The 111,524-nt window shown below is 71.2% G+C and carries 107 protein-coding genes, 1 pseudogene and 1 riboswitch (2 of these 109 cut by a window edge); of the genes and pseudogenes, 58 read left to right on the forward strand and 50 right to left on the reverse strand.

The genetic code is table 11. The features are described 5' to 3' along the window. Positions 1-52: the final stretch of a DUF190 domain-containing protein gene (locus ACGF4C_RS09375; RefSeq protein WP_393564684.1), read on the forward strand. Its footprint begins 302 nt before the window's first position; 52 of the gene's 354 nt are visible here — the last part of the coding sequence; the start codon falls outside the window, past its left edge; its stop codon occupies positions 50-52. Further along, positions 49-423 carry a fluoride efflux transporter CrcB gene (gene crcB, locus ACGF4C_RS09380; RefSeq protein ID WP_201801183.1) on the forward strand — a complete coding sequence of 125 codons (375 nt, stop codon included), beginning with the start codon at positions 49-51 and terminating at the stop codon, positions 421-423. The genes ACGF4C_RS09375 and crcB overlap by 4 nt, the downstream gene beginning before the upstream one ends. A gap of 42 nt (positions 424-465) precedes the next feature. On the opposite strand, the gene ACGF4C_RS09385 is transcribed toward crcB, so the two are convergent. The 4 genes from ACGF4C_RS09385 to ACGF4C_RS09400 all read right to left on the reverse strand — a co-directional run bounded on the left by ACGF4C_RS09385 (position 466) and on the right by ACGF4C_RS09400 (position 3,867). After that, a complete protein-coding gene (locus ACGF4C_RS09385; protein ID WP_393564686.1) occupies positions 466-978 on the reverse strand; it encodes a hypothetical protein in 513 nt (170 codons plus the stop codon). A 19-nt stretch (positions 979-997) separates the two neighbouring features. Further along, positions 998-1,555, reverse strand: coding sequence for a hypothetical protein (locus tag ACGF4C_RS09390; RefSeq protein WP_393564688.1), 558 nt, complete (start codon positions 1,553-1,555; stop codon positions 998-1,000). Positions 1,556-1,762: 207 nt separating this feature from the next. After that, on the reverse strand, positions 1,763-2,524 hold the full coding sequence (locus tag ACGF4C_RS09395) for a class I SAM-dependent methyltransferase (protein WP_393564690.1): 762 nt from the start codon (positions 2,522-2,524) through the stop codon (positions 1,763-1,765). Then, positions 2,521-3,867 carry an MFS transporter gene (locus ACGF4C_RS09400; RefSeq protein WP_393564692.1) on the reverse strand — a complete coding sequence of 449 codons (1,347 nt, stop codon included), beginning with the start codon at positions 3,865-3,867 and terminating at the stop codon, positions 2,521-2,523. Before ACGF4C_RS09400 ends, ACGF4C_RS09395 begins: the two co-directional genes overlap by 4 nt. A 54-nt stretch (positions 3,868-3,921) precedes the next feature. Here ACGF4C_RS09400 and ACGF4C_RS09405 point away from each other — a divergent pair, with 54 nt between their 5' ends. Beyond that, positions 3,922-4,668 (forward strand): AraC family transcriptional regulator, encoded by a 747-nt coding sequence (locus ACGF4C_RS09405; RefSeq protein WP_393564694.1) that lies wholly within the window; start codon positions 3,922-3,924, stop codon positions 4,666-4,668. A 188-nt stretch (positions 4,669-4,856) separates the two neighbouring features. Next, positions 4,857-6,023 (forward strand): PP2C family protein-serine/threonine phosphatase, encoded by a 1,167-nt coding sequence (locus tag ACGF4C_RS09410; RefSeq protein ID WP_393564696.1) that lies wholly within the window; start codon positions 4,857-4,859, stop codon positions 6,021-6,023. 33 nt (positions 6,024-6,056) lie between these two features. Here the strand turns inward: ACGF4C_RS09410 and ACGF4C_RS09415 are convergent, their stop codons facing one another. Then, positions 6,057-7,184 (reverse strand): hypothetical protein, encoded by a 1,128-nt coding sequence (locus ACGF4C_RS09415; RefSeq protein ID WP_393564698.1) that lies wholly within the window; start codon positions 7,182-7,184, stop codon positions 6,057-6,059. Positions 7,185-7,217: 33 nt separating this feature from the next. After that, positions 7,218-8,267, reverse strand: a complete 1,050-nt coding sequence (locus ACGF4C_RS09420) for an NUDIX domain-containing protein (RefSeq protein ID WP_393564700.1) — start codon at positions 8,265-8,267, stop codon at positions 7,218-7,220. A 258-nt stretch (positions 8,268-8,525) separates the two neighbouring features. On the opposite strand from ACGF4C_RS09420, the gene ACGF4C_RS09425 reads away from it, so the two are divergent. Beyond that, entirely contained in the window at positions 8,526-8,864 is a 339-nt protein-coding gene (locus ACGF4C_RS09425) for a chaplin (RefSeq protein WP_393564701.1), read from the forward strand. Between the two features lie 165 nt (positions 8,865-9,029). Here the strand turns inward: ACGF4C_RS09425 and ACGF4C_RS09430 are convergent, their stop codons facing one another. Both ACGF4C_RS09430 and ACGF4C_RS09435 read right to left on the reverse strand, forming a co-directional pair. Next, a complete protein-coding gene (locus ACGF4C_RS09430) occupies positions 9,030-9,857 on the reverse strand; it encodes an alpha/beta fold hydrolase (RefSeq protein WP_393564703.1) in 828 nt (275 codons plus the stop codon). Positions 9,858-9,921: 64 nt separating this feature from the next. Then, complete coding sequence (locus ACGF4C_RS09435) at positions 9,922-10,503, reverse strand: TetR/AcrR family transcriptional regulator (RefSeq protein WP_393564704.1); 582 nt, start codon at positions 10,501-10,503, stop codon at positions 9,922-9,924. Positions 10,504-10,794: 291 nt separating this feature from the next. Here ACGF4C_RS09435 and ACGF4C_RS09440 point away from each other — a divergent pair, with 291 nt between their 5' ends. The 3 genes from ACGF4C_RS09440 to ACGF4C_RS09450 all read left to right on the forward strand — a co-directional run bounded on the left by ACGF4C_RS09440 (position 10,795) and on the right by ACGF4C_RS09450 (position 13,965). After that, positions 10,795-11,256: a GNAT family N-acetyltransferase gene (locus ACGF4C_RS09440; RefSeq protein ID WP_393565010.1), complete on the forward strand. Its 462-nt coding sequence runs from the start codon at positions 10,795-10,797 to the stop codon at positions 11,254-11,256. Between the two features lie 218 nt (positions 11,257-11,474). Then, positions 11,475-12,545, forward strand: a complete 1,071-nt coding sequence (locus ACGF4C_RS09445) for a hypothetical protein (RefSeq protein WP_393564706.1) — start codon at positions 11,475-11,477, stop codon at positions 12,543-12,545. A gap of 28 nt (positions 12,546-12,573) precedes the next feature. After that, a complete protein-coding gene (locus ACGF4C_RS09450) occupies positions 12,574-13,965 on the forward strand; it encodes a WD40 repeat domain-containing protein (RefSeq protein ID WP_393564707.1) in 1,392 nt (463 codons plus the stop codon). 57 nt (positions 13,966-14,022) lie between these two features. On the opposite strand, the gene ACGF4C_RS09455 is transcribed toward ACGF4C_RS09450, so the two are convergent. The 5 genes from ACGF4C_RS09455 to ACGF4C_RS09475 form a co-directional block, all read right to left on the reverse strand. Then, on the reverse strand, positions 14,023-15,087 hold the full coding sequence (locus ACGF4C_RS09455) for an NAD(+)/NADH kinase (protein ID WP_393564709.1): 1,065 nt from the start codon (positions 15,085-15,087) through the stop codon (positions 14,023-14,025). Positions 15,088-15,297: 210 nt separating this feature from the next. After that, on the reverse strand, positions 15,298-15,459 hold the full coding sequence (locus ACGF4C_RS09460; protein ID WP_393564711.1) for an SDR family oxidoreductase: 162 nt from the start codon (positions 15,457-15,459) through the stop codon (positions 15,298-15,300). Between the two features lie 410 nt (positions 15,460-15,869). Continuing rightward, positions 15,870-16,367, reverse strand: coding sequence for a hypothetical protein (locus ACGF4C_RS09465; protein ID WP_393564712.1), 498 nt, complete (start codon positions 16,365-16,367; stop codon positions 15,870-15,872). A gap of 21 nt (positions 16,368-16,388) precedes the next feature. After that, positions 16,389-17,627 (reverse strand): cytochrome P450, encoded by a 1,239-nt coding sequence (locus ACGF4C_RS09470; RefSeq protein WP_393564714.1) that lies wholly within the window; start codon positions 17,625-17,627, stop codon positions 16,389-16,391. Beyond that, the gene (locus ACGF4C_RS09475) at positions 17,624-18,403 is read right to left on the reverse strand and encodes a TetR/AcrR family transcriptional regulator (RefSeq protein ID WP_393564716.1); all 780 of its coding nucleotides are present in this window, start codon (positions 18,401-18,403) and stop codon (positions 17,624-17,626) included. The genes ACGF4C_RS09470 and ACGF4C_RS09475 overlap by 4 nt, the downstream gene beginning before the upstream one ends. A 196-nt stretch (positions 18,404-18,599) precedes the next feature. On the opposite strand from ACGF4C_RS09475, the gene ACGF4C_RS09480 reads away from it, so the two are divergent. The 3 genes from ACGF4C_RS09480 (at position 18,600) to ACGF4C_RS09490 (ending at position 21,658) form a co-directional block, all read left to right on the forward strand. Beyond that, positions 18,600-19,016, forward strand: coding sequence for a hypothetical protein (locus ACGF4C_RS09480; protein WP_393564718.1), 417 nt, complete (start codon positions 18,600-18,602; stop codon positions 19,014-19,016). A gap of 135 nt (positions 19,017-19,151) precedes the next feature. Beyond that, a complete protein-coding gene (locus ACGF4C_RS09485; protein WP_393564719.1) occupies positions 19,152-20,534 on the forward strand; it encodes an AAA family ATPase in 1,383 nt (460 codons plus the stop codon). Then, the gene (locus tag ACGF4C_RS09490; protein ID WP_393564720.1) at positions 20,531-21,658 is read left to right on the forward strand and encodes a tetratricopeptide repeat protein; all 1,128 of its coding nucleotides are present in this window, start codon (positions 20,531-20,533) and stop codon (positions 21,656-21,658) included. Before ACGF4C_RS09485 ends, ACGF4C_RS09490 begins: the two co-directional genes overlap by 4 nt. 52 nt (positions 21,659-21,710) lie before the next feature. On the opposite strand, the pseudogene ACGF4C_RS09495 reads toward ACGF4C_RS09490, so the two are convergent. Further along, a pseudogene (locus ACGF4C_RS09495) lies at positions 21,711-21,806 on the reverse strand (DNA-binding response regulator); the annotation flags it as partial. A 145-nt stretch (positions 21,807-21,951) separates the two neighbouring features. Beyond that, the gene (locus ACGF4C_RS09500; RefSeq protein WP_393564722.1) at positions 21,952-22,938 is read right to left on the reverse strand and encodes an MsnO8 family LLM class oxidoreductase; all 987 of its coding nucleotides are present in this window, start codon (positions 22,936-22,938) and stop codon (positions 21,952-21,954) included. 424 nt (positions 22,939-23,362) lie between these two features. Between ACGF4C_RS09500 and ACGF4C_RS09505 the strand changes: the two genes are divergently transcribed. From ACGF4C_RS09505 to ACGF4C_RS09515, 3 genes are all read left to right on the forward strand, one after another. After that, positions 23,363-23,707, forward strand: coding sequence for a chaplin (locus ACGF4C_RS09505; RefSeq protein WP_393564723.1), 345 nt, complete (start codon positions 23,363-23,365; stop codon positions 23,705-23,707). 407 nt (positions 23,708-24,114) lie between these two features. Further along, positions 24,115-24,903 (forward strand): SDR family NAD(P)-dependent oxidoreductase, encoded by a 789-nt coding sequence (locus ACGF4C_RS09510; protein ID WP_393564724.1) that lies wholly within the window; start codon positions 24,115-24,117, stop codon positions 24,901-24,903. Between the two features lie 48 nt (positions 24,904-24,951). Next, positions 24,952-27,858, forward strand: coding sequence for a BTAD domain-containing putative transcriptional regulator (locus ACGF4C_RS09515; protein WP_393564726.1), 2,907 nt, complete (start codon positions 24,952-24,954; stop codon positions 27,856-27,858). A 6-nt stretch (positions 27,859-27,864) separates the two neighbouring features. On the opposite strand, the gene ACGF4C_RS09520 is transcribed toward ACGF4C_RS09515, so the two are convergent. Next, positions 27,865-28,602, reverse strand: coding sequence for a DUF6333 family protein (locus ACGF4C_RS09520; protein ID WP_393564728.1), 738 nt, complete (start codon positions 28,600-28,602; stop codon positions 27,865-27,867). Between the two features lie 233 nt (positions 28,603-28,835). Between ACGF4C_RS09520 and ACGF4C_RS09525 the strand changes: the two genes are divergently transcribed. From ACGF4C_RS09525 to ACGF4C_RS09540, 4 genes are all read left to right on the forward strand, one after another. Further along, entirely contained in the window at positions 28,836-29,738 is a 903-nt protein-coding gene (locus tag ACGF4C_RS09525; protein ID WP_393564730.1) for an RNA polymerase sigma-70 factor, read from the forward strand. Next, on the forward strand, positions 29,719-30,183 hold the full coding sequence (locus ACGF4C_RS09530; protein WP_393564732.1) for an SRPBCC family protein: 465 nt from the start codon (positions 29,719-29,721) through the stop codon (positions 30,181-30,183). Before ACGF4C_RS09525 ends, ACGF4C_RS09530 begins: the two co-directional genes overlap by 20 nt. A 66-nt stretch (positions 30,184-30,249) precedes the next feature. Next, a complete protein-coding gene (locus ACGF4C_RS09535; RefSeq protein ID WP_393564733.1) occupies positions 30,250-30,861 on the forward strand; it encodes a hypothetical protein in 612 nt (203 codons plus the stop codon). A 188-nt stretch (positions 30,862-31,049) separates the two neighbouring features. Beyond that, entirely contained in the window at positions 31,050-31,880 is an 831-nt protein-coding gene (locus ACGF4C_RS09540) for a DUF4231 domain-containing protein (RefSeq protein WP_393564735.1), read from the forward strand. A 36-nt stretch (positions 31,881-31,916) separates the two neighbouring features. Here ACGF4C_RS09540 and ACGF4C_RS09545 read toward each other — a convergent pair whose 3' ends face one another. Then, positions 31,917-32,318: an SHOCT domain-containing protein gene (locus tag ACGF4C_RS09545; RefSeq protein WP_393564737.1), complete on the reverse strand. Its 402-nt coding sequence runs from the start codon at positions 32,316-32,318 to the stop codon at positions 31,917-31,919. Positions 32,319-32,397: 79 nt separating this feature from the next. Then, positions 32,398-33,849 carry a hypothetical protein gene (locus ACGF4C_RS09550; RefSeq protein WP_393564739.1) on the reverse strand — a complete coding sequence of 484 codons (1,452 nt, stop codon included), beginning with the start codon at positions 33,847-33,849 and terminating at the stop codon, positions 32,398-32,400. 354 nt (positions 33,850-34,203) lie between these two features. Here ACGF4C_RS09550 and ACGF4C_RS09555 point away from each other — a divergent pair, with 354 nt between their 5' ends. Continuing rightward, a complete protein-coding gene (locus ACGF4C_RS09555; protein WP_393564741.1) occupies positions 34,204-35,514 on the forward strand; it encodes a cation:proton antiporter in 1,311 nt (436 codons plus the stop codon). A gap of 27 nt (positions 35,515-35,541) precedes the next feature. Here ACGF4C_RS09555 and ACGF4C_RS09560 read toward each other — a convergent pair whose 3' ends face one another. Both ACGF4C_RS09560 and ACGF4C_RS09565 read right to left on the reverse strand, forming a co-directional pair. Next, positions 35,542-36,942, reverse strand: a complete 1,401-nt coding sequence (locus tag ACGF4C_RS09560) for a DUF2252 domain-containing protein (protein ID WP_393564743.1) — start codon at positions 36,940-36,942, stop codon at positions 35,542-35,544. Beyond that, a complete protein-coding gene (locus ACGF4C_RS09565) occupies positions 36,939-37,931 on the reverse strand; it encodes a hypothetical protein (protein WP_393564745.1) in 993 nt (330 codons plus the stop codon). Before ACGF4C_RS09565 ends, ACGF4C_RS09560 begins: the two co-directional genes overlap by 4 nt. 275 nt (positions 37,932-38,206) lie before the next feature. Between ACGF4C_RS09565 and ACGF4C_RS09570 the strand changes: the two genes are divergently transcribed. Beyond that, positions 38,207-39,538, forward strand: a complete 1,332-nt coding sequence (locus ACGF4C_RS09570; protein ID WP_393564746.1) for a diacylglycerol/lipid kinase family protein — start codon at positions 38,207-38,209, stop codon at positions 39,536-39,538. On the opposite strand, the gene ACGF4C_RS09575 is transcribed toward ACGF4C_RS09570, so the two are convergent. After that, positions 39,524-41,122 (reverse strand): MFS transporter, encoded by a 1,599-nt coding sequence (locus ACGF4C_RS09575; protein ID WP_393564748.1) that lies wholly within the window; start codon positions 41,120-41,122, stop codon positions 39,524-39,526. The genes ACGF4C_RS09570 and ACGF4C_RS09575 overlap by 15 nt on opposite strands. 280 nt (positions 41,123-41,402) lie before the next feature. Between ACGF4C_RS09575 and ACGF4C_RS09580 the strand changes: the two genes are divergently transcribed. From ACGF4C_RS09580 to ACGF4C_RS09590, 3 genes are all read left to right on the forward strand, one after another. Beyond that, positions 41,403-44,219, forward strand: a complete 2,817-nt coding sequence (locus ACGF4C_RS09580) for a LuxR C-terminal-related transcriptional regulator (RefSeq protein ID WP_393564750.1) — start codon at positions 41,403-41,405, stop codon at positions 44,217-44,219. Positions 44,220-44,325: 106 nt separating this feature from the next. Continuing rightward, a complete protein-coding gene (locus tag ACGF4C_RS09585) occupies positions 44,326-44,523 on the forward strand; it encodes a hypothetical protein (RefSeq protein ID WP_393565012.1) in 198 nt (65 codons plus the stop codon). Positions 44,524-44,642: 119 nt separating this feature from the next. Next, the gene (locus ACGF4C_RS09590) at positions 44,643-45,725 is read left to right on the forward strand and encodes a PP2C family protein-serine/threonine phosphatase (protein ID WP_393565014.1); all 1,083 of its coding nucleotides are present in this window, start codon (positions 44,643-44,645) and stop codon (positions 45,723-45,725) included. A 50-nt stretch (positions 45,726-45,775) separates the two neighbouring features. Here the strand turns inward: ACGF4C_RS09590 and ACGF4C_RS09595 are convergent, their stop codons facing one another. The 3 genes from ACGF4C_RS09595 to ACGF4C_RS09605 form a co-directional block, all read right to left on the reverse strand. Next, positions 45,776-46,990 (reverse strand): beta-ketoacyl-[acyl-carrier-protein] synthase family protein, encoded by a 1,215-nt coding sequence (locus ACGF4C_RS09595; RefSeq protein ID WP_393564751.1) that lies wholly within the window; start codon positions 46,988-46,990, stop codon positions 45,776-45,778. Between the two features lie 182 nt (positions 46,991-47,172). After that, entirely contained in the window at positions 47,173-48,045 is an 873-nt protein-coding gene (locus tag ACGF4C_RS09600) for a serine hydrolase (protein ID WP_393564752.1), read from the reverse strand. Then, positions 48,042-49,022, reverse strand: coding sequence for a LysR family transcriptional regulator (locus ACGF4C_RS09605; protein WP_393564754.1), 981 nt, complete (start codon positions 49,020-49,022; stop codon positions 48,042-48,044). Before ACGF4C_RS09605 ends, ACGF4C_RS09600 begins: the two co-directional genes overlap by 4 nt. An 86-nt stretch (positions 49,023-49,108) precedes the next feature. Between ACGF4C_RS09605 and ACGF4C_RS09610 the strand changes: the two genes are divergently transcribed. Then, entirely contained in the window at positions 49,109-50,092 is a 984-nt protein-coding gene (locus ACGF4C_RS09610) for an alpha/beta hydrolase family esterase (RefSeq protein WP_393564756.1), read from the forward strand. Positions 50,093-50,162: 70 nt separating this feature from the next. Continuing rightward, positions 50,163-51,809, forward strand: coding sequence for a penicillin-binding transpeptidase domain-containing protein (locus tag ACGF4C_RS09615; RefSeq protein WP_393564758.1), 1,647 nt, complete (start codon positions 50,163-50,165; stop codon positions 51,807-51,809). Between the two features lie 18 nt (positions 51,810-51,827). Here the strand turns inward: ACGF4C_RS09615 and ACGF4C_RS09620 are convergent, their stop codons facing one another. Genes ACGF4C_RS09620 through ACGF4C_RS09630 form a run of 3 tightly spaced genes read right to left on the reverse strand, consistent with a single transcriptional unit; the run spans position 51,828 to position 54,649 of the window. Further along, positions 51,828-52,709: an STM4015 family protein gene (locus ACGF4C_RS09620; RefSeq protein WP_393564760.1), complete on the reverse strand. Its 882-nt coding sequence runs from the start codon at positions 52,707-52,709 to the stop codon at positions 51,828-51,830. A gap of 54 nt (positions 52,710-52,763) precedes the next feature. Continuing rightward, a complete protein-coding gene (locus ACGF4C_RS09625; RefSeq protein ID WP_393564762.1) occupies positions 52,764-53,411 on the reverse strand; it encodes a LuxR C-terminal-related transcriptional regulator in 648 nt (215 codons plus the stop codon). After that, positions 53,396-54,649: a sensor histidine kinase gene (locus tag ACGF4C_RS09630; protein ID WP_393564764.1), complete on the reverse strand. Its 1,254-nt coding sequence runs from the start codon at positions 54,647-54,649 to the stop codon at positions 53,396-53,398. Before ACGF4C_RS09630 ends, ACGF4C_RS09625 begins: the two co-directional genes overlap by 16 nt. A gap of 154 nt (positions 54,650-54,803) precedes the next feature. On the opposite strand from ACGF4C_RS09630, the gene ACGF4C_RS09635 reads away from it, so the two are divergent. After that, the gene (locus tag ACGF4C_RS09635) at positions 54,804-55,301 is read left to right on the forward strand and encodes a hypothetical protein (RefSeq protein ID WP_393564766.1); all 498 of its coding nucleotides are present in this window, start codon (positions 54,804-54,806) and stop codon (positions 55,299-55,301) included. Between the two features lie 45 nt (positions 55,302-55,346). Further along, complete coding sequence (locus ACGF4C_RS09640) at positions 55,347-55,748, forward strand: VOC family protein (protein WP_393564768.1); 402 nt, start codon at positions 55,347-55,349, stop codon at positions 55,746-55,748. A 67-nt stretch (positions 55,749-55,815) separates the two neighbouring features. Here ACGF4C_RS09640 and metE read toward each other — a convergent pair whose 3' ends face one another. The 4 genes from metE to ACGF4C_RS09660 all read right to left on the reverse strand — a co-directional run bounded on the left by metE (position 55,816) and on the right by ACGF4C_RS09660 (position 63,470). Further along, entirely contained in the window at positions 55,816-58,164 is a 2,349-nt protein-coding gene (gene metE, locus ACGF4C_RS09645; RefSeq protein ID WP_393564770.1) for a 5-methyltetrahydropteroyltriglutamate--homocysteine S-methyltransferase, read from the reverse strand. 185 nt (positions 58,165-58,349) lie between these two features. Then, a riboswitch (cobalamin riboswitch) is annotated at positions 58,350-58,525 on the reverse strand. Between the two features lie 50 nt (positions 58,526-58,575). Next, positions 58,576-61,143, reverse strand: a complete 2,568-nt coding sequence (locus tag ACGF4C_RS09650; protein ID WP_393564772.1) for a SpoIIE family protein phosphatase — start codon at positions 61,141-61,143, stop codon at positions 58,576-58,578. A 115-nt stretch (positions 61,144-61,258) separates the two neighbouring features. After that, on the reverse strand, positions 61,259-61,843 hold the full coding sequence (gene lspA, locus ACGF4C_RS09655) for a signal peptidase II (protein ID WP_393564774.1): 585 nt from the start codon (positions 61,841-61,843) through the stop codon (positions 61,259-61,261). Positions 61,844-62,021: 178 nt separating this feature from the next. Further along, positions 62,022-63,470: a glyceraldehyde-3-phosphate dehydrogenase gene (locus tag ACGF4C_RS09660; protein WP_393564775.1), complete on the reverse strand. Its 1,449-nt coding sequence runs from the start codon at positions 63,468-63,470 to the stop codon at positions 62,022-62,024. 465 nt (positions 63,471-63,935) lie between these two features. On the opposite strand from ACGF4C_RS09660, the gene ACGF4C_RS09665 reads away from it, so the two are divergent. After that, positions 63,936-64,367 (forward strand): VOC family protein, encoded by a 432-nt coding sequence (locus tag ACGF4C_RS09665; protein WP_393564777.1) that lies wholly within the window; start codon positions 63,936-63,938, stop codon positions 64,365-64,367. A 52-nt stretch (positions 64,368-64,419) separates the two neighbouring features. Here the strand turns inward: ACGF4C_RS09665 and ACGF4C_RS09670 are convergent, their stop codons facing one another. Together ACGF4C_RS09670 and ACGF4C_RS09675 are read right to left on the reverse strand one after the other, a co-directional pair. Next, positions 64,420-65,274, reverse strand: a complete 855-nt coding sequence (locus tag ACGF4C_RS09670; protein WP_393564779.1) for a dienelactone hydrolase family protein — start codon at positions 65,272-65,274, stop codon at positions 64,420-64,422. Positions 65,275-65,486: 212 nt separating this feature from the next. Then, complete coding sequence (locus ACGF4C_RS09675; RefSeq protein WP_393564781.1) at positions 65,487-67,049, reverse strand: PAS domain S-box protein; 1,563 nt, start codon at positions 67,047-67,049, stop codon at positions 65,487-65,489. Positions 67,050-67,391: 342 nt separating this feature from the next. Here ACGF4C_RS09675 and ACGF4C_RS09680 point away from each other — a divergent pair, with 342 nt between their 5' ends. From ACGF4C_RS09680 to ACGF4C_RS09700, 5 genes are all read left to right on the forward strand, one after another. Further along, positions 67,392-68,825 carry an acetyl-CoA carboxylase biotin carboxylase subunit family protein gene (locus ACGF4C_RS09680; protein WP_393564783.1) on the forward strand — a complete coding sequence of 478 codons (1,434 nt, stop codon included), beginning with the start codon at positions 67,392-67,394 and terminating at the stop codon, positions 68,823-68,825. Further along, the gene (locus ACGF4C_RS09685) at positions 68,822-71,194 is read left to right on the forward strand and encodes a PEP/pyruvate-binding domain-containing protein (RefSeq protein WP_393564785.1); all 2,373 of its coding nucleotides are present in this window, start codon (positions 68,822-68,824) and stop codon (positions 71,192-71,194) included. Before ACGF4C_RS09680 ends, ACGF4C_RS09685 begins: the two co-directional genes overlap by 4 nt. After that, entirely contained in the window at positions 71,191-72,675 is a 1,485-nt protein-coding gene (locus ACGF4C_RS09690) for an MFS transporter (protein WP_393564786.1), read from the forward strand. Before ACGF4C_RS09685 ends, ACGF4C_RS09690 begins: the two co-directional genes overlap by 4 nt. 238 nt (positions 72,676-72,913) lie before the next feature. Next, a complete protein-coding gene (locus tag ACGF4C_RS09695) occupies positions 72,914-73,681 on the forward strand; it encodes a class I SAM-dependent methyltransferase (RefSeq protein ID WP_393564788.1) in 768 nt (255 codons plus the stop codon). A 3-nt stretch (positions 73,682-73,684) separates the two neighbouring features. Beyond that, positions 73,685-74,272, forward strand: coding sequence for a GNAT family N-acetyltransferase (locus ACGF4C_RS09700; protein ID WP_393564790.1), 588 nt, complete (start codon positions 73,685-73,687; stop codon positions 74,270-74,272). A gap of 25 nt (positions 74,273-74,297) precedes the next feature. Here the strand turns inward: ACGF4C_RS09700 and ACGF4C_RS09705 are convergent, their stop codons facing one another. Next, positions 74,298-75,038: a hypothetical protein gene (locus ACGF4C_RS09705; protein ID WP_393564792.1), complete on the reverse strand. Its 741-nt coding sequence runs from the start codon at positions 75,036-75,038 to the stop codon at positions 74,298-74,300. Between the two features lie 219 nt (positions 75,039-75,257). Here ACGF4C_RS09705 and ACGF4C_RS09710 point away from each other — a divergent pair, with 219 nt between their 5' ends. Together ACGF4C_RS09710 and ACGF4C_RS09715 are read left to right on the forward strand one after the other, a co-directional pair. Then, a complete protein-coding gene (locus tag ACGF4C_RS09710; protein WP_393564794.1) occupies positions 75,258-75,707 on the forward strand; it encodes a helix-turn-helix domain-containing protein in 450 nt (149 codons plus the stop codon). Then, positions 75,704-76,594, forward strand: coding sequence for an alpha/beta fold hydrolase (locus ACGF4C_RS09715; RefSeq protein WP_393564796.1), 891 nt, complete (start codon positions 75,704-75,706; stop codon positions 76,592-76,594). Before ACGF4C_RS09710 ends, ACGF4C_RS09715 begins: the two co-directional genes overlap by 4 nt. Before the next feature lie 370 nt (positions 76,595-76,964). Here ACGF4C_RS09715 and ACGF4C_RS09720 read toward each other — a convergent pair whose 3' ends face one another. From ACGF4C_RS09720 to ACGF4C_RS09735, 4 genes are all read right to left on the reverse strand, one after another. Beyond that, positions 76,965-77,855: a DMT family transporter gene (locus ACGF4C_RS09720; RefSeq protein WP_393564798.1), complete on the reverse strand. Its 891-nt coding sequence runs from the start codon at positions 77,853-77,855 to the stop codon at positions 76,965-76,967. 417 nt (positions 77,856-78,272) lie between these two features. Beyond that, entirely contained in the window at positions 78,273-78,686 is a 414-nt protein-coding gene (locus ACGF4C_RS09725; protein ID WP_393564800.1) for a Clp protease N-terminal domain-containing protein, read from the reverse strand. A gap of 1,346 nt (positions 78,687-80,032) precedes the next feature. Then, a complete protein-coding gene (locus tag ACGF4C_RS09730) occupies positions 80,033-80,293 on the reverse strand; it encodes a hypothetical protein (RefSeq protein WP_393564802.1) in 261 nt (86 codons plus the stop codon). Between the two features lie 92 nt (positions 80,294-80,385). Further along, positions 80,386-81,030 carry a hypothetical protein gene (locus ACGF4C_RS09735; RefSeq protein WP_051823034.1) on the reverse strand — a complete coding sequence of 215 codons (645 nt, stop codon included), beginning with the start codon at positions 81,028-81,030 and terminating at the stop codon, positions 80,386-80,388. 368 nt (positions 81,031-81,398) lie between these two features. Between ACGF4C_RS09735 and ACGF4C_RS09740 the strand changes: the two genes are divergently transcribed. Continuing rightward, complete coding sequence (locus ACGF4C_RS09740) at positions 81,399-82,976, forward strand: DUF4419 domain-containing protein (RefSeq protein ID WP_393564804.1); 1,578 nt, start codon at positions 81,399-81,401, stop codon at positions 82,974-82,976. 123 nt (positions 82,977-83,099) lie between these two features. Here ACGF4C_RS09740 and ACGF4C_RS09745 read toward each other — a convergent pair whose 3' ends face one another. Both ACGF4C_RS09745 and ACGF4C_RS09750 read right to left on the reverse strand, forming a co-directional pair. Further along, on the reverse strand, positions 83,100-84,014 hold the full coding sequence (locus ACGF4C_RS09745) for an NAD(P)H-binding protein (RefSeq protein WP_393564806.1): 915 nt from the start codon (positions 84,012-84,014) through the stop codon (positions 83,100-83,102). A gap of 362 nt (positions 84,015-84,376) precedes the next feature. Further along, positions 84,377-85,453: a mechanosensitive ion channel family protein gene (locus ACGF4C_RS09750; RefSeq protein WP_393564808.1), complete on the reverse strand. Its 1,077-nt coding sequence runs from the start codon at positions 85,451-85,453 to the stop codon at positions 84,377-84,379. Between the two features lie 588 nt (positions 85,454-86,041). Between ACGF4C_RS09750 and ACGF4C_RS09755 the strand changes: the two genes are divergently transcribed. Beyond that, positions 86,042-86,323, forward strand: coding sequence for a DUF6355 family natural product biosynthesis protein (locus ACGF4C_RS09755; protein WP_393564810.1), 282 nt, complete (start codon positions 86,042-86,044; stop codon positions 86,321-86,323). A 90-nt stretch (positions 86,324-86,413) separates the two neighbouring features. Here ACGF4C_RS09755 and ACGF4C_RS09760 read toward each other — a convergent pair whose 3' ends face one another. From ACGF4C_RS09760 to ACGF4C_RS09785, 6 genes are all read right to left on the reverse strand, one after another. Further along, positions 86,414-86,674 carry a hypothetical protein gene (locus tag ACGF4C_RS09760; RefSeq protein ID WP_393564812.1) on the reverse strand — a complete coding sequence of 87 codons (261 nt, stop codon included), beginning with the start codon at positions 86,672-86,674 and terminating at the stop codon, positions 86,414-86,416. 85 nt (positions 86,675-86,759) lie between these two features. Continuing rightward, positions 86,760-87,134 (reverse strand): VOC family protein, encoded by a 375-nt coding sequence (locus ACGF4C_RS09765; protein WP_393564814.1) that lies wholly within the window; start codon positions 87,132-87,134, stop codon positions 86,760-86,762. Between the two features lie 278 nt (positions 87,135-87,412). Continuing rightward, positions 87,413-87,685 carry a hypothetical protein gene (locus ACGF4C_RS09770; RefSeq protein WP_393564816.1) on the reverse strand — a complete coding sequence of 91 codons (273 nt, stop codon included), beginning with the start codon at positions 87,683-87,685 and terminating at the stop codon, positions 87,413-87,415. Between the two features lie 76 nt (positions 87,686-87,761). Continuing rightward, positions 87,762-88,625 carry a DMT family transporter gene (locus tag ACGF4C_RS09775; RefSeq protein WP_393565016.1) on the reverse strand — a complete coding sequence of 288 codons (864 nt, stop codon included), beginning with the start codon at positions 88,623-88,625 and terminating at the stop codon, positions 87,762-87,764. 611 nt (positions 88,626-89,236) lie between these two features. Then, the gene (locus ACGF4C_RS09780; protein WP_393564818.1) at positions 89,237-89,968 is read right to left on the reverse strand and encodes a VC0807 family protein; all 732 of its coding nucleotides are present in this window, start codon (positions 89,966-89,968) and stop codon (positions 89,237-89,239) included. A 462-nt stretch (positions 89,969-90,430) separates the two neighbouring features. After that, positions 90,431-90,802 (reverse strand): hypothetical protein, encoded by a 372-nt coding sequence (locus ACGF4C_RS09785; protein ID WP_393564819.1) that lies wholly within the window; start codon positions 90,800-90,802, stop codon positions 90,431-90,433. Positions 90,803-91,036: 234 nt separating this feature from the next. On the opposite strand from ACGF4C_RS09785, the gene ACGF4C_RS09790 reads away from it, so the two are divergent. After that, entirely contained in the window at positions 91,037-91,624 is a 588-nt protein-coding gene (locus tag ACGF4C_RS09790; protein ID WP_393564820.1) for a SixA phosphatase family protein, read from the forward strand. Positions 91,625-91,771: 147 nt separating this feature from the next. Here ACGF4C_RS09790 and ACGF4C_RS09795 read toward each other — a convergent pair whose 3' ends face one another. Next, positions 91,772-92,845 (reverse strand): FAD-dependent monooxygenase, encoded by a 1,074-nt coding sequence (locus tag ACGF4C_RS09795; protein WP_393564822.1) that lies wholly within the window; start codon positions 92,843-92,845, stop codon positions 91,772-91,774. A 210-nt stretch (positions 92,846-93,055) separates the two neighbouring features. On the opposite strand from ACGF4C_RS09795, the gene ACGF4C_RS09800 reads away from it, so the two are divergent. The 16 genes from ACGF4C_RS09800 (at position 93,056) to ACGF4C_RS09875 (ending at position 105,739) form a co-directional block, all read left to right on the forward strand. Continuing rightward, positions 93,056-93,544 (forward strand): TetR/AcrR family transcriptional regulator, encoded by a 489-nt coding sequence (locus ACGF4C_RS09800; RefSeq protein WP_030417210.1) that lies wholly within the window; start codon positions 93,056-93,058, stop codon positions 93,542-93,544. 185 nt (positions 93,545-93,729) lie between these two features. Then, positions 93,730-94,779, forward strand: coding sequence for a hydrogenase expression protein HypE (locus ACGF4C_RS09805; RefSeq protein WP_030417211.1), 1,050 nt, complete (start codon positions 93,730-93,732; stop codon positions 94,777-94,779). Positions 94,780-94,923: 144 nt separating this feature from the next. Continuing rightward, positions 94,924-96,711, forward strand: coding sequence for a nickel-dependent hydrogenase large subunit (locus ACGF4C_RS09810; protein WP_393564824.1), 1,788 nt, complete (start codon positions 94,924-94,926; stop codon positions 96,709-96,711). An 8-nt stretch (positions 96,712-96,719) separates the two neighbouring features. Then, positions 96,720-97,253 carry a NifU family protein gene (locus ACGF4C_RS09815; protein ID WP_393564826.1) on the forward strand — a complete coding sequence of 178 codons (534 nt, stop codon included), beginning with the start codon at positions 96,720-96,722 and terminating at the stop codon, positions 97,251-97,253. Then, the gene (locus tag ACGF4C_RS09820) at positions 97,250-97,888 is read left to right on the forward strand and encodes a DUF5947 family protein (RefSeq protein WP_393564828.1); all 639 of its coding nucleotides are present in this window, start codon (positions 97,250-97,252) and stop codon (positions 97,886-97,888) included. Before ACGF4C_RS09815 ends, ACGF4C_RS09820 begins: the two co-directional genes overlap by 4 nt. Positions 97,889-97,906: 18 nt before the next feature. Further along, on the forward strand, positions 97,907-98,116 hold the full coding sequence (locus ACGF4C_RS09825) for a hypothetical protein (RefSeq protein WP_030801082.1): 210 nt from the start codon (positions 97,907-97,909) through the stop codon (positions 98,114-98,116). Next, the gene (locus ACGF4C_RS09830; RefSeq protein WP_393564830.1) at positions 98,113-98,847 is read left to right on the forward strand and encodes a DUF6084 family protein; all 735 of its coding nucleotides are present in this window, start codon (positions 98,113-98,115) and stop codon (positions 98,845-98,847) included. The genes ACGF4C_RS09825 and ACGF4C_RS09830 overlap by 4 nt, the downstream gene beginning before the upstream one ends. Then, complete coding sequence (locus ACGF4C_RS09835; RefSeq protein ID WP_393564832.1) at positions 98,835-99,896, forward strand: hypothetical protein; 1,062 nt, start codon at positions 98,835-98,837, stop codon at positions 99,894-99,896. Before ACGF4C_RS09830 ends, ACGF4C_RS09835 begins: the two co-directional genes overlap by 13 nt. After that, positions 99,893-100,678 carry a hypothetical protein gene (locus tag ACGF4C_RS09840; RefSeq protein WP_393564834.1) on the forward strand — a complete coding sequence of 262 codons (786 nt, stop codon included), beginning with the start codon at positions 99,893-99,895 and terminating at the stop codon, positions 100,676-100,678. The genes ACGF4C_RS09835 and ACGF4C_RS09840 overlap by 4 nt, the downstream gene beginning before the upstream one ends. Further along, positions 100,675-100,806, forward strand: coding sequence for a DUF6893 family small protein (locus ACGF4C_RS09845; RefSeq protein WP_267881503.1), 132 nt, complete (start codon positions 100,675-100,677; stop codon positions 100,804-100,806). The genes ACGF4C_RS09840 and ACGF4C_RS09845 overlap by 4 nt, the downstream gene beginning before the upstream one ends. Before the next feature lie 25 nt (positions 100,807-100,831). Beyond that, the gene (locus ACGF4C_RS09850; protein WP_393564836.1) at positions 100,832-101,371 is read left to right on the forward strand and encodes a ferritin-like domain-containing protein; all 540 of its coding nucleotides are present in this window, start codon (positions 100,832-100,834) and stop codon (positions 101,369-101,371) included. Positions 101,372-101,374: 3 nt separating this feature from the next. After that, positions 101,375-101,944, forward strand: coding sequence for a hemerythrin domain-containing protein (locus tag ACGF4C_RS09855; RefSeq protein WP_393564838.1), 570 nt, complete (start codon positions 101,375-101,377; stop codon positions 101,942-101,944). Next, positions 101,928-102,350, forward strand: a complete 423-nt coding sequence (locus tag ACGF4C_RS09860; protein WP_393564840.1) for a DUF4383 domain-containing protein — start codon at positions 101,928-101,930, stop codon at positions 102,348-102,350. Before ACGF4C_RS09855 ends, ACGF4C_RS09860 begins: the two co-directional genes overlap by 17 nt. A gap of 137 nt (positions 102,351-102,487) precedes the next feature. Continuing rightward, positions 102,488-102,904 (forward strand): phage holin family protein, encoded by a 417-nt coding sequence (locus ACGF4C_RS09865; protein WP_393564842.1) that lies wholly within the window; start codon positions 102,488-102,490, stop codon positions 102,902-102,904. A gap of 141 nt (positions 102,905-103,045) precedes the next feature. Continuing rightward, on the forward strand, positions 103,046-104,698 hold the full coding sequence (locus ACGF4C_RS09870) for a cytochrome bc complex cytochrome b subunit (RefSeq protein ID WP_393564844.1): 1,653 nt from the start codon (positions 103,046-103,048) through the stop codon (positions 104,696-104,698). A gap of 9 nt (positions 104,699-104,707) precedes the next feature. Beyond that, positions 104,708-105,739: an NAD-dependent epimerase/dehydratase family protein gene (locus ACGF4C_RS09875; protein ID WP_393564846.1), complete on the forward strand. Its 1,032-nt coding sequence runs from the start codon at positions 104,708-104,710 to the stop codon at positions 105,737-105,739. A gap of 25 nt (positions 105,740-105,764) precedes the next feature. Here the strand turns inward: ACGF4C_RS09875 and ACGF4C_RS09880 are convergent, their stop codons facing one another. Both ACGF4C_RS09880 and ctaD read right to left on the reverse strand, forming a co-directional pair. Further along, positions 105,765-106,154, reverse strand: a complete 390-nt coding sequence (locus ACGF4C_RS09880; protein ID WP_030415623.1) for a cytochrome c oxidase subunit 4 — start codon at positions 106,152-106,154, stop codon at positions 105,765-105,767. Further along, the gene (gene ctaD / locus ACGF4C_RS09885; protein WP_393564848.1) at positions 106,151-107,869 is read right to left on the reverse strand and encodes a cytochrome c oxidase subunit I; all 1,719 of its coding nucleotides are present in this window, start codon (positions 107,867-107,869) and stop codon (positions 106,151-106,153) included. The genes ACGF4C_RS09880 and ctaD overlap by 4 nt, the downstream gene beginning before the upstream one ends. 320 nt (positions 107,870-108,189) lie before the next feature. Between ctaD and ACGF4C_RS09890 the strand changes: the two genes are divergently transcribed. From ACGF4C_RS09890 to ACGF4C_RS09905, 4 genes are all read left to right on the forward strand, one after another. Further along, positions 108,190-108,945, forward strand: coding sequence for a 2OG-Fe(II) oxygenase (locus ACGF4C_RS09890; RefSeq protein WP_393564849.1), 756 nt, complete (start codon positions 108,190-108,192; stop codon positions 108,943-108,945). Beyond that, on the forward strand, positions 108,942-109,484 hold the full coding sequence (locus ACGF4C_RS09895) for an ABC transporter substrate-binding protein (RefSeq protein ID WP_393564851.1): 543 nt from the start codon (positions 108,942-108,944) through the stop codon (positions 109,482-109,484). The genes ACGF4C_RS09890 and ACGF4C_RS09895 overlap by 4 nt, the downstream gene beginning before the upstream one ends. Before the next feature lie 115 nt (positions 109,485-109,599). Next, positions 109,600-110,526, forward strand: a complete 927-nt coding sequence (locus tag ACGF4C_RS09900; protein WP_393564852.1) for a hypothetical protein — start codon at positions 109,600-109,602, stop codon at positions 110,524-110,526. 127 nt (positions 110,527-110,653) lie between these two features. Then, positions 110,654-111,406: a class I SAM-dependent DNA methyltransferase gene (locus ACGF4C_RS09905; protein WP_393564854.1), complete on the forward strand. Its 753-nt coding sequence runs from the start codon at positions 110,654-110,656 to the stop codon at positions 111,404-111,406. 42 nt (positions 111,407-111,448) lie between these two features. On the opposite strand, the gene ACGF4C_RS09910 is transcribed toward ACGF4C_RS09905, so the two are convergent. Continuing rightward, positions 111,449-111,524, reverse strand: partial view of an SRPBCC family protein gene (locus ACGF4C_RS09910; protein ID WP_393564856.1) — the 3' end only. The gene runs 404 nt beyond the window's last position; the window shows 76 of its 480 coding nt (coding positions 405-480); its start codon lies off the right edge, out of view — the gene reads right to left on this strand; the stop codon is at positions 111,449-111,451.

Here is a 111,524-nt window from a genome sequence, read left to right on the forward strand (position 1 = left end):
GTGCGAGGTCATCCGTTACACCGGCCGCAGCAAGGAGGGACGGGACCGGTGAACTGGCTGCTGGTGATAGCCGGAGCAGTGGTCGGGGCCCCGCTGCGCTACCTGACCGACCGTGCCGTGCAGGCCCGGCACGACACCCTGTTCCCCTGGGGCACGTTCACCGTGAACGTCGTCGGTTCGCTGATCCTGGGCCTGGTCACGGGAGCGACCGCCGCCGGGGCGGCCTCCTCCCAGCTGCAGTTGCTGCTCGCCACCGGCTTCTGCGGCGCCCTGACCACGTACTCCACGTTCTCGTACGAGACCCTGCGGCTGGCGGAGGACGGCGCCCGGTTCTTCGCCCTGGCCAACGTCGTGGCGAGCGTGGTGGTGGGCCTCGGCGCCGCCTTCGCCGGCGCCGCGCTGGCCCAGGCCGTCTGGGGTTAGGGCATCCGGGTCGGTCGTCCCGGCCTTCGAGAGTCGGAAAGACTATTCAGCGAGAAGGCGGTGGAAGAACGAGCGGTACTGGCGCAGGGCCACCCGCAAACCTTCGGTATCGACCTCCTCGCCCTGCTTCCACTGCTCTTCCAGTGTCTGTTTGTGTTCGGCGAACGTCGTGGCCAGCGTTTGCATGACCTCCGCCACCAACGCGTCTGCGGCGTGTACGGCCTCGCGCGGGTCGTCCACGAAGGTCGTCTGAATTGCCTGCCACCGGTCGCGGAAACCTTCCGCGTCGTCCGGTGCGAGCAGCTGCGGAGCGGCTTCCTCGTCCGGAGGCGCGCCCGATGCAGGCATTCCCCGCCCGTCCCCCTCCGTTTCCGCGGTCTCCCCCGGAATGGGGACGCTCTCGCCAGGAGCGGTGGGAACGCCGCTCGCCGGTACCGTCGAATCGTCCGGCACCGGCGGGGGCATGGACTCCGGCGCGGGCGGGGCGGCGGGAGGCCGGGCAGCAAGGTCTTCGGTGGACAGGCCCCTGGCCCTCGTGTCCTGATCGCGTTCCATTTTCTACTCCCTCACGGTCTCAGGCTCTGGCGTGGCGCGCTTGGCCACCGTCGGACAGCAAATCCTCGAAGAGGGCGCGATAATGCACCATCGCTCCTCTTAGTTGCTCAGTGGTCGCCCGGTGCTGGGTGCTGAGCGTTTCGACTTCATGAGCAGCCCGGTAGTGCTCCAATGTGCGGCCGTGTGCGACCGAGAGGTCCCTGAGGCGCTGCTCGAAGTTCTCCGTCGGATAGCCCCGTTCATGCATCAACGAGGTCACGAGGCGGTCGGCGTCGTGCACGGCGTCCTCGGGCCGATCGACGAATTCTTGCTGAACGCCGGTCCACTCACGGCTGTAGCGCTCGCGGGTGCTGCTCTGCAGGGGTTTGATCTCCAGCGAGTCATGCCGTCTCTCCCGGGACCTGAGCTCACGCTCACCGGCCATGCGACCGTCGGCACTCTCGACGGTTCGCTCATATTCGGGCCCGAAACGCTCGCGGAGCCGGCGACGCCTGACCAAGAGCGAGGCCGCCACTGCAAGGAGAGCAATGACCACCACGACGGGGATAATTATCGCGAGAAGGGTCCCTGTCGACATCGAACGCACCTCCGTTGAAAGCGTCCTCTTTCCACTCTAAGGCGCCGGTGCGCAGGTTGGTCAGGCGACGGATTTCCTCCACTCGCCCTCGTTGTCTTTTCCGTCCCTGGAGGAGAACTTTCTGCCCAGCTTTCCGCCCCGTTGATGAGCGTTATCGGCGTCGCAGGCGTGATGGGGCGAATGCGGAGCGTCCTGAAAAAGGGCGGTTCAGGGACGTCGGGCCAGCAGGAGGTCGACCACGTAGGTCTCCGTCACCAGCTCATCGGGGAAGAGGTCGCGCAGCCGCCCGCGTTCGGCCGTGAGAAAGGCCCGGTGGTGGGTTTCGTCGAGGACGAGGAATGCGGAACGACTGCTGATATTGGCGAGGTGGGTGTCGAGCGGGACGGTACGGCTCCACCGCAGTTGGCGGCGCGTGACCTGCAGCCCCGCGAGGCCCGCGAGCCGGGTGGCCTCGGCGTCACTCAGCCGCGTTCCGGCGGGGGACGTCACCTCGCAGTGGCGCGCGATCCGCTCGTGCTGCGCCGCGATCCACGGCACGTCGAGGGCGTGGGTGTTCCACCACACCGCGAGCGCGCCACCCGGGCACAGCACGCGCAGCGCCTCCGGTACGGAGCGGTCGGTATCGGTCCACTGCCAGGCCTGTGCGTACGTGATCAGATCGTGGGAGCCGTCGGCCAGCGGCAGCGCATTGCCGTCGCCCCGGACGATCGGCACGCCGGGGAGGGCACTGCGGAACTGAGCCGCCATCCCCTCACCGGGCTCCACACCGATCACCTCGGCGCCGCGCTCGGACAACAGCGCGGTGGCCATACCCGTCCCCGCCCCGACGTCGGCGACCCGGGCCCCTGCGAGGGGGCGTCCCAGGAGCTCCTCGATGACGTCGAAGAGGGCCGGCGGATACGAGGGGCGGCTCGTCGCGTACTCGGCGGCGGCCTTGTCGAATGCTCGGGCGCGCGAAACGGCAGTCATCCGCCCATCATGCCGTCACCGCTCCGAAGTCCGCTTTGCGCGGCCGTAGTTGGGGATGCCGTCCCGGAGGGTGACGCAGCAGCGATCCCCTCCGGCATCACGGGCTCGGGCAAGGTGCGGAGCAGGAGCCAGCCGAGGGCGGGCAGGGCGATGAGGGGGGTGAGGGCGGCCTGGAGGGAGGTCGCGTCGGCGAGGGCGCCGAGGAGGGGGCTGGCGATGCCGCCGATGCTGACGGTCAGGCCCAGGGTGACGCCGCTGGCCGTGCCCACGCGTCGGGGCAGGTAGTCCTGGCCGAGGGTGACGTGCAGGGAGAAGGGCACGTACAGGCCGGCCGAGGTGAGGGCGACCAGCACGTACAGGAGCGGGCCGGGGACGAGGACGACGCCGGCCACGGCGAGGACGGTCAGCGCGTAGGACCACTGGACGACCCGGATGCGTCCGTAGTGGCCGGCGAGTTTGCCGCCGGCCACCGTGCCGACCGCGCCGCCGAGGTAGAGCACGAACAGGGCAGCGGTACCGGAGACCTCGCCGCCGCCGGTGCGCTGGCGCACGTAGAGCGAGATGAAGGCGCTCAGGCCGACGAAGACGATCGAGCGGCAGACGATGGCCCCGGACAGTTTGACGAAGGACGCCCAGTCGTCACGGCTGCCGACCACGTCGTCCGGACCGCAGGCGGTGGCGTTCCGGTCGCCAACTACCGCCGGGGTCATGGCAGTTGCGGTCGACGCCGCAGGCTCCTGCGCACTGGCTGCCGTCGTCGCCCCCACCTCCCGGGCCCGCATGGCCCGGAGGGCGGCCGTGCACAGCGCGGCGCCGGCGACGGCGGGGACGGCCAGCAGCGGCGAGGCGTGCAGACCGCCCGTGGTGATGACGGCGGAGACCATCAACGGGGCGGCGGCGAAGCCGAGGTTGCCGCCGAGGGAGAACCAGCCCATCGCGGTGTGGCTGCCGCGACTGGCCCGGCGCGCGACGCGCGCCGCCTCGGGGTGGTAGGCGGCCACGCCGATACCGGAGAAGGCGACCACGGCCAGGGTGAGGGCGTAGGAGCCGGCGATGCCGCTCAGGGCGACGCCGACACCACCCACCACGGTGCTCACCGGCAGCAGCCACGGCAGCGCCCATCTGTCGGTGAGCGCGCCGAACAACGGCTGGATCACCGACGACAGCAGCGAGGCGGCCAGCACGATGCCGGAGGCCGCCGCGTAGGTGTAGGCCCGTTCGGAGACGAAGAACGGCACCAGTGCGGCGACCGCTCCCTGGTAGACGTCCACGCAGGCATGGCTCAAGGACAGGAGCGTGAGGGATCTGCTGCGCGGCGCGCTGGTGTGGTGGGTCGTGGTCACTCGTCGATCGTCGCGACACCCCCGCATGTCGCGCTTCCGATAAATTGCCAATCCATGCCGAACATCCGCCATCTGCCGGAAGCCCCCACCCGCGTCCAGTCGCTGGCCGCCGGAGAAGTCGTCGACGCGCACCGCCACGACGACCACCAGATCGTCTACGCGGGCTCCGGCGTCGTGGCCGTCACCACCGACGCCGGCACCTGGTTCGCGCCCGGGACCCGCGCCCTCTGGGTCCCCGCGGGAACCGTGCACGCCCACCGTGCGCACGGCCACCTCGACCTGCACCTGGTCGGTCTGCCCGCCACCGACAACCCGCTCGGCCTGGACGCCCCCACCGTACTGACCGTCAGCCCGCTGCTCCGCGAACTGATCCGCGCCTACACCGCTGCCCCCGACGACGACGGCCCCGAACGCCGCCGCCTGCGCGCCGTGCTGCGTGACCAGTTGCGGGCCTCGCCGCAGCAGCCCGTTCACCTGCCCTCCCCCACCGACCCGCGGCTGACGGCCGTCTGCGCGCTGCTCCACGACAACCCCGCGGAACCGCGCACCCTGGCCGCCCTCGCCACCGCGACGGGCACCGGCGAACGCACTCTCAGCCGCCTCTTCCGCACGGAACTCGGCATGACCTTTCCGCAGTGGCGCACCCAGTCCCGCCTCTACCACGCACTGCGGATGCTGGCCGACGACACCCCGGTCACCACCGTCGCGCACCGCTGCGGCTGGTCCTCCACCAGCGCCTTCATCGACGTCTTCCGCCGCTCCTTCGGGTACCCGCCGGGCACCCACAAGCGTCGCTCCTGAGCGCCGCCGCCTGCGACGGAGCGCCGTGCGCCACCCGGCCGGGCGCCGGCCGACGCCTTCGGGCCTGCTGCCCGGCATCACCGAGAGTGACGCCCGGCCCGCCGTCCTCGATGCGCCGCCGGGAAAGCGGAGGCGGCCGCCCCGCGGCGCACTCGTCCGTCGGGCGCTCAGGGTGCAGAGTGGAAGGCGTGGGCCTTCGGCGGCGCTTCGGCGATCTGCGGCAGCCGTGGCAAGCCAGTCATGCGCTGGTCCTGATTCCCCTTGTGCTCATCGCGGTGATCACCCTCGTCGACATCATGGTCCCGGCCGATGTCCATCTGGGGCCGCTGCTCGTCGTCGCTCCCGCGCTCACCGCCTCGTTCGCCGGCCCCCGGCTCACCGGGTTCGTCGGAGCCCTGGCCGTGCTGGCCCAGGCGTACATCGGGCTGCACTTCGGCGTGCTCTTCACGGAACGCAATGTGATGGTGCAGGTGCTCGCCCTGGCCGCGCTTTCGGCCCTGATCGTGTTCTTCTGCGTGGTGCGCGAGCGGCACCGGCAGGAGCTGGCGAAGGTACGGTCGGTGGCCGAGGCCGCCCAGAAGGCGCTGCTCCGTCCGCTCCCCCACCGCATCGGCCCGCTGCACATCGCCTCCTGCTACCTGGCCGCCGAGCAGGAGGCGGCGATCGGCGGCGATCTGTACACCGCGACCCGTACCACCAGCGGAACCCGGCTGATCATCGGTGACGTACGGGGAAAGGGCCTGGCCGCCATCGGGGAGTCCGCCCTGCTGCTCGGCGCCTTTCGCGAGATGGCCCACCAGGACCTGACGCTGCCCGCCCTCGCCGCCGCACTCGACCGCAGCGTCTGCCGCTATCTGACCGACTTCATCGAGTCGGACCGCGACATCCCCGAGCACTTCATCACCGCGCTGCTGTTGGAGATCCCCGACGAGGGCCCCGCGACCCGGATGACCGACTGCGGCCACCCGCCGCCCCTGCTACTGAGCCAGGGGCACGTCAGCCTCGTCCCGAGCCCGCACCCCGCTCCGCCACTGGGCATGGGCGGAATGGGGGCGGGCAGCTACCCCGTGGACGGGATCACCTTCGAGTTCGGTGACACGCTGCTGCTGTACACCGACGGCGTCACCGAGGCCCGGGACCGCCACGGCACCTTCTACCCCCTCACCCAGCGCGTCGCCCGCTGGCCCAGGTGCGACCCCGAGGCACTCCTGCACCACATCCACCGCGACCTCCTCGCCCACTGCAGCGGACACCTCGGCGACGACGCGGCCCTCATCGCCATCCAGCGCACGCCCGTCCCCCAGCCCCGCCACCGCCTGGGAATCTTCGGCCAGACCGACGTCCCGCGCTGGTGACGCGGTGAGGCGGTGAGCCGGGGCGCTGTGGGGTCAGACGGTGGCCAGCCCCAGGCCGTAGAACCGCACCGCGTACGGACCGATGTCCTCGCCCTCGCCGCCGATCAGCAGGTCGTGCGGGGACGTCACGCCTTCCGCACGTGCCGTCGCCACGACCATCTCCGCCAGTGCGCGGCCCCGCGGCTCCCCCGGGCCGCCCGCGTCGAAGCGCCACCTCGGGTCGTGGTCGTCGTGCCAGGTGTCCCGGCTCATGGGGTGCTCGGCAACGGTGCCCCAGCCGAACGACGCCGGGTCGATATCGCGTTCCGCATAGGAGGCCAGCATCAGGCGGCGGTCGGCGTCGATGTCGAACAGGATCGGTGCGGAGCCGCCGACCCGGCCGTAGACCGGGATGACCCGGGCGATGCCGAGGGCGGCGAACTCGGCGGGCAGGGTGGTGAAGAAGGCCGCCAGCGCGTCGGTCAGCGTCTCCCAACTCCGCACCGCCCAGCGGCCGGGAAGGCTCAGCCCGGCGTTGGCGGAGCCCGGCCGGCTGCCGAAGTAGCCGCTGATCGCGTGCTCTTCGCCGTGGCCGAGGCTCCACAGCCAGTTCTCGGCCGGGGCGGTGGGTGCGAGGACGAGTTCCGGCCCGCGGCTGCCCGCCCGCAATTCCAGGGTGTCCCGCCTTCCGCGCCAGCGCAGGAACGGCGCACCCCAGGCCGGCGTGGAGTCGCAATACGGGCCCGTGGAACCGTACGAGCCGATGGCCGACGGCTCGCCGAGCGCGTCGGCGAGTTCGTCCTTCGCGGTACGGAACATCTCCGCCTGCCGCACGGGGTCGGGCTCGGGCGCGGGGTCGGACGTGGGGTCGCATTGGGCCACGGGGTCGGCTTGGGGTGCGGTCGCCGTCAGGCTCGCCACGAGTTCGAGATATGTCTCCTTCTCGACATACCGCTCCTCAGCCGGCCCGACGGGCCGCAACCTCAGGTCACCCGCCTTCGCCGCGCGGCTCCCGGCGTCGTCCGCCGACGCCTGGTCCACGACCTCGTCCCACCGCCGTCCCAGACCCACGACGAGGGCACGGGCACCGTCCTCGGTCCAGTCTCCGGTCTCCGCCGCGCGGAGACGCAGGGCGAGTTCGGCCAGCGGTTCGCCGGCATGGGTGAGGTGTTGATCCGTCATGCGTCGATTTTGTCGTACGCCCGCAAGCGCTGACTAAACCACTGGGTGGCGGTGAACGGGCGGCAGGCCGGGCAGGAGACCGGGCCAGACCGTGTCCAGCACATGCGCACTCGGCGTGAACAGCCCGGACACCAGGGCCGGCAGGTCGTTGACCTCGTGCCACTCCCAGCGGCGGATGAGATGGGGCTCCCGTACGACCGGCTCGCCGGTGAAGGCGGTGACCCGCACGGCGGCGGTCAGGCGCGGGATGCCGTGGGTGGAGTCCATCAGGATCGCCAGCAGCCGGGCATCGCCGAGCTCGGCCCGCAGCCCGGTCTCTTCCGCCAACTCCCGGACGGCGGCCTCGGTGAACGACTCGTCCGCGTCGTTCTTCCCACCCGGAAGCTCCCAGCCCCCTCGGACGGAGTGCCCCAGGAGCACGCGGCCGGCCGGGTCCGTGACCACCACGCCGGCGCCCGACAGCGCGTGCGGGGACGGACGCCCCTTGTTGCCGTACACCACCGGCGAGGAGACCGGAGTGCGCAGCACGAGGACGGCGAGCCCTTCGGCGTCCCGGCGATCGACGGTGCGCCAGCCGGCGGTCAGCAGCGCGATCTCCGCCTCGTCGAGGGCGATTTCCCGCCTGTCGTCCGGCACGGAAGCGGCGAGGGGGGTGATGACGACAAGGGCTCCACCGGGACGCAGGCGTTCGCGCAGCCGATTCAGGACGCGGGTGCGGTCCCGGACGAACGCCAGGGACAGGCGCAGGGTGATGAGGTCGTACCCGCCGCGCAATTCGTCCAGCGCGTCGCTCTCGATGTCGCACCGGACGAAACGCAGGCGCGTCGCCGCCGGTGGGGACGGCTGGGCCGCGGCGAGCCGAAGGGCCGCCGGGGCCTGGTCGATCGCGTCAACCTCATAGCCGTCGGCCGCCAGATGGCGGGCCAGCTCACCCAGCCCGCACCCGACGTCCAGTACCCGACCGCCACCGTCCGGTGCCGGCACGAGTGCGTGCAGCAGGGCCCGTTCCACGTCGCCGAGCGGGCGCAAGGACTTTCCCTCGTCGTAGTGCGCGTCCCCTTCATGCTGTGCGGTGTATCCCACTACCCGTCCCACCTTCCGGCCGCCTTCGGGCCTTCCTCGTTCCGTCGTTCGCCAGTCTTCACCTCGGCACGTCCGAGTGAACGTCCCCTGGAGACATCGGGATCGCTCTCACCGCCCCGTGCGCATTCCCGCCACGAAAGGGTGAAAAGTGCTCCAGTGACCTCACTTTGAGCACGTGTATGCCGAAAGGGGAGAACAGGAAGCGGCAAAGGGTCGCTTGCATTAATCGGAAGGTTCGGTATGTCACGGATCACGCGGATGACCGCTCTGGCTGCTCTCGCGGCAGGCACCGCTGTGTGCGGTACATCGGCTGCATTCGCCGACAGCAACGCGGCCGGCGGTGCTGTTGGTTCACCGGGGGTGGTGTCGGGCAACCTCATCCAGGTCCCGATCCACATTCCGATCAACGTCTGTGGCAACACCGTCGACATCGTGGGCCTGTTGAACCCGGCCTTCGGCAACAACTGCCTCAACGGTTCGGAGCGGGGTGTGGTCATTCACCGCGTCGTCAAGCACTACCACCACGACTTCAAGGCGAAGCACAAGAAGGGCCACCACGGCAAGAGCGGCTCCAAGCACCACAGCCACAGCAAGTAACCGGCGCCGCCGCGACCGGGACCGGGCCGTTTTCCCTCCGACAGTCCTTCCACTTTCCACCGGCGGGATCGGCCCGCCTTCGGGCGGCGTTCCGTGGCCGCACCATGCAGAGCATGGTGCGGCCACGGTGCTTTTCCGGAGCGTCTCCGGGCGTTCTTCCAGAGCTCAGAGCACGGCCAGCAGTTGCCGGGCGAACTCCTTCGGGTGCTCGGTGCAGCCGACGTGCCCGCCGGGGAATTCCACGGCCTTTCCGCCGATCAGTTCGGCGAGCCGGGTGGCCGGACCGTACAGCGCCTCCTGCGTACGCGAGTCCCGGCCGACGGCCGGTACCAGGCGGTCCGCCGCGCGCTGAAGTGCGGCGACGTCGGGCACAGAGCCCGAGAACGGACACAGGATGTGCTCCAGGAAGACCGGCAGGTTGGCGTGCATCCGCGGCGCCATCTCCCGGATTTCCGGCGGCAGTTCGGTCACAGATTCCCTGTCCTCCGGCCGGCCTCCCAGCCCTTCGCTGAAACGCGCCATCGCGGCGGCGACGCCCTGGGTGCGGAACGTCTCGCGTACCTCGGCGAACAGCGCCCGGTGCGGGGCGGGGTCCGGGAGGAGCTCCAGCAGCGGCGGTTCGTGGACGACGACCCGGTGCAGCCGCTCCGGGTGCCGGGCGAGCAGGTCGAGGGCGACGATTGCGCCGGAACTGCTGCCGAGGACGGACGCCTCCTCGTTCGGTGAGAGCAGTTCCAGCAGCCGGTGGGCGTCGTCGCTCCAGACCTCGACCCGCTGGTCGGTGAGCGGACCGTGGAGGCGGCTGCGGGACAGACCGCGCGGGTCGTAGGAGACCACGGTGTAGCGGATAGCCAGATCGTCGGCCATGGCCGCGTACAGCCCGGCGTCCGCGGCGCCGCCGGGTATCAGCAGCAGCACCGGGCCGCGGCCGCGCCGTTCGTAATGGAGGGTGGCACCGGGCACGTCGAGGGTGCCGGTGGTGGGCTCGTTCATCGTCGTTCCCCTGGGGTGGGTCGGATCAGCTCGGATCGGGTCGGGCCGGATCAGGCAGGTCAGCTCAGGTCGGATCAGGCCGGGTCGGCCAGTTCTCCAGGAGCACATGCAGTGCGTCGAGGGAGCGGGACCAGGAATCCTGGACGGCGCGCGGGTGACCGAAGCCGCCGCTCAACTCCAGGTGGATATAGCCGTGGAAGGTGCTGCGCAGCAGGCGGCCGGCGTCGGTCAGGTCCGGCTCGGTGAGGTCGTAGGCGCGCAGCATGCCGTAGGTGAGCTCGACACTGCGGCGCAATCCTGTGGAGTCGCCGACCTCGTCGGGATCGAGCTGTATCTGCGTCGCCGCGTAACGGCCGGGGTGTTCCAGCGCATAGCTCCGGTAGGCGTCGGCGAAGGCGACGAGCGCGGCCTTGCCGGAGCGGCCCGCCACCGCCGCGGCGATCCGGTCCGTCATCTCCTCAGACGCCAGCAGGGCCACCCGGACGCACAGGTCGCGCCGGTTCTTGATGTGCGAGTACAGGCTGGCGTCCTTGACGCCGAAGTGCCGCGCGAGCGCGGACACCGTGACCTTGTCCATCCCTACCTCGTCGGCCAGCTCCGCGGCCGCCCGCGTCAGCCTGGCGGCATTGACCCCCGCGCGCACCATGCAGCCTCCCATTTCCCTTACAGGCCCAGGACTTGAAACCCGGTTGGTTTCCGTCAGGCCGTGATCCCGTCAGGCCGTGATCCGGTCAGGCCGTTCCCTTTCCTAGGGCCTCTAGGAAGAAAGCTAGCATGACTAGGGAGGAGACCGTCGACGATATTTCGCGCCGCCTCGGGGTGGTGGATTGACATACTCCGGATCATGGATACGAGTGCGAGGACGGACGGGATACGGCCAGGTCGGGCGGGGCGGCCGGTGCGGGTGCCGGTGCCGGTGCACGAGTCGGGCCGTCCGATGGAGTGGGCGCTGCGTTCCGCCGGGCCGGCGGACGTCGAGGCGATCGCGGAGCTGCGGGCAACGGTGATGCGCCCGGACCTGGAGCGGCTGGGGAGGTTCGACGAGTACCGGGTCCGGCAGCGACTGCGGGATTCCTTTTCCTCGCGGTACACGTCGGTCATCGTGGCCGATGACGCCTTCGCGGGCTGCGTCACCGTACGCCCGGCCGAGGACGGGCGGTGGCTGGAGCATTTCTATCTCGCTCCGGGCGTGCAGGGCCGGGGCCTCGGATCGGCCGTGCTGCGCACCGTGTTGGAGCGGACCGATGCCGACGGCGTGCCCGTCCGCCTGCACGTCCTGCAGGGCAGCGCCGCCCGGCGGCTGTACGAGCGTCACGGGTTCACCATGGAGGCCCAGGACCCGATCGACGTCCACATGGTGCGGCGACCGGGTCCGGGCGCGGACGCCCTCGGGACCTGAGACCTCGGGACGTGAAGAGAAGGGGTCGGTAACTGATGCTGCAGCCATGCCTGTTGAGCCGGATCCGGGCGTCGGCCGGCAGGGCGGTGGGCCGGCGGTCCCGGTCCGTTTCTGAGGGCCGGTCCGTTGCACCGTGGGATTCCGTGACCGCCTGAGATTGTCAGTGGTGGTCCCTATACTTTCGGCGACTTGTTGATCAACGGCCGAGGGGAGATGCCATGCCGGTCCGACGGCTCGCTGCTCCTGAAGACCTGGAGACGCCGCACCCCCTCCCCGCGCGTTCACCCGTCCCCCAGCAGATCACCGCGGTCGCGGTCACAGCGGACCTGAGCCGGACGGCGATCGCCACGGCCGCGCCGTGGTTCCGCGAGTTCACCGAGGTGCTGGTGGTGGCGGACGGGGCCGTGACCCGCCTGTCCGTGCCCGATCGCCGACGCGTCCACGATCTCCTCTTCGACCCCGATGGATCGGCGCTGACCGCCATGGTCAGTGGCAATGCCATCCACCGCTGGGCGCTCGACGGCAGCGGCGAGCGGTGGCCGCTGGGCATGCCCGGGAGCGGTGGCTCGCGCGACCTGCCGCTCGCCCAAGTCGCGGTCGGGGCCCGGTCGTTCGCCACCGCCAACGCGTTCACCCAGAACGTCGTCGTGTGGGACGCGCAGACCCGGAGCGTTCGCCAGGACATCCACGAAACGTTCAAGGACCTCGCGTACGACGACCGGGTGGTGGGCGAGGGGACCGTCGCCCTGAGTGCCGATGGAGCACGACTGGCCTTCAGCCGCCCCCGCCGCTCGTTCGTGGCGGAGGACGAGGGTGTCGTCGTCCAGGAGATCGGCGACGGGCAAGAAATCGGTGGCGCCAAGAAAACCGGGGGCGGCCAGGAAATCTGCGGCGGAGCGTACGCCGAGCACCGTACCGGCATCTCGTGGGTGAACGGCCTGGCGTTCCGTCCGGACGGTGCCGCGCTCGCCGTCGTGGGCGCCCGCCCGGATCAAACGGTGGCCACGGTCATCGACCTGAACGCCCCGGCCGACGCCCCTGAACCGGTCGTTCTGCCGACCGTTCAACGCGTCGACCGGATCAATCTGCGGCCCGTATGGTGCGGCGCCGAACCGCGCGTGCCGATCGTGGACCGGAACCGCGTCACCGTCTGGCACCTCACCAGCGGCTCCACCGTCCTCTCGGTGGACGTTCCCGGCCCGCGGATCGCCGCCACGCTCACGCCCGACGGCCGCACCCTGGTGGTTGCTTCGCCCGACGACGGTGTGCACGCCCACCCCCTCCCCTGACCTCCGCACCACGTAGGACGCCGTTGCGATGAGCTCCCTTGACGAACTGCTGAAGGCGCGCCCGACCAAGCAGGTCTGGCATCAAGTCTGCCTGCTCCTGGCCGAGTTGGACGAGGAGGAGCTGGCCGCTGTCGTACCACGGGTGCTGGCCTGGCCCGCGCAGCAGCGTCCGATGCCCGACGACTGGTGGGCCCAGTGGACGGCGGGCGACGTGCGCCCGTACCACTCCCTCGCCGGAGTGCGCCACCTCGGACGCCTTGGTGTTGCGGAGGGCGAGGGTGAGGTGGACGAGGACGCGGCGGAGGCAGCGGAGACGGGGCTCGACGAGGGGTACTTCTACCACGGGGCGACCGCGGTGGCGGCACCCTCCGACCTGTCCTGGGTGGCGTTGGGCGCGGCGGCCGAATGGCACCACAACGGCGGCGACATCGTCCGCTGGGACACCGTGGAGAAGGACCGGCTGACCTGGTTCCTCCACGGCGCCACCTATCACGACGAGCCCCACGACATGCAGGTCAGCCCGGACGGTCGGACAGTGGTGACCTCTGTCGAAGGCCACCTGCACGCCTGGTCCGCCGCGACCGGAGAGCAGTTGTGGACCCTTCCGGCGTCCTCCGGGCCCACCGGCTCCTCCGCGCCCTCCGACCGGGACGACGAGGACGAGGACACGGACGCGGATGCCTTCGACGACGAGGATGACTTCGACGACGACGAGGACGAGGACGACTTCGAGGGCGAGGTGAGCCTCGGCATGGATGACCCCGTCCGGGTCGGTTTCAGTGGCGACGGCCGTCGGGTGGCCACCGGCACCTGTGTGTCGGGCCGGGTCGCCGTTGTGGAGGCGGATACCGGCCGGGTGGTGCTCACCGTCCCGGCCGAGGAGAAGGCGTTCGGCCCCGTCGCGCTGGACACGAGCGGGCGGCTGCTGGCGCACACCTCGCCGGAAGGCCGGGTGGTGGTCCGCGAGGTCGACAGCGGTGCCGTACTGGCCACCGCTCCGACCCGGCTCGGCCAGGTGCACGCCCTCGCCATGTCGCCAGAGGGTACTGCCGTGTTCGTGGTGGGCGCTGTGGCCGAGGATGCCGCACCCGCCGCCCAGCTGTTGAGCCTCGATCCCGCGCCCACGGTCGGTGAGTTGATCCGGCCGACGGAGTACCCGGTCACGATCGGCAGACATTCGGCCCTCGCCGGTGCCGGCACCCGCGCCGTGTGGACCGGCCGCGGCCCGTACGCCTTCGTCCGGACCGGCAACGGCTCGGTGCTCTTCGACTCGACCGCACGGACGCTCTGGGCGGACCCGAACCAGCAGACCGTGTCCTTCACGCCCGATGGGCACGCGGTGGTGACCGTCAACGAGGCCATCGAGGCGTGGTTCCTCGACGGCCTGGCCGCCCCCGGGCCGTCCGCGGCCATCGGCTGACGCCGTGGATCCGCGGATCGGCAGCTCAGCGGCTGGGCAGCTGGGCGGCTCGGCGGCTCAGTCGATGTCCGCGGGCAGGGGCGGAAGGCGCAGGTGGGCGAGGTCATCGGGGGCCGGTGTGGTGTGCGGCCACATGGGGGTGACGTCGGCGTCGACGGCCGCGGGGGCATCGGTCAGGCGCATCCGCTCGCGCAGCCTCCCGTAGAAGTCGGTGGGCCCCAGCCGTACGACGCGCAGGCGCTGGGGAGCCGCGTAGACACCGATCCAGTCGCCCGGATCCAGCACACCGCGCAACTGGCCGTCGACACTCACCGCCGCGCGGCCGGAGTGTCTCAGGACGCGGAGGGCGACGGCCTCGTCGGGGGCGGCGACCACCGAGCGGTTGAAGGTCATGTGCGGGGCGACGGGGGTGAAGATGATCGCGTCGGCGCGGGGGGAGATGACGGGGCCGCCGGCGGCAAAACTGTAGGCGGTGGATCCGGTGGGGGTGGCGACCAGGACGGCGTCGGCGGAGTAGGAGGCGAGCAGTCGGCCCGCCAGGTACACGCCGAGGGCGACCTGCCGGTCGCGTGCCAGTTTCTCCAGGACGATGTCGTTGAGGGCCGTCACGTTCAGGGCCACCCCCCAGTCCAGGGCGACGGCACACTCAGGGCGCACGGGTGGCGGCGGCAGCGCAGGGCCCCGCCCGTAGCGCAGGAGCGTCTCCATTCCCTCGGGGAGTTCCAGCGGACAGGACGCCCGCATCGTCAGCATGAGGCGGGTCTCGACGTCCGCTCGGCCGCGGTGGATGGTGTCCAGCGCGCATTCGACGTCGTCGGCCGGGACCTCGGTCAGAAAGCCGAGGGTGCCCAGGTCCACGCCGAGGACGAGCGCGTCGTTCTGGGCGGCCAGGCGGGCTCCGCGCAGGAAGGTGCCGTCCCCGCCGAGCGTGACGATCAGATCGGGGCGGCCGGCCGCGGCGACCTCCTCACCCGCGTCCCGCCGTTGTTCGCCCTCCCCCCACACGTCGATGGCGACGCAGCCGACCTCCTGACGCTCACACCAACGTCGGACGACATCGGCGGCCGCCACAGCTCCCGGACGCCCCCCGTGGACGACGACGCCCACCCGTTGCACGCTCACTCAGCGTCCTTTCCCTCCGGGTGCCCTGTCCGGCCGCGCCTGCGCCTGCGCCTGCGCCTGGCCATGAAAGGCTGCCGAACACCGGCCGACACCATGGATCGATAAGACACCCATGGATCGATAACATCGCATATGGCGCCTTTTATTTACCTTCTCGGCATCCTAAGGGGCCCTCGGCCCGCCGCCGCCCATGGACCGCGGCGGCGCCGATTACCGGGTGATGCGGCCGCCGGCGACGTCGATGGTGAGTCCGGTCGGCCAGGCGGCGACGTCGGAGGCCAGGAACAGGGCCGTGTGGGCGACGTCTTGGGGGGTTCCCATGCGTTTCAGCGGATGCCGGGCGGCGACCTGCTCCTGCACCTCTGGAGGCATGCGGGCCAAGCATGCGGTTGCTGGCCGAGCTCCACCAGGCGGGCGCGGCTCACGAGCAGTACGTCTGCGCGGCGCTCTCCCCGGAGGAGCACCGGCAACTGAGCACGCTGCTCCGGGGGATGGCCGAGCAGCCAGCACGGACTCAGCCCGGGAGTGCACCCCGGCTACCGGCCGATCCGGCCGGACCGGTCCGCACGCAGAAGCGGCAGGGAGTAGGTCGTGGCCGTGGGCGAGGTGGGGCGGGCGGGTGCGTCAGCCGCCGGTGGCCTGCCTCACCAGCGGTTCACGGTCTGCAGCGCGATCGGTCGGAGCTCGTCCTGATCGAGGTGGAGCGTGCCGAATCCGAAGAACGGCACCGGGCGCCCGCAGAGGAGTGCGGACCCGAGGCGGGGCCGGGTTGCGGCCCGGCACTATGGGTGGGCGTCCGGCGCTCGTATCAGCAGGAAGCGGTGGAGGAGCGGTCCGAGGATGCTGACGACGGCGGCCAATCCGACTGCGACGGCACGGTCGGGGTGGGCGAGCGAGTCGTCCAGCAGCCAGCCGGCGGCGAACGCGAGGACGAGCAGGGCCACTTTGGCGACGGCCAGCCGGACGAACGACAGGTGGGGCCGGTGGTGCGGAGACCGGTGCGGCTGGGGCCGGTGATCGGTACGTCGGGCCGCACGGCATCGGCGGGCCAGGTGCAACAGCGGGGCGGCGACGAACAGGAGGACCAGCAGCTTCGCGGCGTGCTCCCATGGGGGCGTTCCCTCGTTCAGCGCCCAGGTGACGCCTATGACGAGTCCGGCGGTGAGGTAGGCCAGGGAGGGCTTGGTCGGATACCTCCTACGGGGGCCAGCCGCTGGCGACGGGGATGTCGGAGCGCTGCTGAGGGGGCCGGGCGGAGGGCGACGCGTGGGGGTGGGCATGGCTGCCTCCTGGAAGGGGCGTCAGCCGAGCGAGAGGGGAAGGCGGCGCAGGCCGCGGAGGGTGATGTGGTCCTTCCATTCGGGTTCGCCGGCCAGCCGGACCTGTGGGGCGCGCCGGAGCAGCATGCGCAGAGCGATCCGCGTTTCGAGGCGGGCGAGCGGAGCACCGAGGCAGAAGTGGATGCCCTGGCCGAACGAGAGGTGCCGTACGGGCGTGCGGCCGATGTCCAGCCGCTCGGGGTGTTCGTACGCCGCGGGGTCACGGTTCGCCGCGCCGATGAGCAGCAGCAGCGTGGTGCCCGCCGGGACCGGGACCCCGGCGACCTCGGCGTCCTGCAGGGCGAAGCGGACGGTGAGCTGGACCGGCGAGTCGTAGCGCAGCAGCTCCTCCACCGCGTTGTCGGTCAGGTCCGGGTTGCTGCGCAGCCGCTCCAGTTGGCCGGGGTGACGGAGCAGGGCGAGGGTGCCGTTGCCGATCAGGTTGACGGTGGTTTCATGACCGGCGATCAGCAGCAGCGTGCAGGTGGCCAGCAGCTCGTTCTCGGTGAGGGTGTCGCCGCCGTCGTGCACGCCGACCAGCGCCGAGAGGAGGTCGTCACCGGGTGTGTGACGACGTTCGACGACGAGTTCGCGCAGGTAGTCGGTGAACTCCCGGCGGGCCTGCGCCTCCTGTTCGGCGGCGCCGGGCGGGAGCAGGAAGTCGGGGACGAGGGCACGCGCCACCGCGTGCGACCACATCAGCATCCGGTGGCGGTCGGCATCGGGCACGCCGAGCAGTTCGCTGATCACCGCTACGGGCAGCGGCGTGGCCAGGCCCTCGATGAGGTCGACCGGTCCCGGCACGCTCTCCATGACGGTGAACAACTCGGCGGTGAGCTCCTCGATCCGTGGGGCCAGAAGCTCCACGCGCCGCCTGGTGAACGCCTGGGAGACCAGGGAGCGCAGCCGGGTGTGGCTGGGCGGATTCAGGCCCAGGAAGCCGCGCACGGGGCGGCCGTCGTCATCGACCAGGACTTCGAGGGCCGGGCGGGCCCGTCCGGTGAAGCGGGGGTCGTCGGTGTCCGCGTGCCCGAACCGCCCGTCGCGCAGGACCGCGGCGCAGTCCTCGTACCGGGTGAGCACCAGCAGCTGCTCGTCGAGGCGCGCGAGCGGCGCCTGCGTGCGCCAGCGGGTGTAGAGCGGGTAGGGATCGGCTTGGTTGCGCGGGTCGAGCAGATCCTGCAGCGACGGCAGTGCGGCCGTGGCGTCGACGTGGGTCATGGCTTCTCCTCGTCGTCCTCGGGCCGGTCAGCGGGTGGCGGGCCGGCGGCCGGTGTCGCGGCGGGCGCGGTGTCGTTCGTGGGGGCGGGCGCGGTGGCGTTCGTCGGGGCGGCCGCCGGGGCAGCCGGGGCGGCGCCCGGGGTGCTGGTGGCCGCGATGCCGGCGAACAGCCACCGCATCGCCTGGCCCAGCAGTTCGTCCGGCACGCTGGCGGCGTCGATCCGGCGCTGACGCAGCAGTCCCTGGAAAAGCGCCATGGCGATGGTGGCCACCGCATCGGCGGAGACGGTCTCGGGCGCCCCGATGTGGTTCAGCGCCTTGGCCATGAGGCTCGCCAACTCGGACCGGGGCCCGCGCAGCTCCTCCGCCAGGGTTTCCAGCAGCGGCGGATTGCGCACCGCGTAGAGCCAGAACTCGGCCTGGAGCGGCGCAAAGTCGGGGTCCTTGTCGGCGGCGTTCGCCAGCAGCCGGCCGAGTGCCGGGACCGGATCGTCGCCGTGCTGCGCCTCCGCCATGATCTCGGTCGCCCGGGACACCTGCTGGCTGGCCCGCTCCTTCAGCAGCTCGACGAAGAGCCGCTCCTTGCTGCCGAAATTGGAGTAGACCGCGCCGATGGAAAAGCCCGCCGCCTCGGCGATCTCCTCCACGGAGGCTGCGGCGAATCCCTTACGCGCGTACGTGCGCGCCGCCGCGTCGAGCAGCAGCCGCCTGGTGCGGGCCTTGGCCTCCGCCCTGGTCGGCCGGCGCTTCGGGGTGTGGTCGGCATCCGCGCTCATATCTCCACACTACGGATAGCGGTCGCTATGTCAATAGCTGGCAATATCCGAAGAGGGGGCCCGACCGAGGACTGGCGATATCCGAAGGGGGCCCGACCGAGGACCGGCCGGCGGTCCCCGGTCGGGCCGACTGGCGGACCGGAACCCTCGGGCGTTCCATGAAGGGGACTGTGCGGACCGGTCGAGGGAGAGAATCATGTTCGTACCGACCGACAAGGTGGGACTGTTCCCGGTGCACATGGAGATCGAGGACAACGACGGAAGTCCCCAAGTACGGTTCGAATTCCAGAAGTTCACAGATACGGGGGTCCCGGGCCTGGGCAGCACCTTCGCCGGGGCCTTCAATTTCTTCAGTTCGGATGTCACCGGCATCTCAACTTCCAACGGTAGCCAGCAGTTGGACGCCGGCATCCTGGAGAGTTCGGACTTCCCCATTCCCGGACAGGAGCCCGATGCCAACCTGAGGACATTCTCGGAGGCTGAGCCCACCTCGGCCCTGGAGGTCCAGAGCGTGAAACTGTTCCTGGGTGGGTTTCTGATGGGGACCTGGAGCGTGCAGTTCGAGACGCCGATCCATGTGTTCAACCTGGACGGCAGATGGGCCAAGGTGTGATTCCGTTGGGCCACGGTGTGACTCGGTAGCCCACGTCACTCGATTCGCACGACAATCCACGTCACCCGGTCCGCATCACGTCGGTGGGCTCACCCCCACGGTCGCCGCCGTGACCGGCTCCGTAAAGTGTGCGTCATGTCGGCGGAATCCCCCCTCATACAGAGCATGCGTTCGGCCGTTGCCGCGGCGCCCGATGACGTTCCCCTGCGGCTGCACCTCGCCGAGTTGCTGCTGACCGCGGGCCTCGGCGATGCCGCGGTGAGCGAGGTGGCGGTGGCACTGCAGCACGCTCCCGGTGACGGCCAGGCACGGGAGTTGATGGTCCGTGCCCTGGCGGGTACTTCGGCACCCGAGCCCGGTGAGGCAGCGCTTCCGTCGGCACCGCAGACCCCGGCGCCCGGCCACCCCGCCGGCCCGCCGGCCCCTACAGCGCAGAGCCCCGCACCCGCACCGCAGCAGAGCCCCGCACCTGCGCCGGAGCAGGGTTCCGCACCCACGCCCGCGCCCGCGCCCGTGCAACCTCCCAAGTTCGACTGGAAGGCCGCCGAGGACCAGGTCGGCGATGCCGTGCCGCCCAGGTTCGTGGAGGCGCCGCTCGCCGTCGACGGCAGCGGTGATCCCGGGGACGCCGCCGCCTGGGAGGTGGAGCGGCCGGGAGCCGTCCGGCTCGCCGATGTGGGCGGCATGCAGGAGGTCAAGGAGCGGCTGGAGGCGGCCTTCCTGGCGCCGTTGCGCAATCCGGAGCTGCGCCGCCTGTACGGCAAGAGTCTGCGCGGCGGGCTTCTGCTGTACGGGCCGCCCGGCTGCGGCAAGACCTTCATCGCGCGGGCCGTCGCCGGGGAGCTCGGGGCGAGCTTCCTGTCCGTATCGGTCAACGATGTGCTCGACATGTGGATCGGCAACTCCGAGCGCAATATGCACGAGCTCTTCCAGACGGCGCGCCGCCAGGCCCCGTGCGTGGTCTTCCTGGACGAACTCGACGCGCTCGGCGGCAAGCGCAGCCGCACCCAGAGCGCCGGTATGCGCAACACCGTCAACCAGTTGCTGACCGAGCTGGACGGTGTCGAGGCGGAGGCGAACGAGGGCGTTTTCGTGCTCGCCGCCACCAACGTGCCCTGGGACGTGGACATCGCCCTGCGCCGGCCCGGCCGGCTGGACCGGACCTTGCTGGTGCTGCCGCCCGACGCGCCGGCCCGGGAGGCGATCCTCCGCTACCACCTCCGGGAGCGGCCGATCGAGAACGTCGACCTCGGCAAGCTCGTGAAGGCCACGGACGGGCTGTCCGGGGCCGATCTGGCCCATGTGTGCGAGGCGGCGGCCGAGCATGCGCTGCTGGACTCCGCGCGTACCGGGACCGTACGCATGATCGGGATGACGGACCTGCTGGCCGCGGCGGGGCAGGTCGCGCCTTCGACGGAGCCGTGGTTCGCGGCCGCCCGCAATGTGGCGATGTACGCGAACGACGGCGGGATGTACGACGACCTCGTGGCCTATCTGAAGAAGAGGCGCAAGCTGTGACCACCGTGCATCCGGCCGTCGAAAAGGCCCAGGCACTCATCGATTTCGACCGCTACGACCAGGCCCTGGCCCTGCTCGCGCAGCACCTCGCCGAAAACCCCGACGACACCGGCGCCTGGATCAAGATCGGCTACTGCCAGCTGAACACCGACCAGCCGGAACGAGCCCTCGAAGCGGCTGACGAGGCGCTCAAACTGGCTCCCGGGGACTTCGGCGGGCTCATCCTGCGCGCCCGGGCACTGACCCGGATACCCGACCGGGCATGGCGCGAGGCGGAGCCCGTACTGCGTGAGGCGGTCCGGGTTGCCCCGCACCACTGGTTCGGTTACGCGATGCTCGCCGACGCCGTGTGCCGGATGTCCATGGTCCGCCACGCCCGGGCGACCGGCGCCAAGGAACTCCGGCACGAGGACATGGCCGAGGTACTGCGCGAGGCGGCCGACCTGGCCAGGGAGGCGCTGCGACTGGGCCCGGAGGAGGTCTACGCCCACGAAGTCGCCCAGCAGATCGCCGACTTCTCGGGCAACCGGACGCTCGCCGAGCAGCTCAACCGCGCCATCCTCCGGATCGACCCCACCCACGCCGAGGCCCTGGCCCGGCAGACCCGGCAGGCCGCCGAGGCCCCGGGCGTCCCGGCAGCCCAGGCCGCCGATCTGTACGCCGGCGGGCTGGCCGCCGTACCGGACTCCGCCGAGCTGCAACGCGGTTTGGACCGGGCGACGTACCGCATGCTGCGGGGGGTGCGGTGGCTCGCCCTGCTCTGCGTCGGCCTCGCCGGGGCGATGGTGGACCTGTTCGCCGTCGACGGCGAGGTGCAGCGGGCGTTGCCGCTCCCGCTGGGCCAGCGCGTGTGGTATCTCGTGCCGATGACCGCCATCTGGCTGGTCGGCGGACTGCTGCGCTACCGGCGTCGGCGCGCCGGCGTCCAGCTCAACGTGCGCTCCCTGATCCGCCGCCACGGCTGGTCCCGCGTCGTGGTGGCCCAGGCGGCCTGGGCCATGCTGTGCGCCCTGCTGATCGCCGAAGTCCCCTGGGCCGAACGGCCGTTGCCGCAGGTGCTGTTCTGGGCGGGGCTCGTGCCGACGCTCGCCACGGTCTGGTTCGACCGGCCCAGGAGCCGCTGACGCAACCGCGTACTTCGCCCTCGGGCGGGCAAAGCTCTCCGGTCGCTGCGGCTCAATAGCCCGCCGGCCGCACCAGCCCCGTCTCGTAGGCGAAGACCGCGGCCTGTGTCCGGTCACGCAGGCCGAGTTTGGCCAGGATGCGGCCCAGAAGCTATGGATCAGCCCTTTTGCCCCGCGTCCCGCGGGGGAGCGCAGTCACCGACCAGCTCTCAGGTATGAGCGGTACGGGGGCCCGGGGGGAGGGAGTGGCTGCCGGCGATCGGCGATCCCGCCTCATAGGCGGCTGATGGTTCTTACGGTGCTGTCGTGGCCCCGGTGTACTTCTTGATGAGTTCGTAGGAACGGATGCGGTCCCGGAGGTCGTAGACCGGTGTGGTCAGCATCAGTTCGTCCGCTCCGGTCTCCTCGGCCAGTTGGGCAAGCCGGTGCAGGACGGTCTCGGGTGTTCCGACGGCCTGCTGGGCGCGGAAGCCGGCCAGCGCCTGCTGCTCCTGCGCCGTGAAGGGGTGGGTGGCCGCTTCCTCGGGCGCGGGGAAGGGGATCTCGCTCAGGCCCTTCAGGAGGCCGGCCTTGACGACGTTCATCGGCCCGATGCGCCACGCGGCTTCTTCTTCCGTTTCGGCGCAGACCGTCTCCACGCACACCAGCACCCGGGGGCGCTCGCTCCAGCGGGAGGGGATGAACTCCGCCCGGTAACGTTCCACCGCCGCCCGGGTGTTGTCCGGCCGGATGTGGTGGGCGAGGGCGATCGGCAGGCCGAGGCTCGCGGCGAGGGCGGCACCCGCGGTGCTGGACGCCAGCAGCCAGGGTTCCGGCAGCGGGTCGAGGGCGACCTCGTCGACGAGGAAGGACAGGATCGCGGCCACGTCGTCCTGATACTCGGCGTCCGTCGTCGGCCCGGCTCCGCGGCGTAGCGCCCGGGCGATGCCCTCGTCGAAGGTGCCGGGGCCGCGGCCGATGCCCAGGTCGATGCGGTCCGGGTGGAGGGCGGCCAGCGCCCCGAACTGCTCGGCCAGCATGAGGGGTGCGTGGTTGGGCGCCAGCACGCCGCCCGAGCCGAGATGGATGGTCGAGGTCGAGGCGGCGGCGTGCGCGGTCAGCACGACGGGTGGGAACGCGCCGATGGCCGGGGAGTGGTGGTGCTCGGCGTACCAGATCCGGTGGTAGCCCAGCCGTTCCATTTCCCGTGCGAAGGCGGCGGTGTCGCGCAGGGTCGCCTCGGCCCGGGTACCCGTTTGGACCATCGCGACTTCCAGCGCTGAAAGCGGTACATCGATCATGGCGTCAGCATAGGGACGAACGTTCGACGAGGTGCCTCGATCTGCTGGTTCGGCGTCAATGAGTGCCGCGGAGGCTTGGGGCAGCAAAAGCGGAAGCCACGTGCGGGCCGACGATCCCCCTGGAGGAGCCGGTGCTGCTCGCCCCGCACGCCGGCCAGGCGCCGTCAACCGTACGGATACCGGCAAGCGCCCCGATCTACGGCGGGCGCGGTAACTGCTGGCCGGCCGCGTCCAGGCAGAGCACCCAGAGTGAATCGAAAGAGTGAAAAGATCTCAAACCCTTCACCAGAAGCTCACGGCTGCCGAAGAGAAGTGACAGGAGGCGGCAGCGTGCCGCCGCGATCGATCGGGAGATTTGCTTATGTCACGCTTCACGCGAGTGACGGCTGTTGCCGCTCTGGCGGCAAGCACTGCGCTGGGCGGCATGTCGGCAGCGTTCGCAGACAGTGACGCATCCGGCGGCGCGGTCGGGTCCCCGGGAGTGGTGTCGGGCAACGTCATTCAGGTCCCGATCCATATTCCGATCAACCTGTGCGGCAACACCGTCAACATCGTTGCTCTGCTGAACCCGGCCTTCGGCAACACCTGCGTCAACGAGTCCCGGCACGTGGTGCTCCTCCGCCACGACGTCGAGCACCGTCACTTCGAGCGCCACCACGTCAAGCACGTCGAGAAGAAGCACCACAAGAAGAAGAAGCACCACAAGAAGAAGCACCACCACCAGCCGTCCGGTGGCATTCACACCGGTGGCGGCGGCTTGGCCGGCTAGGACGGGAGCCGTCCCGGGTGTGGCCCCACGGCCACGGACCACCCGGGAGGTCACTGAAGCCCGTACCACAACACCCGGACCGGGTCGCTTCCTCCGACAGCCCTTCCACTTTCACCGGAGGAGACGGCCCGGCCCGGGCATTTTTGTGTGCCCGGGCAGTTTTGTGTGCCCGGGCAGTTTTGTGCGCTCGGGCGGATATGTGTGCCCGGGCACTTTTGCGTGTCCGGGCACTTTTCGGGTCCGGGCACTCTTTCGGGTCCCGGCAGATGCGTTTCCCCTTGCCTTGCCTCGCCTTGCCTTGCCGGAGCCCGGTGAGCGGGCGGTGAGTGTGCAGTGAGGCGGCGTCGGCAGTGTGGGGGCATCGCCGGTTCCACGGAGCGGACCGGCCGCCGAGTGAGGGGCTGACGATGGCTGCGACGATGACTGCGACGACGGGTGCGTTGACGGGGAAGACGGCGTTGGTGACGGGCGGGTCCCGGGGCATCGGCCGGGCGGTGGCGCTGCGGCTGGCTGCCGAGGGCGCGTGGGTCGCGGTCCACTACGGGGACAACGAGGAGGCGGCCCGGGAGACGGTGGCCCGGATCGAGGAGGCGGGCGGACGGGCCGTCGCCGTGCGGGCCCGCTTCGGTGACGACGGCGCGGTGGACCGGCTGTTCGAGGAGTTGACGGCCGGGCTCGCGGGGCGGGGGCTGGACATCCTGGTCAACAACGCGGGCATCTCTTCGGGGAGTTCGGTGGCGCAGGTGACCCGTGCGGAATGGGACCGGCTGCTCGCGGTCAACGTCACCGCACCGTTCTTCGTCGTCCAGCGGGCCCTGCCGCTGCTCAACGACGGCGGCCGCGTCATCAACATGGGCTCCACGGCCAGCCGGTTCGCCGTCTCCACGCAGATCGGCTACACCGTCACCAAGGCGGCGCTGGAGTCCCTGGCCCCGTCGCTGGCCAATGAGCTCGGCCGGCGCGGGATCACGGTGAACACGGTCGCGCCGGGTGCGGTGCGGACCGACCTGACCGCCGCCTACACGTCCGTGCCCGAGGTGGTCGCCGGGCTTGAGGCGGTCACCGCGCTGGGGCGGCTCGGTGAGCCCGAGGACGTGGCCGATGTCGTCGGATTCCTGGCGGGACCGCAGGGCCGGTGGATCACCGGCCGGACCCTCGACGTCTCCGGCGGTACGTACCTCGGCCCGATCGTCTGACCGGTGCGGGTGGCTCACCACCCGCAGGCGCTGTGGATAATCACCCACATGCGCTTCGGAATCCTCGGCGGGACGCTGATGTGGGGCGACGACGGGGCGGAGGTCTCCCTGGGCGGACCCGCGCGGCGCGCGCTGCTCACCCTGCTGCTCGTGCGGCCCGGGGAGGTCGTCCCGGCCGACCGGCTGGCCGACGGCACCGGGCCGCAGGGCACCCCGTCGCCGCACGCGTTGCAGTCCCAGATCTCCCGGCTGCGCTCGGCCCTGGGCGGGGCGGCGGCGATCGAGCGGACCGGAGCGGGCTACCGGCTCGTCGTCCCCGCCGACGACGTCGACGCCGGGCGGTTCGAACGGCTGGCGGAGCAGGGCCGGACGGCGCTGCGGGAGGGCGAGGCACAGCGGGCGGCCTCCCTGCTGTGCGAGGCGTTGGAGCTGTGGCGGGGACCGGCGCTCGCCGACGCCGCCGACAGCGAGCCGGCCCGGGCCGCCGCCGCACGGCTGGAGGAGCTACGGCTCTGCGCGCACGAGGACCGGATCGAGGCCGCGCTGCGACTGGGCGAACACCGCGCCGTAGTACCGGAGTTGCGGGAACTCCACGACCGTCATCCGCTCCGGGAACGGCTGGCCGGGCTGCTGATGCGGGCGCTGTTCGCCGACGGCGGGCAGGCCGAGGCGCTGGTGGTGTTCGAGGAGACCAGGCGGCACCTCGCCGACGAGCTGGGCACCGATCCGTCGGCGGAACTCGTCGGACTGCATCACGAACTGCTCAGTGCCGACCCGTCCCCCTCCCCCACCGCGCCGCCCGCCCCGCTGACGGCCTTCGTCGGCCGGGCCGGCGAGGTGGCCGCGATCGCCGGACTCCTCGGCGTGGCACGGCTGGTGACGCTGACCGGGCCGGGTGGCGTCGGCAAGACCCGGCTGGCGGTGGAGGTCTGCGCGACGGAGACCGAGCAGGTCTGCTTCGTGGAGCTGGGCGCGCTGCGCGACGGCGCGCTCGTACCGCCGGCGCTGCTGCGCGCCCTCGGCCTGCGGGAGCGGGGACTGCATGTGGCGGCCGGTGACCGGGATCCGTTGGAGCGTCTGGTCGCGGCACTGTCGGGGCGGGCGCTCCTGCTCGTCCTGGACAACTGTGAGCATCTGGTCGAGGAGGTCGCCGCGTTGGCGGCGCGGCTGCTGGCGGCGTCTCCTCGGCTGAAGGTGCTGGCGACCAGCCGGGAGGCGCTGGGCGTGATCGGTGAGCACCTGCATCCCGTACGGCCGCTCGACGACGGGGCGGCCGTGGAGCTGTTCACCGCCCGGGGACGCGCGGTGCGACGCGGGTTCGTGCCCGATCCGCAGGCCGTACGGCGCGTGTGCCTGGCGCTGGACAACCTTCCGCTGGCCATCGAGCTCGCGGCGGCCCGGCTGCGCACGGTCAGCCTCGACGAGCTGGCGGCGCGGCTGCCCGACCGGCTCGCCGTGGCCGCGCGCGGCACCCGGACGGTGGACGAGCGGCACCGGACGTTGCGCTCGGTGATCGCCTGGAGCTGGGACCTGCTGTCCGAGCCGGAGAGGCGGGCCGCGCGGCGCTTCGCGGTGTTCGCGGAGGGGGCGAGCGTCGGGTCCGCGCTGCGGGTGTGTGACACCGACGAGGAAACGCTGGAGTCGTTGGCCGACAAGTCGCTGCTGGAGTGGGCGGGCGGCCGCTACCGCATGCTGTCGACGATCCGTGCCTACGCCACCGAACGGCTGGCCGCCGCGGGCGAAACGGCGGCGGTGCGGCGGGCACACGCCCGGACGCTGCTGAGGCTGGCCCGCGACGCCGAGCCGTGGCTGCGCCGGCAGGAGCAGCTCCAGTGGCTGGCGGTCCTCGCGGCCGAGCACTCCGATCTGCTCGCGGCCGTGCAGTGGGCGGTGGCGGCCGGGGAGGCCGGGACCGCTGCTGAGCTGCTCGCCTCGGCCTCGACGTACGGGTGGATCCGGGGTGTCTCCGGTGCGCTGGCGCCACCGGCGGTCGCACTGCTCGACACCGTGGGCGACGCTCCTCCGGCCGGGCACGGCGAGGCGTACGCGATCTGTGTGCTGCTCGCGGCGTCCGGCCCGGCGGGCCGCGAGGTGTGGCGCCGGCACCGGATCGCGGCCGAAAAGGCCCTGGCAGCGGCGTGGTCGGGCCCCGAGGCGGGTCGCTACCCGGCCGCTCTGCTGCTCTGGATGATGCACAACGCCGGTGACGGCGACGGGCCCGCGGCCCTTGCTCTCGTCTCCGCCCAATGTGACCGCCCCGAGCCGTGGGTGCGCGCGGCCGCGCACTACGTCTTGGCCTTCGGCTTCCTCGGCGACGGGCAGCGGGCGAAGGCCGAGTCGGCGCTCCGTACCGCGGTGGCAGGATTCCGTGCGCTGGGTGAGCGGTGGGGTGCCGCGCTGGCCCTGGACGCGCTGGCGGGACTCGCGGGCGCGGGCGGCGCCCGCGCGGAGGCGCGCGCGCTCACCGAAGAAGCCCTCACCCTCGCCGAGCAGTTGGGCGCATGGGAAGACTGTGCCGACCTGCTGGTCAACCGGGGCGACCACCGCATCGACGCCGACCCGACCGCGGCGCGCGCCGATTACGCCCAGGCCGCCGAGTTCGCCCGACGGGCCGGCAGCGCCTCGGCCACGGCGGCCACCCGGCGCGCATTCGGCGACCTCGCCCTCCTGGCCGGGGATCCGACCGCGGCGGAGGAGCTGTACGCACAGGCCCTGGCGCAGCTCGATCCGCACTGGATCAAGGGGCTCGGCCACCGGGTCCGTGCGCTGGCCGGACTCGGCCGCGCAGCAGAGTCCCGCGGCGACCGGACCGGGGCCCGGGCCCGCTACCAGCAGGCCGCCCGGTCCGCCGCCGTCCCCGGAGCGACCCTGCCCGACGCGCTGCGCTTCCTGGGACTGCCCGAGGCGTTGGTCGAGGCGGTGGTCGAGGCGGTGGGCGGAGAAGGAATGGGCTGACCGGCGTTACTCTTCGAGCCAGATCTCTGCCATGTTTCCGGTGGCGTCCTCGGTGTGCCGCACGCGGAAGAGGGACTCGGTGCGGCCGGTGTGGTCGAGGGGTGCGACCTTTCTGAGGGCGAGGCGGCACAGGCTGCCCCAGGAGAAGACGTTGACGGCGGCGTGCAGGTCGATGCCCGCGTCGGACAGTTCGGGTGCGGTGATGCCGAAGGCGGCGGCCACGTCGGCCGGGGAGCCCTCGATGTCCCAGTGGTCTACGTCCTCTCCGTGCCAGCCGGCGGCGAACAGCCGCGTCCCGTCGGGGTGGATGATCTTCCAGGCCCCGTAGGCCATGTGGTAGTCGATGGTGCACGAGGCGATGATCACGGCGTTGGGGAAGCGCTTGGCGAGGGACTCCGCTTCCTCCTCGACCGGGTAGCTGCCGTTGCAGTGCACGAGTCCGGGGTCGGTGATCTCGGTGACACCGCCCCAGCATCCGACCCGTACGCGTTCCAGGTCCGCGCGGGTGCCGGCGGAGGCGTCAGCCGTCGCGGGGACGGTGCCCAGGTCTTCGAGGACCGTGTCGATGGTGCCGAAGGACGCGGCGAAGCGGCGGGCTGCGGCCGGATCGTGCGCCGGGAGGCCGGCCGGGTCGGTGCCGGTTCCGGGCCGGACGAGGGTCAGACCGTATTCGCCGTACCGGACGACGTCCGTGTCCGGGGGGACGTCCCAGAAGGAGGTTTCGGGGAGTGCGGAGTCCGTCATGGGCCTCACCTTAGCTTTGCCATGAACTGGCGCTTCCGGGTGGGGAGTTCAGGTGCGTGGAGCGCTGAGGGGACGGGGGCGGCGGGGACTCCGCGTGCTGTGAAGCGAATCACAGCAGGGGGCTGTCACGGTTTGCCGGTGCGGAGTGTCTCGATGGGCAGCCGAAGAGAGGAGCAGGGTGATGCCGGGCGTGATGCCGGGGAGCCGACGCGTACGCGGGGTGGGGGCGGGCCGTGACTGAGGACGCCTTCACCGCCCACCGTCCGCTGCTGTTCACCATCGCCTACGAGATGCTGGGCAGCGCGGCCGACGCCGAGGACGTGCTGCAGGAGAGCTATCTGCGGTGGCGCACGGTCGATCCCGCCGCGGTCGAGCATCCGCGCGCCTACCTGGTCCGAACGGTGACCCGGCAGGCCCTGAACCATCTGCGCGCGGTCAAGGCACGGCGGGAGGAGTACGTCGGCACATGGCTGCCCGAGCCCATCCGCACCGCACCGGAGGTGGGCGACGACGCGATCCTGGCCGAGTCGGTGTCGATGGCCATGATGCTCGTCCTGGAGACGCTGAACCCGACCGAGCGCGCGGTGTTCGTACTGCACGACGTGTTCGGCTACACCCATGGCGAGATCGCCGCCTCGATCGGCAAGACCGAGGTCACCGTCCGGCAGATCGCCCACCGCGCACGCGGGCACGTCCACGCCCGGCGCCGCCGCTTCGCACCCGATTCCGCCGCCGGCCAGGAGATCGCCCAGCGGTTCCTGCTCGCCGCGACGACCGGCGAGGTCCAGGTGCTGATGGACCTGTTGGCGCCCGATGTCGTGGTGGTCTCCGATGGTGGCGGGAAGGTGTCCGCCGCCCGCCGCCCGATCGTCGGCCCCGCCGACGTCGCCCGGTTCGTCCTCGGTGTGGTCCGCACCGGCGCCGCCACGTCCCGCGCCGAGCCCGCCACGTACAACGGCATGCCCGCGGCCCGGTTCGTCACCGGCGACGCACTCGACTGGCTGGTCGCGTTCGAGATCCACGACGGACGGATCACCGGCCTCTACGGCATGCGCAACCCGGACAAGCTGCACCGCGCGGATGCGGTGTGCCCACTCGACAGAGGAGTACCCAGCCGTGGAAACCGTGACCGTTGAACGCGTCATCGACGCCCCGATCGACGAGGTCTTCGCCTGGCTCACCACGACGACCCACTACACGAGTTCGCCCTTGGTGGTGCGTTGCCGACTGACCCGGCACGGCGAGGGCGCGCCCTACGGGGTCGGCGCGGTGCGCAGTCACCTCTGGTTGGTGGGCTGGTTCCGGGAGCGCATCACGCACTACGACCCCCCGTACGCCACCGAGTACGTCGTCGAACGCAGCCTGCCGCCGTCGAGGCACGAACTCGGCCGCATGACGTTCACCGAGGTCGACGGCGGCACCGAGGTGCGCTGGACCACCCGTGCCGAGATCCGCCTCCCGTTGCTCGGTCGTCCGCTCACCGGGCTCCTCCTCCGGCCGATCCTCACCCGTACCTTCGGCAACATCCTCAACGCCGCCCACACCGCACTGACCCCACAGCCCCAACGCCGCGAGGTGTGACCACTGTTGGGGCCGCGACCGAGGCCACGACCGCCGGAACGTCGGCGGTCGTGGCAGAGTGAGCGCATGTCCCTCTCCACGCCGCAACGGCGAAGACGCCTCACCGCCGCACTTCTCCTCCTGGGCGCCGCGATACCCCTGACGGCCTGTGGTCAGCAGCGCGTCGCAGCCGGTGCGCCGAACACGTCCGCCGGTGCGAGTCCCAGCACCCGCCCCACCCCGCCCGGCCCCGGCGCCTCCCCCTATGTCGAGCCAGGGGCCCATGACGGAGCCCCGCACCACAACGAGAACAACGCCGGCCGGCAACCCCGCGAGATGTCCGCGACCAGCGAGAAGGACGCGCAGCGGGAGGCCCACCGCATCGAGCCGGTCCTCAAACGCCTCTGGAAGCAGGGGAAATGGGACCCCAAGAGCGTCCGCTCGGCGCTGCTCGCGCTCGGGTACGAGGAGCAGCAGACCGGTTCCAAGGGCGAGCAGCTCGGCGGGACGCTCGATGTGCGGGGCATGGAACCCCGATTCAGCGGCGACCACTACGTCACGGCCGAAGGCGCCCGTATCGGTCTCCGCGTCCACAAGGACGCCTGCGTCACCGCGTTCGTGCAGAAGACCAACTACCAGGTGCAGGTCAACGGGCCGTACCTGGAGTCGGGTTGCTTCGAACCGCCCTTTGCGCACTGACGGATGAGGCCCCGCCCCGGCGCGCAGCGGGTTGCGCCACCGCGGGCCACGATCCGCGTTCCCTCCCGGGCGCCGCCGATCGCCTCTAGACTTCACCTTCCTCTGGTAAGTGGGACTCACTCTGCGGGGCGGGGGCGGGGCTGCGGATGGGCGAGGTGCGCACACTCGGGGACGAGGATTTCCCAGCGGTGTTCCGGTCGGCCGACGCCGCTTCCCTGTCGGGGCAGCGGCGTTACCTGACCGGCACGAAATGGCGGCTGCTGCTGGCGATCGCCGCCGCGGGCTGCGCGGTGTCGAACGCGGTCGCCGCGGTGGCGATGGTGCTCCTGGCGTTCCTGGCGACCGTCTACGTAGAGGTCTGGATGCTGACCGAGCGGCCGGAGCGGGCCTGGTACGACGGGCGGGCCCTGGCCGAGTCGGCGAAGACGCTGTCCTGGCGGTACGCGGTGGCCGGCGATCCCTTCCCCATCGACCTGCCCGCGGATACCGCGGAGCGCAGGTTTCACCAGCGCCTGGCTCTGCTGCTGCGGGAGGCCCCCAGCGACAGCATGGTCCCGGTCGGTTCGATGGCCGCCACCGAGGTCATGGCCGAGCTGCGCCGGGGCCCGTTCGCGGACCGCAAACAGGCCTACCTCACCGGGCGCATCGCCGATCAACAACAGTGGTACGGGACCAAGGCCACCATGAACATCACCCGTGCCCGCCGCTGGCGGCTCGGCCTGATCACCATCGAGGGGCTGGGCGTACTCGCCGCCGTACTGCGCCTCTTGAACATCATCCCTTTCGACCTGCCCGGCGTACTGGCGGCGGTGCTGGGCGCCGGGGCCGCGTGGTTCGCGGTCCGGCAGTACGAGTCGCTCGGCCGGGCCTACACCTTCGCGGCGACCGAACTGAGCATCGTGCACCAGCGGCTGACCGCGGTGCACGACGAGTCACGGTGGGCGCAAGAGGTGGCCGATGCGGAGGAGGCCATCAGCCGGGAGCACACCATGTGGCGGGCGTCCCGCGGCGCGGGGTAGGGCCGGCGGCCGCGGCGGCGGCCCGCCGGCGGCCTGCTAGTGCAGGATCTTTTCCTTCGCCCGTTGGAATTCCGCTTCGGTGATGTCGCCCCTGCTCTTGAGCTCGGAGAGTTTGGCCAGCCGGTCCACGTCTTCGGCGGGGCCTCCCGCCACGTCCCGGATGTAGGCGTTCATGGCCTCCTGCTGTGCCCGCGCGTGGTGGATCTCGCGCTCACCCATGTCACGGCCGCGCACGATCACGTAGACCAGTACGCCGAGGAACGGGACGAGCATCACGAAGATGAGCCAGCCGGCCTTCGCCCAGCCGTTCATCTTCCGGTCGCGGAAGATGTCGACGATGATGCGGAACAGCAGGACCAGCCACCATATCCAGAGGAAGATCCACATCACGGTCCAGAAGGCACCGAGGACCGGATAGTCGTACGCCAAGTACTCCATCGCTCTCTCCTGATCACCAGCCGAACAGCAGTGGTACGCCCTCACCGTCGCGCGCACCGGCCGCCGACGGCATCACCCGCTACGGGCGAACCGGCGGTTCGGGTGGCTCCGGCGGTTCGGGCGGGGAAGCGTCCGTGCGGGAGCCGGGTTCGGGTGGGGAGTCGTCCGCACGGGGGCCGGCCGGCGCCGGCGTCGGTGGGGCGGCGGACGGCGGAGTGCCGGTCGCGGCGAGCACGCCCAGCAGCACCAGCACGACGAGGACGATGCCGAGGACGAGGGCGACCGAGGCCGGGGTCGGGTAGTTCCACAGCACCAGGACCAGCGCACCGATCGCGATGACGATCCCGGTCGTCCAGGCCCGGTGGGCATCCAGCCACCGGCCCACTCCCCCGGTGCGCACGCCGATGCGGGCGAGCCGTCTGCCGGCCGCGCCCGTGGTGCGGGCGGTGCCGGAGCGTACGGCGCGGGCAGGGCGGCCGGGTCCGTAGAGGTAGGCGGCGATCGCGGTGATCACGGCGACGACGAACACCGTCCAGGTGCTGTTCCGCAGGAAGCGCACCAGCGTGTCGAAGATGGCTGCCGCGGCCTGCTGGGTCTGGGTGCTCGGGGGCACCGAATCCAGGTACTGGCGGCGCGCGAACGCGAGCCCGACCAGGAGCAGCAGCATCATCACGGCGAGCCCGACGCCCGCGGTCAGCAGCGTGGCCCGGTGGGCCGGCGCCGTCCACACCGCCAGCACGACCAGCACCAGAACCGTCACGGGCAGCCAGACACCGACGATGTCGAGCACCATCATGGCGTTCTGCGCCTGCTGGAGCTTGTCCGTCTTCAGCAGGACGATCTGCCGGTCGACGTCGGGGATGTACTTGGCCTTCTCGAAGCCGCGGTCGATGAGGCGTTGCTGGACCTTGTCCACGACGGTCCCGATGTTCAGGACGACGGTGTCGCCGCGGGCCTGGATCGCGCTGGTGCCCTCGCCCGTGAGGACCTTGACCACGGCCGCATGGGCGCGCAGGTTGGCGGCGTCCCAGACCTTCGCGAACTCTTCGCTGGTGACCACCTTGTACACCACTTTGTGGACCACGTCGGTCACCGCGTTCTCCAGCGGGCCGCCCAGTCGCCTGGTCTGCTTGACGACCACCGGCGGCGCGTTGCGCTGGGCGAGCTCCTTGGCGAGGGCGTCGGTGACCCGTTTGACGTCGAGCTCCTTGACCACGTCGTTGGTCAGCCTCGTGGTCACCGCGCTCTGGATCGCCGGCTCGCGGGCCAGCGGGGCGACGGTCTGTACATAACGGTCGGCGTCGGAGACCTGGGACTGCGCCCAGGCGGCGACGGCTCCCAGCGGGGCCAGCAGGAAGGCCAGGACGAGGAGGACGGCCGCACAGGCGGTGCGCAGCTTCCGGTGTTGTACGTGGGAAGCGCGCCGGAGCCGCTCGTACTCGTGGCGCTCGGTTGAGCTGAGGTCGTCCGGGCCGTCGGGACCGTTCGGGCGGTCGGGGCCGTTCGGGCCGGGGGTGGCGGACGTGGACATGCGCGGCTCCTCCCTGGCCGGCCTTTGCCCTGCGGCGCCCGCGTGGCTGTTCCGCCCGGGCGCGGCCCGCAGCTCGGGGGCGCGGGCCAGCAGAATTCCCTCGTAGGCTGCCGCGTCCGGGGAGGGCGGCCATCACCCGTTCCAGGTGGCCTTGGCGCGCTGCCCGCGGGATGCCGGCGGGGCGGCGGCCGCCTCCACTCAGGGGACTCGGCCGCCGGGCGCCGCCCGTGCTGCGGCACCGCGCGGGCTCCCGGGGTTACGCTCCGTGCGACCGCGAAACCCCCGAGCGAACAGGCGGGCCGGAGCCCAGGATGTCCGAGGCCCGGCACCCGCCGCCCGGCCGAAGGAGCGCAGGTGAGCGGAAACGGCGGGTGGGCCGTCGCTGCGGTAGCCGCCGTCACCGGCGGATACGCTCTGGTCTCCCGGCGACTGACCGCACGCTCGGTATCGGCCCCGATGGTGTTCACCGCGGCCGGCGTGCTCATCGGTCCGGTCGGGCTCGGGCTGCTCGATCTGAAGCACGACGCCGGACCGGTGCTCACCCTCGTCGAGGCGGCCCTGGCGCTGGTGCTGTTCTCCGACGCCGCCACCGTCCGTTCCGAGGAGTTCCGCAGCGGCTGGTTCTTCCCCGCCCGTCTGCTCGCCGTCGGACTGCCGTTGACGATCGCGGGCGGCGCCCTGCTGGCGTGGCCGCTGCTGCCGGGGCTGAGCGGCTGGGAAGTGCTGCTGGTCGCCGTGATCCTCGCGCCCACCGACGCGTCCGTGAGCAAGAGCGCGGTGTTCGCCCCGCGCATCCCCGCGGTCGTGCGGCACGGGCTCAACGCCGAGTGCGGCCTGAACGAGTGCCTGGTCCTGCCGCTCTTCGCCGTCCTCCTCGCCGGGCAGCCGGGCACGGCGGCCGCACACCAGGGAGTGCTGGGGACCCTCCAGCGGGTGCTGCTGCTCAGTCCCGCGCTGGGGCTGGCGGTCGGCGGCGTCGGCGGGTGGCTGCTGCGCCGGTCGCGTGCCGCGGACCGGATCACCCATGACTGGCGGCGCATCCTCCCGATGGCCCTCGCCGCCGGAGCGGGCGCGCTCGCGGCGGTCACGGAGGGCAGTCCGTTCGTCGCGGCCTGGGTGGCGGGCTTCGTCTTCTCGGTGGCGCTGCGTCCGGCGGCCCGGACCGGCACCGATCGGGACGGCGCGGACGACACCCTCGATGCGGTCGAGCACCTGGCCGCGCTGCTGGCCGCGCTGAGCTTCCTGGTGTTCGGGGCGGTGCTGCTCGGACCCGCGCTCACGCGTCTGAGCTGGCATGCCGTCGGCTACGCGGTGTTGAGCCTGACCGTCGTCCGGCTGCTGCCCACCGCCCTCGCGTTCGTGGGCAGCGGGCTGCGGGCGCCCACCGTGCTCTACACCGCCTGGTTCGGTTCCCGCGGTCTGCCGTCCCTCGTGCTCGGTCTGCTCGTGGCGACCGAAGCGGCCCCCGGGGCCCTGCCGACCGGCACGGTGGTCGCCCTCACCATCGGGCTCAGCATCCTGCTGCACGGGCTCTCGTCCGTCGTCCTGGCGGACCGGTACGGGCGGTGGTACGAGGGAGCCGCGGCGCGCCGGCCGTCGCTGCGCGAGAGCGTGACGGACCGGCTGCTCGACGAGCGCCGGCCGGCCGAGTGGAAGAGCGAGTGACCACGGCGCGGCGGCGGACCCCGGTGGTCAGTCCCCTCGGGCGGTGATCCGGCCGCGGTGCACGGCCTCGGCGAGTGCCCGGAAGTCGCGCTCGTTCTGGTCGGCGTAGGTTTCGGCGAACTCGGCCAGGGCCCGGTCGAAGACGTCCTTGCCGCCCAGGTAGGCCGCGATGGCGATCCGGTCGCCGGACCGGGCATGGGCGCGGGCCAGTGTCGCGCCGCACAGCTCGCCGTAGAGCCGCATCCGGCCGGGCGACATCCGTTCGGTGCGGGCGCTACCCTTCCAGTCGTGCAACTGGCGTACGTAGAAGTCGCGTTGACGCCCGTCGAGGCCGATGACGCGTTCCCAGCCGAGGAAGATGTCACTGACGGCCTGCATCAACTGCTGCCCGCACACCACGCGTTGGCCTTCATTGGCGTACGCCGACGGGTCCGTCCAGGGCGCCAGGATCGACGGGCCGGCCTCCTTGGCCTGCAGGAACAGGGGGTCGTCGGCGTCCCTGCCGAGCAGCAGCACGATCCAGCAGCGGGTGCCCACACTGCCGACACCCACGACCTTGCGGGCCGCGTCGACCATCCGGAACTGCCCGAGGAGGTGCCGGCGGTCGGCGGGGAGGCTCTGGCCGTAGCGTGCGACGAGGAGACGGAGGTGTCCTTCGAGTGCGGCGCGGTCGGTGCCGGTCATCAGGTCGCCCAGCGGGACGATCAGGGGCGGGTCGGCGGCTATCCGCCGGGTGCCGTCGACGACCTCGGTGAGCCGCTCGAAGGACTGCAGGTGATCCCGGCTGCGCGCGGTCTCCAGCGTCCGGGCGAGCCGGCGGCGTCCTCGCTTGCCGAGCCGGTCGGCGAACAGCACCCGCAGGTCATCGGTGCCGGACCGGGCGTACCACACGTCGAGGTTGCGCATACCGGCGAAGCCGCGCATCGTCCGCCGGTAGGAGCGGACGGTGGCCCGGACGACGTCCCGGCGCTGTTCGGCCGCGAAGCCGTTGGCACGGCCGGCGATCGCCATGCTGGCGGCCAGGCGTTTGACGTCCCACTCCCACGGGCCGGGGAGGGTCTCGTCGAAGTCGTTGACGTCGAAGACCAGTTGCCGCTCGGGCGAGGCGTAGAGCCCGAAGTTCAGCAGGTGGGCGTCACCGCACAGTTGGGTCACGATCCCGGTGCCCGGGAGGGTGCCGAGGTCCGCGGCCATGAGGGCGGCGGCGCCGCGGTAGAAGGCGAACGGCGACTCCAGCATCCGCCCGTAGCGGAGCGGCACGAGGTCCGGCACGCGTCCGGCGCTCTGCCGGTCGAGGAGCTCGACCGGGTCGGGCCGGTCCGGCGCGGGCTGGAACTCGGCGTGGGACGAGCGCGGTAGGCGTTCGCGGACGGCCTTGCCGCAGCCGGCGCGTTCTGCCGGTGTCAGGAGGGATGCGTCCGTCCTCACGGCCCGTCCCTCCCTGCGTCGGCCGGCCGTGACCGGTGCCGTACGAACCAGGCGCCCGCCGCCAGGAAGGACACCACGACGAGGACGAGGAGGGCGGTCCCCCAGAATCCGCCGACGACCCGTACGCCGGCCAGCACGACCGCGGCGGCTGCGAGGAAGGGCACCACGGTGAGGGCGAGGAAGCGCAGGATGGCGGCGATGCCGGCCACCCGGGGCACGCGGGTGATTCCGCGCCGGTGCCGGACCCGGTCCCCGGCGGCCCCCGGGGTGTAGTACTGCACGGCTTTCGCGCCGAGCCGCAGGCTGTTCTGCCGGTAGAACCAGGCGAGTGCGGGCACCCAGATCAACGGCAGCACCATGCCCACGAGGAAGAGGGCCGCGATCAGGGCCGTCGACATCACCCGCTGGACTTTGCCCGGCTTCTCACCGCCCCCGGTGATGCCGAGGATCGCCGCCATCCTGACGATCAGTGACCACCGCGTCCGTCGGGGGAGCCGGCCCCGGCCGCCCTGCGGATGGCGCGGCACGTCGGGCAGCGCGGCCTCGGCGGCCTCGGTCGACGGGTACACGTCCTGCAGGACCAGCAGGTCCGCCACGCGTCGTTCGCTGCGGGGGTCCTGGCCGGCGAGCGCGGCCAGTTCGAGGACCATCTGGGCCTGGGCGAGCAGGGCGGCCACGAAACTGACCGGCATGAGGACCACGAACGGCCCGCCGAGCGCGGCGCCGTCGGCAATGGTCAGTCGCGTTCCGTGGGCGATGGTGTCCCCGGCGAGCTCGGCGTCCCCGGCCTCGGGCTTGTGCTGTTTGCGCCGCTCCACGGCGGCCGCGGCCCGCGGACCGAACCGCCGCACCGCGAAGAAGGCCAGTTGCTCGGGCATGTGCTGGGGGTCGGCCCAGATCATCGGCAACAGCGCCTGGGCCTGCACCATCGTCGAGTCGTCCGGCCGGGCCGGCCGCGACCCGTCGGTGGTCCGTCTGCCGCCGTTCATCCGGCTCCAGTTCCTTGGCTGTCTGCGTGGCGCCGGGCCCCCTCCTCGGCCGTGGTGTGGTCCGGGCTGTGGGGTGGCCCGGCGGGGGACGGCTGCTGCGGTCCGCCGCCACTGGTACGGCCTGCACCCGGCGGCACTGCCACTGTGCGGGCCGCCCGCCCGGCCTGCCTCACCCGTTGCGGGTGACGGTGGCGGCCGCACCGGGCCGCCACCATGGGGCTACGAACACCGGCCGTCAGCTGCCGTGTGGAGGTGCCACGAGCCCAGGAGAGGCCATGAGAGGTGTCGTCACGCCCGGGCGGGCAGGGCAGCGCTGGAGCGCGCGGCTGGCGATCGTGGCGGGGGTCGGCGCGACGGTGCTCCTGCTGTCCGTGGCGGGACTGCGGAGCCTGGTGCTGGTGGCCATGGGGATGGCGGGGCTGGCGGTTTCGGCGGCGGCCGGCTGGTGGGCGCTGTCCCGCCGGGGTGTGGCGCGCGGTGTGGCGCTGCTCCTGGCCCTGTTGGCGCCGGTGGCGGTGCTCGTGTCGTATGTGGCGGCGCGCCTGCTCTGGCTCGTGCTGGTCTCGTTGGGGCTGTGGCTGCTGGCCGCTGCCGCGGGCTGGGCCGCGCTGCGGGCGGACGCCGTCGCACGGGCGTCCCCCGGCCGTCCGGTCCCCCCGCCCGAGCGTGCCTGCCTCCTGATGAATCCGCGCTCCGGTGGGGGCAAGGTGGGGCGTTTCGGGCTGCGGGAGAAGGCGGAGGCGCTGGGCGCGGAGGTGCTGCTGCTCGACGCCGCCCGCCACGGGGACGTGGCCGGGCTCGCCCGCGACGCCCTCGCCCGTGGTGCCGACCTGCTCGGGGTGGCGGGCGGTGACGGGACGCAGGCGCTGGTGGCGGCCGTTGCGGCGGAGCACGACGTGCCGTTCGTGGTGATCCCGGCCGGGACGCGCAACCACTTCGCGCTGGATCTGGGGCTCGATCGGGACGACCCGTCGCAGAGTCTCGCGGCGCTGACCGACGGGGTGGAGGTTCGGGTGGACCTCGGGCGGGTCGGGGGACGGGCCTTCGTCAACAACGCCTCCTTCGGTGCGTACGCCGAGGTCGTGCAGAGCCCGGCGTACCGCGACGACAAGGTCGGCACGCTGCTGCGGCTGCTGCCCGATGTACTGACCCATCAGCACGGGCCGCGGCTGTCGGTCAGCGCCGGCGACGTCCGTGTCGACGGCCCTCAGGCCGTACTGGTCAGCAACAACCCGTACCGGGTCGGTGACCGCGCCGGGCTGGGCCGTCGTGACCGGCTCGACGGGGGTGTGCTGGGCATGCTGAGCGTGACGGTCGACAGCGCGGTCCAGGCGGCCGGTCTGCTGCGCGGCCGGCATGCGCAAGGGCTGGTCTCGCTGACCGCCGAGGCGCTCGTGGTCGACGCCGACCGGCCGGCGGTGAGCGTCGGGGTCGACGGCGAGTCTCTGGAGCTCCCCACCCCCGTGCGCTGCCTCTCGGAGCCGGCCGCGCTGCGGGTGCGGGTGCCCCGGGACCGTCCGGGCGTCCCGCCGGCCCGGCCGCGGCTGGACTTGCGGCGGCTGGGCACCCTCGCCCTTCCTGCCGGCCGTGGGTCAGCCGCCGGCTGAGCGGGCGGCCTCCTTGGCCGGTCGCTCGGCGGGCAGCCGGCGGGTGAACGGGAAGGCGGCGAGCGGGATGGCCGCGGCTGCCAGGACGGCGGCCTTGAGGCTGTTCAGCTGCGCCGTGGCGTAGGAGTCGACCAGCGCATCGGTCTCGGACGGCGGCAGCGCGGCGCGTTCCGCCGCCGCGCGCACCTGGTCCGTGCTCACGAAGCTGACCCCGGCCTCCATGGCGATGCCCGCCTGGTGACGTGCCGCCTGGGAGATCTTCGGGTTGTTCTCGATCTGCGTGGTGAAGGCACTGACCAGGGCGCCGATCAGCAGGGATCCGATGAGCGCGGTGCCGAGGGACGACCCGAGGTTCTGCGCGGTGTACTGCAGCCCGCCCGCTTCGCTGCGTTCGGCCTCCCCGACGCTGGACTGCACGATGTTGCCGAGTTGCGAGGCGAGCAGTCCCATGCCCAGGCCGAGGACGGCCATCGCCAGGCCGAAGGAGAGGTTGTCGATCCGGGGCTCGATCGTCGCGAGGAGCCACCCGGCCGCCACGACGAGCACGAGGAGGCCGCACCGCACCACCGTGCGCGGTGCCGCGACCCGGCCGAGGAGCGGGCCGCTCATGGCGGACAGCAGCATGGCGACCGACACCGGCAGCAGGCGGACTCCGGTCTCGAAGGCGTTGAGGCCCTGGACGACCTGGAGGTACAGCGGGATGACGAAGAACAGACCGAGCAGCACGAGGTTCTGGCAGAGCAGCATGGTCAGGCCGGAGCGCAGCGGCGGGACGCCGAAGAGGGACAGCCGGACCAGTGGGTTCCGCCCGTGTTCCGGTTGTCGCCGCTCCCAGCAGCAGAACAGCCACAGCACGGCGGCTCCGGCGGCGATGACGAACAGGGTCGGGGCGAAGCCGAACAGGAGGAAGGGCGGGTTGCGCGGTTTCAGCCATCCCCAGGAGCTGCTCTGCAGCACGCCCAGGACGACGAGGGCGAGCCCGGCCGCGGACAGCGCGACGCCCCCTGCGTCCAGTTCGGTGCGCGGCCTCGGCGGGGCGTCCGGGATCCACCGGATCACGCACAGCATGGCGACGACCAGCACGACCTCACCGGCGAACACCAGCCGCCAGGTCAGATAGGTCGTCACCCAGCCGCCGAGCAGCGGCCCCACCGCGATGCCGGCTCCGGCCAGGCCGCCGATGACGCCGTAGGCGACCGACCGGTCCCGGCCCCGGTACGCGCCGGCGACGAGCGCCGCGAGGGCCGGGAGGACGAGCGTGGCACCGAGTCCCTCGATCACCGACCAGCCCAGGGCCAGCACCCACAGCGACGGCGCCAGCGAGGTGAGGGCGGAGCCGACCGCGTAGACGATCAGTCCCACGGTGAAGGTCCGGCGGCGCCCGAAGGCGTCGCCGAGCTTCCCACCCGTGATCATGAAGGCTGCCATGACCAGTGTGTAGAGCGTGATGACGGCCTGGATCGCGGTGACCTCGGTGTCGAAGTCCTCGACCAGCCTGCTGATGGAGACGTTCATCACCGAGGTGTCCAGCACCATCAGGAACTGCGCCGTCCCGAGCACGATCAAGGCCCGCCATCGCTGCACGCCTGCACCTCTCCGCGTTCCGGTGCTCCCCGACGAGGGGTGAGCGACTCTTGATCACACCATAGAGCCGCCCGGGCCCGACGGTCGGCCGGCCACGTGGCGTGTCACCCGCCCGGCCAGGGCCACTGCGCAGCCGTCGTGCGATCACCGGGCGGCGGTGGCGAAGATGGAGGTGCAGGGACATGACGGGCGGGCAGTGACCCGACGGGGCCGCGTTCGCCGAGGCAGCCGGGCCCGGGTGCCGAGGCGGGGCCGCGGCCCGTCGCACGGTGGTGATCGGATGGCTTCGACCGGACACGCGCTCCCGGACACCGGTGCGCGGACGACCCTGCCCTGGTCCGGCGATCCCCTGCTCGACGCCAAGCTGACGGTGCCCGCCGCCCCGCGGGCGCACGTCGCCAGGCACCGGCTGCTCGACGGGCTGAGCGCGGGCGCGGCCGGGCCGCTGACCCTGATCACCGGCCCGGCCGGCACCGGAAAGACGACGCTCGCCGCCGCCTGGGCGCGGGGCGACGGGCCCCCTGGTCCGGTTGCCTGGCTGACGCTGGACACGTACGACCGCACGCCGGGCGTCTTCTGGGCTTACGTCGTGGAGGCCCTGCGGCGGGCCCTGCCCCGGCTGCCCGAAGGTATCGGTATGCCGTCCGCCCCCGGCGACGCCGGCACCTCTCTGCTGACCCGGCTCGCCGCCGCGACGGAGCGGCTGCCCGCGCCCGTGGTCCTCGTCCTCGACGGTTTCGAGAAGGTGGCGGGCCGGCGCGTCCCGGCCGGTCTGGAGTTCCTCCTCGAACACGCCGGGCCGCTGTGGCGACTGGTCGTCACCAGCCGTGTCGAGCCCTTGCTTCCGCTCCACCGCTACCGGGCCGAGGACCGGCTCACGGAGATCCGGGGTGCCGACCTGGCCTTCACTCCGCACGAGGTGGCCGTGCTGCTGCGGCGGCACGATCTGCGACCGCCGGACGACGTCGTACAGGCCCTCACCCGGCGCACCGAGGGATGGGCCGCCGGGCTGCGGTTGTGCGCCCTGGCCATGGGCCGGACCGACGATCCGGCCGCCTTCGTCCGCTCGTTGGTCAGCTCCGAGCAGGCCGTCTCCGGCTATCTGCTCGCGGAGGTGCTCGACGCCCAGCCCGCCGCCACCACGGAACTGCTGCTGCGCACCAGTGTGCTCGACCGCCTCCACCCGGACCTGGCGAACGCCCTGGGCGGCGGCGGTGACGCGGAGGCGATCCTGGCCCGGCTCACGCGTGAGAACGCCTTCGTCGAGCCCGTGCCCGGTACCACCTGGTGCCGGGTCCACCCCCTGTTCGCGGAGGTGCTCCGCACCCAGCTGCGGATCCGGCATCCCGGTCTCGCCCCGCACCTCCATTCCCGTGCCGCCCGCTGGCTCGCCGGGGCGGGCTGCGTCACGGAGGCGCTGGAGCACGCCGCGCAGGCCGGGGACTGGCCGTACGCCGCCTCGCTCGCCCTCCGTCAGCTGCTGGTCGGGGCCCTGCTCGGCACGCCGGAGGCCGAGCGGGTGGCGGGCGCCTTCGCCGGTATGCCGTCCTCCGAGCCGGGAGCCGAACCGGCCCTGGTGGCCGCCGCCTGCCGGCTGGCACAACAGGACCGCGCCGGCTGCCGTACGTACCTCGCCGTGGCCGAACGGGAGAGGGGCGAGCGACGCCCGTCCGGGCCCCACCCGCACCCCCGTAAGGACACGCAGCCGGACCCGGAGGTCGCGCTCACCCACATGCTCCTCCGGCTGCTGTGCGGGCCGGGCGACGGCGAGCGGGACGAGCACGGACAGTTCGACGGGCACGGCCCACGCGGCGGCGGACGCGGCAACGGCGACGTAGGCGGCAACGGCGACGTAGGCGGCAACGGCGACGGCGGGGACGGCCGATGGCTCAGGGCGGCCGAGGAAGCCGCCCGGGCCGTCTCGGACCTGCAGCGGCAGCTATCGGTCGGGCTGGTCCGGGCGCATCCCGAGGTCGAGGCGCTGCGGCTGCACGGGCTCGCCCGGGCGTTCCTCGGTGCCGGTCGTCTCGGCGAGGCCCGCCGCCTTTGCGCCGAGGCCGTCGACGCCTGTACGACCGAAGCGACCCTGCCGTTGCGCCACCGGGCGCTGGGCCTGCTCGCGCTGGCCGAGAGCACCGAGGGCGCCCTGACGTCCGCGGAGGACCATGCACTGCGGGCCCTGGCCCTCACCGAGGGTCAGGGCGTCGGCGCGGACCAGTGCTCGGGGGCCGGCTGTCTCGCCCTGGCCGTGGTCGCGCTCGAACGGGACGAACGCGAGGACCGCGAGGCCGCCCGCCGCCGCCTCGAACAGGCCCTGGCCTGCCCCGACGTACCCGACGACCCGGTCCTGGCCGCCGAGGCGGCCGTGCTGCGCGCCCGGCTGGAACTGTCCTGCGGGCGCTGGGAGGCGGCCCTCGGCGCGCTCCCCGGTCCGGGAGCCGTCGGCGAGCGGTGGCCCGCCCAGCGGCTCGCCCTCACCCGCGCGGTCGTGGCACTGGCCCGCGGGGACCACCGGGCCGCCGTCGCCGCCGTGCACGACGTCCCCGCCGACGGGCCGGCCCCCCTCATCGCCCTGGCCGGCGCCCACCTCGTCGCCGGGCACCCGGACCGGGCCCGACGGCTGCTGGACCGTGCCTGCCGCTCCCCCGGGTTGAGCCTGCCGGACCGGGTGGCCGCCCAGCTCGTCCGCGCCCATGCCGCCGTATTGGCGGACGACCGGACGACCGCTCAGCATCTGCTCGTCGACGCGCTGGACGCCGCCCGGCCCGAGCGGCTGCGCCGGCCCTTCACCGAGGCCGGCCCCTGGCTGCGCCATCTGCTGGGCGGCATCGACGGCACGGCCGCCGCGCCGGCCCGGGGTGCCTGGCTCACCGCACGGGGCGGCGCGGCCCTCTCCTGCCCGGTGCCTCCCCTCAGCAGCCGGGAACGCGAGGTGCTCGGGTGTGTGCAGCGGATGATGACCGCCGACGAGATCGCCGACGAGCTCCGCCTCTCCGTCAACACCGTCAAGACCCACCTGCGCAGCGTCTACCGCAAGCTGGGCGTCTCCCGGCGCCGGGACGCGGTGGACCGGGCCAGGGAACTGCACGTGCTCTGACGCCGGGCCGTCCGCCCGGGTCCCACCTGTTCCGGGTGGTGGCGTCGGCCGCCGCCGGCCGCACGCTGCTGCTGAAGGTGCCCCAGCGGTGGGGAGCAACACGACCATGCGCTACGAATTCCGTGTGACCGGCGACGTTTCGCGTCTCCTGTCCGAGGCGTTCCCCGAACTGCGGACGGAACCGGCCCGCCGGGAGACGCTGTTCTTCGGCACGGTCACGGACGAGGCCCACCTGTACGGGCTCCTCGCCCGTTTCCAGGACCTCGGCCTACGCGTCGAGGAGATGCGCCGTCTGCCGGAATGAGGGAGCCTGCCCGGGAGGAGGGCCCGGCCCGTCCACACCCGGGCAGCGGGCCCGTACCCTCCGGTTCGCGAGCGCGGCCCGGCAGCAGGAGAGACGCGGTGAACGTCCTGCAACCCACGCTGACGAAGGTGCCGTGGATGCTCGCGGCGCTGGTCCTGGTGGTCGGCGTGCTGCTGGATCTCTTGGCGCCCGAGCCGTACACGGGGCTTCCGCTGCTGGCCGCCGCCCCGCTCATCGCGGGCGCCACGCTGTCCTTCCGCGCCGCGTGCGCCGTCGTGTGCGTCACCTGCGTGGTCTCGGTGGCGGTGGACGTCGAACGGGAACGCCCGGCGACGCCGTTGCTGGTCGATCTGGCGGTGGTCGGGCTGATCGGGGTACTGGCCCTGGTGGTCAACCGGCTCATCGTGCGGCAGGGGCTCGATCTGGCGCGGGCCAGGGACGTCGCGGAGGCGGCCCAGCGGGCGGTGCTGCCGGACCCTCCGCGGGAGGTCGGCCCGGTGGCCGTGGCCGCGGGGTACACGGCGGCGCAGGCCGAGGCGCGGATCGGCGGCGATCTCTTCGCGGTGCAGGAGACGCCGTTCGGGGTGCGGATGATCATCGGGGATGTGCGGGGCAAGGGGCTCGCGGCCGTCGCCGCGGTGTCGGTCGCCATCGGGGCGTTCCGCCAGGAGGCCGAGTACTGCCCCACCCTGGCCGCGCTGTCGCAGCGGATGGACGAGGCGCTGGCCAGGGAGGCGGCCCGGAGCGGCCCGGTCATCTCGACGGAGGGCTTCACCACGGCCGTGCTGGCCGAGGTCTCCGCCGACGGTGAGGCGCTGAGCCTGGTGAACCGCGGGCATCCACCGCCGTACCTGGTGCACGGCGGCCGGATCGTGCGGCTCGACCCGGCCGCCCCGCAACTGCCCCTCGGGGTGGGGCTGGGGGAGCTCGCGCCGGCCGGTTCCGTACCGGTCGATGTGGTGCGGCTGCCCCCGGGGGCCTCGCTGCTGCTGGTGACCGACGGCGTCACCGAGGCGCGGGACGGCCGCGGGACGTTCTACGACCCGGTCTCCTCGGAGCGTCTGCACCGGCGGTTCGACGGCCCCGAGGAGCTGGTGGAGGTCCTGACGGAGGACGTCGGGCGCTGGACCGAGGGCGAGCGTACGGACGATATGGCCATCCTGGTGGTCACCCGGCGCGGCCGCCCTTCTGGCACCCGGTGATCCCGGACGGGACGGCAGGGGAGGAATCCGCCGGGCTGTCGACCGGTGGCTCAGTCGGTGAACACGAGACTGACGTTGTGACCGCCGAAGCCGAAGGAGTTGGCGAGCGCGGCGTGCCACCGGCCGGTGCGGTTCTCGCCGCGCACCACGTCCAACTCCACGCGGGGATCAAGGCGTTCGAGGTTGCGTACGGCGGGTGCGACGCCGTCCCGGAGGGTGAGCAGCGCCGACAGGGCACCCACCGCGCCGGAGGCGCCGAGCATATGACCGGTCATCGACTTGGTCGCGGTGACCGGGGCGTGGTCCCCGACGGCGAGCCCGATGGCCCGTGCCTCGGCCAGATCGCCGGACTCGGTGGAGGTGGCGTGCGCATGCACATGGCCGATGTCCCGGGGGCTCACCCCGGCGTCCCGTAGCGCGGCGCCGATGGCGTGGACCTGGCCCTCCGTGTTGGAGGCGGTGATGTGGTCCGCGCTCGAACCGATGCCGGCCCCGGCCAGCGTGCCGTAGGTGCGGGCCCGCCGGGCGCGGGCGAACTCGGCGCGCTCCAGCACCATCAGGCATCCGCCCTCGCCCATGACGAAGCCGCTGCGGGCCTCGTCGAAGGGCCGGGAGACGGAGTCGGGGTGCTCGCGCTGCGGCGAGAGGGCCTTCATCTGGGCGAAGGCGGCGAGGGGGAAGGGGTGCAGGCATGCCTCCACCCCGCCGGCGACCACCACGTCCGCCCGGTCGGCACGTATCAGGTCCAGCGCCATGGCCAGTGCTTCGGCGCCCGAGGCGCAGGCGCTGACCGGGGTGCGGGCGCCGCCCTTGGCGCCGAGGTCCATGCTCACCCAGGCGGCAGGGCCGTTGGGCATGAGCATCGGGACGGCGAACGGCGAGAGCCGGCGGGGGCCGGACTTCTCGAAGAGGTCGTCCTGGCCGAGGGTGGTCAGCATGCCGCCGGTCCCGGTGCCGATGACGACGGCGAGCCGTACCGGGTCGACGTCCGGGGCGCCGGCGTCCTGCCAGGCTTCCCGGGAGCTGACCAGGGCGATCTGCTCCACGCGGTCCAGCTTCCGGGCCTCCGCCCGGGGCAGCGCGGCCGCCGGGTCGTCGGAAAGCCCGGCGGCGATGTGGACCGGGAGGTCCACGGCCCACTCCTCGTTCAGGGCCCGCACGCCGGACATTCCCGCCAGCAGGCTCGACCAGGTCGACGGCGCGTCACCGCCCAAGGGCGTCATCGCACCGACACCGGTCACCAGCACCTGATCCGTCGCGGCCATCCCTGTTCCTCCAAAGGCATAGGAAACTGACAAGGTCTGCAAGGACCTGCCCCGATCATGCCAGCGATTCACCAGCGAAAAGATCGGCAAGTGGGCCGATTCGACGACGCCGGAGCTATGGAAACCCCACAAGATAGGTCCAGACAAATGCCGGACCGGAAAGGCGGCGGAAGGGAGGCCGGTTACGGCGCCCGCAAGGCGTCGACGGCGATGCGTGCGACCGTGCCGATGACGGCGTCGGCCGCGGGCAGGGTGGCGGCGGTGTTGGCGGTACGGGTGAAGACGGCGACGGCGTAGCGGCCGCCGTCGGGGTACTCGACGACGCCGACCTCATTGCGCACGGTCGGCAGACTGCCGGTCTTGCCCGCCACATGCACGTCGTCGAAGGGGAAGCCGGAGGCCATCCGGTGCGGCCAGACCTGCAGGCCGAGGATGCGGCGGATGGCGGCCCCGTGCTCGGGGGTACAGGCCTCGTCGCGCCAGACGGCGCCGAGCAGGCGGGTCATGTCGCGCGGGGTGCTGTGGTTGGTGCGCGCCGGGTCGAGGGCCCGGAGCCGGGTGATGACGTGCGGGTCGGTCAGCGCCCGGGCGCCGCCCGGGCCGGCGTCCGCCCGTATGGTGGCGAAGAGTTCGCCGAAGGTGTGGACGGCGTGGGTGCCGGTGAGGCCGAGGCGTTGCGTGGTGCGGTTGACGGCGTCGAGGCCGACGCGGCCCAGCAGGAGGTCGGCGGCGGCGTTGTCGCTCACCGCCATCATCAGGTACGCGACATCGCGCACGGACATCCGGACGGGGTCGAGCATCGCGGCCAGTCCGGTGGGGCCCGGTGTGCGGCCGGCCGACGGGCACTCGATGTGTTCGCCGAGGTCCAGGGCGCCGGTAGCGGCCAGTTGGTGCAGGGTGACGAGCAGACAGAGTTTGTGGACGCTGGCGGTGCAGACCAACTGGTCGGCCCCCGCGTCGAGTTGGGCGCCGGAGTCGATGTCGAGGGCGTGCAGCCAGCCGGTGACGCCGGCTTCGGCGAACGCCGCATGAATGCGGGCGGGGGTGTCGGTCACAGCCAGTACTCCGATGCCGGGCGAAGGTGCAGCGGTTGCGAGGGCACCTCGGCCCGCGCGCCGGCAGTCGTACGCAGCGCCTGCGTGGCCGCGTCCGCGAACGCGCCGACGGCGGCGTCGCCACGGCCCTTCGGCCAGGCCACGGAGTGCCGCCAGGCCAGCGGGGCACCGGCGAGCGGACGCCACACGACCCCCGCCCCGGTGTCCGCGCCCGGGTCGCGGACGTCCGCGGGCTGGGTGTCGTACGGGCCGAAGGCCACCGCCCCGGCGGACAGGACCAGCCCGCGGACGAAACTCGCGCCCTGACCGTGCCGGACGGCGGCGGGGGTGAAGCCGTTGCGGGCGCAGGTGGTCAGCAGGTCGTCGTACAGCGCCGGGGCGCTGCCGCGGGGGAAGAGGATCAGGTCGTAGCCGGTGAGCGAGGCGAGCGGCACCTCGTCGAGCGCGGCCGCGGCGGCGCTGTGCGGCAGCAGCACCCCCAACTCGCGGCGCAGGACCGGGCCCAGCTCCAGACCGGTGACGTCGCAGGGGTGGTGGATGACGCCGACGTCCAGGTCCTGCGAGGCGAACCGGGCGAGCTGCTGAGCCGTGGACAGTTCGTGCAGTTCCAGTTCCAGGCCGGCCTGGCGCCGGGGGAAGTCCGCCAGGACCGCGGCGACGGTCTCGCCGGCGAGGTCGGGCAGCAGGGCGGCGCGCAGCAGGCCGGTCTCGCCGTCCCGGATGCGGCGGGCGGTGGCCATGAACGCCTCGGAGCGGGCGAGGAGTTCCCGTGCCTCCGCCAGCAGCAGCGTGCCGGCTTCGGTGATCGTCACCTGCCGGCTGGTGCGCTCGAAGAGCCGGACCCCCAGCTCCCGCTCCAGCCGCTGGATGCGCTGCGACAGCGGCGGCTGGGCGATGCCGAGCCGGGCCGCGGCACGGCCGAAGTGTGACTGTTCTGCAACAGCCACGAAGCACTCCAGATGCCGAACCAGGTCCATGGCCAGCGATCATATCGGCAATTGATCGATCCAAGATCGATATCGGTCTTGGACAGAATGTGGTGGGCATTGCTCTCCTCAAAGGCATGGATGCCTTCCCCACGCCGCGCCGCGGCCGCCCCGCCCGCGCCTGGTACCTCGCCCTCGCCCTGCTGCTCGGACCGGCCCTCGCCGGATGCGGTACGACCGAGCGGCCGCAGTCACCGGCCAAGTCCGCCGGCTCCCCGGCCCCCAAGGCCGACACCAGCCACCAGCAGCTGCGGGTGGACGGCCGCACACGGGAGTACCAACTGCACCGTCCCACCGTGCCCGACGGCCGGTCCCGGCCCCTGGTCATCGCCTTCCACGGCCGCGGCTCCACCGCCTCGTACCTGCGCGAGCAGACCCGCCTGGACGAGGACGCCAGGGCCCGCGGCATGCTGATCGCCTATCCGGAGGGCCTCGGCAAACTGTGGGGGGCCGGCACCCGGGCGACCGCGCGGCGGCCGGATCCGGACCTCGACGTGCGGTTCACCAAGGCGCTCATCGCCGAACTGGTGCGCACGGAGCGGGCCGACCCCAAGCGGGTCTACGTCGTCGGGTTCTCCAACGGCGGCTCGATGGCCCTCCGCATGGCGGCCCAGAGCCCCGGGCTGCTGGCGGGAGCGGCCGCGGTGTCCGGCGAACTCCCCACGGGGAAGGCCGCGGTCAGGCCCACCGGACCGGTGCCGCTCATGATGATTTACGGCGCCGACGATCCCGTGCGCCCGCTCGCCGGGATGCCCCACCCCTCCCCGGCCCCCGCCGGCGAGGAACCGGTCACCCCGACCATGTCGGCACACGACAGCGCCGCGGCGTTCGCGGCCGCGGGCCGGGCCACCGCACCGGCCCCGTCGACCACCAAGGCCGAAGCGGGTTACGACCGCACCGTGTGGCGCCTGGCGGCCCCCGGAGCGACCGTCCAACTCCTGGTCATGCACGACGCGGGCCACAGCTGGCCGGGCTCGCGCATCAAACCGCCGGCGGGCTTCGGACGCACCAGCACCGCGCTGAACGCGACCCGCACGATCCTCGATTTCTTCCACCTCTGAAGCCCGGCCTCCGCCACGCCCGGCCCCGACAGCCCGACCGGCCAACCCCTGCCCAGACAAGGACTTTCCGATGCCCCGATCCGGCGACACCGCCCCCGCCACCACCCGCCGTCGCAGACCGCGCCCCGTGGTCCGCACCGTGACCTCGGTGGCGGTGGTGAGCGCGGTCGTCGTGGGCGGGTCCTACGCGGCCGGGCTCGGCCCCTTCGCCCGGGGCGCCACCGACCCCGAGCCCGCGGCCCTGGCCCAGGCGCGGGCGTTCCTCGCCGACTGGGCCGCCGGGCGCCTGCCGAACGCGGCCGGCCGCACCACCAGACCCGCCACGGCGCAGGAAGTGCTGCGCAATTTCACCGCCGGCCTCGACATCCGCCGTCCCACGTTCACCGCCGCGGCGGCGCCCACGGCGGCCGGGGACGACACCGTCGACGTGCCCTTCACCGCCACGATGCCCATAGCCGGTCTGGGCACCTGGACGTACCGGTCGAAGCTTCCGCTCCGTCAACAGCCCGACGGCAGCTGGAAGGTGGACTGGGCGCTGTCGATCGTCCATCCGCGGCTGAGCGGCACCAAGAAGTTCCACCTCGAACGCGAGGAGACCGGCGCCACCCCGGACGTCACCGACCGCAAGGGCGCGTCCCTGTCGGCCGCGAAGTTCCCCTCGCTCGGCACCGTCCTGCACCAGCTCGACACCGGTACGGACGGCGGCGGCGCGCGCGGGGCGATCCAGCTCGTCGACCGGGCCACCGGGAAGGTCGAACGCACCGAGGCCACCTTCGCGAAGAAGCCCGACCGGCCGGCCCGCCGGCCGGTCCGGACGACGCTCGACGCCACCTGGCAGGCCGCCGCGGAGAAGGCCCTCGCCTCCGGCGCCCACGGCCGCAACGCCTCGCTCGTCGCCCTCCGGATCGACAACGGCGAGATCCTCGCGATGGCCAACTCTCCGTCGTCCGGCTTCAACCGCGCCGTCTCCGGCACCTATGCGCCCGGCTCCACGTGGAAGATCGTCACCAGCAGCGCCCTGCTGCTCAAGGGCGCCGTCGCACCCTCCGACGTCGTCGACTGCCCCAAGTACCTCACGGTGGGCAAGGAGTTCCACAACGTGGAGACCTCCGAACACCGCAACGCGACCTTCCTGAAGGACTTCACCGAGTCCTGCAACACCGCCTTCATCAGCCTGCGGGGCAAGCTCGGCGACCGGGAACTGGGCGACGTCGCCGGCAAGTACTTCGGCGTCGGCCAGAAGTGGCATGTGGGCATCGCCTCGTACGACGGGTCGGTGCCGGCGCCGCGCGACGAGACCGAGCAGGCCGCCTCGATGATCGGGCAGGGCAGGATCCAGGCCAACCCGCTGATCATGGCGTCGGTCACCGCCACCGCCGTCTCCGGCACCTTCCACCAGCCCTCGATCACCCACGGGAACCAGGACACGACGACCACCACACCGCTGCCCCGCAAGGTCGTCACCCAACTCCGCACGATGCTGCGCACCACCGTCACGGACGGCACGGCGCGGGTCCTGGCCGGTCTGCCCGGCGACATCGGCGCGAAGACCGGCACCGCCGAGGTCTCCGACGACGAACCCAACAACGGCTGGCTCGCGGCGCACCGCGGCAACGTCGCCCTTGCCTGTGTCGTCGAACAGGGCGTGACCGGCGGCGGCTCGGCCGGTCCCGTCATCCGCGACCTGCTGAGCGCCGTGCCCACCGATCCCTCATGACGGCAGCGGCTGCCCGGCTCAGAAGTCCCGTCCGTCCGCGACCAGGTTGTAGGCCTCGCCGAAGGGACCGTGGAGTTCGCCACGGGCCCCGCTGAGGTCGACGTCCGTGGTCGGGTGGGCGGCCCGCAGCCGCTCCATCATGGCGCCGGAGAGAAAATGGTGATGCAGGTCGAGCCGCTCCAGGTGGGTCAGCGGCCGGCCGGTGAGGAGACTCTCCGCGCCCCGGTCGGTGAGCATGCCCAACGCCAGGCTCAGCGACCGCAGACGGGGTACGACGGGGGCCTTCGCGACCTCCTCGGCGATCTCGTCCTGGATGTCGCTGTTCTCCAGGCCGAGGGACCGCAGCGCGGGCAGCCGCTCACCGCTCAGGATCGGCGCCAGGTCGAATGCGTCGGCCACCTCGCCCTCGCCGTCATCGACCCCGAGCCAGAGGTCCAGCCGTTCCAGCCCGGGCAGGTCGCTGGCCGCCACCGCCCGCAGCACGCCGGACGGCAAACAGCAGGACTCGAAGCGCAAGGTCTTCAGCGCGGTATGCCGGAACGGGCTCAGCTCCCACCCCTGCTTTCCCCGCACGTCCAGCCTTTCCAGCAGCGGGAAGCGTTCGAGGACGGGTGTGAGGTCGGTTTGGTGGATGCAGGAGAAGTCCTGCTCGTCCCCGAGGAACAGCGCCCGCAGCCGCGGGAACCGCTCCGCGGCATCGAGCAGATGCGTGGCGGCGGCCGGGCCGTCGAAGCCCGTGAAGCCCAGGACCAGTGTGGTCACCCGGGTGGTGTCGACGCTCTGCACGAAGCGCTCGAAGACCTCAGGGAATCCGGGCGGTCCGGAGACCGCCGCGCTGAGATGCCAGGCCCGTCCGTGTGGGTCGGTACCGGCAGCACCGTCCGGATCGAACTCCGTCACCAATTGGCCGTGGAATTCCCCAGTGCGCTGATTTCCGTGCATCAATGCTCCCGTTCACGCCTTGTTCAGATACGCCAGGACCGCGAGGACACGGCGGTTGTTGTTGTCGTCATCGGTGATGCCGAGTTTGCCGAACATGGAGGTGGTGTATTTGCTGATGGCGCTGTCGCTGAGGAAGAGCCGCTGGCCGATGGCCTGGTTGGACAGTCCTTCCGCCATCAGGCCGAGCACGGAATGTTCGCGTTCGGTGAGCCGTTCCAGGCGGCGGTTCGAGGAGCCGCTGGACAGCAGTTTGGCGATGACGGCCGGGTCCATCGCCGTCCCGCCCCCGGCCACGCGTGCCAGCGCATCGATGAATTGATCGGCGTCGAACACGCTCTCCTTGAGGAAATAGCCGATGCCGCCGGCGCCGTCGGCCAACAGCTCGCGGGCATAGAGCTGTTCCACGTGCTGGGAGAGGATCAGGACCGGCAGCCCGGGCAGTTCGCGGCGGGCGGCAAGAGCGGCCCGCAGGCCCTCGTCCGACTGCGTCGGCGGCATGCGGACATCGACGACGGCCACATCCGGCCGCCATGTCAGCAGCGCATCGAGCGTCTCGGGTCCGGTGGCCGCGGTCGCCACCACCTGGTGTCCGAACGCCTCGACGAGGCGGACCATTCCGTCACGCAGGAGGTAGAGGTCTTCGGCTACAACGATTCGCATGGCACCACCATTCTCGCGCAGGTCGGGCCGCCTGCCGGACTGCTGATCTCCAGGGTGCCGTCGAAGACCGCGAGACGGCGGCGCAGCCCCGCGAGTCCGCCACCGGCACGCTCGCCGGCTCCGCCGCGGCCGTCGTCCGCCACCTCGACGACGAGGCCGGTGCCGTCCAGGGCGAGGGAGATCCGGGCCCGGGTCGCACGGGCGTGCTTGACCGCGTTGGTCAGCAGTTCGGCGATACCGAAGTAGACGGCGGACTCGATCGGCGGGTCCAGGCGGAGCTGGAGGTCGGCGTGGACGTCCGCTTCCAGTGAGCTGTCCAGGGCGAGGGCGCGCACGGCGTCGATCAGCCCCCGTTCGTTGAGCACCGGCGGGTTGATGCCCCGGACCAGTTCGCGCAGTTCGGTCAGTGACGTGGCGGCGCCGGCCCGTGCCTCCCGCATCAGCGCCTTGGCCCGGTCGGGGTCCGTTTCCATCAGCTTCTCCGCGGTCGCCAGGGAGAGCCCGAGCGAGACCAGGCGGGCCTGCGCGCCGTCGTGCAGGTCCCGCTCGATCCGGCGGATCTCCGCCGCCTGGGCGACGGTGGTGTCCGCGCGCTGGGCCGTCAGCTCGTCCACCCGGTCCGCCAGCGCCATCGCCGGCGACGGGCGCAGGAAGCGGACGGCCACCGGCTCGACGGTCCGCCAGGCGTACGGGGCGCTCGCGACGGCCAGGACCAGGCCGAGCACCCCGGCCAGGCGCAAGGGGAGCTCCGAGCGGCCGAGGCCGAGGACCGCCGCCGCGACTCCGGCCGGCGGGACGGCCGCGGTCACGCCGATGGTAAGCGGTGCGACCGCCAGGAACCGCAGGTCGCGCCAGGTCGCGGGATCGCTCCACCAGAGCCGCCACCGCTGCTCCTGGCGGGCGTCCCGGCTGCTGCGCCGGTAGGAGAACCCGTTCCACCAGTATCCGGTGGACATCCGCACCACCGGCTCGGCCTGCCGGTACCCGGCGGGGATGACGGTGCCCGTCCACTGCGCGACGAGGTGGCGGACCGCCCGGCAGAGCGGCCGGGACACGGCGAACGTGCCGATGCCCGCCCACACGAACACCGCTGTCCACGCCCACGGGTTCCCCGCCCACCAGACCCCCAGCGCGACGGCGGCCCACACGGCCGGCACCAGCAAGCTGACAGCCGCCACCCCACACGCCCGGACGAACCCCACCCCGGCACCCGCCAGCCACAACCCCAGTTTTCGCATGACCATCCCTTGTCGCTTCTCCCCGCCAGTGCTTGCACTCTGCGCTGCGCACAGCCTGATCCCCGCCGGACCGGCCCGGTAGTGGGTCTGGCCCCACTCACCCGTAGGTCCAGGCGCATACCGCGCCCCTCGTGCGCTCCGTAGCGTCGACACCATGACGACGACACGAAGCACCAACGACACCAGCACACACACCGCCGGCACGCACGGCCGGGGCACCACCGGCCGGCCCTCGGCCGTGGCGGGCCACCTCCACCCTCCGCGCACCCGGCGGGACTTCGGCACGCTGAAGAAGCTCGTCGCGGCCTACGGTGCGCTCAGCTCCGCCGTGCTGATCACGGTCGCCGTCCTCGCGATGACGGGACATCCGGTGACCTCGTTCCTGTGGGGCCGCTCGGGCGGAGTGCTCGCGAGCGCCGCGGTGATCTACTGGATGACCGTCCTCGCCGCACGGGGAACCCGGTGGGCCTATCTCCGCGTGCGCATCCTCTCGGTGCTCATGCCGATCGTGATCGTCGGCGTCGACCTGATCCCCGGCATCTGTCCGCCGTGGTTCGCCCTGATCCAGGCCGCCGCCGCCCTCCCCCTCGCCGCAGCCGCTTTCGTCAGCAACGGGCCCCGCCTGCGGGCTGCCTTCCCCAAGAGCTCCTAGGCAGGGATCTTCTGACAACGCCGTGGTGCCTGCCAAGATCCAGGCATGGCAGGCACTCATCCGAAGATCAAGGACCTCATAATCGACTGTGTGGACCCGGAACGACTGGCCTCGTTCTGGGCGGAGCTCCTCGGGAGACCGATCGCGGCCAGAACGGGCCCCTATGTCTGGCTCGCCCGTGGCGAGGGCCCGGGCGTGGGCTTCCAGAAGGTCGCCGAGCCCACCTGCGGCAAGAACCGCCTCCACTTCGACCTGGCGTCGGCGGACCCGGCCGCCGAGCAGGCGCGGATCGAGGCGCTCGGCGGCCGGCTGCTCGACGCGTATGCGGCGGGCGGCTTCCTGGTCATGGCCGATCCCGAGGGGAACGCATTCTGCGTCATTCCGCCCGGGCCGTTCGAGGTCGACGACGACGGGCGCGCGCACTACCTCGACGGCAGCGGCTCATGAGCCGCCGGGCCCCACGTCCGGCGCCCTCGCGATGCCGCACCGGACGGGGGGTTCGCTCACCGGGTGCTCAGGAGGAGCTGGTGGGAAGCGTGGCGCGGACGTGGCGGGCCGCGGTGACCAGGTTCTCCAGGGAGGCGCGCACTTCGGCCCAGCCGCGGGTCTTCAGGCCGCAGTCCGGATTGACCCACAGCCGCTCCGGCGGGAGGGCCGCAAGCCCCTTGCGCAGCAGGGCCGCCGCCTCGTCGGCATCGGGGACGCGGGGCGAGTGGATGTCGTAGACGCCGGGTCCGGCCTCGCGGGAGTAGCCGGCCGCGGCGAGTTCGCCGGCGATCTGCATGTGGGAGCGGGCCGCCTCCAGGCTGATGACGTCGGCGTCGAGGTCCTCGATGGCGGCGAGGATGTCGCCGAACTCAGCGTAGCACATATGGGTGTGGATCTGGGTGTCCGGGCGTACGCCGCCGGTGGTCAGCCGGAACGCCTCGGTGGCCCAGGCCAGGTACGCCGGGCGGGCGTCGGCGCGCAGCGGAAGGGACTCGCGCAGTGCCGGCTCGTCGACCTGGATGACCGAAGTCCCCGCCGCCTCAAGGTCGTTGACCTCATCGCGCAGGGCGAGGGCGACCTGGCGGGCGGTGTCGGCGAGCGGCTGGTCGTCGCGGACGAAGGACCAGGCGAGCATGGTGACCGGGCCGGTGAGCATGCCCTTGACGGGGCGGCCGGTGAGCGACTGGGCGTAGGTCGTCCAGCGCACGGTCATGGGCTCGGGGCGGGCGAGGTCACCGGCGAGGATCGGCGGGCGGACGTAGCGGGTGCCGTAGGACTGGACCCAGCCGTGCCGGGTGGCGAGGTAGCCGGAGAGCTGTTCGGCGAAGTACTGGACCATGTCGTTGCGTTCGGGCTCGCCGTGCACCAGGACGTCGAGCCCGGTCTTCTCCTGGAAGGAGATCACTTCCTGGATCTCGGCCTTGATGCGTTCCTCGTAGGCGACGGTATCGATGCGGCCGGCCCGCAGGTCCGCCCGGGCGGTGCGCAGTTCGCCGGTCTGCGGGAAGGAGCCGATGGTGGTCGTCGGGAGCAGCGGCAGCGAGAGCTGGGCGCGCTGCGCGGCGGCCCGCCGGTCGTACGGCTGCGAGCGGCGGGTGTCGCGGTCCGTGACGGCCGCGGCCCGGGTACGTACGGCGGGGACGCGGGTGATCGGCGAAGCGGCACGGGAGGCCAGGTCGGCGCGGTTGGCGGCGAGTTCGGCGGCGATGGTTTCGGTGCCGCGGCCGAGACCACGGGCCAGGGTGACGACCTCGGTGGTCTTCTGACGGGCGAAGGCCAGCCAGCGCAGGATCTGCGGGTCGATGTCGTGTTCGGCGGCGGTGTCGAGGGGGACGTGCAGGAGGGAGCAGGACGCGGCGACATCGACCTGGCCGGCGAGTCCGAGGAGGGTGCCGAGGGTGGACAGCGACTTCTCCAGGTCGTTGATCCAGATGTTCCGGCCGTTGACCACGCCGGCGACCAGCCGCTTGCCGGGCAGTCCGCCGACGGCGGCGAGGTCGTCGAGTTGGGCGGCCGAGGCCCCGGTGAAGTCCAGCGCGAGCCCGTCCACCGGGGTCCTGGCCAGTACGGGCAGGGCCTCACCCAGGCGGTCGAAGTACGAGGCGACCAGCAGCTTCGGCCGGCCGGTGAGGGCGCCGAGCTCTCGGTAGACCCGCTCGGCGGCGTTCAGTTCGGCCGGGGTGCGGTCCTGGACGAGGGCGGGCTCGTCGAGCTGTACCCATGCGGCGCCGGCCGCGTGCAGGTCGGCGAGGACCTCGGCGTACACCGGCAGCAGGCGGTCCAGGAGGGTGAGCGGCTCGAAGCCGGCGGCGACGCCGGGCGCGGGCTTGGCGAGCAGCAGGTAGCTGACGGGGCCGATGAGGACGGGGCGCGGGGTGTGGCCGAGTGCGAGGGCTTCGCGCAGCTCACCGACCTGCTTGGCCGAGTCGGTGGTGAACACCGTGCCCGGGCCCAACTCCGGGACGAGATAGTGGTAGTTGGTGTCGAACCACTTGGTCATCTCCAGCGGCGCGGCGTCCTGGGTGCCGCGGGCCATGGCGAAGTAGCCGTCGAGCGGGTCGGCGGCGACGGCGTCCCGGTGGCGTTCGGGGATCGCGCCCACCATGACGGTGGTGTCCAGGACATGGTCGTAGTACGAGAAGTCGCCGGTCGGGACCTCGTCGATGCCGGTGTCGGCCAGCTGCCGCCAGTTGGCGCTGCGGAGCTCGGCGGCGGTCCTCCGGAGCGCGTCGGCGGTCACCCGGCCCTTCCAGTACCCCTCGACGGCCTTCTTCAGCTCCCGTCGCGGGCCCTGCCGGGGGTAGCCGTACACGGTGGCCCGAACGGTCGCGGCCGCGGACTTCCCGGCCCCTGCCCCTGTCGCTGTCACGGTCACAAGAAACTCTCCTTCGCGAGCTTGTCTCCTACGGATCCCGGAGACGGAACGGAGGCGCGAAGGACGAACGAACCGGACGGAGCAGTTGCGGAGTTGTCACTGCAGACCACTGCCCGGTCTGTACGCCGACCCGCCCTCGAAGGTCACCGGAACGTCCGCACGTGATCCCTCACGCGCGGGCAACGGGCAGGTCTTCGGACTCGCGGGCACATCCACCCATCGAACTGCGAAAGGCGGACACCTACTGGCCGTCGCTTCCCAGACCCGTCCGGGTCCAGTGCGTATGACGGCGCTCGTTCCCACTCACCGCTGCGGGGCAGTCCCGGAATCCCACCGGGTTCCCTCTTACGACACGCCTGCCTGGCGGACAGGGCGAACCAGCTGCCCGACCAGCCTAACGCCCCTCCGTGGCTATCGGCCCGTCGCGGCCGGTCGGTATTCGGTGAGCAGGAGGGCGATGTCGTCGGCGCGGTAGGAGGAGCGCTGGGCGTGGTGGAGGAGGCGGTCGGCGAGTTCGTCGAGGGAGTCGGCACGGGCGTGGGCCATCGAGGCGCGGAGGTGGTCGATGCCCACGTCGATGGGGGTACCGCGTTCTTCGACCAGGCCGTCGGTGTAGAGGGCGAGCGCGGAGCCGGGTGGCAGGTCGACGGGGGTTTGCGGATAGTCGCTGGCGTGGTCCACGCCGAGGAGGGGGCCGGTCTCCAGGTCCAGTACGTCGGTGTGCCCATCTGGATGGCGGAGCAGCGGCGGCGGGTGACCCGCGCGGACGGCCCGGACGCGGTGGCCGGCGGGGTCGAGGTGGAGGTAGCAGCAGCTGGCGAGGAGGCCGGTGCCGAGGTCGATGAGGGTGCGATTGGCGCCCGCCAGGACGTCGCCGGGGGCGTGCCCCACCGCGACGAACGCCCGTACTGCGCTGCGGAGTTGGGCCATGGTGGCGGCCGCCGCGATGCTGTGTCCCTCGACGTCCCCGATGACCAGGGACACGCCGTCGGCGGCGGGGATGACGTCGTACCAGTCACCGCCGATGTCCATGCCGCTGGTGCAGGGGAGGTAACGGGCCGTCGTCCGCAGGTCGGGGAGGACCGGGAGCCGGTGCGGCAGCAGGGCCTGTTGGAGGCCGCGGGCGAGGGCGAATTCGGAGTCGTAGAGCCGTGCGCGTTCCAGGGCCTGGGCGATCAGGCCGGCGAGCGCGGTGAGCACGCTGCGGTCCTTGGCCGTGAAGTGGTGGATCTCGTCGAAGCCGAGGACACAGGTGCCGGCGGGGCGGCCGGAGGCGATCAGCGGGAGGTACGCCCAGGAGTTCACTCCGCCGACCGGGATGCCGGGGTAACCCTGGGCGAGGCTCTGCTGCGACTCGATGAAGAGCGGGACGCCGGAGGTCAGGGTTTCGGTGCCGGGCAGCGGCGCGTGCAGCGGCATGCCGTCCAGCCAGTCGAGGAAGCCCTCGTGGTGGCCGGTGTGGAAGATCAGCTGCATCGTGCCGTCACGGACCGCGTAGAGGGCGAGTTGCTGGCCGCCGAACGCCGGGAGGAGCTGCTCGGCGACGACTTCGCAGACCTGGTGGGTGGTGACCGCCTCGGTCAGCGCACTGCCCAGTTGCAGGACGTGGTACATGACGCCCAGCCGGGCCGGTGCGGCGGCCGCGGTGGTGGAGGGGGCCAAAGGGGCCGGCGATGCGGCCGGCTGTGGCGGTGCGGTCGCGGTGGGCGGCCCGGCGGGTTCCGGTGCGGCGTCCGGGCGGCCGGTGGGGACCACCCGGCCGGTCACGCCGCTCGGGTCGGGGTGGAGGGAGAAGGCGAGCCACTGGTCGGGCGGGCGGCAGACGAGGAAGGAGGTCGGCGTCTGCGAGACCATCGCGGACCGGTGCTGATACTCGATCGCGGGGTCGGAGAGCCACGGCAGGGCGTCCCACAGGCACTGCCCGACCACCTCCTCGTCGCTGACGTCCAGCAACTGCTCCAGGCTGCGGTTGGCGTAGCTGACCCGGCCGTCGGGGGTGAGGGAGAACAGTCCGTCCCGCAGGCGCTCGACCGCCGCGGCCGCCGCGCGGCCGGCCCGTGCGTCGACGACCACTCCGACGAGGTGGGCGCGCGCCCGGTCGTCCGGCAGATCGGGGACCCGGCCCCAGAGCACCACGGTGCGGTACCCCTCGCTGCTGCCGTGCCCCTCACCGCCACCTTCCGCGCCACCGCCCGGCCCGGCGCCCGCGCCCTCACGTACCCGCAGGGTCCGGGACACGACCCGCCCCTCGGCAGCCGCCGTACGGGCCGCGGCGCGGAACGCGGCCCGGTCACCGGGATGGAGACGCGAGGCCAGGGTGTCCGCCCGCGCGTCGAAGGCTTCGGGGTCGAGGCCGAAGATCGCGCAGAAATCGCCGTCCGCGGTGAGGGTGCCCGCGGCCAGGTCCCAGTCGAACAGGCCGGCCCGGACGGCCGGGGCGGAAGGGGCCGGGGTCTCGACCGGGGCCGTGCCCGCCTCGCCCTCCAGGGGGTCGCCGGTGCGGTCACGCAAGGCCGCCAGGGACGCGCCGAGGCGGTTGGCGACGGCCCGCAGATGGCGCCGCTGCGTCTTGGTCAGACCGTCGCTGCCGGGCGGCGCGGCCCATACGACCGCGAGCGCACCGAATGCCTCCCCGCCCGCGCCCACCGGTACGGAGCAGGAGCCGAAGGCATACGGCAGGGCCACCGCGAGCTGGGGGTAGCGGCGCATGGTCTCGTCGGCGTCGGTCAGGTGGATGGTGCGCCCGGAGCCGTACGCGACCGCGACCGGTATCGGGCTGCTCACCGGAACGAGGCCCCAGCCGCCCAGCAGGGACGGCGGCACCCCGCAGGTCGCGGCGAGCACCAGGGAGCGGCGGTCGCGGGAGCGCAGGAAGACGCTTCCGGCGTAGGCGCCCGCCCCCTGAACGGCCTTGACGACGGCTGCCGCCAGCAGGTCGTCGCGCTCCGCCGTCTCCTCGCGCACGGTCGACCGGCCCATACCTCCAGTGTGCGCAGAGGCGGGCCCGGCGGCTAAGACGGTGACCCGACGCAAGCACTCCACTACCGAGGGTGCGCGAGGGCCTCGTGCGGCCGAACGGCGCCGGGCGGCCGGATCAGGCCCGGGCGGGTGCGGAGGGGCCCTTGTCAGCCGCCTCTTCGCGGGGTTCGCCCAGTTCCCACCCGCGGAAGGCGAAGAACACGATCAGGACGCCCCCGCAGACGATCGCCCAGTCGGCGAGGTTCATTACGCTGAAACCGCGGACGGAGATGAAGTCGACCACCGCGCCCTGGAGTTGGCCGGGAGTACGGAAGAGACGGTCCGTCAGATTTCCCAGGGCACCGCCCAGCAGGAGCCCCAGGGCGATGGCCCACGGGACGCTGTAGAGACGGCGCGCCAGACGAACGATCGCCAGCGCGACGGCCGCGGCAATCACCGTGAACACGACGGTACTGGCTGCGCCCATGCCGAACGCCGCACCGGCATTGCGTATCACCCGCAGCTGCAGCCAGGTACCCAGCACGTTCACCGGGTCGTGGTGTTCCAGCTTCGCCACCACGGCCAGTTTGCTGAACAGGTCGACCGCGTAGGCCAGGCACGCCACCGCCAGGAGGAGCGGGATGCGCCGCCTGCCCCTGGTTCCCGCTCCGCCGTGCTCGCTCCGGCCATCCGCCGCCGCGCCCCGCCCCGGATTCGTCACTTTCGGTCCCCTCGACGTCTGTATGTCCCGCCCATGATCGCTCATGCGCCCGCGGAGCCGGGGCATACTCCGCGACTCACTTCGCCCCGACCGAACACCTCCGGCCTGCCTTCCGGAAGACCGGAAGACAGGCCGGATCAGAGAGATCGGAGAGGTGCGACCGGGCGGTCCGCCGGGATCAGACCGCCGGCGGCGCGGGGTAGGTCGGGTACTCCACCCCGGAGACGTGCTGGACGACGCGGATGACCTGGCACGAGTAGCCGAACTCGTTGTCGTACCAGAGGTAGAGGATCGCGTTGTCGCCGTCGACCTTGGTGGCGCCGGCGTCCACGATCGAGGCGTGGCGCGAGCCGACGAAGTCCATGGAGACGGCGTCGGGGGCGGTGGTGAAGTCGATCTGGCGCTTCAGCGGCGAGTGCAGGGAGACGTCGCGGAGGTAGTCGAGGACCTCCTCGCGGCTGGTCTCGCGCCCGAGCCGCAGGCTGAGGATCGCGATCGAGACGTCCGGCACCGGCACGCGGATCGAGCTGCCGGTGATCGGCGCCTTGAGGTCGGGCAGCGCCTTGGCGACGGCGGAGGCGGCGCCGGTCTCGGTGATGACCATGTTCAGCGGCGCGGAGCGGCCGCGGCGGTCGGCCTTGTGGTAGTTGTCCAGCAGGTTCTGGTCGTTGGTGAACGAGTGGACGGTCTCCACGTGACCGCGCAGCACGCCGTACTCGTCGTCCATCGCCTTCAGCGGCGGCACGATCGCGTTGGTGGTGCAGGACGCGCAGGACAGGATCTGCTCGTCCGGCTTGATCGTGTCGTGGTTGACGCCGTGCACGATGTTCGGGACGTCGCCCTTGCCCGGGGCGGTCAGCACGACCTTCTCGACGCCGGGGCGCAGGTGCTTCGACAGGCCCTCGCGGTCGCGCCACTTGCCGGTGTTGTCGATGAGGATGGCGTCCTTGATGCCGTGCGCCGTGTAGTCGACCTCGGACGGGTCGTTGGCGTAGATCACCTTGATCGCGTTGCCGTTGGCGATGATCGTGCTGTTCGCCTCGTCGACGGTGATCGTGCCCTGGAACTGGCCGTGGATGGAGTCACGGCGCAGCAGCGAGGCCCGCTTCACGAGGTCCTGCTCGCCGCCCCCACGGACGACGATGGCGCGCAGCCGCAGGCCGTTGCCCGAGCCGGCCTTCTCGATGAGCAGGCGCGCGACGAGACGGCCGATGCGGCCGAAGCCGTAGAGCACGACGTCGCGGCCATCGCCGCGCTCGATCTTGTTGGCACCCGTGGCACCGGCGACGGCCTCGGCGGTGAACTCCTCCACCGAAAGACCGCGGTCATCGGTCCGGTGCGACTCGGCGAGCAGGGCGATGTCGATCTGCGACGGGCCGAGATCGAGCGTGGTGAGAGCCTGCAGGAACGGCAGCGTCTCGGTGACCGAGAGTTCCGCCCCGGCGATCTGCCGGGCGAATCGGTGGGTCTTGAGGATGCTGACCACCGACTTGTTCACCAAGGAGCGGCTGTGAAGCAGGACCGTCACGTCCCGCTCCCGGTGCAGCTTCCCGATGATCGGGATCATCGACTCCGCGATCTCCTCGCGGGTCTTCCAATTGGTGAACGAGTCGTCGTTGACAGTCACAGGCTTATCTTTCGAGCTAGGCGGTGCTCATATGCTAACCCCTCGTCTTTTTGATCATTCAAGCGGTCCCACCCGAACGGCATCCCGCCATCGCCCCTATGACCACCCAGCGAGCGAAATGTCCCGCTTTGCGGCGTAAGTGCGTTGCATTGTGAGGCGATTCACCCGATCCGCTCCGGTCGCGTCCCCGGCCCCAGGGGCATCCGGTACGAGCCACCTCCCCCGGCCCGACGGACCACCACCCCGCGGGGACCGGAAACCATGTTGCTCCAGCCGTTGATGATCACTAAGGTCAGCCGGGTGACTGCCGGGTCGGCCATGGGCCATTCAACAGTGAGGCTCCCGGCCTCGGCGTGAGCCCGAGGCGGGCAAGAGCCCCGCCCCCTTCTCCGTGTCTTCTCGCTCCCGGCGCCCCACGCGGCGCGCCTTCCCAGCACTTCCCAAGACCCGGAGACAGACCAAGCCATGCCGTACGACCCGAACCAGTACCCCGACACGTCCGAGCTGCCGACCACCGTCGCCCAGCTCAACCACACCGCCGTCTACGCCAGTGACCGCCAGCTGTCGGCCGAGTTCCTCGCCGCGATCCTGGGCCTCAAGGTCAGCGCACCGTTCGGCCCCTTCGTGCCCGTCGACCTCGGCAACGGCGTCACCCTCGACTACTTCGAGAAGCGCGACGAACCGATCCAGTCGCAGCACTACGCCTTCCTCGTTCCGGACGCGCAGTTCGACGCCATGATCGCCCGTCTCGACACGCTCGGCGTCACCTACTTCGCCGACCCCCACCACACCGAACCCGGCCGGATAAACCGCCTCTTCGGCGGCCGCGGCGCGTACTTCGTCGACCCCGACGGCCACAACATGGAGATCATGACCCGGCCCTACGTCCGCCCGTAGGTTCGTCGCCACGCCTGTCGGCCCGGATCAACTCCCGGGCCGGCAGGGGCAGTTAACCGGCCGGCGTTTCCGCGGTGGCGTCGCGCCCCTCCAGCAAGCGGTTGCGGAACAGGTCGAGCACGCCGTCCAGCGCTGCGCGGGTCGGCTGGCCCGGTTCGTCGATGAGGTGCTCGGTGAGTACGGAGTGCGGCCGCAGCACGGCGTCGGGGTTCGCGGCGTCGTCGTCGAGTTCGACCGCGAGGAACGCATCGCCGAGTTCGCGGCGGAGGAAGGCGAACCGGTCGCCCGGCACCAAGCGGTCCGTGCGGAAGCGCAGCCCCATGACCTGAAGGCCGTCGCGTTCGCAGCGGGTGCGGACGGCGGCGAGGTCCTCGCCGGAGATGTCGATGCCGGCGGCGCGACTCCTGGTGACGGGCAGGGGCAGCGAGGGCTGGGACAGGACGGGGGCCACGAGGCGCTCGTCGACGGCCATGGCCAGGGCGAAGCCGCCGGTGAGGCACATGCCGACGGCGCCGACGCCGGGGCCGCCGCAGCGCTGGTGCTCATGGGCGGCCAGTGCCCGTAGCCAGGTCACCACGGGGGAGGACTTTCCGGTGGCCAGCGTGGTGAATTCGCGGCTCACACAGACTTTCCCGAGGGAAGAGGCCAGATACGAGGCGGACTTGAGCCGACGGCCGGCCGCGAAGTCGGCAGGGCGGCCGGGCGTGCCGAAGAGCACCGGAAGGACGGCGGTGCAGCCGATGGCGGCCGCCCGTTCCGCGAAGTGCAGCACCTTGGGCGTGATCCCCGGAATTTCCGCCAGCACGATCACCGCGGGCCCGGTACCGCGACGCAGGAGCTCGCGGGTGACTCCGTCGTGGGTGAAGGCGTCGCGGTCAAAGCCGGTCGGGTGCTGATCTGCTGCCATGGAGTGCCCCATCCTGTCCTGGTCAAGTGCCGCGGAATGCCTTGGGAGTTGGATCATGATGCCGGTCCGGGGGCGGGAGCGCAGCGGTGAGCATCACGGCAGTGGTGAGGATCACGGCCGGGGGGGAAGGGGCAGGCCGGGGTGGGGATCATGGCGGGGGAGGTGAGGGGCGTGGCGGCGCGGTGGGAGGCCGTGCTTCCGCGCCCCGGCGCTCACGTGGCGCTCTGTGGATGGCCTGCCGTTGCCGAGCGGGGTGGCCAGGACTGGGGGGCGAGGATGCCGAGGACATAGGCGCGGGCGACCAGGGCGCATCGGGTGGGGGCGTTGAGGAGGTCGCGCAGGCGGCTGAGGTGGTAGTCGACGGTTTGGCGGGAGAGGCGGAGGGAGGTGGCGATCTCGGCGTTGCTGCGGCCCGCGGCCAGGAGGGACAGGATGCGTACCTGACTGGCCGTCAGCGGGGGATGCGGTTCGTGGGCGAGGCTCTGGTGGGTGATCACTGCCCAGACGCTGGCCGCGCGGGACGGGCCCCGGCCCACGGTGGTCAGGTGCAGTTGGGCCCGGCGCTGGCGACCGCGGCCGTCGACGAGGACGGTGGAGGTCTCGATGCGCCGGCTGCGGCGGGCTATCAGGGCGTGCCAGCTCCGCCGGAGTGCGGGTAGGTCCGGGGCGGGCGCGAGCAGGGTGTGGGCCCGGCGGCCCACGAGGTCGGAGAGCCGGGTCTGCAGGAGTTCCGCGGCTGCCGCGCTGGCCTGGAGGATCCTTCCGCCGGCGGAGATCAGGGCGCACGGCAGACCGCTGTGGTCGCGCAGCGCGTACAGGTTCTCCTCGGCCTGCTGGCGCTGATGGAGGGCGCGGGTGTGGTCGCTGATGTCGATGTAGATACCGGCCACACAGGTCTGGGTGCCCTCGCGTACGGGGAAGCGGTGCCCGGCCGCGTGGCCGGTGGTGCCGTCCGCGCGGTGGTAGGTGAGGGTGTGCCGCACCGGTTTGCCGCGGGCCAGCACCTCCTGGTCCAGGGCGAGCACCCGGTCGGCGTCGGCCGGGGCGTCGACCTGGCGTACGTCCTTGCCGATGACGTGCTCGGGGGTGGTTCCGTAGAGGTGCGCGTAGGCGTGGTTGGCCCATACATAAAGGCCGTTGGGGTCACGGATGAAGGCCGCGGCGGGGGCGAGGTCGGCGAAGGCGTCGTAGCGGCGGGTGGTGGCGGGCGGGGAAGCAGGGGCGGGATCCGGGGGCGGGGTCGGCTCCGGGCCGGGGGCTGAAGCCGATGCCGGGGACGGTTCCTGGTCCGGTTGGGCCGATTCCGTGGCCGATTCCGTGGCCGGTTCCGTGGCCGGTTCCGTGGCCGGTTCGGTGGCCGGTTCCGGGGTTACCTCGACCGCGATGCCGCGGAGGCGGTCCTGCCGGGGTGGGTCGAGTGGCCAGTTCACGTCGAAGAGCCGACCGTCGAACCGCGCCCGCCAGTGGTGACCGGTCCGCCAGCCATCCGTGGCCCGTGAGGTGTCTGCGGCCCGTGAGGCTTCTGCGGACCGTGAGGCGTCAGTCGCCTGTGACGGGTCGCCGGCCCGTCCTTGGCCGGTGGCCGGCGCCCGATGGCTCGCCTGCGGGTGGTCGAGGGCCTGCCACTGGTCCGTGACGGTGTCGAGGAAGCGCTGGGCGGTGCGGGTGTCGTCGAAGGCTCCTCCTCCGCTGTCGATCACCCGTAACTCGCGGTCGGCCTCCCACCAGGACACCGGGAGGTGTTGGAGCAGCGACTTCAGACCGGTCTCGTCCACGACGGCCTCTCTGTGACGAAGAGACGGGGAGATGGCGGGGCGTTCGGCCACCTGGCGTCCCGGGCCGGTTCGCCCCTGGCATGCGTATCCCCCGCCACTACGCCGTATGCCCGGTTCTCGGCCGATCTGGTGGCGCGGGATCCCATACGGCATCACAGAACCTTCACAGCCGCTCGGCGAACTCCACAACTCTGGCGTTTGCCTGAGCGTTCGGCGCCCGTGACAGCGGATTGGGCACCGTCCGGCTGGTTCTCTGGAAGTACCGCGGCGAGGCAGTCGGCCGCCGCGTCCTCAACGGCCGTTCCCACGGCCCCTCCCCGCCTGTGAAGGAGTCGGATTTCAGTGAGCACGGTGCTGTTCGTGTATGCCAAGGGCGGACCGCCCTTGGGGTATGCCCTGTCACAGGTCGCCGCTCGGTCGGCAGTGCACCTGCTGGCACTCAGCACGCTTCCGCCCACCGTCGCCGCCTCCGCCGAGCGCCGGTGCGCGTCCGTACGGACCGCCACCGGGCCCGAGCGGGGGGACCTGGTGTCCCTGATCGTCTCCCGGGCCCAGGCCGTGGGCGCGGACGCGGTCATCACCTTCTCCGAGTACGCCGTCGTCGCGGTCGCCGAGGCCTGCGAGAAGCTCGGCCTGGCCGGCGCCGGCGCCTCCTGTGCGCTCGCCCGTGACAAGCGGCTGATGCGCCGGGTCTGGGAGCGGCAGGGCATCGCCCAGCCGCGGTTCCGCCCGGTGGCCGACGAGCGGGAGCTGCAGGACGCGGCTGCCGCGCTCCGCCTCCCCGTGCTGCTGAAGGCCGCCTGGAGCGCCGGCTCCACCGCGCACCGGATCATCCGTTCCACCGACGAGGTCCCGGCTGCCTGGCAGCGGGCCCGCGAGGTGATGGCCCAATCCGCCGAACTGGGCTACGCGGAGCTGCACGTGGCCGACGCGGGAGCCGACTTCCTGGTCGAGGAGATCGTGCCGGGCACCGCGGACGGCTGGTTCGACCAGGCGGGCTGGGGAGACTACGTCAGCGTCGAAGGCGTCGTCGTCGACGGCGTGTTCCGGCCGGTCTGCCTCAGTGGCCGGATGCCGACGGTGGAACCGTTCACCGAACGCGCCGGCATCACCCCGGCCGCGCTGCCGGCCGACGCCCAGCGGCGCGTCGTGGCCCTCGCCCGCGAGGCCGTCGACGCGCTGGGGCTGGAGAACTGCGGTACGCACACCGAGATCAAGCTCGGTGCCGACGGCCGGATGTGGGTCATCGAGACCGCCGCCCGGTTCGGCGGGGCGATGACCGTGCCGCAGATCGAGGAGGTCTTCGGCCTGGACCTCATCGGCATGCTCGTCGACCATCTGCTGGGCCGCCCGGTGTCCTGGCCCGCCCGGGCCCTCACCCCGCAGGAGGCGCGCGGCGCGGCCGGCTCCCTCGTCGTCCTGGCCGTGGACGGCGCCGGTGACGCCTGGCCGGACCGGCGGCGGTGGGACTTCCCGACCGTACGGGACGCGGTGCCGCTCAGCGCCGGCAGCCGGCTGTCCGTAGTGGCCGAGAACTCGCTCCCGGACGGGTCGCCGGTCCCGGTGTACGACCCGGCCGCGGGCGCCAACACGATGGCGGCGCTGTGCCTGTTGTCCGCCACCGACCCCGAAACCGTGCTCCGTGACTTCCGGACCCTGGTGGACGCGTTGCCGTCGGTGCTCCCCCAGGAGGAGAGGCACGACGAGCACGAGGAGACGGAGAAGGCCGGGACGGACACCCAGTGCACGACGAAGACCGCGGAGGCGCGCTCATGACCCTCACCATGACCACCGCCCAGGACCACACGACCGCCGGCGACCGTCCGGCCGTCGGCGACCGTACGACCATCGGCGCGCACCTGGCCCTCCCGCTCTTCCACACCCTCTGCGGCACCCTGGCCGGCCACCCCTACCTGAAGGTCGTCGTCGACCGCGCCGAGAACACCTGGCACCTGCTGGACGCCGCCGTCCACCCCTTCCACGTCGACTACATCGCCACCCGTGTCCTGGGCATGGAACTGGCGGAACTCGACGCCTGCCTGGACGCGTTCAACGCCTCGGTCTACGCCGACCCCGAGCGCAGGTTCCTGTTGGGCGTGCTCTCCCTGCACACCGACATGGGTGCGGGAACGGCGGGCGCGGGGCCGAACGCGGGCAGCCCCGTGCCCGCCGGCCGCCGCGCACGCCCCTTCCTCGTGCTGGAGACGACCGAGGCCGACACCATGAGCGGCCCGATGCTGGAGGAGTTCTACACGTTCGTGCGCCACCGGCTCGACAGCCGGCTGCCGCTGCTGCTGAAGCCCGCGAACCACGGTCAGGAGCACGCCCTCGCCGCGATCAGTGACGTCCGGGTGCCACGGATCCTCAGCCACCAGCTGTTCGGCAGCCGCACCCGCACCCCGCTCAACCCCGGCGAGGCCGTCGGCCGCCTGCGCCACTTCCGTACCGCCCGGGAGTACGAGGAGTACGCGGCCGGTGCCGGCCCGCTCGGCGGGTCCGACATCGTCGCCATGCCGTGCCTGCCCGACGACGTACCGAGGGTCGCCGGCTTCATCAACACCGCGCCCACCACCCCGCTCTCGCACACCAACGTCCTCGCCTCCGGCTGGGGCATCCCCAACGCCATCATCCGCGACCTGGACCAGCTCATCGAGGCGGAGGAACTCGCGGACGCATGGGTCCGCTACGAGGTGCGGGACGACGACATCACCCTCGTACGGCTCCCTCAGGCGCCGGCGCCGCTCCTCCAGGCGCCGGGCTCGGCACTCTCCCCGACGCTTGCCCAGACGTCTGCGGCGCTCACCCAGGCGTCGGCACCGGGCGCGTCCGACCGGCGTCCGGCGCCCCGGATCCGGCTGGAACCCCCGCTGCTGCACGCCGACATACCCGCACTGCCCCTGCACCAACTGCGCCGCACCGACCGGAACCGCTACGGCACCAAGGCGGCCAACCTCGGGGAGCTGCACCACGTCCTGGCGGCCGGTGGCGAGCACATTCCGGCCGGTGGGCCCGACCACGCCGGCCAGGGGCCCGACCACACCATCGACCTGACCGCGTACTACGGCCGCCCCAGGCCACCGCGGGCCGACCTCTACGCCCACCTCACCGCGCGTCTCACCGCCCGCCTGGGCCTCTCGGGCCTTCCTGCACTTCCTGATCTTTCGGAGGGTGCGGAAGGTGTCCAACTCCGGGCCACCGCACGGGACTTCGTCCGCGCCACGGTCACCGCTCCCGACGGCATGGCCCTCCCGTTCGCCCTGCAGCACCGCTTTCTCACCTCCTCCCCCGCCATACAGCAGGGCATCAGCGACCTGAAGGCCGCCCTGGAGCGCGAGACCGTCGACACGATCGACCCGCTCTGCCGGCGGCTGCAGCACCTCATCCAGCACGCCGCCCCGATGCCCGACGACGTGGCCGGTGCCCTCACGGCCGCCGCTCACGCACTGCCCTCCGGCGCGTCGGGTACCCCCGGCCGGCTCGTGGTGCGTTCGTCCTCCAACGCCGAGGACCTGCCCGGATTCTCGGCGGCGGGGGTGTACGACTCGGTCACGGCGGTGCACGGTGCGGACGAACTCCTCGCCGCGGTACGCCGGGTGTGGGCCTCCCTGCTCTCGCCGCGCAGCGTCCGGCTGCGCCACCAGGCGGGCATCTCTGCCGACGACACCTACATGGGCGTGATCATTCAGCGCTACCAGCCCGCGGACCTCGGCGGCGTGCTGGTGACCTGCAACCCGACCCGGCGCGCGGACTTCCGCAACGTCTACCTCAACTGCTCGTCCGGCTCCCCGGAGAACGTCGTCGACGGCACCGCGCTGCCGCTGCAGTACCTGTACAACACGGTCGAAGGCGGCGGCCGCACCGTCGCGCTGGGCTCGTCCGCCGAGGACCTGCCGGCCGCCACCCGCGAACGACTGGCGGACCTCGCCCTGACCGGCCGGCTGCTGCAGTCCCACTTCAGCGGCACCACCCCCACCGACAACCCGGACGCGGACCGGAACATGGGGCTGTACCTGAACGCGGACGTGGACGTAGATGCGGACGTGGACGTAGATGCGGACGTGGACCGGCCGCTGGACATCGAATGGCTGATGACCGATCAGGGCGACTTCACCCTGGTCCAGATCCGCCCCTACGCGGTCCGATGACCCGCCACCTCCCCGGCCCCCGGGTCCTCAGTCGTGCGGGCAGGCGCACGAAGGGCGCGACGGACGCGCCTCCCCTGCCGCCCCGGGCCCGCCGCATCATCCGCCTGAACAACGGCTTCCAGCTCCTGTTCAACCTGCTCTGGTGGATGCCGGTGTTCTACGCCTACCAACGGCAGGCGGGCCTCACCGACGGCCAGATCTTCGGCATCCAGAGCATCTACTACACCGCATTCTGCCTCTTCGAGATCCCCACCGGGCTGATCGCCGACCGCATCGGCACCCGCAACTGCCTGCGGGCCGGCGCGGTGGTCATGACCGCGGCCAACCTCACCCCGGTCTGGGCCCCCAGCTACACCGGCTTCCTCGTCCACTTCCTGCTCATCGCCGCCGGCCGCTCCCTGACCTCCGGTGCCGCCAGTGCGTACCTCTACGAGGGCCTGGGGGCCGAGGGCGCGGGTGCCCACTATCTGAAGGCCGAGGGCCAGGCCCGCGCGCTCGGCCTCGCCGCGAAGGTGCTGTGCTGGCCGCTGCTCGGCCCGCTGATGGCCCTGGCGCACTCCGCCCCGTACGTCCTGAGCGCGGCCAGCGCGGGCGCCTCCCTGGTCTGCGCCGTACTGCTGCCCCGCCAGGCCGCTTCCGTCCCCGCCCGGGGCCGGAAGCGCGCCACGGGCCACGATGCGGCCGCCGCCCTCCGCGCCGTCCGCAGCACGCCCTGGCTCGCCCTGGTCATGGTGCAGGGGGTGGCCCTGTTCACACTCGCCCGTATCTGCCAGGTCAATCTCTTCCAGCCGGTACTGCTCGACCACGGCATCGGCGAGGGCTCGCACGGCACCGTGCTGGCCGCCATGACCGTCGCGGAGGCGGTGGCCTCGGCCCGCCCGCAATGGCTCACCTCGCGGCTCTCGCCGGTGGCATGGGTGTCGCTGCTCAGCCTCGCGATGGCGGCGGCTCTGGCGGGCAGCACGCTCGGCGGTCCCTGGACCACGGTCGCGCTGTTGTGCGTGTTCGCCGCCGTCACCGGCCTCGCGTCCCCCCTCCAGCGGAAGCTGGTCAACGACGCGGTCCCCGCGGGCGCACCCCGCGCCACCCTGCTGTCGGTCGAGAGCCTCGTCGACCGCGCGGTGTGCGCCCTGGCGGCCGTCGCCGCAGGCGCGTACCTCTCGGCGCACCGCCTGGACGCCCTGCTGTGGCACAGCGCGCTGGCCACCGCCGTCCTGCTGGCCGTCCTCCACCTGCTCCTACGCCGTCACGGCAAGACCCGTACGGAGAAGGGCGGGGCTGGTACGGAGAATGACGGGACCCGTACGGAGACCGACGGCGCTCGTTCGACAAACAGCGGGGCCCGTACGGAGAACGGCGGGGACGGTACCGAGAACGCCGGGGACCGTACCGAGAACGCCGGGGCACACACGGAGGGCGGCCAAGGGGAGACGGGCCGTACCGACGAGATCCGGCCGCTCGCCACAGCAGGAAAGCCCTGACTCCCGCGCCCATACTGGAGGCGTGCGTACTGGAGGGGTGCGACACCCGCACGGGCCGGCCGGGCCTACTGGACCGGCTGGACCGGCTGAGTCCTCCGGACCGGCTGGACCAGCGGAGCCTTCCGGACCAGCTGAGCCTTCCGGACCGGGTGCCGGGCACTACGGTGAAGACGCCTTCCGCCCGGAAGAAGCCGGCGAGGCAGATCGCATCGACCTGGGAGCGCTCGCCTACGACGCGGTGAGCACCGCACGGCTGACGGCGCTGGGCGCCGGCCCCGGCTGGCACTGCCTCGACGTAGGCGCCGGGACCGGCACCGTCGCCCGGTGGCTGCTGGAGTCCGCGGACGTCACGTCCGTCCTGGCCGTCGACCGTGACACCCGCTTCCTCACCGCCGCTGCCCCGCCGGGGCTCGTGGCCCAGACCGCCGACGTGACCGCACCCGACTTCGACCCCGGCCGCTTCCACCTGGTGCACGCCCGCTTCGTACTGATGCACCTCCGCCCGTGGCGACGCATGATCAACCAGCTGATTTCCTTGCTCGCCCCGGGCGGCGTCCTCGTGCTCAGCGACGCCGTCGACCTGACGACCTCCTCCGCCCCGGCCACCCCGTACACCCGGGTCATGCGCGCGATGTGGCAGGCCCTGCGCACGACCATCGGTACCGACATCTCCTGGGTGCCCGATTACCCTTCCTTCCTTCTGGAGGAGGGCCTGCACTCCGTGGCCGCCGAAATCCACGTCCCTCCGCTCTTGCCCGGCAGCCCCATCAGCCGCTTCTGGGAGGACACTTGGCAGCGCACCCACGACGACCTCCTCGCCACCGGCCAGGTGGACGAGCCCCTACTCGAACAGGCCCGCCAGGCCCTGTCCTCCCCGCACTCCGCCGCCCTCTCCCCCGGAATGCTCACCGCCTGGGGCTGGAAACCCCGGCACACCACTTCCCCAACCCCCTCACCTGGCACACCGAGCGGCCCAAGTGGCCCGAGCGGCCCGAGCGGGAGGTGACCGATGTACGCGATACCCCTGGGCGGCGACGCTGCCAACGGTGGCAACCGCGCCGAGCTGCGGCCGCTGGAGCCGTGGCAGGCCGAGGAATTCCTCGTCCACATCGACCGGGGACGGGAGTTCATCGGGCAGTACATCGGGCTGGCCGACCTGATCGTGGATCTGGACGCGAGCCGCTCGTACCTCCACTCGTACGCGGAGAAGGCCGCCGCCGACACCGGCCGCATCTGCGGCATCTGGCTGGACGGCCGGCTCGTCGGCGGGGTCCTCTTCCGCACGATGGACGTCAACCAGGGCACTGCCGAGGCGGGCTGCTGGCTGGAGCCGTCGGCGGTGGGCAAGGGGCTGGTGACCCGTGCCGTACGCGTGCTCATCGACTGGGCCGTCGAGGAGCGGGGCATCCACCGTGTGGAGTGGCTGGTCTCAGCGGCCAACGAACCCAGTATCGCGGTGGCCAGGCGGCTGGGGATGGCCAAGGAGGGCGTGCTGCGCGAGGGCTATCTCCATCGGGGCGAGCGGCACGACATCGAAGTCTGGTCGGTACTGGCCCCGGAGTGGCGCGCGGCCGAGCGAGAAGATGAAGAAGATTAAGGGGCCGGGAGCCCTGGCGACCCACTCACCCGCCGCCCCTACGGAAGGAGGCCCCCAGGATGTACGTACTGGTGGCCAGCATCCAGAGGGGAAAGACCAGTTCGGTCCAGGGGACCGTGCCGACGACGAAGAGCAGCACAAGCGCCGCCGCATAGCCGAGCCAAGCGAGCCAGCGCGGGAAGACGCGCAGGGCGAGTCCGATGGTCGTGGTGGAGAGCGTGAACACCGCGGCCATCCGCATGGCGTAGCTCGCAAGCAAGGTGAGCGTCGTCCGCCCGTAGGTCCACAGGTCCTGCACGCCGGCCGGGATGTTGCCGGTGATGGCTAGCAGGCCGCCGGCAGCGGCCCCCGCCGCGAGCACCAAGGCGGTGAACATCAGCCCGCTGCACAGGAAGAGCGTCGCGAAGAACCTGTTCTCCGCCCGCTCTTCCGCATTCCCCGAGCCGGCATTCCCCGAGACGGCGTTCGCCGACTGGCCGGTGCCCCGCTCCGTGCGCCCGGTGTAGTCCCGTACGGCACCCATGAACCACAGGAAGAAGATGCCGGCGAACGGCAGCAGGCCCAGGGCGATTTCCAGGACCTGCCGGCGGGGCGAGCGCGACGGCCACTCCCCCAGGTGGGCCGGGATCGCGGAGGGCAAGCTGATGCGGACGATCGCGAGCACGGCGGCCAGCAGCAGCGCCGCCAGCACTCCCGCCGCACCGGCCGCCCGCGGCGTACGCAGCACCCTGCCCGACGTGGCCTCAAGAGAGTGTCTCTCCTCCATCGCCCCATCGTGGCGTCACCTCCTCCCCCACCAGCTGCACAGCCACCGGCTTCCCTCCACGGCCACTGAGATGGCTTACAGCCCGCCATTCCCGCCGCCCCCAACGACCCCCTACCACTCCCCGCCACTCCCCACCGCTCCTCTCCCTTCCCCTTCCATCCCCTACATTCTCTAAACTTCCTCATTGCGCTTGCCAGTAGGGGAAGTTAAGGTACTTTCATGCCTGATCGTTTCTACTCCGTGGAACAAGTGGCGGAGCACCTGGGCCTCCATGTCCGCACCATCCGGAACTACGTGCGGGACGGCCGTCTCCATGCGGTCCGGATCGGCAAGCAGTACCGCATCGCCCACGAGGACCTGGAAGCCTTCACCGGCCGCCCGGCACCCGCGCCCCAGGGCGACGCGGACGGGCGGCGACCGCAAGAACAGCAGCAACAGCACACCGAGGTCTCAAGCATCGTCGAGGTCGACGCGATCACCCCCGAGACGGCCGACCGCTTGACGTCCCTCCTGATGAGCCTGGCCACCAACCGCGGCCCGGGCCATGCGCCCCTGCGGATCGAGACGGCCTACGACAAGGGAAGGGCCCGGATGAAGGTCATCGTCCTGGGCGGTCTCGCCGACACGGCCCGGATTTTCGACTACATGGAAGGAGTACTCGCGACATGAGCCCAAGCGCGAACACCAGCACCCGCACCAGCACCAGCACCAGCACCAGCACGATCTACAAGACCGAAGCCGGTGCGAGGGAGATCCAGCAGCGTTACCGGGAGATGCTCCAAGCCTGGCCGGTCCCCGCCGACGAGGTACGGATACCGACTCGCCAAGGCGAAACCTTCGTCCTCGTCTCCGGTCCGAAGGACGCCCCGCCCGTCCTACTGATCCACGGATCGGGAGCGAACACGACGATGTGGCAGGACGACATCGCCTCCTGGTCCCGGCACTTCCGGACGTACGCCCTCGACCTCATAGGCGAACCGGGCCTGAGTGCCGCCTCCCGTCCGCCCTTGTCCTCCGACGCCCACGCGCTGTGGCTGGACGAGGTGTTGGCGCATCTGGGCGTGACCCGCACGGCGATCGTCGCCACTTCCCTGGGCGGATGGGTGGCACTGGACTACGCCACCCGCCGGCCGGACCGAGTGACCCGCCTGGCGCTGCTCTGCCCCGGCGGTCTGGGCAGGCAGAAGATGGGGTGGCTGTTCAGGGCCGTGCTCCTGCGCGCGTTGGGACGCCGTGGAGTGCGCCGGTCAGTGGCGATCGGCACGGGCCTGGAAGCACCCGAGGTCCAGCACCTCCTCGACCACGTCATGCTGACCTTCACTCACTTCAAGCCCCGCACCGAGCGGCTCCCCCTCTTCCCCGACAGTGCGCTGCGCCGCCTGACCATGCCCACACTGGTGACGGTCGGCAGCCGCGACACCCTCTTCGACTCCGAGGACACCGCCCGGCGCGTACGCCAGTGCCTCCCCCACGCGACCGTGAACGTCCTGCCCGAGGCCGGCCACGCCCTCCTCAACCAGACCGACTCCGTCCTCACCTTCCTCCGCGCCAACTGACCCCCCTCGCGGAAACCCCAGACGGGACATCAGGTGTGACGCCCCAGGTGGGACACCAGATGGGACACCAGGCGGGACGCCAGGTGGGACGCCAGGTGGGCAACGACGGCCGTGAGAGGCGGCCGTGACTTCTCCCACGACAGCACCGCCCCAGGTGCGCAATCGCCGAACGGAACCAACGCGTCACCCAACTCACCTGCGCGCCCCCGCGCAGCCCGCCCAGACCGCGCAGTGACCACTCAGCGCTCTCTCCAGCCACCCACACCGACTCCCTCTTCGACGCCTTCCCCAACAAGTTCCACCCCCCTCGCCCCCTGCCCCTGCCCCGTGGCCCCTCAGCACTCCCCACTCTCTTCTTGAGACCGGCGCGTTACGGAGTGCGGGTGGCGCCGATGGAGGCCAGGGCTACGGCCAGGACGCCGGCCCATTGGGGGACGGCCAGGTGCTGGCCGAGAACGAGGAGGCCGATGAGGGCACCTACGGCGGGTTCCAGGCTCGTGAGGACTCCGAAGGCACGGGGCGGCAACCGGCGGAGGGCCTCGAGATGGAAGGTGTACGGCAGAACGCTGGAGAGCAGGGCGACGGCAGCGGCCAGGGCGAGGGCAGTGGGATCGAGGAGTCTGCTGCCCGCCTGGGCGATGCCGTACGGGAGACTGACGAGGGCGCCCCAGGTGACGGCGAGAGCCAGACCGCGGCCGTCCGGGACCCGTTCCGCAAGCCGCTTGCCGACCAGGATGTAGCCGCCCCAGCAGCATCCGGCGAGAAGGGCGCAGGCCAGTCCCGCTGCGTCGAGCGGAATGCCGGAGTGGCTGAGCAGCACGACACCCGCCGCAGCCAGGCAGGCCCACAGCAGGTCGGCGACCCGGCGCGAGCCGAACAGTGCGAGGGCGAACGGACCGAGGAACTCCATGGTGGTGGCGGCACCCAAAGGGAGACGGTCGACCGCTTCGTAGTAGCTGAGGTGGTGAACGGCGAGCAGGGTTCCGGCGGCGGCCGCGACACCGAGGGTGGTCCGATCCCCACGCAGACCAGGGCGCCACAAGGCGGTGAGGACCACGGCGGCCAGACACAGGCGCAGGCTCACCACCCCCGCCGGGCCCACGACGGGGTAGAGCCGAGTGGTCAGCGCGGCCCCGCACTGCAGACCGAGCACACCAGCCATGACCAGACCGGGGGCCGGCACTCCGCCGAGCCCCCGGCTGATCACGGCGACAGCATGCTCACGGCGGCCGACGAGCTGACTGATGATGCCCTCCTCCACGGTCCATTCTCCACGGTGCGTCCGCCCGATGGGGGCCACCAAGGCGGGCGCCGGCCGCCCTTCGTGGGTGCGCGTGCGTCCGGGCCGGCGAAGAACTCCGGCGTTGCAACGACGTGAAATGTGGCAGGTCAAAAACATGGTCACAACCCCCGACCCTCAACGAAATCCGCATCCTCCCGGGCCCGTTGACCTGGCATTTACGCTGCCGCGCCGCACATTGCAACGGCGTCCACCGGTCTGGTTTCCGCGGGAGGAAAAGACAGCCGAATCAGGTCTTTGCGGAGACTTTGCAGGCCCCACGGAGACCACCGCACCCACCGCGTCCGTCCCGTCCACCGCGTCGTTCGCATCCACCGCGCCCGTCAAGTCGGTCGCGTCCGCCGCGTCCGTTAAGCCGGTCGCGGTCCGCCAGGCAACTCAGCCGGAACGACGAAGACAGTCATCAAGTGTCGTCAGCTCCACTCCCGCGTCACTGAGCACCCCGGCGGCCACTCCACGCCCGATCTGTGTGAGCCCCAGAAGCAGCTGGTCACAGTCGATACGCGCCGAACCCGCCGCCTCGGCCCGCTCTTCCGCGATCGCCATGGCCTTACGGGAGTAGGGCGTCCAGGCAATCCGCTCGGCCGCTTGCGACGCGCCCATACTCAGTCGCGCCCCGACGGCCCGGTGCAGGTCATCGGGCGATACGTCGGCGGCCCGGAGCAGACGCGTAGCCGTGTTGTCCTCCGCGGTGAGGCCCCAGAGCAGGTGTTCCGTCCCGATGTAGTTGTTGCGGTGATGCACCGCGACCTGCTTCACCTGCACCATGGCCTGGCGCAGGTCATCAGTCATGGTCTCAGGGCCGTAGCGCTTGTGGGGCGCGTGAAAGCGCTGCTGCACGGCCTGCCTGGTCACACCGAGCGCCGTCCCGATGTCCGTCCACGAGCTTCTCACTCGCCCACCTCCCACCCCCGTTCCCAACGGTGCAGCACGGTGACCACAGACGGAACCTCACACCTCCCGCCGCCCGACGTCCTCTGGTCCCACGCCGCCACCCTCGCTGCCTGGAGTGCCGAGCAGCAGCTCCCAGTAACAACTACCGTCATGACGAGGCCGGACTGCGTTCCGAGGACGTGGGGAACGGTTGGTGGGCCCTGTCCTGAGTCGAGGACGGACGGGTCGTCCTCTACGGCATCGACCACGACTACAGCGAGACCGTCAACCTGTCCCCGCCCCTCGACCTGCTGGCCGACGGACCTCCTGGCTGCCATGGCACTGGCTCGCCGAGGTCATCGCCGGCGGCGAAGAGATCGGCTTCGTGTACTGGTGGGACGGCCGGGCGTGGGGGCGGGCGCCATCCCCCGCCGAGGTGTCGACGATGGCGTGCGCGGCATGGTCCCGGCGGACGACAGCGAGGTGCGACGGGTCTGCGCCGACCTGGTGGAGTGAGACCGCTGACCGGAGGGTCCCGTGCCGGCTGCCCGAGCAGCACGCCGCGGTACTCGCCGCGGAGATGAAGGCGTCCACCGAACTCAACCGCCGACCCCGCCGGCCACATCGGAACAGGAACGGCTGATCGCCTGGCTGCACACCAACAGCACCCGGACGGGCGGGAGTTCGGCACTCTCGGCGGCGTTCGTGGACGCCGGGGACACCGATCACGGTCGCGGTGCGGATGGATTCCTGGACGAACGGGGCCGACGCATCTTCGGCGAGGCAGCCACCCTGCTGACCGCTCCACGAGAAGCGGAAGCCGACCCTGAACGGGGCCGCTGACTGCACATCCGCATAACAGCTCCCGCCACCAACACCAACACCGACGCCAACGCCAACGCCAACGCCAACAGCACCATCGAGCGCGGATACGACTGCCTCCCGGACTGGTGGCCAGCCAGATCCGGAGTCGTCGCCACCCTCCCCCACACCGTCCGCCCCGAAATGGCACGCCGAGCGGCCCACTGGCGCCCGAACTGGGCCGAACTCCTTGAGGAAGACATCCGCCGCGACAGCGCACCGGCCCGGCTTTGCCGGGTGGAACCGGGACTCCCCCACATCTCGACTCCGCATGCGGATGCGGGTGTAGGTGCGGATACGGACGCGCCTGCGAGTACGGGAACGGGTGCGGAGCCAGCCTCGTAGGTTGCCCGTCCTGCCGGTGGAGCACGGCGGGGCGGGGCGGGGCGGGGCTCTTTCGTGTTTCACGGCCTGACCTCCTCAGGCTCGGGCTCCAGCTCGAGCTCCCAGGTCTGCTGCTTGAGCGCCATTCGTGCGGCGGGCGCTCGGCCGGGAATGCTCGCCCAGTACGGGTGCGTGGCGATCCGCACGGACAGCTGCTGCAGTCTGCGGCGCAGCACCGTGGTCTGGGACGGGTTTTCCTCATGCGAAAGCTCTCGGTACGCGATGTACCAGGCGCGCTGAGCCTGCACGAGATCTTCAGGGAAGGCATAGGGAGGAGTCACACGAAGATTGCATCACATGTTCGAATTGAGGTGCAGCACACGTACGGGTGAATCCCGGCGGCAGCCTGGAGGGCTCGAAGGCCGCCCGACGCCTACGTGGCAGCCGCCTGCCGAGCTCGCGCCCGGGCTTGATCCGGGTACCACCTCGTGAAGCGGACCGCGCCCACGAACAACGCGATCGGAATGATCCAGTTCAACCAGTCCGCCCCTGACGTGACGTGCAGAGCGAGGACGCCGAGCAGGGCCGTCAGCAGGAACACCGCGCCCCACACTGCCGTCAGCACCCGGTTGACGTGCCGGAAGAGCGGGCTCCCCCAGTACGCGCGGGGCACGGACTCCCGCGCGTACTGCTCGGTGAACGGCATGAAGGCGAGGGACGTGAAGGCCACGGCGGCCAGGACTGCGCCGGACAAGGTCTGGGCGTACGTCTCCAGCCAGATCAGGGCGTGACGGTCGAGGACCAGCGACAGGATGCAGATGACTGCAAAGAAGAGCAGGCCGGCGATGTCCAGGATCTTCAAGCTGCGGCGCCTGATGTCGGGGATGCTGGCCCCGATCGCCGTGATGAGCGCGGCAAGCGCGGCAAATCCCCACGAGCTGGGGCTCGCCACCACGGCGAAAATGATCCAGGGGGCGAAGCCGAGGAAGAGGTTGACACCGCGTGCGCCGTCGGGACGTTGCGGGTCGCTCGGCGACGGCGCATCGTCGGGCTTGGGCGTGGTGTCAGGGTGAGTCATACGAAACCTCCGGTCGGCTCCTCCGGTCCGGCGTCCCTGCTGCCATGCTGAGCTCCCCGGACGGGAGTCGCATCCGGTACGGCCCCTCGGCCCGCCGACCCGCCACTACGGAAAGACGGCGGCACTACGGAAAGTGGCCGGCCGTTCACTACGGCAAGTGGCCGTTGGCCGACGCTACTGATGTCAGCTCCCTGTCAGCCATTCGTCGTGAGAACGTCCACGCTTTAAGATCACGGACGATCGCCGCCCATAGCGCCGTTTCATAGCGCGGCTCGTAGCGCCGCTCGCATCGCCGTTCATAGCGCCATTCATGGCCATTCAGACCGCCGCTCAGCGAGCGGAATCGAAGGGGAGGGGGAGGGGGACCGATGGCATATGAGATAGATCTGCCGCTGCACGAAGCACGCGACGAACGCGACGAACGCGAAGCGCGCGACGAGGACGCAGCCGGCGATGAAAAGGACGCAGCCGACAACGAGGCCGCCCGGCTCACCTCAGGACTCACCGAACTCGGCAACGAAGCCTTCCTGCGGGCGGTGCTCCGCGATCAGCCGCCGGCGTGCTTCCACCACCGCAGCACCGACCGCCTCGTAGGCTGGTCCACTGCCGTCCCAGACATCGCCGAACCCACCACCAGCCTCCTGCTCCGCGCCCTCCACACCTGCTTCACCGCTCACCTCCCCCTAAGCCTCTCGCCCGACCTCCTCTGGTACGCAGTCGTGCACGAAGTGGCCGTGCACGTCCGGCTGAACCCCAAGACGTACGAGGGAATCTTCACGGAGACGCCGGGGCACCGGCAGACCATCACCGTACGGGACGACCTGGCCCCGCTGGACTGGGAACGTTCGATCAATCTGGTCCAACAGCCCCTGCGCGCCCGGATCGGTGACGAGGTCGCCGACCTCTTCCAGCCCGCCTTCTCCACCACCACGGACACGGACGCCACAGCCATGCTGGTGGCGCTGATGGACGTGGTCAGCCCGTACTACCGCTTTCGGTGGGAAACCCTCTGCGGCATTCCGCGGATCCGGTTGGAGGGCACGGACCGGGACTGGCGTCTGCTGGCGGCCCGGGTGCGGGAACTGGCGGAGTGGTTCGAGGAGTTGCGGCCGTGGTTCACGGCACTGCAGCCGGTACTGGACGCGATTTGGGCGACGGCCTCGGGGTGGGGGATCGACCAGAAATTCTGGCGTTCCCTCTACAAGTGGGAGTCGGCCTCGGGTGGCGACCGGGTCACCGGGTGGATCACCGCGTTCTTCGCCCACCGGTACACCGACGACGGGCCGCGCCCGAAGCAGTCGTTCGGGCCCGGCACGACCGCCGAGGACGAATTCCCCTCACACGTCTCCCGGGTCCCGTTCCGCTGGGAAACCCCCGCGGGAACCTTGGATATGGCGTTCCTCGGAGGCGTCCTCGGTATTGCGCGCGAGGAAGAGTGGATCCGACCCCAACTAGGCCACGCAGTCGTCGAGTTGACCCCCTCACCCAATCGACACAAGCCCGCCGCCGACCCGTACGACGCACCGCATACCGAACCGTACGGCCAACGGTACGGCCAACCGAGCGGCAAGCCGAACGGCGAACCGTATGGCAAGCCGAACGACGACGCGGACGCCCAGTCCAACGGCGAACCGGACGGCGAACCGCAGGACAGGCCGTCTCGCGTACGCCTGCCCGAGCCCTGGACGTTGGCGGACGTCCAGTGCCTCACCGGCTGCCCACAAGCCCATCTCCTCACCACCGTCGGCATCGTCACCCACAACGGCAGCCCCCTCCATGCCGACTGCGTAATCAACCTCGACGGCATCTGCGCGGTCCGGGCCCGCGACGGCAATGACGACGGCGACGGCAACTGGTATCTGGGCGATCTGGTCTCCGACGCCGGGGACATCCAGTGTTGGGGCTCGTGCGGCCCCGACCTTGGCAACGCACTCCGCGCCCTCTAGCAACCAGCCAGCCAACCAACCACCCAACCGGCTCCGAGGGCGCTTGCCTCTCGACAGTCAGGGGACAAAAGCCGCGGGTGGGGCGAGATGGGAAGGGCGGGGTGGACTGAGACTGGGACTGGGCTAACGAAAGTCGGCGGCGTGGTCAACAGCCCATTGATGGAAGGTGCGTGCCGGTCTCCCGGCCACGTCCTCGACAGTCGTGGTCGTGACCGGACGCGGGGCGTCAAGCATCTCGGCGTACCCATCCAGCAGGGTGTCCACGAAGGAGTCGGGGAAGGTGTCGTCGGCGAGCAGCTGCTGCCGGGCAGCCTCCCGCGACAGTTCCTCCCACCGGAGAGGCCGTCCGATGGCCTCACCGAGGATGCGGACCTGGTCGACCTGGGTCAGGACCTCAGGCCCGGTCAGCGGGTACGCCGCCTTGTCGTGGCGGTCCTCCTCGGTCAAGGCGCGTACGGCGACGGCGGCGATGTCGGCCTCGTGCAGCAGGGCCATGGGCACCGCTCCGAACGCGCCGCACACCACGTCACCGGCGCGGATCTGGTCGGCCCACCAGAGGGTGTTGCTGGCAAAGGTGCTGGGGCGCAGATGCGTCCAGCCGAGCCCCGACCTTTCGATGAGGCGCTCCACCGCGGCGTGGGAGCGGCCTACCGGGTGCCGCTGTTGCTCGGGGGTGAGCCCGTCCTGGACGGCCCCCGAGGAGAGAAAGACGATGTGGTCCACGTGACGCCGTAGCGCCTCGACGACATCGGGTGCGGCATCAGCCGTATGAAAGGGCCACATGAGGAAAGCCCGATCGACGCCCTTCAGGGCCTCTTCAAGGCCACATGGGTCGGTCAGGTCGCCGGCCCGTACGTCGACGCCGCCGTACGCCAGGCCGGCCGAGTCCGGCTGCCGGGTCAGAGCCCGTACCCGTACACCGGTTGCCAACAACTGGGCGACGACCTGCCGGCCCACGTTCCCCGTCGCACCGGTAACCAGCACGGTGGGCTCCCCCATGCCCTCCGCCGCCCTGCTCTTCGCCGCATCCCTGTCCACCGCACTACTCCCTCGTCAGTCGATGTCTGTCTCACTTGGCACCGTCCACAGTGCGCGACGGAGCTCCGGGGCCAGCCACCACCGCGGGGAGATTGGCGGATACCGGCATGGCGGGCGTGATGACGACGGTTACCGTCATTCTTCGGAGGCGTGATCCGGAGCTGAGGCGGGGCTCAGGGCTGCCAGGGCTTTCAGGGCTGTCTGGGCTGTCTGGGCTTTCAGCGCGCCGGGCTTGGGGCCGTACAAGGCGGACCGTACGGAGTCGGACCATAGGGACCCCGCCTGCCTCACCTCAGCCCGCCCCGCACCCGCACCCGCACCCGCCTCACCTCACCTCACCTCACCTCACCTCACCGACAGCTCTACAGCACCGGGTCGGACGTGCCCCGTTGCTGCGGAATTCCCACGTCTTCGGGGTGCTGCAGTGCCACCGTCCGTGTCGGCGCGGGAATCCTGATGCCTTCGGCTTGGTACCGCTGGTGCAGCCGCTTGATGAATTCATGCTTGATCCGGTACTGGTCGCTGAATTCGCCCACCCCCAGAATCACCGTAAGGCCGATCCGAGAGTCTCCGAAGGTGTGGAAACGAACGGCCGGTTCATGTTCCGGAACGGCGCCGCTGACATCGGTCATCACTCCCTTGACGACCTCCATGGTGACCCGCTCGACGTGTTCAAGGTCACTGTCGTAGCCGACGCCCACCTGGACGAGGATCGACAACTGCTGTTCCGGCCGGGTGAAGTTGGTCATGTTGGTGCCGGCCAGCTGCGCATTCGGGATGATGACGAGATTGTTGGAGAGCTGGCGCACGACGGTGTTACGCCAGTTGATGTCAACGACGTATCCCTCCTCACCGCTGCTCAGCCGAATGTAGTCACCGGGCTGTACGGTCTTCGAAGCCAATACGTGTACGCCGGCGAAGAGATTGGCGAGGGTGTCCTGCAGCGCCAGGGCGACCGCCAGGCCACCCACACCGAGCGCGGTGAGCAGAGGGGCTATGGAAATGCCCAGGGTCTGCAGGATGACGAGGACGCCCATTGCCAGCACCACGATGCGGGTGATGTTGGCGAAAATGGTGGCCGAACCGGCCACGCCGGAACGCGACTGCGCCAGGGACCTCACGAGTCGAGTGATCATCCGGGCCGCGGTGAGCGTGACGACCAGGATGAGCAGCACGGTCAGCGTCCGGTTGACGTTCCGTCCGACCGTAGGCGTCAGCGGCAACGCAGCGGCCGCGGCCGCCAGACCGCCGGAAATCGCCGCCCAAGGCACCACGGACCGCAGTGAATCGACAATGACATCGTCGCCGCTCCATCGCGTTCTGCTCGCGTGCTTCCCCAGCCACCGCAAAACCGCCTTGCACAACAGCCCGGCAATGACACCGGCAACCAGCGCCGCACCGGCAAGGATCAAGTCATGCAGCGTGACAGCACGGTTCACCGGTCGACCCCCACTCCCGGAAACTGCGGCCCTGCCACTGCCACGCAGCGCATGTGATGCTTCATCATTCGGTTTTTACCTGCTTGTCTCTAGGACTTCGAACGCGTCGGGACCCGACCGCACCCGTCGACGTGACGTGGACGGGACACGGACAGGACCTGGACGAATACGAAGACGAAGACGAAGACGCAAACGTAAACGCAGACGTCCCGCAGACGTAGTCGTCCTGACGCGATGAGCCATCCTGCCGCACGCAGCGTGGCACACAGCGGGCACCCTAGGAGAAACCAACCACCCCTGTCCGCCGCCTCCGTCACACGTGCGCTCGTTACGATCCCCACCCCACGCTTCGGACCCCGATCTGGCCTATTTTGCCGTCACCCACACGTGCGGTCCGGTGCATGGACGAGTCTGCGAGGGGGAGTCATGCGGAGCCGCACACGTCGACCGACACAGCGGCGGACCAACTGGTGTATTGAGAAGGGCCGACTTGGGTCGGATGAAAGACCAAAACGGACCAAGTACCAAGTGCCAGGGGCCAAGTACCAAGTGCCAAGGACCAAGAAGAGCCTTGAGGAAGGGTGTTCCATGCGCCGCTTTGCCGCTCTCATGCTCGGTGCCGCCGCATTCTGCGGAACGGTCGCCGCCGCACCCGGTCAGGCCATCGCCCTGGCCAAAGACCCATGTGGCTTCTACAAGACGGGCAGTGATGCGTACTACCGCCATTGCACCAGCAACGGTTCGAACGTCGTGATCAAGGTAGAGGTCGCCTGGGCCCCCGACTACGAACGCTGCGTGGGCCCCGGCCGCACGTGGCTGGGCTCCGCCTCCAGGATCCAGGGCGCGCACTACGTGGGGCGCACCTGCTGACCAGCGGCGACCTGCATGCTGGCACCGCGGCGTCCCACTGCTGCCCCTCCCCCTTGTGCGCACACGCTGCGGGACGAGGCCGTGGCCTCCCTAGTACTCCAGCTGTAGATCGTGATCTTCATGTCTGGGATACGGCTTGTCGCTGGTAGTGGCTGGTGCGGGATCCTGCTGGTGGCGGCGTCGCCCGTCGGACCAGCTGAGTCGGCGGGCGATGTCGTGGAGGGGCTGGAAGACGAGCGTGATGAACAGGTGCCGGATCTCGTTACAGGGCAGCGGGACCAACGCTTCCGGGGCGGGGTTGCGGGCGTGTTCGTCGGCGCGGACGACGGCGAGGAAGACGTGGGCGAGCATCGTGAGAGGGTGACCCAGCGGGTCTCGTCGTCAGTCCACACAACTCACGATGATCACCGGTGGCCGCACCCCTTCGGTGCCCCTGTCAGTCTCGGACGAGGCAGAACGGGTGACCTGCCGGGTCGGCAAAGATACGCCAACTCCGTTGACTGTCACCCTCGTCGAGCAGTGTGGCCCCCCGGTTGAGAACGTCTTCCTGGGCTCGTTCCAGGTCCTTGACACCCAGGTCGAGATGAAACTGCTGGGGCCGAGCGGGGTCCGGCCACCGTGGTGGCTGATGGTCTTCCACCCGCTGGAAGGCAAGCACGAGCCCGTCGGTGTGGAGCGTCGCCCAGCAGTCGCCGAGCGACCACCGAGGATCCGGCTGGTTCACTACGCCGCCGAGAAGCGACTGGTAGAACCGGGACAGCTCAAGGACATCGACACAGTCCAACACCACACACTGCAGCTTGGCGATCATGAAGGGCAGCGTCTCACGACGTCTGATCACGATCCACAGCTGGAGTACCAGCCCGTGTGACCCCCGTAGACGCCACTGCACTTACCGCACTTGTGGATACCGCCACCGCCGTAGACGCCATACGCAGCGCACGCTTGAGAACGGACCCGGACTTCGGGGGTGCTGGTCTGCGAATTCGTGCACCCAACAGGTGAAGTGCAGTACCCAGCAGATGAAGTGCATAGCGCCGCACAATCATCCAGCGCACCGAATGAGGGACCTCGGTCGGCGGCTCAGAATCAGAAGGGGACGGCGACCCCAGCCGCTCGCATTCGGCTCAGGGCGCGGCTCATGCACTCGGCAGCCGAGGCGCCGTCAGCTCTCATCGGTGGCAACGGGCCACCGCCGGCGGCAAAGGTCCATGCCGGCCGGCCCTCACGCAGGCGCTCCGCATCGACGCGGATCATGGCCCCAATCCCCTGCTCACCAAGCCATTCCAGGATGAGCAGCGTCGCATCCTCGACACCGCTGTCCAGATCCCCCTTGGGCCACCGCCCCATTCCCTCGCCCATGGCCGCAACCCTACGGGAGCCGGTCGGGACTACGAGTGGGTGCCCTGCCGCGAGGGAGACAGCCCTCTCCCTCTCCCTACTCTTCCCCCTCGTCTTCCATCCGGACCCTCGACAGAACGAGCACACCCCAAGTGACCAGCACTGCCCCGATCGCCTCCGGAATCAGCCACCATCCGGTGCGTACCCGGTCCCCGTACACCACGATGCCCAGGGCCAGGCTGACGAGGGCCTCTCCCAGGGTGAGGACAGGCTGGGAGACCACCAGCGGGCCGGATTCCAGCGCGTTGGCCAGCAGAAACAGTGCGCATGCGCCGGCCGCCACGAAGCCGTAGGTCTGCCAGGAGGTGAAGAAGGCGCCCGGGCCGTGCCGGTCAAAGGTGTCGGTCGCGGACTTCATCAATGTCGCCGTCAGGGCGTAACCGATCGCTGAGGCGGCGCTGAAGAGGGCCGCGCGGGCCTTCCCGCGCGGGCGGGGGGACGCGGCCGCCGCACACAGCGTGATGGCGCCGACGGTGGCCAGCAGCGTCACGATCCACGTGGCCGACGAGACCTCGGTACCCGCACCGGACGGTGCGGCAGCGGCCAGCGCCAGACCGAGGCCGACGGCGACACTCAGGGAACCGGTCCAGCCCGCCGCCGGAAGCCGTCGGCGGGCCAGCGCGCACGCGATCACGAGCGCCAGGGGCAGTTCGGTCACCAGGATCGGCTGGACCAGGACGAGCGAACCCAGTGCCAGGGCCAGCGCCTGGCACGCCGCAGCGCCGACCACCACGGCGATACCGCCGAGCCACGCCGGATTCCGCACCAGGTGCCGGACCAGCCTGGGGCTGAACGCATCACCCGCCGGGACGGTCCGTGCGGCCAGGCGCTGGAGCACGGTACCCGTGGCATTGCCCACGGCCGCCAGCAGCGCGAACAGCGCAGACAACACAGCCGCCACCGTGCGATCCCCTCGGGTCGTTAGGCCATCGGTCCCTGTCAGCAACCGTGGCAGAGCAATCCGCAACGCGCGGAGCACGGCACGCCACCAGATGACGACGACGGCCACACACGGACGGAAACCTCCCCTCCGTTTGCAGGCCTAGCCTTCCCCCCACCCCCTTCCCCCTCCCCCGCCTCCCCCTCCCCTCCTCCACCTCGCCCCCTCTGTCCAGCCCCCTCTGTCTAGCCTGTCCCCGCCTCGCCAGTCCCCGCCTTGCTCCCGACCGTCCGGGCGTCGGTCGACCTGGCATGAGGCATGAACGGCGGCTGTGGTCCCCGGCTGGTGCTTAAGCTGAGCCCGTGTCCGGCAGGAGGGCTAGACCGCTGGGTTGGGCCGGACGTGACCGTCAGTGCCTGGTGGCCAACGACGGTTCCGTCTTCCTGCGCTGTCGTTGCGATGGTGGACCGGCCGCCTTCGGGAGTGTGCGTAGCCGTACCCGTCCGGCGGTGAGCCCTATGGGAGCCGCCAAGGCAAGCAGGCAAGCGAAGGCAGATGGGCAGGCACACAGACGGTTCGTAGGGGCGTGGGCAGCACGGCGGCCGTTACGTCGGGGGCGTGGTGATCGCTGTTCAGGGGCCGAAGAGAGGTATGCCGCAGCGCTGATGGAAGGAGCGGCTGTGGCGCACGGTGAGTGCCACCGTGGCGGCCAGGATGCCGAGGGACTGGAAGCGGCCGATGATCGGCACCAGGTCGACGGGCAGCGTCAACGCCTCGACGGTGCTCAATGCGGCGTCGAGCAGCTGCGCGGTGCCCCACACCACCGTGAGGCCGCGGAGCGCGGCACGGAAGTCCGGCTGCTCGCACCAGGTGCGTTCCGCCGCTTGCTCCGCACCCGTACCGCGTAGTCGGCGTCCGAACCGGTACGCCAACGGCCGGGCCGCAAACAGCGAGCTCAGCATCCATATGCCTAGGACGGCGGGAATGGCGGCGTCCTTCAGCAGCAGGACACGGGGACTGCCGCTGATCAGTGAGGTGACGGCCGACACCACCAGCAGGGCGACCACCAGCAGGTCGAAGAATTCGACGCGTCGGCGTACTACTGCGGTGCCTACGGCATGCACCGCCGGGATGGCGCCGCTCAGCAGCAGCGCCTGCCACTGGGCGAAGTCCTGAGCGCGTAACACGTAGTACACGACGAAAGGCAGGAGGAGATTGACGATCAGCGGAATGAGGAAGGCGGCGCGTCGTCGGCGTGGGCCATCCGTATGCGTGGCTTCCGCGCCTCCCGTGGTTTCCACGCCGGCAACGGCTTCCGTGGCCTTCACTTCCTTGATGGTTTTCCTGTCCTCCATGGTGTTCATGAGGCCCCCAACGGTGCGAACGAAGCAATGATGACGAGGTGTATGGCTGTGTGGCTGTGGCTGTGGCTGTCTGGCCGTGCAGTGCAATCGCTACCGACCATCTGCGTCGACATTAGGTGTCGGGAGGGTGGAGAGGCGTCGGCCCCAGGGTTGGTCCCGTGGCCCTGGCTGTCCACCCGTGCTCCTCAACCGGTGGGTGGAGCTCGGCCTGCTGGCCGGCACCATCGCGGTGCAGGCGTTGGCGAGGAGAGTGGCTGTTCAGGTGAGGAGCGTGAGCTAGCTGCTTTGGCAGCGCTCGAATCCGGCAGCGGCCGGTACGGGTGCCAGGACGGGGCAATGGCGTCCCGCGTCCTTGGTCTCACGTCGAGATTTGGCGTTCACGGAATGTGATGCCATGTCAGGTTGTGGCTATACCGACCCGTACCGATCCGTACCGATCCGCATTGACACTCCATCGGCATCTCAGACCATGACGAAGAGAAGCAGCGGCACGACCGAGGCGGAGGCTGCGGTACCGACCCAAGCGACCGCAAGCCGCGCCTTGCGCCAACGTACGGTCCAGGGGAAGGCGAAGGAGAGTAGGGCGATGCCCGCGCCGGTCAGGTAGAGGAAGGGTGCGCTGATCAGGGGGATGGTCACGGTGGCCGGACAGTGGTCCGGGCCGCAGGAATCCGTGGCCATGGTTGCGAAGGCGTAGAGGGTGAAGGCCGGGATGCAGAGACCGCCGATCACGCCGACTGCGACCAGCGGTGGGCACCACCACAACGGGTCACGGAGCCGCCGTGCCGAGGCGGGGTCGGCCTGAGGCGGCAGAGCAGTTGCGTTGTCGGTCATGGGATGAGTCAACGTGGCTGGGGAACTCGGTTGCCAGGGGGCGGCTACTCAGGTGGGGTGATGTGGGGTGGGGTCACGTACTTAATCGTCGAGCGGCCGCCGGTCCACCTATCGCCCGTGCACGAGCAGCGAGCAGCGAGCAGCGAGCAGCGAGCAGCGAGCAGCAGTGTGAGCGTGAACGGGGGCTGGAATGCAAGGCCCGCGCCTACCGGTGCCCCGGAGGAGAATGGAGGCATGACGTCGCCCTCTCCCGCCCGGCTGGTGGTTCTGCGGCATGCCAAGTCCGCCTGGCCGCCGGATGTGCCCGATCACGAGCGCCCACTGGCCAAGCGCGGTCGCAGGGATGCACCGGCGGCAGGGCGGCGGCTGTTCGCGGACGGGTGCGTACCCGACCTCGTGCTGTGCTCCACATCCCGCCGCACCCGCGAGACCTGGGACCTGGTGGCACCGGAGCTCGGCGGCCGACCGGAGGTGGTCTTCGAGCCGCGGGTGTACGGAGCGAGCGCTGCCGAGCTGCTCGATGTACTGCGCGAGGTTCCGGAGCAGCGGCGGACAGTGCTGCTGATTGGTCATCAGCCGGGTGTTCAGGACGTAGTGCTGTCGCTGGCGGAAGCGGAAGAGCCAGGGGAAGCGGTAGAGCGAGAGGGAGCGGTAGAGGGAGAGGGGGGCGTGGGTGGGGAAGCGTTGGCTCGGGTGCGTGCGAAGTTTCCGACGGCGGGGGTTGCGGTCCTGGCCCTGTCGGGCGCCTGGGCGGACCTAGCGCCGGGGACCGCCACCCTCACGCACTTCGCCGTCCCGCGCGGCGAAGCCCCCGGGAAGTGATCCGGAACGCTCAGCTCACACTTCCACTTCCCCGCTCATCACCCACCGATCAGCCACCGACTGGACGACAAGCGGCCACCGGTCACCGGCCACCGGTCACCGGCCAGCGCGGCCAACGGCCACCCGCCCGCTCCCACCCGCCACCAATCACCGGCCCCCGCCCCCTCCCCCTCCCCCGAACATCGCCGCTCCTTCCACGCCCGTCGCCTGGTTTTGCGTCACGTACGGTCGCAGCTCCGCCTCGTACGCGGCGAAGGCGGCCGGGTGGTCGCCGTTCGTGGCGGTCAGGTGTCGGGCCAGTGTCCTCGCGCCGATCAGGGCCTGGGAGGTGCCCATGCCGCTGGTGGGGGCGGCACAGTAGCCCGCATCGCCGAGCAGGGCGACCCGGCCGTGCGACCAGCGGTCCAGGTGGACCTGGCAGGCCGAGGAGAAGTAGAAGTCGTCGGCCCCGGTCATGGCGTCCAGCAGTCGTGGAGCTTCCCAGCCGCGTCCCGCGAACGCGGTGCGCAATGCCCGTTCCTGTTCTTGCCGGTCGCACCGGTCCAGCGCGGGCGTCGCGGTGGCGAACGAGAGGCTGATCGTCAGCCGGTCCGCGTCGCCCGCACTGAACGCGTAGATCGCCGTGTCCGGTGCGTGCTGCAGCACACCGCTGTGGTCGAGGCCGAGGTAGTTCGCGGTGCTGAAGCCGGCGCCGGAGAGCCCGAGGTGCCGCACCACGTCGCCGTGCGGCCCGAACGCGAGCCGCCGGACCTTCGAGTAGACCCCGTCCGCCCCTATGACGAGGTCGAAGGTACGGGGCGCGCCGCGCTCGAACTCGACGGCGACGCCGGAGTCGTGCTGGGTGAGCGCGCTGATCGAGTCGTTGAAGACGTACTCCACGTCGTGCGCGGTGATCCGGTGCAGGATCCGGGTCAACTCCCGCTTCGGTACCTCTAGTTCGCTGGCGAAGGCTTCGGCCGGCAGCATTCCGGTCTCGGTGCCGGTCTCGTCCACCAGGGCCGTGCCGCGCATCTTGGTCTCGTGGCCGCGCACCTCGGCGAGGATGCCCAGGTCGTCGAGCACGTCGAACGCGGCGCCGCGGAAGTCGACCGCGTATCCGCTGTCCCGGAGGTCCGGGGCGCGTTCGACCACGGTGACGTCGTACCCGTCGCGACGCAGGAAGTAGGCGAGGGCGGGGCCGGCCACGCTCGCACCCGAGATCAGAACCGTTGCGTGAGTCATGTGACTGACCATAGCCAGAGTTTGACCATATGGGCAATCCGTATGGTCAAACCGCTTGGATCAACCATGTGGTCAAATCGGCAAGGGGCAGCGGCCGGTAGGGCGTGCACCACCCGGGCGCGCTTGCATCAGTTGACTGGGCCCCTGATGAACCAAGCGGCTGAACCGTTCGGCTGAACCAAGCGGACAACCCCCAGATACGCTGCGGACATGGGAAATCGAGAGGACCTCCTCGCCGGCGCCAAGCAGTGCCTGATCGAACGCGGCTGGGCCCGGACCACGGTCCGGGACATCGCGGCAGCGGCCGGAGTCAGTCATGCCGCCATCGGCTACCACTTCGGCTCCCGGGACGCGCTGCTCACCCAGGCGCTCGTGAAGGCCGTGGACGAGCTCGGTGACGAGCTCGCGAGTCGCGCGCCCGAAGGGACGCCGGAACAGCGCTGGCAAGCACTGATCGACAGCTTCACCACACACCGGGCGCTGTGGGTGGCCCAGTTGGAGGCCGCGGTGCAGGCCGAGCGGTCACCGGAGGTACGGGCGCACCTCGCCGAGGGGCAGCGCATGGCGCGGGAGGGGCTGGGCGGCTCGGTACCGCTCGCCCTGCTGAGCGGTCTGATGCTGCAGTGGCTGGTGGACCCGGAGAACGCGCCGTCGGGCGCGGAAGTCATCGCGGAACTCCGCTCGACGTCCCTGGATTGAACCGACGTCCCTGGATTTGCCTACCGAGGGCCGACCCATGGGGTCGGCCCTCGGTAGCTCCCGCCCCCTCCCCCACCCCCACACCCCGCCCCATTTGTGGCTATCTCTGAGCTATGTGAGATTTGGTGGTGTTGAGGTTCTGGGAGTCCGCCGGTCGGCCCCGGTGGCAGCCGAAGGGACGAACCATGGGCTTTGAACCGATGACGCCGGGTCTGGACGAGGTGCACATCTTGTGGACCTCGGAGGGCATGAGCTGCGACGGGGACACGGTTTCGGTCACCGCGGCGACGCTGCCCAGCCTGGAGGACGTGGTTCTCGGCGCGATTCCCGGGCTGCCGAAGGTGCATCTGCACAACAAGGTGCTGGCCTACGAGACCGGCGACGATTTCATGGCGGCCTTTCACCAGGCGGCCCGCGATGAGCTCGGACCGTTCATCTTTGTCGTCGAAGGCTCCATTCCCAACGAGAACATCAATGGTGACGGCTATTGGTCGGCCATGGGCAATGATCCGGAGACGGGCGAGCCCATCACGGTGAACGAGTGGATCGACCGGCTGGCCCCCAAGGCGTGGGCGGTCGTGGCCATCGGCACCTGTGCGACGTACGGCGGCATCCATGCGATGGCGGGTAACCCGACCGGGTGCATGGGGCTGGCCGACTATCTGGGATGGGATTTCCGGTCGGCCGGCGGCTTGCCCATTGTGAACGTCCCGGGTTGCCCCGTTCAGCCGGACAATTTCATGGAGACCCTGCTGTGGGTCCTGCACCAGGCCGCCGGGCTCGCTCCGCCCATTCCGCTGGACGAGCAGCTCCGGCCGACCTGGCTGTTCGGCAAGACCGTGCACGAGGGGTGCGACCGGGGCTCGTATTACGAGCAGGGGGATTTCGCGAAGGACTACAACTCACCCAAGTGCCAGGTGAAGGTGGGTTGTTGGGGGCCGGTGGTCAACTGCAACGTCACCAAACGCGGCTGGATGGACGGGGTGGGCGGCTGTCCCAACGTGGGCGGCATCTGCATCGGCTGCACGATGCCGGGGTTCCCGGACAAATTCATGCCGTTCATGGACGAGCCGCCCGGTGGCACGGTGTCCTCCGCCCTGATGGGCGTGTACGGGCCGTTCATCCGCACCCTGCGTTCCCTCACCAATATCACCGCCAACAAAGAGCCCAAGTGGCGCCATAACGAGGATGCGCTGACCAGCGGTTACGACCCGCACTGGACCGGGCGTAAATAGATTCCCGCACGCCCCCACCCGCAACATCGCCCAGCACGCCCCGCACGCTCGCCCGCGCACGATGACCACGACGCCCAGCACACCCCCCGCGCCCCAAGCCCCCAAGCCACCCCGCCCACCCCGCCATCCGCGAGAGGAAACCCCGTGGCGACCGTTCAGAACAGCGATGCGGAGCGACGCGAACTCACCGAGGTCGCCTTCGACCCCATTACCCGCATCATCGGAAACCTCGGTATCTACACCAAAATCGACTTCGCGGCACGGAAAGTCGTGGAATGCCGCAGCACTTCCTCGCTCTTCCGTGGCTACAGCGTGTTCATGAAGGGCAAGGATCCGCGCGACGCGCATTTCATCACCAGCCGGATCTGCGGCATCTGCGGTGACAACCACGCCACCTGCTCGCTCTACGCCCAGCAGATGGCCTACGGCGTCAAGCCGCCCCCGCTCGCGGACTGGATCATCAACCTGGGCGAAGCCGCCGAGTTCATGTTCGACCACACGATTTTCCAGGACAACATGGTGTTCGTCGACTTCTGCGAACGCATGGTGAAGGAGACCAACCCCGGGGTCCTGGAGCGGGCCGAACGCACCCCGGCCCCGCACGCCGACGTCCACGGCCACAAGACCATCGCCGACATCATGCGCGCCTTCAACCCCTTCGAGGGGCAGACGTACAAAGAGGCGCTCCAGATGAGCCGGCTGACCCGGGAGATGTGCTGCCTGATGGAGGGCCAGCACGTCCACCCCTCGACGCTGTACCCGGGCGGTGTGGGCACCGTCGCCACCCCTCAGGTCTTCACCGACTACCTGGTGCGGCTGACCCGCTGTCTGGACTTCGTCAAACGCGCGGTGGCCATGAACGACGACGTCTTCGACTTCTGGTACGAGGCGCTGCCCGGCTACGAGGAGGTGGGCCGCCGCCGCACGATGCTGGCCTGCTGGGGCTGCTTCCAGGACCCCGAGGTGGTCGACTACGACTACCGGACCATGAACACCTGGGGGAACGCGATGTTCGTGACCCCCGGCATCGTCGTGGACAACGAACTAATCACCACCGACCTCGTCGACATCAACCTCGGCATGCGCATCCTGCTCGGCAGTTCCTACTACCAGGACTGGACGGGCGAGGAGACGTACGTCGACCGGGACCCGCTCGGCAACCCCGTCGACCAGCGCCATCCGTGGAACCAGACCACCGTGCCGAAGCCGCAGAAGCGGGACCTCGACGGCGGCAACTACAGCTGGGTGATGAGCCCCCGCTGGTTCGACAAACGAACCGGCGACCACCTGGCGCTCGACACCGGAGGCGGACCGATCGCCCGTCTGTGGGCCACGGCGCTCGCCGGCAAGGTCCGTACGCCCTACGTGCGCTCGACCGGCCACAGCGTGGAGATCGACCTCCCGCAGACGCCCAACAGCCCGGAGGTCAGGCTGGAATGGACGCCTCCGCCGTTCCCCAACACCATCGAGCGCGACCGGGCCCGGATGTACTTCGTGGCCTACGCCGCCGGGATGGCGCTGTACTTCGTCGAGCGGGCCCTGGACGAGGTCCGGGCCGGCCGCACCAAGGTCTTCGAGGACTTCAACGTCCCCAAGGAGGCCATCGGGGTCGGCTTCCATGAGGCCGTACGGGGCGTGCTCTCGCACCACTTGGTGATCCGGGACAAGAAGATCGCCAACTACCACCCGTATCCGCCGACCCCGTGGAACGCCAGCCCCCGCGACTCCTACGGCACGCCCGGCCCGTACGAGGACGCGGTGCAGGGACTGCAGATCTTCGAGGAGAACGGGCGGGAGGACTTCAAGGGCATCGACATCATGCGGACGGTCCGCAGCTTCGACCCGTGTCTGCCGTGCGGCGTCCACATGTACCTCGGTGACGGCCGGACCCTGACGCAGAGTCACTCACCGACCTTCGGCCACCGGGCGTGAGGAGTGTCATGACCTGGGACGACCGGCAGGCGCGGGACCACGTGGTCCGCACCGAGACGCTGCTGACCTCGCTCTCCGCGCTGTCCGACCCCGCCGCGCGGGACCGGGCGACCGAGGCCGCCCAGGCACTCGTCGCGCTCTACGGGGAATGCCTGGCCCGGGTCATGGCGCTGGCCGGCGCGGACACCGCCCGGGCCGTCGCGGACGACGAACTCGTCGGCCACCTGCTGCTCGTGCACGGGCTGCACCCGGAACCGGCCGAGGCCCGCATCCGCACGGCCCTGGCCGGTCTGCGCGGCCTGGGCGAAGCCGAACTCGTGGCGGTGGAAGGGGCGTCGGCCCGGGTCCGGGTACGGGCCCGGGGCTGCGGGTCCTCCGGGGAGACGCTGCGTACGGCGGTGCAGGAGGCGGTGGCCTGGGCCGCGCCGGAGATCGAGCGGGTGGAGATCGAGGAGGCGGCCGCGGCGGCCGTCGAGCCCCCGCTGATCCCCGTGGAGGCGCTGTCGCGCGGCGGTACCCGGACGGGTGGGGCGCGCTCATGAGCACCGTGGTCTCCACCGCCTCGGCGTTGCGGGACCTGGCCCGCCGCCCGCTGCCGGAGCCGCGGGACGACGACCGGTGCGAGCTGTGCGCGGAGCCCGTTCCGGCGGAGCACCGTCATCTGCTGGACACCACGGCGGACACCCTGCTGTGCACCTGCCGGGCGTGCGCGCTGCTCTTCGACACCGACCGGCACAGCGGCGGCCGCCGGCCCTACCTGCTGATTTCCGAACGCAGGCGACGGCTGGACGGCATGCGGCTCGATGCGCAGCAGTGGGCCGCTCTGCGGGTGCCGGTCGGGCTCGCGTTCTTCCTGCGCGGCGGCCCGCCCGACGACGAGATCACCGCCGGCTATCCCGGCCCGATGGGCGTGGTCCGCGCCCCCGTGGACCGCAGGGTGTGGGCCGGCATCGAGGCCGGTCGGCCGGCCCTCACCACCCTCGTTCCGCGTACCGAGGCGCTGCTGGTCAACCGGGCCGGCGGAAGTCAGGAGCACTGGATCGTGCCGCTGGACGACTGCTACCGGCTCGCCGCCCTGTTGCGCACCCACTGGAGCGGACTGGCCGGCGGGGACGAGGTGTGGCAGCACGTGCGGCAGTTCTTCGACCACCTCGCCCCCGTCGATCCGGACGCCTAACAGGAACCGAGGAGAGCCATGGCTGACATCACCGTCGGAAAGCGACAGGTACGACCGGACTTCACCGCCCACGTCCCCGGAGTGCGCCGGGGCAACCACGAGGGCCACTACAAGCGGCAGCCCGGTCACCTCCCCTACGGCAGGTCGACCTCGCGCCGGTCCACCGGGGTGCATCCGAAGACCAAGAACCCCATCCTGCCCGGCATGCCCAACCTGTCCCCGGCATGACCGGCAGCACCCAAGTGAGCGGCGGGCGGGCGGTGAGCGGGGCGGAAGCGCACCGTGGGCTGCCCGACCTGTCGTTCGCGGTGACCGGGGTGAGCGCCCTGCCGCACGCCGCGGTGCCCACCCTCGTCCTCACGCTGGCCGTCGCCCGCACCGGCGGTGGCCCGATCCGGTCCCTCACGCTGTCCACCACCGTCCGGATCGATGCCGCGCGCCGGAGCTACGCGCCCGCGCAAGCGCTCGCCCTGGCCCAGCTGTTCGGGCAGCCCGACCAATGGGCCACGAGCATGCAGCCGTTGTCCTGGGCGCAGGTCACGTCCGTGGTGCCGCCCTTCGACGAGCGGACCGAGATCGACCTCGCGATCCCGTGCGGCGGCGACGCCGGGCTCGCCGTCGTCACCTATCTGCGTGCCGTGCGCGACGGCGAGGTCCCCCTGGACCTCCTCTTCCGCGGCACCGTCTTCCACACGGACCCCGGCGGGCGGCTGGCCACGGCTCAGATCCCCTGGGACAAGGAGGCCGCCTGCCGGCTGCCCGCGGAACTCTGGCACGACCTCATCAGCCGCTACTACGGCGCCACTTCCTGGCTGCGCCTGTCCCCCGGGACCCACGACAGGCTCAGCGCCTACCAGATGTCACACGGCCTGACCGACGCCGAGCAGGCCGTCAGCGCCCTCCTGGACACCGCCCTGCCCCGGCCCGCACAGACCACGGAAGCGACATGGATCCCCTAGCCTCGGTCGAGAAGATCGCGCGCACCTGCCTGTACGAGGGCTACCTGTTGTGGCCCTACCGGCGGTCGGCGCTCAAGAACACCAAGCGCTGGACGTTCGGCGGCGTCTACCCGAAGGGTGAGGCGGAAGCCCTCGGCGAGCCGGCCCGGATGCGCACCGAGACGCTCCTGGAGACCGCCCCCGGCACCTCCGTCACGATCCGCCTGCGGTTCCTGCAGGTCGTCGAGCGGCAGGTCTACCGACGGGACGACGGGGAGCACCGGCCGGTCGACACCCTCACCGTCGCCGGCGAGACCCACCTCACCTGGCACGAGGCCGCGGAACGCGAATGGGTGCTGCCCGCCTGGTCGCCCTCCCACGGGCGCACCCTCGACGTCGTCGACCTGCCGGACGGCGCGCACGAGGAGCCGCTGCGCGACGAGCACGGGCGGGCCGTCTGCCTGCTCGTACGCCGTTGGAAGCGGCTGCACGGCACCGTGGAGGTCGACGCGCAGCCAGGGCCGGGCAACGGGCCGCAGGACACCGTCCGTCTGGCGGTCACCTTCACCAACACCACCCCGTGTCCCCCGCACACCGGTGAGCCGCGGGAGGGCCGCGACAAGCTCGCCCCGTATGCGTTCGTCTCCACCCACACCGTGCTCACCGCCCACGACGGCAGCTTCGTCTCCCTCGCCGACCCGCCGGCAGAACTGGTGGAGACGGCGGGCGGCTGCCGCAACGAGGGCACCTGGCCGGTGCTGATCGGCGACGGGCCCGAAGCGGACCGCGACCCCCACCGGTCCCCCACGGTCCTCTCGTCGCCCGTCACCCTCTCCGATTTTCCCGCGGTCGCGCCGGAGAGCCCCGGCGACCTCTTCGACGGCGGCGAGATCGACCACCTCCTCATCCTCAACGTGCTGAGCCTGACTCCCGCGGAACAGCGGGAGGCCCGCGCCACCGATCCCCGGGCCCGGGAGATCCTCGATCGCTGTGCCGCGCTGTCCCCCGAGGACCTGCTCGCCCTGCGCGGCACGATCCGGAGCCGTCGGACGATCAAGGAAGACGCATGACCGCGCCCCGCCCTGCCGGACGGCCGGGGCCCCTGCGGCCGGGGAGCCGGGTGCGGCTGCGCCCCGGCCGCCGCAGCGACATCTTCGACCTGGCCCTGGCCGGCCGGCTGGCCGAGGTCGACGCCGTCGAAGAGGACTCCGAGGGGCAGACTCATCTCGTCGTCACCCTGGTGGACGACGAGGGCCGCGACTTTCCCACCGGGCTGGGGCACCGTTTCTTCTTCGCACCGGAGGAGGTCGAGCCGGTCGGCGGGCCCGCAGGCGGTTCGCGCGTCCTCGTCGCCGCCACCGGCGACTCCTTCGCCGCCGACGACGCCTTCGGCTCCGCGCTCCTCACCGCCCTGGGCGAGCTCCCGCTGCCCGACGAGGTGCACCTCGTCGACTTCGGGATCCGCGGCGCCGATCTGACACACCGCCTCCTGGCCGGCTACGGATCGGCGGTCGTGGTGGGTACGGCGTCGCTCGGCAGGCCGGCCGGCACCCTGGACCTCATCGAGTACGGCGGCGCCATGGCGGCCGGTGGAACTGCCGGCGCGGCGGAGTCGGCCGGGCCGTTTCGCCGGCTGGCCGCCGCCGAGCGCCTGGCCCGCGCCCGGCAGACGCCTCTCCCCCGGTTCTTCGTCCTGACCTGTGAGCCTTCCCCGTCCCGGAACGGGCAGGCGGTGGAGGAGGCCGTGGCACTGCTGGCAGATCTCCTCGGCAGCCTGTGCAGCGGACCGGCTTCCCCCAGCAATCCCGTCACCCACAGGAATCCCGTCACGCATAGGGAGAACACGCCATGAAGAACGGCATCTTCATTCCCGCGATCGCGGTGCGCATCACCGTCGGCGTCCTGGCCGCCGCCGCGCTGACCGCCCTCGCCTTCAGCGCGCCCGACGCGGTGCGCTACCTCAAGATGGAAATGATGTGAGAAACCAGCCGAGGACGGTGCGCCGATGAGCGAGAAAACGGCAGAGGACCAGTACCTGCGTCACCTCAAGGAAACCCGCTCCCTGGAGCGGCTGATCGACACCGCCCTGGGTTCCCTCATCGCCTCGACCCACGCACCGGAACTCAAGAAACCGCTGGCGGCCCACCGTGAGGTGACCCGCCGGCACATCACCGCACTCGGCAGCCGGCTGCACGCGTACGACGAACAGCCGTCGACCGTGAAGGACCTGACCCTGCGGCTCGTCGGGACCGGCTATGCGCTGCTCGCCCGGACCCGGCGCGACCATGCCGGAAAGCACGCCCGGGACGCCTACACCCTCATCCACCTGCTGCTCGCGGGGTACGAGATGCTGCACCACCTCGCGGTGCGCAACGGTGACGAACAGACCGCGCGACTGCTGGAACAGCACATCGCCGAGGAGCGGGCGGCCGCCGCGCTGATCGACACCAAGTGGGACCTGGTGGCCGACCTTTCCCTGCGCCACGCCGGCGTCATGGCCGCGCCGCCGGTGAAGCCTCCCCACACGTACGCGAAGGAACGCTGACCGATGGGAGCCGCGCCGGACGTCATCGAGGAACTCACCGCCGATCACCGCGCGGTACAGCGGCTGTTCGACCGTATCCGCGCCGCCGAACCGGGAAGTGCCGCCCGCAAGGCCCTCGTCGAGCAGGTGTCCGCGGCCCTGGTCCGGCACTCCGTCGCGGAGAAGGAGCACCTGTACCCGGCCGTACGGGACCATGTGGCGCACGGGCGGCGGTGGGCCGAGAAGGAGTTGTCCGACCACGAGCGCATCGAGGAGCTGCTGCACGATCTGGAGCGGCGGGAGGCGCAGGACGAGGACTTCACCGCCCTGGTCCTGGCCCTGTCGACCCGGGTGACCAGCCACATCCTCGACGAGGAACAGCGGCTCTTCCCCCGGCTGCAGGCCACCTGCCCCGCGGACACCCGGCGGGAGCTCGGTGAGAAGGTCCGGCGGGCGAGGAACAGCGCCCCGACCCACCCCCGGCCCAACGCACCGGACTCCGCCCTGGCCACCCGCGCGATGAGCCCCGGCCTCGGCCTGCTGGACGGCGTACGGGACTTCCTCACCCGGCGGGGCCGTGCCCGGCGCTCCTGACCGGGCGGCCACGCTGGTGGGTGCGCTCTTCCTGGTGGTGGGGGTGCTGGGCTTTGTCCCGGGTGTCACGACGCACTACGACCAGATGTCCTTCGCCGATCCGCACGGCGCCGGCAGCCTGTTCGGGCTGTTCGCCGTTTCCATGCTGCACAACCTGGTCCATGTGGTCTTCGGGCTGCTCGGTCTGGCCGTCGGCCGGCGGGCGCCCCGGTACGCGAAGCCGTATCTGGTCGGCGGCGGATTGGTCTACCTGGCGCTGTGGGTGTACGGCCTGGCCATCCACCGGGCCACGCCCTGGAACTTCCTGACGCTGAACGGACCGGACAACTGGCTCCATCTGCTGCTCGGTTTCGGCATGGTGGCCCTCGGTGTTCTTCTCGCGCCGCGGAACAAGCCCGGTCGGTGACCGGCGCCCGGACGGCCATGCGCCGGAAAGCGGCGCGCCAGGCGGGTGGCGGCGGCGCCCGGCCCGTTTGGCCGTGCCGTGGCGGTGTTACGGCTAGGCGGTGCGCTCGTGGTGTGCGTCGAGAAAGGGCTCGTGTGATGACCGAGCAGCATCCGGACCAAGACGGTGGTGTGCCCGATCCGCCGGACCCCGCGGGCAGGTTCTCCGAGGCTGCGGGACGGTTGTCCGAGGAGGTGGCCACCCTGGTCCGGGCGGAGCTCGATCGGGCGAGGATGGAGCTGACCGAAACGGCCCGCGAGACGGGCCTGGGCTCCCTGGCCCTGACCGCCGGTGCTGTCTGTGCCTTGCTGGCCCTGCTGTCGGCCCATGAGGCCGTGCTGCGCGCGGCGGAACGCCACTGGCCGCCGCCGCAGCGGGCCGCCACCGTCGTGGGGCTCGGCTACGCCTCGGGCGCCGCGGCGTTCGCCTCCTTCGGCTGCTGGAGGCTGCGGAAGGCCCGCGCCGCCTCGCGCGAGGCGCTGGCGCACATGGTCCCCGACCGGACGGCCGACTGAGCCCGTACGCCGGGGCGCGCCGGTGGCGGCCGTCGGGCCGGGGCCCGGTTGGCTCCGCGCGGGACGGGTACCCGGGTCCGTGCTCGTCGGTGCGGCGCCCGGCCCAGGGAGGCACCCCTAGGGGCGAAGAGGGAGTGGAGCATGCTGTTCCAGAAGCGGAAGGCCCGGCTCGCGGCGCAGACCCGCGAGGCGGCCGTCACCAGCTACAGCGCGCTGGACCGCCGGGCCCCGGTCTCGGAACTGGCGAAGGAGCTGCTGCGCAAGGCCTTCCCGGACCACTGGTCCTTCCTCCTGGGCGAAATCGCCCTGTACAGCCTCGTGGTGCTGGTGCTGACCGGAAGCTATCTGACGCTGTATTTCGAACCCAGCATGAGCCAGAGCACGTACCACGGTGCGTTCCACCCGCTGGACGGGCTCGTGGTGACGGACGCCTACGCGTCGACCCTGGACATCAGTTTCGATGTCCGGGGCGGGCTGCTGATCCGGCAGATGCACCACTGGGCGGCCCTGGTCTTCGTGGCCGCGCTGGGCGTCCACATGCTGCGGGTGTTCTTCACCGGGGCCTTCCGCCGCCCCCGTGAATTCAACTGGATGATCGGGGTGACGCTCTTCCTGCTCGCCCTGCTGGAGGGATTCGCCGGCTATTCCCTCCCCGACGACCTGCTGTCCGGGACGGGGCTGCGCACCGCGAACACCATCGTGCTGTCCATTCCCGTCGTCGGGACGTACCTGAGCTATTTCCTGTGGGGCGGGTCGTTCCCCGGCCACATCCTGATCTCCCGGCTGTACACCGTGCATGTGCTGTTCGTGCCCGGGATCCTGATCGCCCTGCTCGGTGCGCATCTGGTGATGGTCGTCTATCTGAAACACACTCAGTGGTCGGCCCGGGGGAAGACGAACCGGAACGCCGTCGGGCAGCCGATGTTCCCGCAGTTCACCGCCAAGTCGACCGGTCTGTTCCTGATGGTCTCCGGGGTGGTGGCCTGGCTGGGGGCGGTCGCCCAGATCAACCCGGTGTGGGACTACGGCCCCTACGTGGCGGACCAGGCGTCCACCGATGCCCAGCCGGACTGGTACGTGGGCTTCCTCGAAGGCGCGTTGCGGCTGATGCCCCCGTGGGAGACCAATGTGGCGGGGCACACCATCATGTGGAACGTCTTCCTCCCGGCGGTGGTGCTGCCCGGTGTGCTCTTCCTCGTGCTCTACCTCTACCCGTACTTCGAGAAGTGGGTGACGGGTGACCTGATGGAGCATCACCTCTGTGACCGGCCGCGCGACCGCCCCACCCGTACGGGCCTGGGGGTCGCCGCGATCGTCTTCTACGCCGTGTTGCTGGTGGCCGGCGGCAATGACGTGGTCGCCGCGGTCTTCGAGGTGTCGGTCGAGGCGCTGACCTGGATCTTCCGCATCGCGGTGATCGTCGGCCCGATCCTCGCGTTCCTGATCACCAAACGCTTCTGCCTGGCCCTGCAGGCCCATGACCGTGAGCTGCTGGAGGAGGGCGAGGAGACCGGTCAGATCAGCCAGAACGTCTACGGCGGGATCGGCGAGAGCCACCGTCCGCTCGGTACCGAGCAGCGGTACCGCCTGCTGGTGAGGGACGTTCCGGCGCCGCTGGAGCATCCGGGCGAGCGGGCACCGCGACGGCAGCGGCTGCGCGCCGCGCTGAGCGCCTGGTACTACCGCGACCGGGTCGACATGCCGGCCACCGCCGAGGAGCGCCTGCAGATCTCCGGAAGGACGATGGACCCGGTGGCCGGCGCGGGCCACGCGGGCGAGGAAGAAACCCCCTAGGAGGAACCGATGGCTGTCGACTCTCCCGGGGACGCCGCGGGACTGCGCGTCGTGGTCGTCGGTGCGACCGGCAACGTGGGCACGAGCGTGGTACGGGCGCTCGGCGCCGAGCCTGCCGTCGAGTCGGTGCTGGGGCTGGCGCGGCGCCGGCCGCAGTGGTCCCCCGGCAAGACGACGTGGGCCGCCGTGGACGTCACCGACGACGACCTGACCGGGCACTTCGCCGGCGCCGATGCGGTGGTCCACCTCGCCTGGCTGTTCCAGCCCACCCGCGATCCGGTCAGCACCTGGCGGAACAACGTACTGGGCAGCATCCGGGTCTTCCAGGCGGCGGCCGCGGCCGGGGTCGGAGCGCTGGTGTACGCCTCGTCGGTCGGCGCCTACTCGCCCGGCCCCAAGGACCGGCAGGTCGACGAGTCCTGGCCCACGCACGGCTGGCCGGATGCCGCCTACTGCCGCGAGAAGGCCTATCTGGAGCGCTTCCTCGACGGCTTCGCGTCCGCGCATCCCGGCATCCGGGTCGTACGGCTGCGGCCGGGCTTCATCTTCCAGCGGGCCGCGGCCTGCGCGCAGAGCAGACTGTTCGCGGGCTTCACTCCGCCGCGCGCCCTGGCCGCCAAGCGGCTCTTCCCCGTCGTGCCCGACCTGCCCGGTCTGCGGTTCCAGGTGCTGCACGCCGACGACGTCGCCGACGCCTACCGGCTGGCCGTCCTGCGGCCGGTCTCCGGAGCGTTCAACCTGGCCGCCGGTCCGGTGGTCGACGCCGCGCTGCTGGGCGACCTCCTGGGAGCCCGCGTCGTGCGGCTGCCGGCCGGACCGCCGCGTGCGCTGCTGTCGGCTGCCTGGCATCTGCGCCTGCTGCCGACCTCACCGCACCTCTTCGACGCCGTGCTGCGGCTGCCCTTGATGGACACCGCCCGGGCCCGGCAGGAGCTGGGCTGGACTCCCCGGTACAGCGCCCAGGACGCCCTCGAGGACTTCCTGCGCGGCCTACGGGAACACGCCGGCCTGCCCACCGTGCCGCTACGGCCGCCCCGATGAGGCGAGGAACGCCCGGCGGGCCCGCTCAGTCATCGCGGCGGGCGAATTCGAAGACCATGCCGAAGACGGCGGACACGGTGACGCCGACCCCGATGAGGAGCAGCCACACCGCGTAGACCATGCCGAGGGCGAGCAGTGCCGCACCCAGCGCGACCACGATCGGATAGCCGCTGTGCGGCGGGAAGAAATCCAGTGGACCGCTGCGCTCCTGGATCTCGGATTCCTGCCGGTCCTCCGGCCGTTCGCCCTTGCGGCGGTAGTTCATGGCGCAGAAGAACGAGATGACGACCGCCATGAAACAGGACACCGTGAGTGCGGCAATGCCGGCCGGTTCCCGGGCGAACCAGATGTACACCGCGTCGGTGAGCAGGAAGAAAAGGGCCACCCCCGCGAAGAGATACGCCTCGGCTTTCATTTCTGCTCGTCTCCCAAGGGGTCCGGGGTCGGTTCGGACGTGCCGCGTTCACCCGGGGCGAGTTCGAGGTACTGGGGGTGATGGAGGTCGAAGGCGGGCGAGTCGGAGCGGATCCGGGGCAGCGCCACGAAGTTGTGGCGGGGCGGCGGACAGGAAGTGGCCCATTCCAGCGACCGTCCGAATCCCCACGGGTCGTCGGACTCCACCTTGGGCGCGTACTTCGCGGTTTTCCAGACGTTGTAGAGGAAGGGCAGGGTCGACAGGCCCAGCAGGAACGCACCGACCGAGGAGATGGTGTTCAGCAGGGTGAAGCCGTCGGCGGCGAGATAGTCGGCGTACCGACGCGGCATGCCCATCTCGCCGAGCCAGTGGTGGACGAGGAAGGTGGTCTGGAAGCCGACGAACAACGTCCAGAAGTGAATCTTCCCCAGCCGTTCGTCGAGCATCCGGCCGGTCCACTTCGGCCACCAGAAATAGAAGCCGCCGAACATCGCGAAGACGATCGTGCCGAACAGCACATAATGCAGATGCGCGACGATGAAGTACGTATCGGTGACCTGGAAGTCCATGGGCGGTGAGGCGATCAGAACGCCGCTGAGACCCCCGAGGAGAAAGGTCACCATGAATCCTACGGCCCAGAGCATCGGCGTCTCGAACGACAGGCTGCCCCGCCACATCGTCCCGATCCAGTTGAAGAACTTCACCCCGGTCGGTGCCGCGATCAGGAAGGACATCAGGGAGAAGAACGGCAGCAGCACCGCGCCCGTGGCGAACATGTGGTGCGCCCACACCGTGGCGGACAGCATGGTGATGGCGATCGTCGCGCCGACCATGCCGACGTATCCGAAGACCGGTTTGCGGCTGAAGACGGGCACGATCTCGGTCACCACGCCGAAGAACGGCAGCGCGACGATATAGACCTCGGGGTGGCCGAAGAACCAGAAAAGGTGCTGCCACAGCAGCGCCCCGCCATTGGCCGCGTCATAGACGTGCGCACCCAGCCTGCGGTCGGCCAGCAGAGCCAGGAGTGCGGCGGTGAGCACGGGAAAGGCGAGCAGCGCCAGGATGGAGGTGAAAAGGATGTTCCACGTGAAGATCGGCATCCGGAACATCGTCATTCCGGGGGCGCGCAGCGTGATGATGGTGGCGATGAAATTGACCGAACCGAGGGTGGTGCTGAGACCGGCGACGACCAGGCCCGCCGCCCACAGGTCGCCGCCGGCACCCGGCGAGAACACCTCGCTGTTCAGCGGCGCGTAGGCGAACCATCCGAAGGGTGCCGCACCGCCCGGCACGACGAAACCCGACACCACCATCAGCCCGCCGAAGAGGAAGAGCCAGTACGTCAGGGCATTGAGCCGGGGAAAGGCGACATCGGGGGCGCCGATCTGCAGGGGCATGACGGCATTGGCGAATCCGGCGAACGTCGGGGTCGCGAAGAGCAGCATCATGACCGTGCCGTGAATGGTGAACAGCTGGTTGTACTGCTGATTGCTGACGATCTGCATGCCCGGTCTGGCCAGCTCCGCACGCATCAGCATCGCCAGAATGCCGGCCAACAGGAAGAACCCGAAGGACGTGACGAGATACATGTTGCCGATCACCTTGTGATCGGTGGTCGTCACGTACTTCCGGATCCGGCTGCCCGCCCTGACGCGCGGATTCTGGGAGGCGTCCAGCGGCTCCCGCCGCCGGTCGTGGTCCAGCTGCGACATCGCCCCTCCGAGGAACTGGCGGCCGGCGGCGGGTTCCGGCCCATCACCGCGCCTCACTGTGTAGCCGCAACCGTTGGCCGCCAAACCTGCTTTCGACCATCCAGACCCGCGCGCGAGGACCCGTCGCAGGTCCTCCCGATATCACGTCCGAATACCGCCGGCCCCGGTGCGGCGCACCTCGCAGACTTGCCTTTGGAAGAGGAATCCGATGACGACGCATCTGCATCTCCAGGAGGGCGCCACCCGGGCAGCCACCTGAATCCCAGTGCCTGAGCGACGCAGGCCACGCAAGCGACGCACCCGCAACGAAGGACCCCACCATGACCCCCGCCATGCCCCTTACCAAGACCGACGCCGCCCGACCGGACGGCAGCCTCACCGCACGGGTCGACGCCGCCGACTGGAACGCCCTCACCGACGAGGTCAACGAGTACGGCAGCGCGCTGACCGGGCCACTGCTCACCCCCGGCCAGTGCCATGAGATCGCCGCCCTGTACGACGACGCCGAACGCTTCCGGACCACCGTCGACATGGCCCGCCACCGCTTCGGCTCCGGCCAGTACCGCTACTTCACCCACGACCTGCCGGACGCCGTCCGGGAACTGCGCGAGGCGTTCTACCCGCACCTGCTGCCGATCGCCCGCGACTGGGCCGGCAAGCTCGGGCGGAGCGCCCCGTGGCCGGACGACCTGGAGCGGTGGCTGGCGGAATGCCACCGGGCCGGGCAAGCCAAGTCGGCCCAGCTCCTGCTGCGTTACGGCGCGGGCGACTGGAACGCGCTGCACCGCGATGTGTTCGGCGAGATGGTCTTCCCGCTCCAGGTCGTCATCGGCCTCGACGCACCCGGTGTCGATTTCACCGGCGGCGAGTTCCTGATGACCGAACAGCGGCCCCGCGCCCAGTCCCGCGGATCGTCCACCACGCTCCCCCAGGGCCACGCACTGGTCTTCACCACCCGCGACCGGCCGGTGGCCGCCCGCCGCGGCTGGTCCGTCGGACCCATGCGGCACGGCGTGAGCACGGTCCGCTCCGGGGTGCGACGGACGCTCGGCCTCGTCTTCCACGACGCGTCATGAACGGGCCCGCCACCGGCCCCCAGCCGTATAGCGAGGGCTTGCCCGCCCGGCACACCGAGGCGGAGCTGGCCGCCCTGATCGGGCTGCTGACCGCGCACCGCTCGCGGATCCGGTCCGTCGCCGTCGGTCACGGCCGGGACGGGCATTCCCGCGCCGCCGCGCAGGCGTTCACCGCGGCCTGGCAGACGCTCGGCAAGGACGTCCTCGCGGTCGTCGACTGGCCCGAGGACGCGGCCTCGTGGCTGCGCCCCGCCCGGCGGCTTACCGCCCAGACGCCGGACGCCTGGGTGCTGGCCGGCGCACCGGCCGGCGTCGCCCACCTGGTCCGGCGCCTGCGCCGCTCCACCGACTGGGACCCCACCCGCACCGTCGGCTTCGCCTCCCTCGGCACGCCCCGGCTCGTCGAACTCGCCGGCGCCGACACCGTCCACGGGCTGCGCGGCGCAGCGCGGGACGGCGGCACCTGGGAGCTGCGCCGGGGCTGGACCACCCACTATGCGCCGGTGGCGACGGCAACGGCAACGGCCGATTGTCAGTGATCGACGTGGGTCAGGCAGAGCGTGGTGCCCCCGAGCCTGCCGCCCCTCTCCTCGTACTGGGTGAACGTCCCGTCGGCGCGGAACCGCCGGGCCCGCCTCCGCGTGATCACGAAGTATGGTCCGGAAGCTTGCCGCAGGGCGCCTCTTCGCCCACCTCGCAGCCGTCGCGTGCGTCGGCTGTGTGCTGACCGCTGTCCAGTTCCAGGCGGTGCTGATCGCGCTCTTCGCCGGCAGCACCGCGGTGCTCGTGGCCGTCCTGGTCGGCGGGCCGGTGCTGGGCATGACGTCGCTCGCCGCGCTCGCCACCTCCGTCCGCTCGTTCGTGCCGCTCACCCGCCGGGCGCGCGGACGGTGGGTCTGGGCGGCGGGTGTGTACGCCTGCGGCACGGCGGGGGCGGTGGCAGCCGTCGCGGCGAACGTGCGCGACGACGGCTTGCACAACACCATGCTGCTGCATCCCTGGGGCGGCCTCTGGTACGCGCTGGGCGCCGCCTTCTTCCTCCCGGGCGCCTGGGCCCGGCCGGCCACGCTCGCCGCCGCGGCCCTCCTCGCGGCCGGCGGCTCGTACCTCGCCTGGCAGGCCGCCCAGCCGCCCACGCTCACCGAGTGGCTCACCGCCAACGGCGTCGACCGCGCCCTGCTGCGGGTCGGTGACCCCCCTTCCGGATACGCGCTGGAAGACGTCGGAGCGAGCGAGAGTTCCTTCGGCGCGACCTACGCACGCCCCGGCGCCCCGGACCTGCACCTCTCCGTGGAGCGGATCGGGCACGACACCCGGCGTTCCGATGCGCGCGGCTGTCCCGTCCCGTTCGGCGAAGCGATCCACTGCTCGGACGACGGGGACGGCCGCCAACTGGTCGTCCACGAGGGCGACTACAAGCGGCGGGAGCTGCGGTTGCGCCGCAACGGGCTGGTCCACACGGTGACCGTCCAGGGCAGCGGCCGCACCGGCCTGTCCGGGGCCCGGCAGCTGCTGACGACCCTCAGGCCGGCGACCGATGCCGAGCTCACCCCGCTCCTCGACCGGCCGATGCGCGACTGACGCCGGTGCGATCTCGCACCGGTCCGGGACCGAGTCGGAGTCCGAGTCCGAGGCCGGGGCCAGGTCCCGGCCCGGCCCGGCCACCGAAAACGAAGAGCGTGCGGAAGCGGCTCCGCGGTACGGTCGCATGGTGGATGAACTGGACGATAAGGACGGGTATTTCGGAGAGCAGGTCGCCGCCAGGTACGACGCATCCTCGGGGGACATGTTCGCCCCGGACGTCGTGGCCGAGACGGTCGACGTGCTGGCGGGGCTGGCCGGTGAAGGCCGGGCCCTTGAGCTGGGCATCGGGACGGGGCGGATCGCCCTGCCGCTGGCGCGCCGCGGGGTGCCGGTGCACGGTATCGACATGTCACGGGCGATGGTCGCGCGGCTGCGGGACAAGCCGGGCGCCGAGGCGATCGACGTGACGATCGGCGACTTCGCGACGACGCGCGTACCGGGGACGTTCTCCCTCGCGTATCTCGTGTTCAACACGATCATGAATCTGACGACCCAGGCGGAACAGGTGGCGTGCTTCCGCAACGTCGCGGCCCACCTCGCACCGGGCGGCTGTTTCGTCATCGAGGTCGGCGTTCCGGAGCTGAGACGGCTGCCACCCGGCCAGAACGCCGTGCCCTTCAAGGTGAGCCCGACCAGCTGGGCCTTCGATCTCTACGACGTCGCCACTCAGGCCATGAGCTCGAACTACGTCGATGTCGTCGACGGCCGCGGGGAGTACCGGTCGATCCCGTTCCGGTACGTCTGGCCCTCGGAGCTCGATCTGATGGCTCAACTGGCGGGGCTGCGGCTGCGCGAGCGGTGGGACGGCTGGGGGAAGGGGCCCTTCACGAGCGAGAGCGACCGGCACGTCTCCGTATGGGAGAAGCCCGCCGACTGACCGGGGCCCGCCGACCGACCGCGCGCTTCCCGCCGGGGAGCGCTACCTGGCCCCCGCCTCGCCCCCTCCCTGGTCGGCGTCCTCTCCCTGGTCGGCGTCTTCCGCCACTTTGGCCAGG

It is taken from the genome of Streptomyces sp. NPDC048197, from assembly GCF_043202395.1.
Lineage (GTDB): Bacteria > Actinomycetota > Actinomycetes > Streptomycetales > Streptomycetaceae > Streptomyces > Streptomyces siderophoricus.

Bases quoted from the DNA above. Each gene is read 5' to 3' on its own strand.
- ACGF4C_RS09385 (WP_393564686.1), bottom strand. From the start codon at position 978: ATGGAACGCGATCAGGACACGAGGGCCAGGGGCCTGTCCACCGAAGAC.
- ACGF4C_RS09390 (WP_393564688.1), bottom strand. From the start codon at position 1,555: ATGTCGACAGGGACCCTTCTCGCGATAATTATCCCCGTCGTGGTGGTC.
- ACGF4C_RS09395 (WP_393564690.1), bottom strand. From the start codon at position 2,524: ATGACTGCCGTTTCGCGCGCCCGAGCATTCGACAAGGCCGCCGCCGAG.
- ACGF4C_RS09405 (WP_393564694.1), top strand. From the start codon at position 3,922: ATGCCGAACATCCGCCATCTGCCGGAAGCCCCCACCCGCGTCCAGTCG.
- ACGF4C_RS09415 (WP_393564698.1), bottom strand. From the start codon at position 7,184: ATGACGGATCAACACCTCACCCATGCCGGCGAACCGCTGGCCGAACTC.
- ACGF4C_RS09425 (WP_393564701.1), top strand. From the start codon at position 8,526: ATGACCGCTCTGGCTGCTCTCGCGGCAGGCACCGCTGTGTGCGGTACA.
- ACGF4C_RS09430 (WP_393564703.1), bottom strand. From the start codon at position 9,857: ATGAACGAGCCCACCACCGGCACCCTCGACGTGCCCGGTGCCACCCTC.
- ACGF4C_RS09435 (WP_393564704.1), bottom strand. From the start codon at position 10,503: ATGGTGCGCGCGGGGGTCAATGCCGCCAGGCTGACGCGGGCGGCCGCG.
- ACGF4C_RS09440 (WP_393565010.1), top strand. From the start codon at position 10,795: ATGGAGTGGGCGCTGCGTTCCGCCGGGCCGGCGGACGTCGAGGCGATC.
- ACGF4C_RS09445 (WP_393564706.1), top strand. From the start codon at position 11,475: ATGCCGGTCCGACGGCTCGCTGCTCCTGAAGACCTGGAGACGCCGCAC.
- ACGF4C_RS09450 (WP_393564707.1), top strand. From the start codon at position 12,574: ATGAGCTCCCTTGACGAACTGCTGAAGGCGCGCCCGACCAAGCAGGTC.
- ACGF4C_RS09460 (WP_393564711.1), bottom strand. From the start codon at position 15,459: ATGCCTCCAGAGGTGCAGGAGCAGGTCGCCGCCCGGCATCCGCTGAAA.
- ACGF4C_RS09465 (WP_393564712.1), bottom strand. From the start codon at position 16,367: ATGCCCACCCCCACGCGTCGCCCTCCGCCCGGCCCCCTCAGCAGCGCT.
- ACGF4C_RS09470 (WP_393564714.1), bottom strand. From the start codon at position 17,627: ATGACCCACGTCGACGCCACGGCCGCACTGCCGTCGCTGCAGGATCTG.
- ACGF4C_RS09475 (WP_393564716.1), bottom strand. From the start codon at position 18,403: ATGAGCGCGGATGCCGACCACACCCCGAAGCGCCGGCCGACCAGGGCG.
- ACGF4C_RS09480 (WP_393564718.1), top strand. From the start codon at position 18,600: ATGTTCGTACCGACCGACAAGGTGGGACTGTTCCCGGTGCACATGGAG.
- ACGF4C_RS09485 (WP_393564719.1), top strand. From the start codon at position 19,152: ATGTCGGCGGAATCCCCCCTCATACAGAGCATGCGTTCGGCCGTTGCC.
- ACGF4C_RS09500 (WP_393564722.1), bottom strand. From the start codon at position 22,938: ATGATCGATGTACCGCTTTCAGCGCTGGAAGTCGCGATGGTCCAAACG.
- ACGF4C_RS09505 (WP_393564723.1), top strand. From the start codon at position 23,363: ATGTCGGCAGCGTTCGCAGACAGTGACGCATCCGGCGGCGCGGTCGGG.
- ACGF4C_RS09510 (WP_393564724.1), top strand. From the start codon at position 24,115: ATGGCTGCGACGATGACTGCGACGACGGGTGCGTTGACGGGGAAGACG.
- ACGF4C_RS09515 (WP_393564726.1), top strand. From the start codon at position 24,952: ATGCGCTTCGGAATCCTCGGCGGGACGCTGATGTGGGGCGACGACGGG.
- ACGF4C_RS09520 (WP_393564728.1), bottom strand. From the start codon at position 28,602: ATGACGGACTCCGCACTCCCCGAAACCTCCTTCTGGGACGTCCCCCCG.
- ACGF4C_RS09535 (WP_393564733.1), top strand. From the start codon at position 30,250: ATGTCCCTCTCCACGCCGCAACGGCGAAGACGCCTCACCGCCGCACTT.
- ACGF4C_RS09545 (WP_393564737.1), bottom strand. From the start codon at position 32,318: ATGGAGTACTTGGCGTACGACTATCCGGTCCTCGGTGCCTTCTGGACC.
- ACGF4C_RS09550 (WP_393564739.1), bottom strand. From the start codon at position 33,849: ATGTCCACGTCCGCCACCCCCGGCCCGAACGGCCCCGACCGCCCGAAC.
- ACGF4C_RS09565 (WP_393564745.1), bottom strand. From the start codon at position 37,931: ATGAACGGCGGCAGACGGACCACCGACGGGTCGCGGCCGGCCCGGCCG.
- ACGF4C_RS09570 (WP_393564746.1), top strand. From the start codon at position 38,207: ATGAGAGGTGTCGTCACGCCCGGGCGGGCAGGGCAGCGCTGGAGCGCG.
- ACGF4C_RS09580 (WP_393564750.1), top strand. From the start codon at position 41,403: ATGGCTTCGACCGGACACGCGCTCCCGGACACCGGTGCGCGGACGACC.
- ACGF4C_RS09585 (WP_393565012.1), top strand. From the start codon at position 44,326: ATGCGCTACGAATTCCGTGTGACCGGCGACGTTTCGCGTCTCCTGTCC.
- ACGF4C_RS09595 (WP_393564751.1), bottom strand. From the start codon at position 46,990: ATGGCCGCGACGGATCAGGTGCTGGTGACCGGTGTCGGTGCGATGACG.
- ACGF4C_RS09605 (WP_393564754.1), bottom strand. From the start codon at position 49,022: ATGGACCTGGTTCGGCATCTGGAGTGCTTCGTGGCTGTTGCAGAACAG.
- ACGF4C_RS09610 (WP_393564756.1), top strand. From the start codon at position 49,109: ATGGATGCCTTCCCCACGCCGCGCCGCGGCCGCCCCGCCCGCGCCTGG.
- ACGF4C_RS09615 (WP_393564758.1), top strand. From the start codon at position 50,163: ATGCCCCGATCCGGCGACACCGCCCCCGCCACCACCCGCCGTCGCAGA.
- ACGF4C_RS09625 (WP_393564762.1), bottom strand. From the start codon at position 53,411: ATGCGAATCGTTGTAGCCGAAGACCTCTACCTCCTGCGTGACGGAATG.
- ACGF4C_RS09630 (WP_393564764.1), bottom strand. From the start codon at position 54,649: ATGCGAAAACTGGGGTTGTGGCTGGCGGGTGCCGGGGTGGGGTTCGTC.
- ACGF4C_RS09635 (WP_393564766.1), top strand. From the start codon at position 54,804: ATGACGACGACACGAAGCACCAACGACACCAGCACACACACCGCCGGC.
- ACGF4C_RS09640 (WP_393564768.1), top strand. From the start codon at position 55,347: ATGGCAGGCACTCATCCGAAGATCAAGGACCTCATAATCGACTGTGTG.
- ACGF4C_RS09650 (WP_393564772.1), bottom strand. From the start codon at position 61,143: ATGGGCCGGTCGACCGTGCGCGAGGAGACGGCGGAGCGCGACGACCTG.
- ACGF4C_RS09665 (WP_393564777.1), top strand. From the start codon at position 63,936: ATGCCGTACGACCCGAACCAGTACCCCGACACGTCCGAGCTGCCGACC.
- ACGF4C_RS09670 (WP_393564779.1), bottom strand. From the start codon at position 65,274: ATGGCAGCAGATCAGCACCCGACCGGCTTTGACCGCGACGCCTTCACC.
- ACGF4C_RS09685 (WP_393564785.1), top strand. From the start codon at position 68,822: ATGACCCTCACCATGACCACCGCCCAGGACCACACGACCGCCGGCGAC.
- ACGF4C_RS09690 (WP_393564786.1), top strand. From the start codon at position 71,191: ATGACCCGCCACCTCCCCGGCCCCCGGGTCCTCAGTCGTGCGGGCAGG.
- ACGF4C_RS09700 (WP_393564790.1), top strand. From the start codon at position 73,685: ATGTACGCGATACCCCTGGGCGGCGACGCTGCCAACGGTGGCAACCGC.
- ACGF4C_RS09705 (WP_393564792.1), bottom strand. From the start codon at position 75,038: ATGGAGGAGAGACACTCTCTTGAGGCCACGTCGGGCAGGGTGCTGCGT.
- ACGF4C_RS09710 (WP_393564794.1), top strand. From the start codon at position 75,258: ATGCCTGATCGTTTCTACTCCGTGGAACAAGTGGCGGAGCACCTGGGC.
- ACGF4C_RS09715 (WP_393564796.1), top strand. From the start codon at position 75,704: ATGAGCCCAAGCGCGAACACCAGCACCCGCACCAGCACCAGCACCAGC.
- ACGF4C_RS09725 (WP_393564800.1), bottom strand. From the start codon at position 78,686: ATGACTGATGACCTGCGCCAGGCCATGGTGCAGGTGAAGCAGGTCGCG.
- ACGF4C_RS09735 (WP_051823034.1), bottom strand. From the start codon at position 81,030: ATGACTCACCCTGACACCACGCCCAAGCCCGACGATGCGCCGTCGCCG.
- ACGF4C_RS09740 (WP_393564804.1), top strand. From the start codon at position 81,399: ATGGCATATGAGATAGATCTGCCGCTGCACGAAGCACGCGACGAACGC.
- ACGF4C_RS09755 (WP_393564810.1), top strand. From the start codon at position 86,042: ATGCGCCGCTTTGCCGCTCTCATGCTCGGTGCCGCCGCATTCTGCGGA.
- ACGF4C_RS09760 (WP_393564812.1), bottom strand. From the start codon at position 86,674: ATGCTCGCCCACGTCTTCCTCGCCGTCGTCCGCGCCGACGAACACGCC.
- ACGF4C_RS09765 (WP_393564814.1), bottom strand. From the start codon at position 87,134: ATGATCGCCAAGCTGCAGTGTGTGGTGTTGGACTGTGTCGATGTCCTT.
- ACGF4C_RS09770 (WP_393564816.1), bottom strand. From the start codon at position 87,685: ATGGGCGAGGGAATGGGGCGGTGGCCCAAGGGGGATCTGGACAGCGGT.
- ACGF4C_RS09780 (WP_393564818.1), bottom strand. From the start codon at position 89,968: ATGAACACCATGGAGGACAGGAAAACCATCAAGGAAGTGAAGGCCACG.
- ACGF4C_RS09785 (WP_393564819.1), bottom strand. From the start codon at position 90,802: ATGACCGACAACGCAACTGCTCTGCCGCCTCAGGCCGACCCCGCCTCG.
- ACGF4C_RS09790 (WP_393564820.1), top strand. From the start codon at position 91,037: ATGACGTCGCCCTCTCCCGCCCGGCTGGTGGTTCTGCGGCATGCCAAG.
- ACGF4C_RS09795 (WP_393564822.1), bottom strand. From the start codon at position 92,845: ATGACTCACGCAACGGTTCTGATCTCGGGTGCGAGCGTGGCCGGCCCC.
- ACGF4C_RS09800 (WP_030417210.1), top strand. From the start codon at position 93,056: ATGGGAAATCGAGAGGACCTCCTCGCCGGCGCCAAGCAGTGCCTGATC.
- ACGF4C_RS09805 (WP_030417211.1), top strand. From the start codon at position 93,730: ATGGGCTTTGAACCGATGACGCCGGGTCTGGACGAGGTGCACATCTTG.
- ACGF4C_RS09815 (WP_393564826.1), top strand. From the start codon at position 96,720: ATGACCTGGGACGACCGGCAGGCGCGGGACCACGTGGTCCGCACCGAG.
- ACGF4C_RS09820 (WP_393564828.1), top strand. From the start codon at position 97,250: ATGAGCACCGTGGTCTCCACCGCCTCGGCGTTGCGGGACCTGGCCCGC.
- ACGF4C_RS09825 (WP_030801082.1), top strand. From the start codon at position 97,907: ATGGCTGACATCACCGTCGGAAAGCGACAGGTACGACCGGACTTCACC.
- ACGF4C_RS09830 (WP_393564830.1), top strand. From the start codon at position 98,113: ATGACCGGCAGCACCCAAGTGAGCGGCGGGCGGGCGGTGAGCGGGGCG.
- ACGF4C_RS09835 (WP_393564832.1), top strand. From the start codon at position 98,835: ATGGATCCCCTAGCCTCGGTCGAGAAGATCGCGCGCACCTGCCTGTAC.
- ACGF4C_RS09840 (WP_393564834.1), top strand. From the start codon at position 99,893: ATGACCGCGCCCCGCCCTGCCGGACGGCCGGGGCCCCTGCGGCCGGGG.
- ACGF4C_RS09845 (WP_267881503.1), top strand. From the start codon at position 100,675: ATGAAGAACGGCATCTTCATTCCCGCGATCGCGGTGCGCATCACCGTC.
- ACGF4C_RS09850 (WP_393564836.1), top strand. From the start codon at position 100,832: ATGAGCGAGAAAACGGCAGAGGACCAGTACCTGCGTCACCTCAAGGAA.
- ACGF4C_RS09855 (WP_393564838.1), top strand. From the start codon at position 101,375: ATGGGAGCCGCGCCGGACGTCATCGAGGAACTCACCGCCGATCACCGC.
- ACGF4C_RS09865 (WP_393564842.1), top strand. From the start codon at position 102,488: ATGACCGAGCAGCATCCGGACCAAGACGGTGGTGTGCCCGATCCGCCG.
- ACGF4C_RS09870 (WP_393564844.1), top strand. From the start codon at position 103,046: ATGCTGTTCCAGAAGCGGAAGGCCCGGCTCGCGGCGCAGACCCGCGAG.
- ACGF4C_RS09875 (WP_393564846.1), top strand. From the start codon at position 104,708: ATGGCTGTCGACTCTCCCGGGGACGCCGCGGGACTGCGCGTCGTGGTC.
- ACGF4C_RS09880 (WP_030415623.1), bottom strand. From the start codon at position 106,154: ATGAAAGCCGAGGCGTATCTCTTCGCGGGGGTGGCCCTTTTCTTCCTG.
- ctaD (WP_393564848.1), bottom strand. From the start codon at position 107,869: ATGTCGCAGCTGGACCACGACCGGCGGCGGGAGCCGCTGGACGCCTCC.
- ACGF4C_RS09890 (WP_393564849.1), top strand. From the start codon at position 108,190: ATGACCCCCGCCATGCCCCTTACCAAGACCGACGCCGCCCGACCGGAC.
- ACGF4C_RS09895 (WP_393564851.1), top strand. From the start codon at position 108,942: ATGAACGGGCCCGCCACCGGCCCCCAGCCGTATAGCGAGGGCTTGCCC.
- ACGF4C_RS09900 (WP_393564852.1), top strand. From the start codon at position 109,600: ATGGTCCGGAAGCTTGCCGCAGGGCGCCTCTTCGCCCACCTCGCAGCC.
- ACGF4C_RS09905 (WP_393564854.1), top strand. From the start codon at position 110,654: ATGGTGGATGAACTGGACGATAAGGACGGGTATTTCGGAGAGCAGGTC.